The following is a 115,343-nucleotide window of genomic DNA, read 5'->3' as shown; positions in this document are numbered from 1 at the left end:
GCCAGGAAACCTGATCAGTGATGGGGATGATGGCAATAAAAAGAAGGTGGACGTCATGTCACCTTGGAGAACTTTTGCGCTCAACCAGCCTTATGGCAACGTTCAGGACTGGAACTACCATAGCGCTTTTGAGAACAAGCAGCTCAACATTTCCAAAGCTGCTGCCAAGCAGATTATTAAAACTTTGTCCCTGAAGTCTTTTGAGGGAGGCTACAAAATCATGCTTATCTGGGCACCGGAATACATGCACGTGACGGCTGCTAATGCCATCCTAAAGATTTTGGAGGAACCGGCTGAGAAAACCCTTTTCCTTATGGTGACCAACCATCCTGAAAAGCTCTTAACCACCATCCTGTCAAGGACCCAAAAGATTTTAGTCAGGGCATTTCAGGATGATGAAATCAAAAAGCACCTCACTAATTCAGGAATAACCTCTTCTGAGGCTGCAGCGCAGATTGCGCCTTTGGCCGATGGGAGCATGAGGGAGGCTTATCTGCTTTCAGATCAGGTGGCTGATGCAAACACTTCCAAATTCCAAAGCTGGATGAGAAACTGTTTTACCGTGGACATCAACGAGATACTTACCCAATCCGATGCCTATGCAGCCTCTGATAAGGAAGCTCAGAAAGCTTTGATTTTGACTGGGCTAAACGTATTGCGAGAAAGCTTGTTGAAAAGAAGTCAGTTGGATGATTTGATGAGGACAGCACCATCTGACCAGGATTTTATCGAAAATTTTTCATTGAAAGCCATGACAGAAAATAAAATCATGGCCATCTATCAACTTTTGAATGATGCACATTATCATTTGGAAAGAAATGCCAGTCCCAAAATATTGATGACTGACCTTTCCTTTTCAATTGCAAAGGTGCTACGAAACAAAAACCTATGAAACAAAAAAGAATCATTGGGAGACGAGAAAAGATAACCTTGCCCAAATGGGGGCTCAACCTGATTTCTGCAAAAGTAGACACCGGTGCCTACACCAGCAGCATCCACTGCGAATATGCAGAGGAGAAAACAATCAAAGGTGAAAAAGTACTGGAATTCAGATTATTACCCTCTACCCACATTAAATATACCGGAGAAACTTTCCAGACAACCAATTACACCCAAAAGAAAGTAAAAAACTCTTTTGGACAAGCCGAGATAAGGTATAAAATCATCACAAAAGTGCTTATGTTTGGCGAAGAATTTGAAGCTGAATTCACCCTATCCGACCGGTCCAAAATGCGAAACGCCATCCTAATCGGGAGAAAAACCCTTAAAGGCCGGTTTTTGGTAGATGTGGACCAGGTCAACCTTTCTCATCATTTCAAAAAAACAACCCGATGAAAGTCGCCATACTATCTAGAAATAGCCACCTTTACTCCACAAAGCGCTTACACCAAGCCATCATAGCAGCAGGGCATGAAGCAATTATTGTGGACCACTCCCTTTGCGACCTTGTCATCGAGCAGGAAGGGCCCTCCATTATTTACAAAGGGGAAAAACTGCAAGGCATTGATGCCATTATTCCCCGTATCGGTGCTTCCGTGACCTTTTATGGTACGGCGGTAGTCCGCCAATTCGAACTGATGGGAGTCTTTTCGGCGGTGGAATCTCAAGCCATTGTCCGTAGCCGCGACAAACTGAGAAGCTTACAGATACTTTCCAAAGCAGGTTTGGGCATGCCAAAAACTGCTTTCACCAACTTTTCCAAAGGGGGAGAAAAACAACTCATTGAACACGTGGGCGGTGCTCCTCTCATCATCAAGTTGCTAGAGGGGACACAAGGTCTTGGAGTAGTATTGGCAGAAACCAAAAAAGCGGGTCAATCCGTAATCGAGGCTTTCCACGGTCTTAAGGCCAGGATCATCGTGCAGGAATTCATCAAGGAAGCAAAAGGTGCCGATATCCGTGCTTTTGTGGTGAATGGCAAAGTAGTGGGTGCCATGAAGCGTCAAGGCGCCGAGGGTGAATTCCGCTCAAACCTCCACAGAGGCGGGAAGGCCGAAATAATTAAATTATCCAAAACAGAAAGACTGGCTGCTTTGGGAGCCGCGAAAGCTCTAGGACTAGATATTGCCGGTGTAGACATGCTCCAGTCCGATAGAGGTCCCCTTATCCTTGAGGTAAACAGCTCTCCAGGTTTGGAAGGCATAGAAAAGGCCACCGGTATCAACATCGCCGGGAAAATCGTGGAATATATCGAGGACTCGGTGGGTAAAAAGAACTTTAAACGGAAAATCAAAGAATAATGCGAGCCGTAAAAATCGGAACCAGAGGAAGCAAGCTGGCCTTATATCAAGCCTATCACATTGCCGACTTACTGAAAAACACAGGCCTTGAAAGCGAAATCGTGATCATCGATACCAAGGGCGATCAGATTTTGGATGTATCCATTGCCAAGATTGGGAGTAAGGGAGTATTTACCGAGGAGCTGGAAGACCAGCTTAACAGTGGAGCTATCGATATCGCTGTGCACAGCGCCAAGGATATGCAGTCCTCTTTACCGGAAGGATTTGAAATAATAGCTTTCACCGAAAGGGAAAAAGTAAATGATATAATCCTCAGCCACAGAGCTGACATTGACTACAAGGACAGCACCAAACCGCTTCTCTTGGGCACTAGCTCCACAAGAAGAGTAGCCACCTTGAAGCATTATTATCCACACATCAAAACTGTGGAAGTAAGGGGAAATTTACAAACCCGAATCGCCAAGATGGAATCAGGGGTTTGTGATGCTTTATTGCTGGCTTATGCCGGAGCACATAGAATGGAGTATGACCATTTGATCCGTCACGAGCTTTCCCTTGACGAATTCACTCCTGCAGTTGGACAGGGCAGCATTGCAGTGGAAGCTGCGGCTACTCTGGATAAGGAAATCCGGGAGAAAATCATTTTGGCCTGCCACCATGAAGAGACGGGCTATCGACTAAATGCCGAAAGAAGCTATCTCCGAGTACTGGAGGGTGGCTGTAGCATTCCGGTATATGCACTTGCAGAAATTGAGGGTGATGAGGTAGCCTTAAAAGGTGGAATCGTAAGCCTAGATGGTCAGCAAAGAATCATCCATCATGTGAAAGGCCCACAGAGTGAAGCGGAAAAGCTTGGTAGAGAATTGGCCGACTTAGTACTCAATTCGGGAGGAGACCGTATCCTTCGGGAAATAAAGGCTGAAATCAATAAATAATGAAAAAAAATCTACTCTATTTGGTCTTGATGGGCCTTTTTGCGGCTTCTTGCGCTACTGAAAAGGATTACCTAGTGACCATTGAAACCCGACATGGTAACATGTACGCGGTTTTGTTTGACGACACCCCCCAACACAAGGAAAACTTTATTTCCCTAGCTGAAAACAATAGATATGACTCTACCGAGTTTCATAGAATCATCAAGAATTTCATGATTCAAGGTGGAGATGTATTTGGCAAGGAGGAATTGCCGGAGGATGAATGGTACACCATTCCTGCCGAAATTCACAAGCATCGCATTCACTCCAAGGGAATGATTGCAGCAGCCAGACAAGGCGACAATATTAATCCAGAAAGAAGGTCGAGCGGCACACAGTTTTACATTGTGCAGGGGAGAGTTTACGACCAACTTGAACTCACCACCGACATGAAACGCCTTCAGGAAAGCTTCATGCGCTACACCCAACTTGAAAGCAACCGCAACCTTCGGGAGCAGTATACCCAATTGTATGAATTTGGGGACTTCAATGGCATCAATAAACTCATGCTTTCTCATAAAGAGGAAATGGAAAGGTTTTATAACACAAATCTGGACAAAAAACTATCCTCCCAACAGATCGAAAAGTATACAACTGTAGGAGGAACGCCACATTTGGATGATGCCTATACAGTATTTGGAAGAGTGGTGGAAGGTCTAGAAGTTTTAGACAAGATCGCAGAAGAACCCACTGGACCTGCTGACAAACCTCGGGAACCGGTTTTCATGACAGTAAAAGTCGAGAAGGTTTCCAAGGAGCGGATTACTAGAGACTATGGGTTTGAATACATCGACTAAGAAAGTCCTGGTAACAGGCGCAAATGGGCTATTGGGACAAAAACTGATAGCCCTTTTGCTTACCAAACAATATCAGGTACTAGCTACGGGCAGAGGTGAAAGCAGACTACCACAGGACTGGGAATGTTCTTATCACCAAATGGATGTCACAGATAAAGCACATGTGACAGAAGTATTTGAAATGTTCCAACCCGAGGTGGTGGTCCATGCTGCAGCAATGACTCAAGCTGACCAATGTGAGGAAAAGCAAGAGATTTGCCATTTGCAGAACGTGATAGGTACAAAAAACATCGTGGAGACCTGTAAAAAACTGGGTGCTCATCTTATCTTCATTTCGACAGACTTTGTATTTGATGGGGAGAGTGGCCCTTACACAGAGGAGGATAATCCTAATCCTGTCAATTATTATGGTCAGACCAAATTGGAGGGAGAATACCTCGTGAAGGAAGCCGGACTTGACCTTTGGGCTATAGTGAGGACCGTACTTGTATATGGTACCATGCACCGAGGCAGCAGATCCAATATTATCTTGTGGGTTAAGGAAAATCTCGAGGCCCAAAAGCATATCAAAGTGGTATCGGACCAGTGGCGATCTCCTACATTGGTTGAAGACTTAGCTCAAGGCATTGAATCCATAATGCATAAAAAAGCCACTGGAATTTTCAACATTTGTGGCCCAGACTTCCTGACACCTTATGATATGGCCTTGGCTACTGCAGATTATTTCGGATTGGATAAAGGCTATATGGAAAAAGTCAGCGGTGATACTTTTACACAAGCGGCAAAGCGGCCTTCAAAAACTGGATTAATCTTAGAAAAGGCCCAAAAAGTATTGGATTTTAGGCCGAAAAGTTTTGCAGAAGGAATTGGTATTTTAGCAAAACAACTTAAATTAGCCAATTCTTAAAAATCAACAATTTTAAAATAATACAAATTTTATAAACATTTATGGCAACGAGTACGGATACTCAAGGTAGGGGCCAATGGGGCTCCAGTTTTGGATTTATTATGGCGGCAGCCGGATCAGCAGTTGGGCTGGGCAATATCTGGAGGTTTCCCTACATTACAGGTGAGAATGGTGGGGGAGCCTTTGTTTTTATGTATATTATTTGCGTGGTGCTTATCGGTTTACCCTTATTGCTCAACGAAATTGCATTAGGTAGAAAATCAGGTAAAAATCCAGTCGGAGCAATCCGATCCACAGGAGGCAACAAATTCTGGCAAGCATCCGGAGCCCTTTGTATCTTGGTTTGTTTTTGCGTACTCAGCTACTATTCTGTAATAGCTGGTTGGACTATTGGTTACATCTTTACTGAGTTGGTCAATATCCCAGTCAACTTTGAGGAATTTCAGGACACCCCGATGTACGTAGTTCCTCTTTGTTTTTTATTCCTTTTGATGACAATTGGTATTGTGTTGGGTGGTATTTCTGGTGGTATCGAGAAAGCTGCAAAATTCCTTATGCCGGTTCTTTTCCTTATCATCCTTTTCATTGCGGGTCGTGCGGTTACATTGCCAGGCGCAAGCGAAGGTATCAGCTATTATTTATCTCCTGACTTCTCCAAAATCAATGGTGAAGTAGTTCTTGCCGCTCTTGGACAAGCCTTCTTCTCTATGTCTGTAGGATGGGGTCTTATGATTACTTACGGTTCTTATTTGCCAAAAAACAACAACGTAATCCAGTCCTCTGGATGGATTGCCGGTATGGACAGTGGTGTTGCTCTTTTGGGCGGATTGATGATTTTCCCAGCCTTGTTTGCTCTTCTTCCAGGTAAAGATCCTGCAGCAGGACCTGCACTGGTTTTCGAAGTACTTCCAGCAGTATTTGACGCCATGCCAGGAGGAAACTTCATTGGAGCCCTATTCTTCCTTTTGCTTTTGGTAGCAGCCCTTACATCCAGTATTTCCATGCTTGAGGTACCTGTTTCCTATTTCATTGACGAAAAGAAATGGTCAAGAAAGAAAGCTACTTGGACTATTGGTATCGCTGCTATGGCCTTGTCCATTCCTTCAGCCCTTTCCTCAATTGAAGGTAATTTCTTCAATGAAATGACGGTTAATTTCTTCGGCATTATCAAATCCGGATTCTTTGACATGATGGATTTCTTCTTTGGAACCTTAGCCGTGGTAGTTATCTGCTTGATGCTTGCACTTTACACCGGTTGGGCTCAGAAGATTGAAGTTTACGCTAACGAACTAGCATTGGGATCTCCAATATTTCAAGGCTTCGCCAGAAAGGCCTGGATATTCTTTATCAGAATCATCTGTCCTGTAGTTATTCTACTTGTTTTATTGAACATGGTAGGCCTATTAGGAGAACCGGGAGAAGGCGGTTGATCCATTTTAAAAAAACTAATAAAAAAGGGAACTGGACAACTGGTTCCCTTTTTTTGTATCTTCCGCTACCATTTATAATTAGAAATTCCTTTTTTAACATTTACGGTTTGATTCTTTTAAACTTTCAAGCACTCTTTTTGCTTTATTTCAAAATGGAAACTGATCCAGTAGACTCATCTATGGACTTGAACCAACTACACTTTATTATTAGACCATTAAAAACTTTACATCATGAAAAAGTTACTAATTGCAGCATTTTGCCTTTTCTTTGCGGCCAGCGCACAGGCACAGGATTTTTCCATAGGGCCAAAAGTCGGTGTAAGCCAAGGAAACATTAGCGTAAACGGAGACGGATATTCTTCAGGTTCCAATAGATTGGGGTACCACCTTGGTGGTTTTGTGAGGCTTGGGGGCCGGTCTTTCTTTGTTCAACCGGAAGTTTTATATACCAACACCGGTGGAGAAATTGAGCAAACTTCTGGTACAGGAGCTCCCGTAAGCTATGAGGCTACTTTCAACAGACTTGATATACCGGTGATGCTAGGTTTGAAATTCGGAAATGCTTTCCGTATCCAAGCAGGTCCGGTTGCTTCTTTCCTCTTGAGCTCAAGCTTCGATGGCAACGGGGTAGAGTATAATAACAATACGATCGGTTATCAGGCAGGTATAGGTTTGGATATCGCCAACATTATCCTTGACTTGAAGTATGAAGGCCCATTGGGCAATACAAGTGACAGTGTGGCAGGTTTCCCAACCGACCAGCGCATGAACCAGCTGATACTCTCTTTGGGTATCAGGTTGTTTTAAAATGAAAATATATTAAGCCTTCCCTAACCGGAAGGCTTTTTTTATGTATTGATTGATGAAAAACCCTATTTTTGGGTATGCTTTCCAAAAAGACCAAATATGCGCTCCACGCCCTTACCCATTTAGGGCAGAAGGAAGAGAGGACCCCTGTCCAAATACAGGAAATTTCTGAAGCCTATGGCATCTCGCACAAATTCCTGGAAAACATCCTTCTAGAACTGAAAAAAGCCGGAATATTGGGAAGCAAAAAAGGCAAGGGAGGAGGATATTACCTTATCAAAGAACCAAAAGAAATTTCCCTTTCCAAGATCATCCGATTACTTGATGGCCCTATCGCACTGGTCCCTTGCGCCAGCCTTAATTACTATGAATCATGCGTGGAATGTCAAGATGAGGCTACATGTGGGATTCACAGAGTAATGATTAAGGTAAGGGACGAAATGCTTAAAACCCTGGACAACAAAAATTTAGAAGACATTTTAAAAGAATAAGCAATTTTTTTCTCTACTTACCCTACTTTTTTTATAGGTTTTATATACTTTTGTCTCTCCACCTAGACATTGACCTATGATTTTGGACCAGCCAATTAAAAAATGGTTTGTTGATACCACCGGCCAAGACAGCAACATTAAAAGTTTTGTGAAGTCTGTCTCCTGGCGGACAGTCGGAACGATTGACACCATTGTCATTTCTTACTTTGTCACCGGCCAAATCAAAATGGCACTTTCGATAGGCTCAGTGGAAGTAGTAAGTAAAATCCTGCTTTATTATTTCCACGAAAGGGCATGGGAGAAGATAACCAAGGTGAAAGTAAAAGCATAACCACAACATTCAAAGCTAAAGGAATATGAAAAGCACTGTAGAAAAACTCAATACCGCCCTTAGCAATCTTTCCCCATGGGATGGACTACGGGAGGTAGCTACCCTTTTTCCTCAAGGAGTAGTCTTTTCAACTTCCCTTGGGCAAGAAGACCAGGTGCTTACACAAATAATTGCCACAGGCGGCCTTCATGTCCATATTTTCACCTTGGACACGGGGAGGTTGTTTCCTGAGACGCTGGACCTGCTGGCCCGAACAGAGGCTAAATATGGAAAAAGGATCCAGATTTTCTATCCAGAAAGTACAGACGTGGAAAGTTTAGTGGCAGCACAGGGTATAAACGGATTCTACGATTCCCCGGCAAACAGAAAATCCTGTTGTAATATCAGAAAAGTTGCCCCTTTAAAGCGGGCACTAAAAAGCCAGAAGGTTTGGGTCACAGGCCTGAGGGCTAACCAAAACCAGAACAGGAGCCAAATGAACAAGGTCGAGTGGGATGAAGGCAACCAGATCATCAAGTACAACCCTTTACTTGACTGGTCTTTTGAGGAGGTACTGACCTATATTGAAACACATAAAATTCCATATAACCCTTTGCACGACAAAGGCTTCATCAGCATAGGCTGCGCTCCCTGTACCAGAGCCATTGGCCCAGATGAAGATCCCAGGGCCGGAAGATGGTGGTGGGAGAGTTCCAGTAAAGAATGTGGATTACACACTAAATGATTTTGAACATGAGCAATATTTTGATACCAAACCCCAAAGAAGCAGAATCCATTCATATCATCAGAGAGGTAGCCGCACAGTTTGAAAGACCGGTGCTGCTGTTTTCGGGAGGAAAAGATTCCATCACCTTGGTGAGGTTAGCTCAAAAAGCTTTTTATCCGGCAAGGATCCCTTTCCCTCTTTTGCATGTGGACACAGACCATAATTTTCCTGAAACCATTGTATTTCGGGACCAGCTGGTAGAAGAACTGGGCCTTGAACTTATAGTAAGAAAAGTCCAGGACAGTATTGACCAGGGAAAAGTCCGGGAGGAGAAAGGCAAATATTCCAGTCGGAACACCCTGCAGACCACTACCCTGCTGGATGCTATTGAGGAATTCAAGTTTGACGCTTGTATTGGTGGCGCCAGAAGAGACGAGGAAAAGGCAAGGGCAAAGGAGAGGATTTTCTCCGTAAGGGATGATTTCGGCCAATGGGACGAAAAAAACCAGCGTCCCGAACTCTTTGACATGCTCAACGGCAGGATTCACCAAGGCCAGAATGTGCGGGTCTTCCCCATTTCCAACTGGACGGAACTTGACGTATGGGAATATATCAAAACGGAGAACATCAGGATTCCCTCCCTCTATTTCGCACATAAAAGGGAAGTGTTCTTCCGTGACGGCATGATCTGGACGGCCAATGAGCACGTGTATAGGGAACCGCATGAGGAAGTACTTGAGGAAACGGTCAGGTTCAGGACGGTAGGGGACATGACCTGCACGGCAGCAGTCCTCTCCACTGCTGACACCCTGGATTCGGTGGTAGAGGAAATCAAATCCTCCACCATTTCGGAACGCGGAGCAAGGATCGATGACAAACGATCGGAGGCAGCCATGGAAAACCGAAAGAAGGTCGGTTATTTCTAACCCCCCTCCTCTCAAATTAAAGCCTATCATTCAAATTGAACTCACTATGTCTGACAATAGAAAACTCATCAAAATAGCAACCGCGGGATCTGTGGACGATGGAAAAAGCACCTTGATCGGTAGGCTGCTCTACGACACCCGCTCCCTGACCAATGACAAGCTTGAGGCAATCGAAAGAAATTCAAAGCAAAAAGGATTTGATTACCTGGACTTCTCCTTGGCCACCGACGGCCTGGTGGCCGAAAGGGAACAGGGCATCACCATCGATGTGGCCCATATATATTTCTCCACAGAGAACACCAATTATATCATAGCAGACACACCCGGCCATGTGGAGTACACCCGTAACATGGTAACCGGAGCAAGCACCTCCCAGGTAGCCATTATTCTTGTGGATGCCAGAAAAGGGGTGATCGAGCAAACTTACAGACACTTCTTCATCAACAACCTTCTTCGGGTCAATCATGTCGTGGTAGCCATCAATAAAATGGACCTGGTGGATTTTGACGAGGACACTTACCTCAAGATCAAAGGTGATTTTGAAGCCTTGATCGAGAAAAGCAATTACAACTTCGAGCAGGTGACCTTTATTCCTGTAAGCGCACTGAAGGGGGACAACATTGCCGGCAAGTCAGAAAACATGCCTTGGTATTTAGGCAACACCTTATTGGATCACCTGGAGGTACTGGAGCCTCAGGATTTGGTGGAAAATACAGCCGCAAGATTTGCAGTCCAGTATGTAATAAGGCCCAAAACTGATAAGTACCATGATTTCAGGGGCTTTTCCGGAAAATTACAAGGAGGCCCTTTGGCGGTGGGCGATGAGGTGACGGTATTGCCCTCATTTACCAAAACCAGCATTAAATCCATACACTTCTTTGACCAGACCTATGAAGTTGCCCAGCCGGGGAGCTCCGTCACCATTACACTGGAAAATGAAGTCAATGTGAGCAGAGGGGACATGCTGGTAAAATCAACAGAATTGCCCCGCTCGGAAAAGGAACTGTCCGCAATCCTCTGCCAAGTGAACCAAACTCCCTTACAGGTAGGCAGCAAGCTTATCCTCCAACATGGCGTCAATAGCGTCCTTGCAAAAGTTCAGAGCATCGAACATCTCATCCAAACGGATTTCAGTGGTGAAATTCCTGCCGAAAGGCTTCAGCTGAACGACATTGGAAAAGTGAATTTTAAATTGAGCAAACCCATCCATTATGATCCTTACACGGAAAACAGGGACAACGGGAGCTTTATCCTCATCGATGAAGGCAGTCTGGACACCGTAAGTGTAGGATTCATTCAATAAAAGAGGGTAGGAATCCACCCTCTTTTTATTAATAACAACCTATTAAACCACCACCATCATGGAAAGCTTTAGAACCGAACTGGAGAACCCTCTAGTTCAAAAAGATATTATTGAATTAGAAAAAAAGATAGCCCTCTTCAGAAACGGGGCCATAGATGAGGAAAAGTTCCGAAGCCTTCGACTGGCCCGGGGAATCTACGGTCAGCGCCAGCCCGGCGTGCAGATGATCAGGATCAAGCTTCCATACGGCATGGCCACCTCCGAGCAGTTGAAGCGGATAGCTGATGTGGCTGACAAATATTCTACCGGCCGCCTCCACATCACCACCCGCCAGGACATACAGATCCATTATGTAAGCCTGGACAGAACACCTGAACTTTGGGCTGAACTAGAGCAGGATGATGTCTCCATCCGTGAGGCCTGCGGCAATACCGTCAGAAATGTCACCGCCTCTGAAAAAGCCGGCGTGGATCCAAATGAGCCTTTTGACGTGACCCCATATGCAGATGCCACTTTCAAATATTTCCTGAGAAACCCCATTTGTCAGGAAATGGGAAGAAAGTTCAAAATGGCTTTTTCATCAAGTGATGAGGATACGGCCTTGAGCTATCTGCATGACCTTGGTTTTATCCCAAAAATCAAATCGATCAACGGTGTCGAAACAAGAGGTTTCAAAGTGCTTTTGGGAGGAGGACTGGGTTCCCAACCTAGACATGCTGATGAAATCACTGATTTCCTGGAGGCAGATCAGCTGATCCCATTCATCGAAGGAGTACTGAGGGTTTTTGACCGGCATGGTGAAAGAGCCAAGAGAATGAAGGCCCGGATGAAATATCTGGTCAAGGATCTGGGGATAGAAGCCTTTCTGGGTTTGGTAAAGGAAGAACAGAAAGCCTTGCCTTTTCAGGTCTATCCAATTGATTTTGCCTCCTATGAAGCGTCCCGGACTTTGCCTTCCCCTGCCATTCCTGCAGTGAAAGAAAAGCTTGACCTTGCCTTTGAAAAATGGAAATTGACCAACGTCCTTCCTCAAAAGCAGGAAGGTTATGTCAGCATCGGAATCAAAGTAAAACTTGGAGATTTCTACACAGATAAGGCAAGACTGTTGGCGGATCTGGTAAAAACCTATGCCAACAATGAGCTTCGGTTCACTTTGAGGCAGAATATTCTCATCAGAGATGTCAAAGAGGAACTGATCCCATATTTCTACCAAGAGCTGAAAAAATTAGGTTTTGTGGCCCATGGCTACAATTCATTTGGAGATATCACCGCTTGCCCAGGTACCGACACCTGTAATCTCGGCATTGCCAGCAGTACGGGAATCTCTACCGTGCTGGAGGACCTGATCTTGGAAGAATACCCGCAATACCTTTCCAACCAGGATCTGACGATCAAAATTTCCGGATGCATGAATGCCTGTGGCCAACACAACATGGCCTCGATTGGCTTTCAGGGTATGTCCATTAAAGTGGGAAAATCCGTGGTTCCTGCCCTTCAGGTATTGCTGGGCGGACGTGTTTTAGGTGACGGGAAAGGTGTATTTGCCGATAAGGTGATCAAGATCCCGAGCAAAAGAGGCCCTCAGGCGCTTAGGGTATTGCTGAATGATTTTGAGGCAAACGGCAATGGCTTTGCCTTCCCTGACTATTACGACCACCAGGGTCAGAAGTATTTCTACGACATACTTAAGGATCTCTCCTCCACCGACGACATACAGGAGTCGGACTTCGTGGACTGGGGCAATGACCAGCCGTATGTCAAGGAAGTGGGTGTCGGTGAATGTGCCGGAGTGGTCATAGACTTGGTCGCCACCTTGTTGCTTGAGGCTAGGGAAAAACTGGCCAATGCCGAGGAAGCCTTGGAAGAGCAGAGATGGGCTGACAGCATTTACCACTCTTATACCGGGATGATCAATGCGGCCAAGGCCTTATTGTTGTCAGTTGGCGAAAGCACAAATTCTTATGCAAATATCATTTCCATATTTGAGGAAGCTTTCACCGAAACTTCCAAATTGGACTTGGGGAATTCTTTCAGCAGCATCGTATACCAGATGAAGGACAATGAGCCTTCCCCAGAATTTGCCAAGCAATATTTCAATGCTGCCTTAGAGGTGTTTGGATCTATAAATGAGTACAGAAGAGAGGAGGTAGTAAATGAGAAATAACATCAATCCAAAAGTAACATTGGTTGGCGCAGGACCGGGGGACCCAGAACTGATCACTTGGAAAGGAATCTTGGCCCTCAGCAAAGCTGATGTGGTATTATACGACGCATTGGTGGATAAAAGTCTCTTGAACCATGCTCCAAAGTCAGCCTTGAAAGTTTATGTAGGCAAAAGGAATAAGGTTAAGGGCAATCCCCAGGAGGAGACCAACCACCTCTGTGTTTACCACGCAAAAAAACACGGGCACGTGGTTCGCTTAAAAGGCGGGGATCCATTTGTCTTTGGAAGAGGGGCAGAGGAGGTGGATTATATCCAAAGCTTTGGAGTGGCCACTGAAGTCATACCGGGAATCACCTCCAGTGTGGCCGTGCCTGCAGCTGCGGGCATACCGGTCACCAAAAGGGGCGTTTCGGAAAGTTTCTGGGTCATCACCGGCACCACCTCTGCTGGCAAATTGTCCCGCGACGTTGAACTGGCTGCCCAGTCAACTGCTACAGTAGTCGTGCTAATGGGAATGGGCAAATTGCCTGAAATCGTCCAGCTCTTTAAAATGGCCGATCGCGCCTCCACTCCTATCGCCGTCATCCAAAGCGGTACCACCAAGGAGGAAAAGATTGTGGCTGGAAACATTGAGGACATTGAAGAAAAGGCGACCCTTGCCGGAGTAGGAACACCTGCAATTATCATCATCGGCGAGGTTGTAAGAGAAAGTCCAAGGCTGATGGATGTGTACAGGGAGGCTGTTTATATTAACCACTACTAATATCAAAACCATGAACGAGTTATATCCCATATTCCTCAAGGTCAACCAGCTGAACGTGCTGCTGGTAGGCGCCGGAAAAGTAGGGCTGGAAAAGCTCACTTTCCTGCTAAAATCCAGTCCAAACGCACATGTTACCGTGGTAGCAAAGGAAATCAGCGAGGAGGTAAGGCAGCTGGCCAAAGGGAAGTCCCATGTCACGCTTATTGTGGATGCCTACCAAACCAAGTATCTCGGAGGCAAGCATATTGTGATCGCTGCCACCGACGTGACCGAAACCAACCATGAGATTTATCATGATGCCAAGGAAAGGTATTTGTTGGTCAATGTGGCGGATACACCGGCCTATTGCGATTTTTACCTCGGCGGCATCGTGACCAAAGGAAACGTCAAAATCGCCATCAGTACCAATGGTAAATCACCCACTACGGCAAAGCGGCTACGGCAGCTGCTAGAGGAGGTGATCCCTGAGGACATCGATGACTTGGTCAATAACCTCAACGAGTACAGAAAAACTTTAAAGGGTGACTTTGAGGAAAAAGTTGAACTGATGAACAAGATCACCGAGACTTTGGTCAGGAGCAGAAATTAACCTTACTACAAATAAAAATTAACCGCAAAGAAATAAAGAAGCGTAAAGGTTTATGAAAACTCCATCACTTTGCGATTCTTGTTGTCTTTGCGGTTATCTCTCATCAGGCTATCCTACTTCAGCTCCTTCATAGTCACAACCGGTACATCCTTGCGGTTGAGGTCTTTCAGAGGATTTTGTTCCCCTTTATAGGCGTATCCCTCCTCAGTGAGCTCCCACAGCAATGGGGCAAGGTTGAGCACCGTGGCTTTGCAGCCCTGCATGATGGCTCCCATATTTCCAGTGCCTTTACTCAGTGCGGCTTCATTTTCAATTTCAAACGGCCCGCTGAAGTTTTTGGCTTTTAAAGTATTGATAAATTTTCTCCAGTCCATATTATCCCCAACCCCAAATCCAGGTAAGGTTGCCTCATAATGATGTCTGTCCCATTCATGTTGACTGGTCGGCACTCCGGCTTTCTTCGCCAACTCTCCCTCTACCAAATGCATTGGATACATATTTCCCCAAAAAGGACTGTTGCCGTTTCTTGTGGACTTTACATGGATCCGTTTAAGTCGGCCCATATCCGTATGCTCGATTACCTCTGTAGGATCCACATGTTGCCACACATCATGCGATGGATCATAAATCTCACCATGTGCTTTACTCGGGATCAATTCATACATCAGTTTCCTTGCGGCAAGTACTCCTGGTAGATTGTTATAGGTACTGGAAAATCCTGCTGACCGCCATCCTTCCATTGGGCAGTTTTCATACAAAATGGTTACTCCTAGATCCTCGGCATATTTGATGATGGGTTCAAAAACCTTCTTGTATTCTTCCAGATTTTTTTGAAAACCTCTTTCCTGAACCCCCAGCTCATGATTATATCCTACAAATGTCCCCACCTTTATATCGTTTTCATCCCCTCCCATGAGGTGGGCCATACGGATAAGCCTAAGGAGGTGGTTTTGATTGTTTATTTTTTGCTGCTCATCTCCGCCGATAAGGTTATCAAAAGCACCCAGCGACATCCTAAGCTGATTCCTATTAAATTTTTCAATCATTTCCTTAGCCGTATCGGGAGAAAAATTCTCATAATCCATATGAGTGGCCACGAAATCATCACGTGTGCCGTCTTTTCTAAAAACACACACGTCCAGTCCCTGTACGCCAGCTTCCTTGGCTTTCTCGATGGTCTGATCAAGGTCCAGTTGATCAAATGCTGAGGTCATAATCCAAATCGGATTGTTCATAGGTCAATTCTTTTAAGGTTTGAAAGTAATAGGTTAAAGATAAAAAATTAAGGCATGCTTTCCTTCTGCCGATTGATTTTTCAGATAGGGATTCGCCATTCCAAAATCTAGGGCTTTTTAAAAGGACAGGAAAAATGCGTATCTTGTAGTTACACAAATCCATTTTTAAAAATGAAAAGCACACTCTATACATTAATATTATCTGCTGCCCTTTCAACTTCCCTATTTTCCTGTTCGGAGAATAATGGCAATGAAACCGGCGAGCCGCTGTCCCCTACCAACGTGGTCAATTCCGAAACGCTCAACTTCAGTGTTGACACTTTATATTCAGATCTTGAAAACCCCTGGGGAATGGTTTGGCTTGAGGATGGCAGAATGTTGGTAACAGAGAGAAGCGGGGAAATACTCATCTTTGAAAATGATGGGTACACTGGCGAACAAGTCCAGGGAATGCCGGATGTGTATGCCAGAGGACAAGGAGGCTTGATGGACATTCAGAAAAAGGATGATTGGCTGTATATAGCCTATGCCAAGCCTACCCAAGGCGGTGGCGCCACCACTATCATGAGGGCGAGATTGGATGGAAATAATTTGGTAGACCAGGAAGAACTTATCCAAACAACTCCAGCAACAGACTCTGGAGTCCACTTCGGATGCAGAATCGTTTTTGACAATGAAGACTACCTATATTTCAGTTCTGGCGAGCGCGGCACTAAGCCTAATGCCCAGGACCTGACGAACTCGCACGGAAAAATCCACCGTATAAACCTTGACGGAAGTATCCCGGATGACAATCCTTTTGTAAACGAGCCAAATGCGGTGAAGTCAATCTGGACTTATGGAAACCGAAACCCTCAGGGAATGATCTATGATGCAGAAAACAACAGAATCTGGGCACATGAGCATGGACCAAAAGGTGGTGATGAATTGAACCTTATCGAAAAAGGGAAAAATTACGGCTGGCCTTTAGTGACCCATGGGATTGATTATGACGGGAGCGTAATCTCTGAGGAAACTGAGAAAGAAGGGGTAACTCCACCGGTTCATTACTGGGACCCATCCATCGCTCCATGTGGCATGGTGCAAGTCACCAGTGACCGCTATGGCGCTTGGAAAGGCAACTTGCTCATAGGCGCCTTAGCTCATCAGCACGTCGCTAGAGTTGAGCTAGATGGTACTGAGTATGCTGGGGAAGAAAAGCTTCTGCAAGACATCGGCCGTGTCAGACATGTAGCTCAAAGTCCTGATGGATACATTTACGTAGTCACCGAAGGAACGGGACTTATGGTCAAGTTAATTCCTGAAGAATAGAACAAAAAAAAGAGGTAGCCGATCGCTACCTCTTTTTTTATGACTTAATAATTTATTTAAAAAACATATCGGACAGAAAGCGCAAATCCATCTGCCCATAATCTCTGGTAACCTATCACGTCAAAGGCAGGTTTCCAGTCAAAAGATAAGTTAAGTGGAATTTCTACAAAAGTATATTCCAATCCCAAAATACCATCTATACCCACTACGGTATATGATCTGTCTGGATCTCCCCAGCCACGGTACCTTCTATCTGCGGCATTAAAAAACCCTACGTGGGCACCAGCGCCATAATACCATCTCAAACCACGAGCTTCAGGGATGTTGCGGTGAACCTCCAAAAGACCTGTCAGCATCATGCCTCTCCATCTGCTGTGGATCAAACCTTCAAAAGCGACATCATTGGAAAGAAAATGCTTAATGGTCACCCCAGCACTGTTTCCCGCTCTCAAACCTATGCCGGTATTGTAATCTTGAGCTTTTACCTCGGTGCCTAAACACATTCCTGCGAAAAGCAGGGCGACAATCATTATTTTTTTAAACATATAAGTAGTAAAATTTAACAATAAATAATTTTTTAAAAGGAATAAATCTGCTCCGGGCTGATACAAAAATCAAGCCTGACATCGTGTTCTTCAGCAGGTATGGATTTTTCCGGAGGGAAAAATGACAAGCCCACTTTTATAACCTCATGACCGAGGGATTCCAAAAAACGATCGTAAAATCCCTTTCCATAACCAAGTCTGTTACCTTCCAAATCATATGCCAAAAGGGGTATTAAAACCATTTGAACGGCATTGCCATCCACGACATGATAATGGTGTGGTACCGGAATTCCATAGGAGTCAAGTTCGTATGAAAATGGAACATCCAACTCAATGGTCTCCATGGCTCCGGTGACAAAATCACTTACAGATGTATAAAGATGGTATTTTTTGGAGGCAAGTCGGTCGACAAGCTCGAAGGTATTAATCTCACCGAGTTTTTCAATCGGAAGAAAAACGTGAATGTGTTTAATTTCTAGATGCAGTTCCAGAAAGGTAAGCAATTTATCGGTGATAATTCTGGATATTATCAATCTTTTCCCAGTCTCCAGATGCTTCCTTTTGGATTTATAAATTTTCCGTAGTTCTGATTTCTCCATCCTGATATTCTAAAACAATATAACTGAAGTTCATAGGATCAAAATTTTCAAAAAGCTTGTCTATAAAATTGCCATCCTCCAAGTAAAATTGCAAGAGATTATTAAACCTTTCCTGGGGCACGCCCTTGGGGAAAAGAGTTTTCTTAACGGTCTCCATCCTGTTTAAGTCTTCCGAGAAATTTTTCTCCTCAGCCTTTACCACTTTTTTACAAAAATGATCAATAATTTGTATCATCCTTGTTTTGGTACTTTCTGAGCTCGTCTTTAAAGTCGGATGGATTCCTTCTACCTGTCCCCCGATTTCATCCATTAAGGAAGTTAAAGCCTCTTTTTTATCATTTAACGTTAGATCATGAGTGGACCTTTGCTTTACGTAAGCTTTTTTCCAGATTGTGAAATCTTCAAAAATTTGCTTCAAAGGCACACCCAGTTTAGCAATCTTTCTCGAAGAGTTGGAATCAATAATCATGGCAAAGTTTCTAGGCATAATCATGGGAAAATCTACGCCGTAGTGGTCAAAACTTTCCTTCAACTGCAACCAATACACTACCTCAGCCGGACCACCCAAGTAAGCCAGATTTGGTAGAATTACCTCCTGATACACAGGCCTCATTACTACATTGGGGCTGAATTTTTCGGGACTTTCCTGAATCAACTTTCTAAGCTCTGACTCACTGTATTTAATATCTGTATTGAGCACCTCAAAACTGTCCTCCACTTTCACAATCCTTTCCCTAAGCCCTTTATCCAGGTAGAAAAAATTAATCTCACGGGAATGCACTTGGGTTTTGTAGCTCAACTCTTCTAATTCCTGTGTGCTTTGTTGCACTAACTCGCTGGCTTTGCCTTCTAAGATGTCTGCTTCTATAATGGGGGCGAAAAGTTGTTTTAACTTCACATCATGCCCATCTACTATTACTAGGCCTTTTTCTCCAAAAAGGTGATGTACATATTTACGAACTGCAACCGCTAAGTTTTCGGAGCTTTCATAGGCATCCTTTAAGAAATCGGGCAAAAACCTCCACTTCTTTAGAAGCCCCTTAAGCTCATCATCAAGGACAAAATCACCCACAGCACCTGTCTGTTGGCTGTTCCACTGATATTTTTCTCCATCAAAGTTGAAATGGTTGATTTCAGCAAAATCGTGGTCCTCAGTGGCCATCCAATACACCGGAATAAAATGGCATTCCGGGTACTCCTTATTCAGCTTTTCGGCCAAATTGATGGTAGAGACAATTTTATAAATGAAATAAAGCGGCCCAGTCATTAGATTGAGCTGGTGACCGGTCGTCACGGTAAAAGTCCTGGAATCCCTGAGCCTTTCCACAGCTTTACATTTCAGACCCGCCTTTTGATATTGCTCGTTCAGCGCAGTTGCCAGCACTTCTCTTTTCTCTTGAGAAAAATTCCTTTCCTCAACTGCCTTTCCAAAATTCTCCACTGAGGGGAATAACTTGTAAAATGGGGAAAGAGAAGGTTGCTGTCGGAGATAGTCTAAAAAGAAAGCTGAAAACTGCCCGGTACACTCAGGCTCAAGGGTCGCTTTGATCATGGGTTTATTTTTCTGATTCAAAATATCATTATGAGGCTAACGGCCCCTTAATTGGCAAAGTTCTAAAATTAAACGGAAATACAGGAACGGTCAAACCAGAGTTTAATATAATCAAAAATTATGTAAAGCAACTGGGGGTTAGATGTTTTAATTTTGAGTATAAAATTAAATGATTATCCGTAATCCTGCCTGTTGGCAATTCCCTTTGATTTTGGGGTAGGATGACCGAAGACCGATGACCGAAGAGGCCTAAATATTGTTTTCAGCCATTCTTTCATTAGTTGACGGTTCATACTGGCAATAAAGCGGATATACACAATAAATTAATAGGCCATGAAAAAAGAATTTCCTGTTAGCGGCATGAGCTGTGCAGCCTGTGCGGTCAGTGTAGAAAACGTACTCAAAACCTACCCAGGGGTAAAAAAGGTTTCTGTCAATTACGCTACCCATTCTGCCTTGGTAGAGTCTGAAAACACACTTGACCTGGATGCCCTGAAGAAAGCGGTACAAGATGACGGCTATGACCTAATTGTCGAAGAGGTCAAGGCGGAGGAAATTGAAAAACATCAGCAAAATGCTCTTGCACAATTGCGGTTCAACACCATCGCTTCCGGTATATTGGCTTTTCCAGTTTTCATCATCGGCATGTTCTGGATGCACATGCCCTACGGCAACGAGGTAATGTGGCTGCTCACCACCCCGATTTTGTTGATTTTTGGTCGTACGTTTTTTATCAACGCATGGAAGCAAGCAAGAAACTTCAAGGCCAATATGGACACCTTGGTGGCTCTCAGTACAGGTATAGCCTATATTTACAGTACATTCAACACCTTTTTCCCTCAATGGTTACTCAGTCGAGGACTGGAGCCTCATGTGTATTTTGAGGCTGCCGCCATAATTATTTTCTTCATCCTCCTAGGCCGCCTTCTCGAATCAAGGGCCAAAGCCGGTACGGGTGAGGCCCTTAAAAAACTTATGGGCTTGCAACCCAACGAGGTAACGGTCATCGAAAACGGGAAAGAAATTGTCAAAAAAACCTCCACTGTGCAAGTAGGAGAGGAAATACTCGTAAAGCCAGGCCAAAAAATCCCTTTGGACGGAAAAGTCATCTCGGGAAGTTCTTTTGTTTCTGAAAGCATGCTTACCGGAGAGCCTATCCCAGTACAAAAGTCAATTGGATCCAATGTATTTGCTGGCACCATCAACGAGAAAGGAAGCTTCAATTTTACCGCCACACAAGTAGGGAATAACACCTTGCTCGCCCAAATAATCCAACGTGTAAAAGAAGCACAGGGCAGCAAGGCCCCGGTGCAACATTTGGTGGACAAGATTGCGGGGATATTTGTGCCAATAGTAATCTTGTTGTCGATTGTAACTTTGCTGGTTTGGGGCTTTACAGGAATTGAGGACAGTTGGCTCAGGGGAATGCTATCCATGATTACAGTGCTAGTCATAGCCTGTCCTTGCGCACTTGGGCTGGCTACACCTACTGCCGTGATTGCGGCCATTGGCAAGGGCGCCAATATGGGCATTTTGATCAAAGACGCCGAAAGTCTGGAGAAGGGTAAAAAAGTGGACACGCTGCTGTTAGACAAAACCGGCACCATTACCGAAGGCAACCCAAAAGTTGTCAGTACTTTTTTCCCAAAAGGAAGTGATGATATGCTGTCCGGTGTTATTTCCGCCATTGAGCGGAAAAGTGAGCACCCCCTGGCAAAGGCAATTGTGAGTCATTTTGACAGCACCGAACTGCCTTCCATCCAAAACTTTCAATCCCATACAGGCAATGGGGTCAGTGCAGTTTTTGAAAGTATGCTATACCGAATAGGGAAGAAAAGCTGGTTAGCAGCTGAAGGGGTTAATCTGGCTGAGGATGTCTTAAAAGATGCCGATGAGAAGCTTTCCCAGGGAAAGATAGTGATTTTCATAGCAAGGGAAAATGAATTGATAGGGTCGATTACCATTGCAGACCCAGTAAAAGAAACCTCGAAAGCTGCAATCAAAAAACTACAAGCCAAAGGCATAGACATTCATATCCTGTCCGGTGACCAAGAGAAAACAGTGGCCCATTTGGCTGAGCAGTTGGGAATAAGCCATTACCAAGCAGCCATGATGCCTACTGACAAAGCCGAATATGTGAAGCGTCTACAACTAGAAGGAAAAGTGGTCGCGATGGCAGGCGATGGCATCAACGACAGTGAGGCGCTGAGTTTGGCAGACGTGAGCATCGCCATGGGCCATGGTTCTGACATCGCCATGGATGTGGCCAAGGTCACGCTTATCCATTCGGACTTGGAACAGATTTCAAAATTCTTTGACCTCTCAAAGAAATCCGTAAGCATAATCCACCAGAACCTATTCTGGGCCTTTATTTATAACATTATAGGCATCCCGATTGCAGCGGGTTTGCTGTACCCTGCCTTTGGGTTTCTGCTGAGCCCCATGATCGCAGGAGCAGCCATGGCACTGAGTTCAGTGTCGGTAGTCACCAACAGCTTGAGACTTAAATAACAATAAAAAAGACGGAAGACGGGAGAAAATACACCTTTCGGTCTTCCGTCCCCAAAATATTATCATCTAAAAACTTAAAAAGTAAATCCATGAACGAATTACAATTCAAAACAAACATCAAATGCGGCGCATGTGAATCGGCCGTTAAGCCTAAATTGGACAGCTTGGAAAACACTTCTTGGGAAGTGGACCTTAAGCATCCTGACCGAATTCTAACTGTAAAAGGAGATACCGACTCCCAGGCCGTAATTGCCGCCTTGCAGGAAGCAGGCTACAAAGGAGAGCCGGTTTAAAACAAATTGAAAGGTTAACAGCTTTATTTTACTAAATTTGTTTTTGCCTTGAACATACCCACTTGGGCCAGATTAATTCTGCGCCCATTTGTGGTTTAAACCTACTAATATGATTGCATACGAGAGATTTGTACTGGATAACGGCCTTGAAGTGCTGGTCCATGAGGACCACACAACCAAAATGGCTGTATTGAACATTTTGTACAAAGTGGGCTCTCGCAACGAGATTGTAGGTAAAACCGGGCTGGCCCACTATTTTGAACACCTCATGTTTGGGGGGTCCAAAAACGTTCCGGTGTTTGATACAGCTTTGGAAAAAGTCGGCGGAGAATGCAATGCCTTCACCAACACCGACATCACCAATTACTACACCACCGTGCCGGCTATCAATATTGAGACGGCTTTCTGGCTGGAATCCGACAGGATGATGCAGCTCAATCTATCGGACAAAACTATCGACACCCAAAAGAAGGTGGTCATCGAGGAGTTCAAACAAAGGTATCTTAACCAACCTTATGGCAATGCCTTTCACTTGGTGAGGGATATGGCTTTTGATAGGCATCCTTACCGTTGGCCGACTATTGGCCAGAGTTTGGAAGATGTAGAAAACTACTCACGGCAGGATGTTGAAGAGTTTTATTTTACGCACTACCGGCCAGACAATGCAGTGATGGTAGTAGCAGGAGATGTAACCGTGGAGCAGGCTAAGCAACTGTCCAAAAAATGGTTTGAGGGGATTCCAAGTGGAAATATTCCGAGGAAAACCATTGAAAAAGAGCCAGTTCAAACCCAGAAGAAAACTAAAATCTACACCACGGACGTACCTACAGATTCCCTTTATAAAGTTTATCATATTCCTGGACGTCTTCAGCCCAATTACAAAGAGTGTGACCTCATCACAGATATCCTAGGATTTGGCAGGTCTTCTTTGCTAGAGCAGCAACTGGTTAAAAACACGGATGTATTTGCCACTTGCAATGCCTACGTGATGGGCAATGTGGATCCAGGACTCATGGTGTTCAATGGAAAGATGGAAAAGGGAAAAACTGCCGAGGAAGCAGAAAAACTATTGGATGGATTAGTGCAAGATTTTATCCAAACTACAATTGAGGAATCCACACTTGAAAAGGTCAAAAACCAGGCTGAAGCCATGAAGACTTTTGAAGGAGTTCAGTTGCTAAATAGAGCTATGAACCTGGCCTATTACGCACATTTGGGTGACCCGGAATTATACCAGACCGAATACGAGAAAAAGACTGCTGTGCCGGCCTCTGATATTCAAAAGGTGGCAAAGGAAATATTGCGGGAGGAAAATGCTTCCGTGCTTTATTACAAGAAATCATAATAGACATTACAATTTATAAAAATGAGCAATTTTAGAGTTGGTTTTGGATATGATGTCCATCAGTTGAAAGAAGGTGAGGAGTTTTGGTTGGGCGGCATCAAGTTGCAACATGACAAGGGTGCGGTGGGTCACTCGGATGCGGATGTTCTGATTCACGTGATTTGCGATGCCTTGCTAGGCGCTGCAGATTTACGCGATATTGGGTTCCATTTTGCCGACACTGACCCAAAGTATAAGGGAATCGACAGCAAAATACTTTTGAAAGAAGTAATGAAGCTTCTTCGAAACAACGGCTACGAGCTTGGCAACCTTGACACCACCATCTGCTTGCAGCAACCCAAAGTCAATCCGCACATTCCAATCATGAAACAGTGCCTTGCTGAAGTGATGGAGGTGGAAGAAAATCAGGTTTCCATCAAAGCTACCACTACAGAACGCCTTGGCTTTGTCGGAAGGGAAGAAGGCGTGTCGGCGTATTGCGTGGCCTTGATCAACAAAAAATAATTCAGATGGAAAGGGAAATCAAAATCATCACTACCGAGGATGGGTCCCACTCCCTCTATCTCCCCCACCTCAACGAGACCTACCATTCCTTTCACGGAGCATACAAAGAATCAGTTCATGTGTTTCTTTTGTACGGCTTGGAAGCTTGGGCGGCCAAAAACAAAGGGGTGCAGCCTATCCGAATTTTTGAGGTTGGCTTCGGTACAGGTTTGAATGCTTGGCTGACTTTGGTATGGGCTGAGCAAAACCAAATCCCCGTGCTTTATCATACGATCGAGCCTTTCCCATTGAAAGAGGAGGTTTACGGACAGCTAAACTACACCGGAATTGAGGAAAACCTGGAAAGATTTAAGCCTTACTTTAATCTTCTGCACCAGGCAGAGTGGAATCAGGGAGGCGCGCTTTCGGAGTATTTCAACATGAAAAAAGACCAGACCACCCTCGAGGAGGTGCAGATGTATCCTACAGATGTAGTTTTCTTCGATGCATTTGCCCCAAGCAAGCAACCCGAACTTTGGGAAAAGCCCTTGCTGGAAAAAGTTGTGGAAGCCATGAACCCAGGAGGAGTTTTCGTCACCTATTGCGCCCAGGGACAGCTGAAGCGGAATCTGAAAGAATTGGGGCTCGAGGTAGAAACCCTACCCGGCCCTCCCGGTAAAAAGGAGATGACCAGAGGGGTTAAAAGTAAAATTTGAAGTAATAAGTAAATAGTAAAAAGTCTGACGGCCAGCGCCCCACTTCTTACTGATCACTTTTCACGTCTCACTAAAAATAAGAAAGGCCCGGAATAAATCACGGGCCTTTTGCTTTTTCACCAAGTCCTACCTCCACCTGGTCTCATCATTCTCATAGGTCCGCCCGGACCTTGTTGCCTCTCTTGAGGCTTGAAGCTACCTATGTGATAGGTAAAGCTCAACATGGCATATCTAGTCAAAACCCTAGTAAAGACATCATCAATTGACACATCCGACACCGTTCTAGCAATGCTTTGGTTTTGACCAAGCAAATCAAATATGTTCAACTTTAGCTCTCCCTTATTGTCTTTCAAGAATCTAAATCCTGCCTCAATGTTCCAAAGCCAAATCGATTGATTCATCCCCTCTGAAAGACCTCTGTACAATGCATTGTTGACCACATTGGAAATGAAAAGTTTCCCATCATTGGGGCTGTAATAGAATCTCACATTCGAATTTTGAACGTAGAAATTGTTGTTCAAAGTCGTCTGCAGGGAGCTGTTGACGATGCTGTATGTACCTGTAGTTTGGAAGGTGAAGTCAACGTCCTTGCTGATATTACTGGTTAGAGTTACCCCTTGGCTAAGCCCTATGTTATCATTTAGGTTTATATCATCATTGATCATACCTGGAGTACGGTTGAAGCTGATGCTGGAGTTCATATTGAACTGAGACCTCAATGGCGCTACCGGAGCTCCGTACGACATAAATAATCTACTGTTAAATTGACCGTCCAAATTCACTGGTCTCACCAATTGCCCACCTCTACGAAGAATCACATCGGGGCTGATAGCGGTATCCTGCTGGGCAATGAAGGTACTGTTACCCATAAAGTTGTCCGTCTTGGAAGCAAATAGGAACACAAAAAACGTCCTGGATTTCTCCATGTTGATTTTCGACATGTTTGCAAAAATGGAGTGGTTGAAGCTTTGGCCAAGATTTGGATTACCTACCGACATCGCCAGTGGGTTGGCGTTATTTACAACATTTTGCAGCTGAATTACATTCGGCTCATTGGTGCTGCTACGATACCTAACTCTAAATGAAGTGCCATTCTCCTTTCTGTACTGCATATTGACAGTGGGCAAAATATTGTTGAAGGAACGCTGGAATTCAGCTGGAACAGGGAAAAAAGCCTGATTATCCAATGAAGCATTCTGATAATCCAAGCTGGCATTTAGATTCAAGCCTTTTTGGTTATTGTACCTATACCCAAGTCCCGCTCTTTGGGTCAAAAACTGGTTCTCAAACTGGTTACTCAATGCTGTATCCAAGACTACCAATCCTTGTTCGGCAATCTGGAAAGTACGCTGATCTGCAGAAGTCTTATTATTCCCCACCTGATAACTTACCGTACCAATCGCTTTACTTGTCAAAGGCTCCGTAAATGTCAAGTTGGCTCTGTAGTTAAATCCATCGGAAAGCGCAAAAGTCTCCTGGTTGATGGTATCGAAATCGTTTTGAATATAATCCCGGTTGGCAGCCATCAACTGAGTTAAATCATCAGTCTTGTTAAAAGCCGTAAACAAGTTAGCGGATAGTGTTCTGCCCTGTTTGTCAAATTTGTATCTATAAGTCAAGTTGTTACTGATATTGTAGGAATCGGCCGTTCCGTCCGTTACTGACCTAGTACTACTCAAAGGGTCAAACCCACTCGTTAAGTTGATAGCATCCCTGTCCATAAAGCTGGAGTTTGCCCTAACGTTAGCCGATGGAGCAATGATCAAGGCATTTTTCTCATCAATGTCATATTCCATTCTAGCGTTCACCCTGTGATTATTGCTCCTTACATTTTCCAATAAAGATTCCCTGTACAGTTGGCTAGACCCTGCAAGTACGATTTCTCTATTGGTGTTTTGGAAAACATTGTTTTGAGTAGAGTTAAAAAAATAGCTACCGGTGAAATTGATTTTATCTCCCCATTTATCGCTATAATTCAACCCAAGAGAATTGGTGGTGATGATACCTTGGTCCTGACCTACCGAAAAGTTCTGGTTGCCGCCACGACCTCCGCCGCCCCAGCCTCCGCCACCTCGACCTCCACGGCCACCACCGCCTCCTTCAATACCCACCATGTCTTGGGAGGAGAAGTTTTGCTGGTTGATGTTATTGAAAAGTCCGATTACGGAAATACGCTTATCTCCTTTGAAGAAATTGATGTTGCCACCTGCCGAATAACGGTTGTCGGTTCCATATCCACCATAAACTCGCCCAAACTGACCATTTCTCTTATCCTGCCTGGTCACAATATTGATGGTACGGCTATAATTACCGTCATCAAAACCGGTAAGTCTTGATTGATCTGATCGTTGGTCTAGAATCTCTACTTTATCAATTACGTCCGCCGGAAGGTTTCTTAGCGCAAGGAAAGGGTCATTACCGAAAAATTCACGTCCATCTACCAATACTTTCTGCACTTGCTCACCCCTGGCCTGAATTTCTCCATTTTGGATAGTCACTCCCGGAAGCTTGCGGACCATATCCTCAGCGACCGCATTTTCCCTAGTTTTAAAAGCTGCCGCATTGAAGGAAGTCGTATCCCCTTTCATCTCGCCCACCATGGCTTGCCCCTGTAGCACAAATTCATCTAGAAGTTTGGAATCCTCTTTAAGCTGGATTACTCCTAAGTCTAGGCTTTCCCCCCTGCTAATAGTTTTCTGAAATCTTTCAAAACCCAGATAGACGATCTCCACCACTACGGTAGGGATTCTAGGACGGTCAATGGCAAATGTCCCATCCAGATCTGTGATAGCAGAAGTCACCAAAGAATCATTCACTGTTTTGACCAGCACATTGGCGCCAATAAGTGGTTCATTAGTGTTTCCCTCCATCACTTGGCCTCTAATTTGACCCATTGGACCCCGCTGCCCAGTCCCCCTCTGTTGGGCAACTCCTTCACTTACCGAGGCAAGTAATAATAAGATTGCCAACACCTTAAGTGTAGAAATTTTCATATAGATAGTTAAAATCGTTTCCTAAAAAATCAAAAATTTGTGATTTGTTGCCAATTAGACTGTGAATCTATATGAAGGTTTAATCGGAATTTGAGAGATGTTTTGAGTGGATAATGGGTGTTGCAAGCGGTAAAAAAATAGTTTAAAAAAAGCCCGGCTTTTGGGCCGAGCTACACACTAAATATTTTGAAATTATTAGCTTGAACTTTCAGAAAGAATGTCTTTATAACTAATGCCCATGTGGCTATTATCATAAATAGCCTTCCCGTCTTTTACCAAAATAACCTGTGGAGACTCATGTTGAACACCAAACTCTTGAGCTATTTGGTTGGAGATATCTCTAAAGTTAATAAGATCCAAATAATAAGGTTTGATATGGGCTGTTTCCGCATCCTTCCAGTTTCGGGTAAGCCGGTCAATTGCCATCCCGCTGATAGAGCAACGCGTAGAATGCTTGAAAATCATTACCGGTTGTTCGTGGCTTTCTTTTTTTATATCCTCAAGCTGTACTGCTTGTTCTAAATTGATCCAATTCATTAATACATGGTTTTGATAACTTACTGCTAACAAAGGTACTCGGTTTTATAATTCCCTAAAACTACAAAAAAATGAGAAGTGGTGGATTATAGTTTTTTAAGAAAAAAGAAAGGGTAGAATATTGACTATTCTGCGCCACTATCGTTATTCTTGTAAATTAGAATAAATGTCAATGCGCCAACTCCTATATATAGCTTTAATTGCTTTCACCTTCAGTGCCTGTAAAAAAATAAACCCGGAGAAACCGAAGTCCTCCCAGCAAGCGGCCCCTTTACCGGAAGCCAGGTCCTCTATTTACTTTCCGTTGGAGATTCCACTAAGTTCCATCGAGCAGAAACTCAACCAGGAATTCCAGGATCTTTTGTTTTCTGAAAAGCAAATCCCAGTAGGCAACGGCCTGACCACTGATTTGGAGGTTACCAAAACCGGCAACGCAAGTCTTTCTCCATACCTAGAGAAAAAACTAATGTTTCAGCTCCCTGTGCATTTGAAGGGCAAATTGAATGTGGAGAAAAAGATATTTGGCCAGACCATTTCCACTGCCATACCTTTTGATGAAATACTTGCTCCAGAAATCAGCTTCCGACCAGAAATCGGGAAGGATTACAATATCAAATTTGCTGATGTGCAAATTGAGGGATGGGGACGTCCTTTGCAATACGAGTTGCTTGGGTACAAATTAGACTTGGATCCCCTTTTGCGAAAGCACCTTCAAAAACTACTCGAAAACCAGCTTATGGCTAACAATTTTCAAGGGGTAAACTTTAAGGGGCTATTAGAAAGCGCTTGGCAAAACTTCAGTGAACCTTTACCCTTTTCCCAAAATGGACATCAGGGTTTTGTTACCACCCGCCCACAAACCTTACACCTGACTGAAGAAATCCGCGGTCAAAACTTATTGTTGCATATTGGGCTGGAAGGAGATGTGGCGACCACAGTTGGCCAAAAACCAGCTTTTAAAACCGCCCACCTACCACAATTGGTCAAAAACGACATGTCCAAAAATGGAGCGGACATCACCTTGCCAATTAGTATCGGATATAGCCAAATCGACCAATATCTCAACTCCGAACTGGTCGGGGAGCAATTCCAGATCGAAAAAGGCACAGTTTTAATACCTAAAAAATTCACCACTCAGGATTTTGGAGATAGGGCATTGGTAAAAATGAACTTCACCGCCAAAAGAACCGGCAAAAAGGACCTAAGCGGAGATCTTTATCTGGTGGGAAAACCAGCTTATGATGCAGACCGGGAGGCCATTTATTTTGAGGAAATTGAATTTGACCTAAACACCAAAAACTTGTTGGCCAACTCAGCCAACTGGCTTAAACAGAATAAAATCACAGCTGAAATCGAAAAAAGGGCGTTTTTCCCTATAGGTGAATATCTCGAGGAGGCTAAAACTGAAATCAGAAAGCATAGTGACATTCAGACCGACTTTGCATCAATTTCAATAAAAAACCCTAAATTGGATGTACTTGGGATTTATACCACACCTGAAGATGTCCGCTTATATCTGCATTCGACAGGTGACGTGGATGTCAGGTTAAAACAACTTTAAATGAAAAAGCTTTTTTTATTACTTTTTGCCATACTTTTTCCATTAATCAATATGGCGCAGTCTACTACGAGTCCGCAGGAAAAGCTGACCCTAATCTGTCGACAATGGAAAAAAAGCCCCGCTGGGCCCACTGACCGATATTGAAGGCAAAACTATTGACTTTTCTGATTTCGAAGGAAAGCTTTTGGTATTGGATTTTTGGGCAAGTTGGTGTGCCCCATGCATTCAGCAGACCCCTTATTTTGAAGCTCTAGCCGAAAAATTTGAAGACCAGGATGTAGAGTTCGTCAAAATTTCCATTGATGACAGAGAGGAATATTGGAACGACTATGTCACCAAGCGAAACTGGACCAAAAACAGCTACTGGATAGGTACCGATGAGACTAATCCTATTTACCCGTTTGTTTATTTCAATTACAAAGAAAAGGATTTTGAAGGGGTAGTGATTGCTGTACCGAGATATGTTATCATTTCCAAGGAAGGAAAAATTTTAAACAATCAGGCATATAATCCCAGCCACCCTAGATTGGAAAAGGAAATCCAGAAGCATTTAAAGAATTAAATCACGTATTCTGATAAAATGGCAAGACCTGCCGCCAGCATTATTATCAGTAGTTTTTGAAGCTGGAATTTATGCTGGGGACTGCTTTCAAAAATGATGGTAGTGGAAATGTGCAAAAATCCTCCGGCTACCAATCCAAAAAGCATGTTGATCGTGTCCGGACCAATTAATGCTTCACTGTAAAGCAAATCAGTAGACAACATACCAAAAGGGGATGCCAAGGCAAAAACCACCAAAAGGATCATTACCAATCTCTTTTTTAGCCTAGTAAGCAAGACCGCCACCAAAGCAAAAGCTTCAGGGATCTTGTGCAAAATCATCCCGATCAGGAGGGTCTCACTACCATGGTGATGCCCAGAAAGCTCAGGTTGCTTGGAAAGAAGCGTTCCTTCCAAAAAGGCATGTAGGAAAAGCCCGACCATTAAGGTAGTCACAGTATTTCCCTTATGACCATTTCCATGGGTATGTAAATGCCCATGTTCAATACCAGAGGACATAAATTCCAAAAGCTGCTGCAAGAGAAAACCCAAAAGGATATAAAGTCCCATGTAGTAGGCCGATTCCCGATCTGCAAAAAGCTCAGGGAAAATATGTAGAATAGTGATGGAAAAAAGATAGGACCCGGCAAATATCAGTACCTTTTTAAAGTCCTGTTCTCGCCAATGGGGCACAAGAATCGCCACTAGCCCAGCCAGCAAAGCCGAAAAGAAAAGTAAGCCAAAATTAATGAGCATCTATGGGTTTTTGCGCTATAAAAATCATTCTGTCACTTTCGTGAAAACTAAAGGGGGCCAAATTATAATCCCCAAACACTACCTTTAATTCCAACCCCACTTTTTCGAAGAAGTGTTCAAACTGCTCTTCTCTCAGTACCTGCACTCTTTCCTGAAAATGATATTGGCTTCCATCTTCAAAGAAAATGTCTTTGACAATAAAACCGTCCTGAACCTGTTTACGAATATCAAACTTGACCCCATCTACGGCTTTCACCTCCTGAGGCTTCATCACCTCGATTACCTTGTCGGGATTGAGGTAGTCCAACAGGAAGAAACCTCCAGGCTTAAGCGATTCATATACAGATTGGAATACACGGATGTTATCTTCCTCATCACTAAAATAGCCAAAGCTGGTGAATAAATTGACAACATGGGTAAATCTTGCTTTGGCATATACTTCCCGCATGTCATGTACATCAAAGTCCAAAAGCTCGTTCTCAAAACTTTTTGCGTATGCTATGTTTTGAGGCGAGAGGTCCAAACCGGTCACCCGATGACCTTTTTGGTTAAGATATATACTATGCCGGCCCTTTCCACAGGCAAGATCCATCACATGGGAAGTGCTGTCTAGTTGGAAGTGCCCCTCCAGATTGTCAATAAACCTTCTAGCTTCAGCAAAATCCCTATTTTTATACAAAATATGGTAATAAGGGCTATCAAACCACTTTCCAAACCAATCCTTCTTGTCTACAGCTTCTACACTCTCCATTAATCTCTATCAATAAATGAAATGAACGGTTTTAAACCCTCGCTTACAAAAGTGGCCAGATTTCCTTCCTCGTCATTGTAAATTAAAAGTACTTCAAAAGCCTTGGAAGACTTTTGCAAGGCAATGGCTTCCTCGGTCCCCATTACCATCAAAGCTGTGGCATAAGCATCGGCAAGCATACAGTTTTCAGCCACCACCGTAGCACTGAGCAAGCCGTGCCTAACCGGAAAGCCAGTTTTAGGACTGATGGTATGGGAATATTTTACCCCATCTCTTTCATAAAAATTACGGTAATTACCTGATGTGGCCAGTCCTTGGTCGTCAAGAGCTATGATGCTGAAAAGATCATCCCTAGCCCCATCCTCATCCGGCTGGTTGATACCCACTTTCCAAAGCTCACCGTTTTCGTTAACCCCTCTTCCAACGAGTTCCCCACCAATTTCCACCAACATATTATAGATACCCTGCCCTTCAAGGAAGTCAACCACTACATCTACACCGTACCCCTTGGCAATAGCGCTGAAGTCCAAATAAACTCCTGGCTTGGTTTTCCAAACCTTGCTGGAATCATATTGTATCAAATTAAAGTCTACCAACCGAAGTAAATCCTTGATTTCAGTACTGTCCTTACGCTGGGCACCCTCGGGTCCAAACCCCCATACATTCACCAATGGTCCAATAGTGGGGTCATAAGCACCAGATGTAAGTTCGAAAACATCCTTGCTAGCCTCCAAAACCTCCAAAAAATACTTACTTTCAAACTCCAAAGTATCCTGACGGTTGAATCTGCTGATCTCCGAATCAGGGATGTAGGTCGATTGGGAATTATTAAAGGCTACCAATACCGAATCAATCTGCTTTTTGAAATCTCTTGATTGCTCATCTAAGTAAACCACCCTATAAGTGGTGCCCATTGTTTCTCCAGTCAAGGTCACCTTCCCGTCCTGCTCCACAGAACCAGACTCGGGTGGATTTTGCTGATTTTGCCTGTAGAGGAATACTATAAAGACAATCAATAATAAAATGATGGAGTAAATGACGTTTTTTCGAGCGTTGTTTCGCATATTCAAGGAAATTTCCTGCAAAGGTAATGGTTTCTCAACAATTTTGCCTTTAAGCTTTAAAGCCATTGCCTGGGAAAAATAGTTCCTGCCTGATATTGTTGCTGTGAATGCCAGGGCAGATGTTTATCTTTGTGGAATCCAGAATTAGTAAAGCGCATGAGAGAAGATTATTTGAGCGGAGAAAATGACCACCTTAACCAAAGCGACAGGGAAATTGAAAAGGCATTGCGGCCGCTTTCCTTTGAAGATTTTACCGGACAGCATAAAATTGTTGAGAACCTGAAAATTTTCGTGTCGGCAGCTAAAAAGAGGGGGGAATCGCTTGATCATGTGTTGCTTCATGGACCTCCCGGGTTGGGCAAAACTACCTTAAGCAACATCATCGCCAATGAACTCGAATCCAATATCAAGATCACCTCGGGACCAGTATTGGACAAACCTTCAGACCTTGCAGGCCTTTTGACAAATTTGGATGATGGGGATGTGCTTTTCATTGATGAGATCCACCGCCTCAATCCTATCGTGGAAGAATACCTGTATTCTGCCATGGAGGATTTCAGAATTGATATCATGCTGGATTCAGGACCAAATGCCCGTACGGTGCAGATTTCTCTGAACCCTTTTACACTAATTGGTGCAACTACGCGGTCCGGTCTGCTTACTTCCCCACTTAGGGCTAGGTTTGGCATCAATGCCAGGCTGGAATATTACGACGCCAAGCTTTTGACCACGATTGTAGGCCGCTCAGCACAAATCCTCAATACACCCATCGACGATGTAGCGGCCTATGAAATCGCCCGCAGAAGCCGGGGTACACCTAGAATTGCTAACAATCTATTGAGAAGGACAAGGGACTTTGCCGAAATCAAAGGAAACGGAAAGATCAATCTGGAAATATCCAAAATTGCGCTAAATGCACTGGATGTGGATGAAAACGGACTTGATGAGATGGACAACAGAATTCTGCTGACCATTATAGAAAAATTTAAGGGTGGGCCGGTGGGCCTTAGCACTATTGCTACCGCCTGTAGCGAGGAAGCCGAAACTATCGAGGAGGTGTATGAGCCTTTCCTAATCCAGGAAGGTTATCTCAAAAGAACGAGCCGAGGCAGAATGGCTACCGAACTTGCTTACCAACATTTAAATATCAAATCCAACTTTGGGGGAGCCACAGGCACCCTATTTTCGGAACAATCATGAATTTAAACCCTGACAATAACGCAACTATTATCAAAAGCCTGGCAGTAGAGTTGGGCTTTGATTTTTGCGGTATTGCCAAAGCGGATTTTTTGGAGGAGGAAGCCCCAAAACTGGAAGAATGGCTTTCTCGCAATTATCATGGAAAAATGGCCTATATGGCTAATCATTTCGACAAAAGACTTGATCCCAGGCTTTTGGTGGATGGCGCCAAAACCGTGGTAAGCTTGATTTATAATTATTATCCTCCGGAAAAACTGCCCGAAGGAAAGCAGGATTACAAACTTGCCAAATATGCTTACGGAAAGGATTACCATTTTGTCGTCAAGGATAAATTGAAGGAGTTTCTTTTTTCTTTGAAAGAAAAGGTCGGCGAGGTGGATGGAAGGGCTTTTGTTGATTCGGCTCCAGTAATGGAGAGACAATGGGCAGCCAAATCAGGAATTGGCTGGCTGGGCAAAAACAGCCTTCTCTTGAACAGAAAAATGGGTAGCTTCTTCTTTTTAGCCGAATTGATCATTGATTTGGAAGCAAGCCCCGACATGCCAATGGCCAAGGATTTTTGCGGCAGTTGTACAAAATGTATTGACGCATGCCCTACCGATGCCATCACGCAAGCTGGAGTGGTGGACGGTTCCAAGTGTATTTCCTATTTCACTATTGAATTGAAAGATGAATTACCTTCGGAAATGAAGGGTAAGTTCGAAAATTGGATGTTTGGTTGTGACATTTGCCAGGATGTATGCCCTTGGAACAGATTTTCCAAACCGCACCAAGAGCCAGAGTTTCTCCCTCATCCCGACTTAAAAAACATGACTAACCAAGACTGGGAAGAAATTACCCAGGAAACTTTTAGTAAGGTTTTTCAGAAATCTGCTGTCAAGAGAACAAAATTGACAGGATTAAAAAGAAATATTGATTTTTTGAAATAGAGGGAGAGACGGTAGACCGGAGACTGAAGTAAGGAATGGCATAAAAAAACCTCCTTTTTAGGGGAGGTTTGTAAGTTATCTAGGCTGCTATTTGTGTAAAGTGTTTGTTAAGAACTGGACCGTACAGATTGGAGAAGGTGCCGTAACACCATGTTTTAAACTCCTGCACTTCGGACGGAACCAATAAACTTAAGCCTTTCTTCAATTCTTTTTCGAAAAGCTTTTTGTCAAAACTCACCTTAAGTAAAATGGTCTTAACGTATTCAATCATGGCTCTCTGAATTTAGGTTTATATTAAATAATATTAAAATCTAGTACGGCTTTCCGAACAGTTTGTTACGTTTAAAATATCCTTATTAATTTGCAGTTAATAAGTGTAAAGCCGTCTATGAATATAACGTATTTGAAACCCTTACTATTATTCCTGATATCCTTTTATTGTCTGCCACTCTTGGGTCAGGATGTTCGAATAGAACTTGGACCGGATGAGATCGGGGTCAATGAAACGTTCAGCGTAAAAATAGTAATTTCCGATGAAAAAATAAAATCATATGATCAATTTCCTGAAATAAGTGGATTTCAAAAGCAAGGAATCTCACAATCCTCCTCCATGAACATCGTAAACGGCCAAATGACCAGCACTAACAGTGTGATTCAATACTATAAGCCTATACGTCAAGGAACTTACAGAGTCGAGCCCTTCACGATGACAGTAAATGGTCACCAAGCTCGGTCCGAGGGAAAAAGTGTAACCGTGTCAGATGCACGTCAAGCTCAAAGGCGAGGCAGAGACCCATTTGATGACTTTTTCGGCAGGGATGAGGAAGTAGAATATGTTGAAGTGGACGACGAAGCATTTTTCTCTATGGCCGTAGATAAAGATGAGGTGTATGTGGGAGAGGGTTTCAATGTCTCTCTGGCTTTTTATATGGCAGAAACCAACCAGGCACCGTTCCAATTTTATGAACCAGGTAGGCAACTGGAGGAAATCATCCGGAAAATCAAACCTACCAATGCTTGGGAAGAAAATTTCAACGTAACCAATATTCAACCTGAGCGAGTGGAAATCAACGGAAAATTCTGGACCAGATTTAGAGTTTATGAGGCTACCTTCTATCCTTTTGCCGAAGGTCAGATAGAACTTCCTCAAATTGGCTGGCAGATGATTAAGTATAGAATAGCCAAAAATCCATCTTTTTTCGGCAGCAACCGCCAAGAAGATTTCAAAACCTTTAATTCCTCAGCTAAAAACGTAAAGGTAAAACAACTACCTCCCCATCCACTTCGGAATGAGGTAAGTGTGGGTAATTTCCGTCTTCGCGAAAACTTTAGCCGAAAAGAGGCCGATACTGGAGAAGGGGTGACCTATACATTTGGCATCACCGGGGAAGGGAATATTAATTCCATTCAACCTCCCCGCAAATACAACTTGCAAAAGTTCAACACATACGATCCTAACGTAAGACAACAAATCAACAGGGGGCGGGGACGAGTCACAGGTTTGAAGGAATACAGTTACTTCATGAGCATTAATGAACCCGATGAAATCCACTTGAAGGATCATTTTGAATGGATATTCTTCAATACAAGCTTGGACAGGTACGACACCTTGCGTCCTGGGGCCATTTTGGCAGTATCGGGGGAGAGCAAAACCAATCAGGCTATCTCTACAAACCGACTGGGCGGAATCTATGATTTAATAGAAGTAGAGGACAATAAACTTTTAAACCAACGATATAAGTATTATTTTTCCACCTTTATTAACATTCTATTAGTTGCGGCAGTCATTCTGTTAGCTGCATTGATAATAAGGAAAAAATAAACTTAATGGGCAATTCATTTGGGAGGGTATTTAGAATCAGCACCTTTGGTGAGTCTCACGGGAAGGCCATAGGTGTGATTGTTGACGGTTGCCCCGCTGGCTTGGAGATCGATGAAGCTTTCATTCAATTGGAACTGGAAAGGAGAAAGCCCGGACAGTCCAAAATCACCACTCAGCGGAAAGAAGGAGACCAGGTGGAAATCTTATCAGGAACTTTCGAGGGGAAGTCCACAGGTACTCCCATCGCCATGCTTATCCGCAATCAAGATCAAAAGAGTAAAGATTATTCACATATTGCAGAAAGCTATCGACCATCCCATGCCGACTTCACCTATCAGGCCAAGTACGGTCTAAGGGACTATAGAGGTGGCGGAAGAAGCAGCGCCAGGGAAACCGCCGCTCGAGTGGCAGGCGGGGCTATTGCGAAGCTACTACTCAAGCATTATGGAGTGAAAATCAGTGCCTTTGTCAGTCAGGTAGGCGAGATAAAGGTAGAGAAATCTTATCAGGAACTCGACCTATCCAAAACCGACTCCAACATCGTAAGGTGTCCCGATTCGAGCATGGCTGACCAAATGATTGACTATATCGACCAGGTGAGAAAAGCTCGCGACACAGTCGGGGGAATTGTCAGTTGTGTGGTTCAAAATACCCCAGTTGGCTTGGGCGAACCCGTTTTTGACCGCCTGCATGCTGATCTAGCAAAAGCCATGCTCAGCATCAACGCGGTAAAAGGTTTTGAATACGGAAGTGGCTTTACTGGCGTTACCATGAGAGGCTCTCAGCATAACGATGAGTTTTTCACAGAAGGTGAGAAAGTAAAAACCAAAACCAACCATTCCGGAGGCATTCAAGGCGGAATATCCAATGGTGAAGATATTTATTTCAGGGTGGCTTTCAAGCCTGTGGCCACCATCATGCAGGACCAATCCAGCATCAATGAGGCGGGGGATGCTGTGACTGTATCCGGCAAAGGCCGCCATGACCCCTGTGTTGTTCCCAGGGCAGTACCGATTGTGGAAGCTATGTGCGCTTTGGTACTAGCAGATCATTTATTGCTCAATAAATTGAGTAAATTGTAAACCCAATAGTAATTCTGTAAAAATGCTCAAGAGAATACCCTTACATACCCAGATCATTATCGGTTTGGTTCTCGGATTGATTTTCGGTTTGGTTGTCATCAAAACCAACATCCCCCCTCAATTTACAATGGACTATATCAAGCCCGTGGGAACCATCTTTATCAATGCCCTGAAGATGATTGCCGTACCTTTGGTGTTGGCATCCCTGATTGTAGGGGTATCTAATCTAGGGGATATATCTAAGTTGAGCAGAATCGGTGGCAAGACCATCCTTACCTATATGTGTACCACGGTACTTGCTGTGACTATCGGCCTTCTGATGGTAAATGTTTTCCAGCCAGGCAAAAGCCTTCCTGAAGACACCCGTGAAAGCCTTATGAGCCTGTATGATGACACCGTGGGTTCCAAAGCCACCGAAGCGGAACTTCTACAGCAACAAAGCCCACTTCAGCCTTTGGTGGATATAGTTCCAGAGAATGTCTTTCAAGCTGCCACTGACAACGCAAGTATGCTACAAGTGGTGTTCTTTGCGATAATTGTCGGCATTGCCTTGCTACAATTGCCTAAAGACAAAGCCTCACCGGTTATTGCTTTTTTTGATGGACTGAATGATGTCATCATCAAAATAGTGGGCTATATCATGATGATTGCCCCTTACGGTGTATTCGCACTTATGGCATCACTGATTGTGGAAATAGCCGGGGACAACCCCGATTCCGCTGTGGAGCTATTATTGGCTTTATTAAAATATAGTTTGGTGGTACTAGGGGGATTGTTCTTCCTGATTCTAGTAGTGTATCCAACCATTTTAAAGATGTTCACAAAAGTACAATATGTGGACTTTTTCAAGGCCATCCGACCGGCTCAATTGTTGGCTTTCACAACGAGTTCCAGTTCTGCCACCTTGCCGGTAACCATGAAGCAGGTAGAAGAAGAAATCGGGGTATCTGAAGAAGTGAGTTCTTTTGTATTGCCACTTGGCGCCACGATCAATATGGATGGAACCAGTCTTTACCAAGGTGTAGCAGCTGTGTTTATCGCCCAAGCTTTGGGTATGGACCTGACTCTCACGCAGCAATTAATGATCGTGTTGACGGCTACTTTAGCTTCAATAGGTTCGGCCGGGGTACCTGGTGCAGGGATTATCATGCTGATTATCGTGTTGGAATCTATCAATGTACCAGCGGCGGGCATCGCGCTAATTATAGCACCAGACAGAATTTTGGATATGTTCAGGACAATTGTCAATGTAACAGGAGATGCCACAGTTTGTACGGTAGTAGCCAGTACGGAAAACGAACTTCCAGACGGGCTGATCAGGAGATCTAATCCCCTAACTGCAAACGAACCTGAAGAACAAACCACCCCTGTAGAAGTAGAAAACTCCAAATAAGCTAAGCTATTGCAGGAACTAAAAAAGCACTTCTAACATTAGAATAACTGAATAGATTTTAACTAACGAAAATATGCTTCAAGCACAGAAAAGACCGGTACAGATTTACATGGAGGAAAATCCAAATCCAAACTCACTGAAGTTTGTGGTAAACTTCATGCTTGCCGACGATGGGATCAGCTTTGACTACCCTACTGCAGAAAGTACTGAAAACTCCCCTTTGGCAAAGGAACTCTTTAATTTTGCAGCAGTTGATCGGGTTTTTATCGCCTCCAATTTTGTGACGGTGACCAAGAAAGACGATGTAGCTTGGGAAGATATTAGAGATCATGTAAGAGCTCAAATTAAAGTTTATTTGGAATTAGGCAAACCACCCGTTAACCAAGCTTTCGACAAGGATCCACTTTTTGACGAAAACGACAGCGAAACCGTTAAGAAAATCAAAGGTATATTGGATGAATATATCCGACCTGCAGTAGAGCAAGACGGTGGCGCCATTGTATTTCACAGTTTCCACGATGGAGTAGTGAAGGTATTGTTGCAAGGATCCTGCTCTGGCTGCCCTTCCAGTACAGTGACGCTGAAGGCGGGAATTGAAAACCTGCTGACCCGAATGCTTCCCAACGAAGTCACATCAGTAGAAGCCGAAGGCGTCTGATAGTAAAAAATCTCAGCCGGTGTGGTTTTAACTGCATCGGCTTTTCACCTTTAAGCCCCGATTACTCCTAATCTATGTTTAGAAAAGACTGGGCATGGGCCCTCCTTGGATTAATTGCCCTTGTCATCCGGTATTTTGCGGCGCAAAATCCTGAGAAGACGGAGGAGATATACTCGAGGACTTTTTTCCCTGTAGTCAGAAATGTGATTGATCTCACTGTTTCCAGACTCCCATTCCCTACCGTTTATCTTTTCGTTTTTTCTATTTTCATAGCCATTGGCGTCTACTTTTATTTTCTGTTGACCCGCAAACCTGGATTCAAAATGAAAGTGGCTTACACTTTCCGCTCTATATTTAATTTTGCTGGAGCCCTGATATTCTTTTTCCTCGTTTTATGGGGCTACAATTACCAAAGGGTGCCAATCTTCCAGCAATTAGATCTATCGCCTCGCCCATTAAGTGAAGAGGAAATCATGCGAGAGATCAACTTGACCAGCAATATCTTGGTTCAACTTCGCCAAAACCTCACCTTGGACGACGAGCCTATAGAGGAAACCATCCCCTATGAAGAAGTGGAAGAAATCGTAAGGGCAAATATCCGTGAAAACCTTTACTTACTAGGACTCAACTTCACCGGACATCCACGCACAAAACTCTTTTACCCGGCAGGATTTATGACCCGGATGGGGATTTTGGGAATTTATTTTCCTTTTACAGGAGAAAGCTATATTGATGCGGCACTTCACCCTCTTGAGCGACCTTTTACAGTAGCCCATGAGATGGCTCATAGCTACGGGGTGACCGATGAGGGCGAGGCTAATTTCATTGGCTGGGTGATCTGTTCAAATAGCAATGACCCCTTATTGCAATACAGTGGACAATTAAGACTTTTGCGCTACCAGCTCAGTGATCTTTACCGGATAAGCCCAAATCTTTATCGACAAACTTTCTCACGGCTAAACAAGGGGATAAAAAATGACCTTTCATCAATTCTGAAAAACAAGGAAGAAGTAAAGCCAATTTCCAATGAGCTGAGCAAAAGATCAAATGACATCTTTCTCAAAACACAAGGTGTAAAAGCTGGTGTGATGAGCTATCAACAGCTACCCATGCTGGCAAATGCCTGGAGGAATAGATTAAAGGGCGAGTAAAAATTGGCCAACGTTTTATCCAGATCTTTTTTACTTACCTTTGTATTTAAACTTAGCCATGGTAGTAACTCCCGAAAATATCCTTTTTATCTCTTCGGTTTTACTCATTTTGAGTATAGTTGCCAGCAAAACCGCCGGTAAAGCAGGAATTCCTATTTTACTACTTTTCCTTGCTATTGGAATACTTGCAGGTTCAGAAGGGATCGGTGGGATATATTTCAACGATCCCAACTTGACCCAGTTCTTGGGAATCACCGCACTTACCTATATCCTATTTTCGGGTGGACTTGATACCAAATGGCAATCCATCAAGCCGGTTTTAGGCCCCGGGCTTGTCCTATCCACCGTGGGAGTATTGCTTACCGCAGTTTCCGTAGGGCTGTTTGTACATGCTGTGAGTTCATTTTCTCTTTTGGAAGGCTTGCTTATGGGCGCCATTGTATCATCTACTGATGCAGCCGCCGTATTTGGAATTTTAAGGGCAAAAAGCATTGGGTTAAAAGGGAATTTACGGCCAATGTTGGAATTAGAGTCTGGTAGTAACGACCCGATGGCATATTTCCTTACCATTGGTCTTACTTCCATGTTGTCCATAGAGCAATTTACATTTATTGACCTCATCCCAGTATTTTTCATGCAGATGGCCATTGGTGGAGCTGGGGGCTACCTACTCGGAAGAGGAATCGTACTCATCATCAATCGCATTAATTTAGAGTATGAAGGGCTTTATCCTGTTTTAATGTTGGGTATGGTAGCGATGCTTTACGCTCTAATTGATTTTGCGGGAGGAAATGGATTCTTGGGCGTCTATGTGGCAGCTTTAGCTATCGGCAATGGTAAAATGGTGCATAAAAAAAGCTTAATCAAGTTTTTCGATGGTGTGGCCTGGTTGATGCAAATCGTGATGTTCATTACTTTGGGTTTATTAGTATTCCCTTCTCAGGTCATGCCTATCATAGGATTAGGCGCTTTGGTATCTCTATTCCTAATCTTTGTAGCAAGACCATTGGGGGTATTTGTTTCACTTGCATTCTTTAAGTATAAAATCAGGGATAAACTCTTCATAAGTTGGGTAGGCTTAAGAGGCGCAGTTCCAATTGTATTTGCCACTTTCCCCTTGATTGCAGGGGTTGAAAAATCAAATATTATATTCAATATTGTATTTTTCATCGTTCTTACCTCAGTGGCACTACAGGCCACTACACTTTCAATAATGGCTAAATGGCTGTCTTTGGCCGTTCCTGAAGGACTCAAAAGGAGATCTCTTCTTGACCTGGAGTTATCTGAAGATTTTAAAAATGCCTTGGTGGAAGTTGATTTACCAGAAGATTCTGAAATTGGCGGTAAAAAGATCTGGGAGTTAGATTTTCCAAAAACATCCCTGATTGTATTAATCAACAGAAACGAAAAGTTTATCACCCCAAATGGCCTTACAGAGCTCAAAGGGGGAGACAAACTCCTTATTATGATGAATTCTGAAAATGAAGAACACAAGGTGAAGGCCACCCTCGGCGTTTAATTTACCGTCTGTTTCCTACCCAAACTCCCAAAATAACGGCTGCAATACCAAAATAATGGCCAAGCAATAAAACTTCCCCATCCCAAACACCCCATATGATTGCCACGATTGGAATAAGGTAAGTTACTGTGCTGGCAAAAACCGGGGATGCAATTTTCACCAACATATTAAATAAAATCAACGCTATCGCTGTCCCCAATACTCCCAAAATGGTGATGTATCCGGCAGCCAACATAGCACCTTCCTCATGCACTAATTTGAAAGAAAAGTCAGTTCCTAAAAACAAATATATCGCAGCGATGGGCAACACCATCATCAATGAAATGGCTGTAATCTCGACCGGCTTTAACAAGACAAACCAATGCTTGATCAAGTTGAGATTGACTCCGTAACACAAAGTGGCCAAAAGCACAAAAAACGCATAGAAATTAATATCAAGCAGTCCGCCAACGCTTCCGCCTTCTCTAGAAAGAATCAGCAAGTTGACTCCCACGAATGCGATGAGTAAGCCAACAGCATTTCTCTGTGAAATCCTAGACTTGAAGAAAAGCGCGCCCACGAGAACGACAAAAAGCGGTGTGAGGGCATTGAGTACTCCGGTAAGGGAACTAGAAAGCTGTGTCTGGGCCTTGGCAAACAGGAAAGCGGGAACGAAGCTTCCCACAAAACCCACCACAATAAGATTAAACACCTGCTTTTTATTGAGCCGCCTCAATCGAGGAATGGACAAGGGCAGTAAAAACACTCCGGCCGAAACAATCCTATAGGCTCCTACCTCCCCTGGGGAAAAAACAAGCAGTCCCCTTTTGATCAAAATAAATGAGCTCCCCCATATCAGGGCCAATAAAATTAGAAAGAGCCAACTTTTGAGGGCTCTTTCTGGGTTAGTTTGCAGTGTCAAAATCTTTTGAAACTATTTTTAAAATTGGTAATCGGCATAAACTTCTCCTACCTGATCCAAAATGGAACACACATGGTCATAAGACTCAGCTGTGACCATTTCTGTTCTGAAAGGCTTGAAATTAGGCATGCCTCTAAAATAATTCGTATAGTGTCTCCGCATTTCCAAAATGCCAAGCTTTTCACCTTTCCACTTGACTGAAAAATCAAGGTGTTTCTTGGTTACGGCAATCCTTTCGTCCAAATCTGGGGCCGGCAAGTGTTCTCCCGTTTTAAAATAATGTTTGATCTCGTCAAAGATCCATGGATACCCAATAGACGCCCTTCCGATCATCATGCCGTCCACATCGTACTTCTTACGGTATTCGGCTGCTTTTTCAGGACTATCAATGTCACCATTTCCAAAAACAGGGATATGCAATCTTGGATTGGCCTTTACTAGATTCAAGTATGACCAATCGGCAGTTCCCTTATACATTTGCTTTCTAGTACGGGCATGGATACTGATGGCTTGGATACCCACATCCTGCAACCTCTCAGCAACCTCTACTATCCGGATGGTGTTTTCGTCCCAGCCTAGGCGGGTTTTGACAGTCACGGGAATTTTGACGCTTTTCACGATTTCTTCAGTCATGGAGACCATCTTATCGATATCAAGCAAAATACCCGCTCCGGCACCTTTACAGGCCACCTTATTCACTGGGCAACCATAGTTGATGTCCAAAATATCAGGCCCAGCAGCTTCGGCAATGGCCGCCGCCTCCCTCATGGATTCAATATCATTACCGAAAATCTGAATGCCAATAGGCCTTTCGTATTCGAAAATATCAAGCTTCTGCACACTTTTGGCCGCATCACGAATGAGGCCTTCAGAGCTGATAAATTCGGTGTACATCAGGTCCGCACCATTCTCCTTACACACCGCCCTAAACGGCGGATCACTCACATCTTCCATTGGTGCAAGCAAAAGGGGAAATTCCCCCAACTCCAAGTTTCCTATCTTTACCACTACTGATTTATAATTTTGATGTAAATTTACCGCAATTATGGAGATTTACGAAACCCGAAGCGAAATTGGCAAAAAACACAACTGGCTCTTATCTCTGGTTCTGCTGTTATTGATCATATTTGGAGTCCTTGCCGTTTTGCAGGGATTATCCCTTTTCTTAGTACCACCCTTGTTTGGAATACCCATAGAGGACATTATCTACATTTTCGGCGGTAACTACGACCACCCAAATGCCAGATTTGCATTTCTGTTCATTCAGGGCATAGGCTCCGGACTAGCTTTTTTGGTCGGCAGTCTGGTGTTCATAAAGTTCATCGACCGCGGATCATTGCGGTGGAAACAACAATTGAAGAATACAAAGTTCAATCAATCTATATTAATTATCCCTATCCTACTGAGCTTCATCACCATCAATTCCCTTATCATCTACTGGAACAGCAATATCAACTTTCCTGAATTCATGAGGGCATTTGAGATTTACGCACAAACCAAGGAAGCTGAGATGCTGCGTCTGACACAATATTTTACAGACTTTGCCCATATCGGAGAGTTCTTCGTAGGCATAATCGTCATCGGAATATTAGCTGGATTGGGGGAGGAATACCTGTTTCGCGGAGTGCTCCAGCCCAAGCTGCACCAGTACACCGGCAACCCACATGTTGGCATTTGGTTGGCAGCAGCCATTTTCTCGGCTATACACTTCCAGTTTTATGGATTTTTCCCAAGAATGCTTTTAGGAGCATTATTTGGTTATCTTTACCTTTATTCCGGCAGTTTGATCTATCCGATAGTAGCCCACATTCTGAACAATACCTTCACGGTGACGATGGTATATTTCAGTAAAATAGGCTGGGTTGAATTCAACATCGAAGAAAACGACCAGCTGGAATGGCATTACCTAATCATTGGCTTGGTCATCTTTGTGTTTAGTTTTAAGGCATTCATAGACCAAAGCCACAATTCGCCTTTCAATGGGAAAATGGCAAACCGTAACAACAATTGAATCTCCTGTGAGGGCAGAGATTATCAAAGGCGTGCTAGAGCAGCATGGCATTATGGCTATGGTCATAAATAAAAAGGAGTCCGTGTACCATATTCACGGTCATTACGAGATTCTGGTCCTACGTGACCAGGCTCTTCAGGCAGCTAACATCATCAAGAATGAGATCACGTTTTAATATCAGCAATTACAGCAACCTTGCCCAACGCGTTATCACAGCCATCATTGGAGCATCTGCAATCATCGCCGGCTCCATTTATAGCGAATGGACCTACTTTCTGATCTTCGGAGTGATTTTGGCCTTCTGCCAAATGGAATTCTATAAACTTTCGGGTCTTGACGGCATGCTACCGCTCAAGAGTTTCGGGACCTTTATCGGGCTATCAATTTTCGTCCTTGTTTTTCTGGTCGAAATGCAAAATATGCCAGACAAGTATTATTTCATCCTTTTCCCCCTTGTCTCTCTGGTATTCTTTGTAAAGCTATACCGAAAATCTGACAAAAAACCCTTCACTGGGATAGCTTACACTTTTCTGGGAATATTTTATGTGGCCATCCCCTTCTGTCTGCTTACTGTTTCGGCCTTTGCCATCGACGATACTTTCCATGCCGAGATCATTGTCGGTGCTTTGTTGATCCTTTGGGCTAGTGACACCGGAGCATATTTTGCTGGAACCAAATTTGGCAAGACCAAGCTCTTCGAAAGAGTATCACCAAAAAAAAGTTGGGAAGGAAGTTTGGGTGGTGCAGTGGCAGCTTTTATCACTGCTATGGTTTTGGCAAGGTTCTTTCTTGTTTTGGAGCAATGGCAGTGGTTTTGCGTCACCGCTATTATTGTAATAGCTGGCACGTATGGGGATTTGATAGAATCTTTGTTTAAAAGGAGTATTGCCATAAAAGATTCGGGAAATAAGCTGCCTGGACATGGGGGATTTATGGACCGTTTTGACGGCCTGTTATTGTCCGCTCCATTCATTGCAGCTTTTTTGAAAATCTTTTAAAATTGGCCTCTTAGATAATAAAAAAGGCTTAATATTGTATAGTAATTTCAGTTAACAACAAACCAGAACCCAATATGGCTTACATTGAACCCGCTCCGATTAAGGATAAAGAAAATCCTCTGGAGTCAATGATGGAAAGGTTTAACATTGCAGCAGAAAAGTTAGGACTATCAGACGAAGTCTATAACGTGCTGAAAAATCCCGCCAAACAAGTAATCGTCTCCCTCCCTATTACCATGGACAGTGGTAAAATCCAAGTTTTCGAAGGCATCCGAGTGATTCACTCTAACATCCTTGGCCCTGCCAAAGGTGGCATCAGATTCGCCCCAGATGTACACTTGGATGAGGTAAGGGCTTTGGCTGCTTGGATGACGTGGAAATGTGCAGTAGTAGATATCCCTTATGGTGGGGGTAAAGGAGGCGTGAGATGTAACCCAAGGGAAATGTCTGCCGGTGAAATCGAACGACTGATGAGGGCTTACACCCTGTCGATGATCGACGTATTTGGGCCAGACAAAGATATTCCAGCCCCAGACATGGGTACAGGACCAAGAGAAATGGCCTGGTTAATGGATGAATACTCCAAAGCGCATGGCACTACAGTGAACGCTGTTGTGACAGGAAAGCCTTTGGTTCTGGGAGGCTCTTTGGGGCGTACCGAAGCTACAGGTCGTGGTGTGATGGTTTCTGCCCTCGCCGCAATGGAAAAACTTAAGATCAACCCTTTCCAAGCTACTTGCGCCGTACAGGGTTTTGGCAATGTAGGCTCTTGGGCTTCCACCCTATTGGAAGAAAGAGGATTGAAGATAGTGGCTGTTTCCGATATTTCTGGTGCTTATCACAATAGCAATGGAATCAATATTCAGGATGCAATCGCATACAGAGACAGTAATAATGGAACTCTGGAAGGTTTTACCGGTGCGGAAAAACTTTCTGATCCAATGGAATTGCTAGAGCTAGATGTAGACGTATTGGTTCCAGCTGCTGTTGAAGATGTGATTACCATCAAAAACGTTGAAAAGGTGAAAGCCAAACTGATCGTGGAAGGTGCTAACGGCCCCACTTCGGCCAGAGCTGACAATATCATCAATGATAAAGGCATCATGGCTGTACCGGATATTCTTGCCAACGCAGGTGGTGTGACTGTTTCTTACTTCGAATGGGTTCAAAACCGTTTGGGTTACAAATGGACAGCTGAGCGTGTCAACAGAAGATCCGATAGAATCATGAAAGAAGCGTTCAATAACGTTTACAAAGCTTCCATCAAATACGATGTTCCAATGAGAATCGCTGCCTATATTGTTGCGATTGACAAAGTTGCCAAAACATATACCTATCGAGGTGGTTATTAAGGCAGTAGTTTAATAGAAATATAATTTGGGATGCAGTTTTTGGATTGCATCCCACTTTTCTTTTATAGAGTTCTGAAAATTTGACCCTATCTATCATCCTCATTTTCAGCAAAATATTGATATTGGTCAATTTTTTATTTTAACATACCGCAAAATATTCACAAATTGCAGGGTTATTATAATTATCCAAGGATTCTGAAATCGAGGAATCCAGCCAGAAACTGACAAACGATACGGTTTTTGATAACATCAGAATAAAATGACTATACATAAAGAAGGCAAAAAATTACTATTTTGGATGTTGATGATCTTAGCGGGCCTCAACTTTGCCCTTCATCAAATCTTCCCAGGACAGGACACCATGCTCAATGTAGTGTTGCTTGCCAGCATTGTCTTGTTTTTACTGGTTCTCCAGTTTTTCAGAAATCCCAAGATTTTCACTAATGAAGACCCAACTCTAGTCTACGCCCCTGCAGATGGGAAAGTGGTGGTGATAGAGGTAGCAGATGAACAAGAGTACCTTCATGACCGCAGAAAGCAAGTTTCTATCTTTATGTCTCCGATTAATGTGCACATAAACCGAGCACCTATATCGGGTACAGTGGAATATTTCAAATACCATCCTGGAAAATACCTCGTTGCTTGGCATCCTAAGTCCAGTTCTGAAAATGAGCGTACGACAATGGTAGTGGCACGCGAAAGCGGGGAAAAGCTTCTGATCCGACAGATTGCCGGCGCTCTTGCCAGGAGGATCAAATGGTATGTTAAAGAAGGCGACCCAGTCCAACAAGGGGGTGAGTTCGGCTTTATCAAATTTGGTTCTAGAGTGGATGTGTTTTTACCACTTGACGCTGAGATTCTGGTGGAGCTCAATCAGGTCACTAAAGGCGGAAGAACTCCGATAGCTAAATTAAGAAACTAAAAAATATCCCCTGAAAATAAATTCAGGGGATATTTTATTTAATAGCCATCTTCCGTCTCCGGTCTCTTTTCTTCAGTTTATCTAAACGTATATTTAATACCTAAACCAGCCCTAAAATGACCGCTTCCTGAGTCAGTCCTGAGAATCGGACTTGCCTCAAGTAAAAACCCGAAATTTCTTGCCTCAGAAAAAGGTTTAAGCAGCAATCCAAAAGGGACACCTAAGTAAAAATCGTTACTACTATTATTTTTTACACCTAGATGAAATCCACTGTAGAAATTGGCCTCCGCTCTTTGTACAAAATTATAACCTAAAGTACCCTCCAAGCCTACTCTTCCACCGGTAGAAATTCTCGCCTCCCCAAACACCTTTTTGTCGGGGTCACTTCCTATTGCCGCAAAGGTATTGGATGACAACCTATAGACCCCTGCACTCACTTGGGCATGGGAATCTACTATAGCAATTAGACAAATGGCAAATGTTAAAATTGAAATTTTCATGTCAAATAAAATTGGTTTAGATTGATCAAAAACAAACCTAACAAAAAAAAGAAAAGGAGACCTACAAAGATCTCCTTTTACTAGTTATAAATTCTCTGCCGTTTGTTTGGTTTTTGCAAAATCACCGGCTTTGATCACATGCATCGCATCTGGTTTGAGATGACGCTTCATAGCGCCATTAATATCATCTACGGTCAGGCCTTCAATTTTTTCTTCTAACTGTGCGTCCCATTCCATATTTCTATTCAAATACAAGTAGTTGTTCAAAGCTGAAGATAAATATGCATCCTGGGCACGACTCACTGTTCTGGATTGCAGCCAGCCGGATTTGGCAGCCTTTATCTCCTCTTCAGAGAAACCTTCAGTAATCACCTTCTGAATTTCTTCGAAATAAGCTGCCTCTAACTTATCGGCATTTTCAGGGGCATAGATAGCATAGGCCATAAAGTTGGCAATAGGATCAAGAGTTCCCGCACTAAAATTAGAACCAACTCCGTAGCTTAAACCTTCTTTTTGACGGATACGAGTAGCAAGCCTGGAATTAAGGAAGCCACCTCCTAGCATATAGTTACCCAATACCAAGGCCGCATAATCCTCATGGCTATCGTCCATTTCAAACTGGTAGGTTGATACAAAGAATGCATTTGCCTTGTCAGGTGTCTCTAGGTTTTCTCTCAAAGGTTTTACATCTGCCATCCTAGATTCCATTCTTGTATATTTTCCTGGACTTTTCCATTCCCCAAACAATTCCTGAGTAATGCTTTCGATTTCGTCTTTATCAAAATCCCCTACCACAGCCATGGTTGCATCACTTCCTCCGTAGAAATTCTTGTAAAATTCTTTAACCTGATCCAAGGTCAATGAATTGATATCCTCTACCGATTCATCAAAAGTGCCAACGTATCTTGGATCGCTTTTTTCATAAGGCGAGGTATGACGTTGCATTCTGTTGAAGGCAACTGCTTGAGGTTCGCTTCTTTGGGATTCTATTCCAGAAATCCTTTCAGCCTTAGCCTTTTCAAATTCATCCTCAGGGAAGATCGGATCCTGAAGCATCTCAGCCACCAACTTCATCACTTCCGGCAGATTTGGCTTAGTGGTGGAAATATTCACCACCGCACTTGTTGAGCTTCCCCCGATGTAAACATTAGCCTTAAGCTTGTCCAATTTCGACTTAATCTCTTCCCTACTCATTGTGGAAGTACCTTTATTCAATAAACTACCTGCAAAAGATGCCGCCGTAGACTTGTCCTTCAGCGACTCTAATTCACCAAACCTGAAGACCATTCTTGCCTCCACTGACTCCCCTCTAGTTTTCTTAGGAAGCAAGGCCAGCTCCATACCGTTGGCCAAGGTAGTACGCACGGTTCGGGATTCAATATTGGAAGGAGAAGGGTCAAAGTTTTCACCTGCAGCTACCAATTCTCTGCCTTTATAGTCTTTTACCAATTCTGCAACATTAGGAGCTGATGGGATCTCTGCTCTTAATGGAGTCTGGGTTGGGATAAACATGCCAATGGTTCTGTTGTCAGGCACGAGATATTTCTCCGCTACCCTTTTCACATCTTCAGCAGTCACTTCTTCAACTCTATCACGGTTAAGGAATAAAAGCCTCCAATCACCAGTTCCAATAGCTTCACTAAGCGACAAACCTACTCTTTCCGATGAGTTGAACATCAATTCCGTCTGCTTCAAAATTTCGTTTTTGGCTTTTTCTACCTCATCCTCTGTAGGAGGATTTGTCATCAAATCTTCAAAAGTCCCCAACATTGCCTCTTTTGCTTCATCCAAATCCTTTTCCTTTAACACTTGGGCAAAAGCCATAAGCAATCCCGGATCCTTCCATTCGTAACTGGAGGAACTGGCTGAAGTCGCTTTTTTGGTATCTACCAAGGCCTTATATAGTCTACCTGATGGATTGGTTCCAAGCACTCTGCTCAGTACCTGTACAGGTGCATAGTCCTCATGTGATCCTGGAGGGATGTGATAAGCCGCCATTACTAACTGCACATCGCCTACTCTTCTCACCGTAACAGTTCTTTCCCCGTCTTTAACAGGGTCAAAGGTGTACATTTTTGGAAGCTCCCGCTCCGGGCGTGGAATTGGACCAAAAAATTCATTAACCATGGCCAATGTTTTCTCCTCGTCAAACTTCCCCGCCACCACCAACACAGCATTATCCGGCTGGTAATACTTCTTATAGAAAGCCTGCAGTCTGTCAATATCCACATTTTCTATGTCCGCACGGGCACCAATGGTGGATTTCCCGTAGTTGTGCCAATCATAAGCTGCTGACATGGTTCTTTGCATCAAAACCCGGAAAGGACTGTTCTCCCCAGATTCAAATTCATTTCTAACCACGGTCATCTCACTTTCAAGATCCTCTTTGGCTATAAAAGAATTAACCATCCTATCAGATTCCAAATCAAGCGCCCATCTCAGGTTATCCTCAGTGGCGTTGAAGGTTTCAAAGTAATTGGTACGATCGGTCCAGGTTGTTCCGTTTGGTCGGGCTCCCCGCTCGGTAAGTTCTTGCGGGATGTTGGGGTGCTTAGGTGTACCCTTGAAAACCAAGTGTTCCAACAGGTGAGCCATCCCAGTTTCACCGTAATTTTCATGTTTGGAGCCTACAAGGTAGGTTACATTAACCGTAATAGTCTGTTTTGAGTCATCAGGGAACAAAAGTACCCGCAGGCCATTGTCAAGTTGATACTCGGTAATGCCTTCCACACTGGTAATCTTTTTGGGAGAGGGCAATTCCTTTTGCTGGGTCGTAGTGGCCGGGGTAGTGGTGACACTGGCTGTCTGCTGGGCATAAACAGCTCCCGAAAGGCCTACCCAAAGAAATAGGGCATAACGTTTTTTCATTTTTAAAACAGTTTAGGGATACAATAAAACAATCGCTCAACCCTAGGTTCCAATAAAAAATATGGTAAAACCAAGGTAAAGCCACTAAAACTAACCCTTTAAAATTAAATTAAAAAGTATAGAGCTGAAATTTTCTATTTATTTGAAAAGATTTTCTCTGCCAAAACCCTTCTGCCAGACTTATGGCTTTCTAAACATGCCTCTATGACCTTCAAACCGTCAATTACCTGGTCAGAAGCAACGTGTAAATTTGCCTGCCCTCTGATCGCTTCAAAAATGTTTTGATAAAACTGCCTGTAGTCTCCGGCTAAGGTTGGAATTTGGTCTTGGGAACCTTCACCATAAAATACGCCATAATACGCCTCAGACTCTTTTCCCCATTCAGTTCCTACTGGTAGGTTTCCAGCTTTCAATGCCGCCTCCTGCACATCCAAACCATATTTGCTGAAGCTTCCCTTTTCTCCCAAAATCAAAAATCGGGGTATCGGGGCGTTTACGTAAATACTTGCCGTAAGTCTAACCTTTACATCTCCGCATTTCATACTAATCTCAAAAAAATCATCCATAGTAGCATTTGGGCGTTGCTTCAAGACTTCTGCATATAGCCAATCTGGCCGACCGAAGAGCACCAAAGCTTGATCGATCAGATGTGGACCTAAATCATAGAGCATTCCGCTCCCCGGATGTTCTTTTTCCTTCCAGTGGTTTTTGGGATTCGGTCTGAATCTGTCGAAATGAGACTCAAAGTGAACGACCCTGCCTAAATGGTTTTTTTTCAAAAGATCCTTTACCGTCAAAAAATCGCCGTCCCATCTCCGGTTTTGGAAAACAGAAAGAATTATTCCTTTGCTTTTAGCAAGTTCATGCAATTCGAGCGCCTCGTCCGAAGTTACACAAAGGGGTTTGTCGACCACCACGTGCTTGCCAGCCAGAAGTGACTTCTTGGCCTGCTCAAAGTGTAAATAATTGGGGGTGACAATCACCACAAGTTCGACCTCCGAAGCCAGTAGGTCGTCCAGACTTTTAAAAACTGTTACCTCAGGATATTTCTGTCTCGACTTCTCGTGATGTCTTTCAACCACTCCCCACAATTCCAGACCATCGCAATGGTGGATCAGAGGTGCATGCATCCCCTCCCCAACCGAACCATAACCAACAAGGCCAGTTTTGATTTCGTCCATTAAAGGAAACTTTCAACAATTCTCATTAACTTTTCCAACTGCAACGCATCTTCCTCATCAAAATCGTTCAACTGGTCACTATCAATATCCAACACCAAAGCTACTTTCCCGTCTTTAAATGCTGGAAGTACGATTTCAGACTTGGAGGCAGAGCTGCATGCGATGTGACCTGGGAATGTTTCTACATCGGGAACGAGTTGAGTTTTGCCCTCTTTCCAAGCAGCGCCACATACGCCCTTACCAAAATTTATCCGTGTACAGGCTATAGGACCTTGGAATGGCCCAAGCACCATCTGTTCACCTTTCACCAAATAGAAGCCCACCCAAAAGAATCCAAACGACTCCCTTAACACGGCACTAACATTGGCCAAATTAGCCGTGATATCTTCTTCTCCAGTCACCAAGGCCTCGACTTGTGGAAGGATAGCTTCGTATTTTTCAGCTTTTGTTGCTGACTCAGGTATATATAATGATTCTGCCATAATCTTTTTTAGTTGTTAAAATAAAACTCCAACCGGTCTCCAAAAACGTCTTCAACTCTTCTGGCCGGCACATCTAAATGTGGAGCCGGAATCCCCGATTCAAATCGCGTACTTCCGGTGAAAACACGTGCTTCGTCCCATAAGTTTTCAGAAATTAACTTTTGAAGCAAAAAGCCACCTCCCTCCACCATGACACTTTGGATTTTTCTCTCATACAAGTCATCTAACAATGCCTTTAAAGTAAAATCCTCTTTTAACTTAACAAACGCAAGGTTTTCCTTCTCCTCAGTTTTCAAATTGTTATAGCAAATTGTCTGGATACTTTGGTCAAATAGGTGGTTGTTTGGATCCAGAGTCAACTGCTTGTCAATTACGATCCTTATTGGGTTTTTCCCAGCCAGTCCTCTGACATTTAATCGTGGATTGTCAAAGTGTGCAGTTTTTGTTCCTACCATTATCCCCTGCTCCTCGGCTCTCCACTTATGCACAAGCTGCCTGCTGTAAGAATTGCTGATCCACTTACTGTCATAATTAGCCCTTGCCACAAAGGCATCACTTGTCTGTGCCCACTTAAGTAATATATATGGTCGTTTTTTTTCCATGAAGGTAAAAAAACGAGTATTCTGCTGCTGGGCTTCCTTTTCAAATAGCCCGCTTTCCACTTTTATCCCTGCATTCTGAAGCTTCTCTATCCCTTTACCACCCACCAATGGATTGGAATCCACTGCTGCAATGACAACTTTCTTAACCTTCTTCTCCACCAGTAGGTCGGCACATGGCGGGGTTTTTCCAAAATGGGCACATGGCTCCAAAGTCACATATACCGTGGATTCTGGCAAAAGGCTTTGGTCCTCTACAGCATTAATCGCATTGACCTCGGCATGGGGGCCTCCATATTGTCGATGGTAGCCTTCGCCAATAATGCGCTCTTGATATACAATTACGCAGCCCACTAGTGGATTGGGGCTAACATACCCTCTACCCAACTCTGCAAGCTCCAAGGCTCTACGCATATAATTTTCATCTACCCTCATGGACCAAGCACTCTTAGGTCAATATTACCTATTTGGTTGACGGTGTCGGTCCGGATGGGGATGTTGATCAGGGTATCTGCAAATCCTGACCTAGGTTGGATCAACAGCTGATAGTCCCCAGCATTCAATCCACGGAAGTAAAACTGTCCGTTGGCAAAATTAGTCATCGTGCCAACTGTATCGCCATCCTGGATAGCATAAATATAGGGAGCTGCCTGTGCAGGAAGAATGGTTCCACTAAGGATACCCATCCCACGGCTTGAAAATGCTCTGCCTATCGGGTCAAACACAAATTCATTGGCTGCCCTTCTAACCGATCGACTCATATCCAAATCCACGTAATAATCGTAACTGTTTCCTCCATCAATTGTAAAATCTACTGGGAATGTAAACCTTCTGGAATCAGCGGTAAGATATTGCATATTTGTTCTTTGCCCAGCACGAATAACGTAAAGTTCCTCTCCCAAAATCAAAATTACTTCAGTCATTTGCCCTGCTGGCACCTTTTTCCTACCCACTAAAAGGGAATTGTCGGCGACTAAAGCGCTTACGTTGACTTTTTTATCAGCAGTCACATATTCTAGAAAATGAGTAGTTCCATTCACAACAATTTCAGCTCCGAGCACCTCTACCCATGCCTGGTCAAAATCCCCTGGGGCATCGATCAAAAAGATATTCATCAAGCCATCAACCCGTTCCTCATCCTGGCCACAACCAGTCAGAAGAATGGAAACAAATAAGGCTGCTATTAATATTTTTAGTTTCATCTCTTCAATTCCACGCTAATAGTGTTATCAAACTTAGGAAGGTTTCCTTATTTAGACAAATATGGAGACCCTACAACACAAAAAACCCGGCTAAAGTTAACCGGGTTTCATAATTTATGTATTTCCTTGCTTATTCCTCTGGTGCTGCTTCCAACTCCAATTCGAGCTCTCCAAGATCGGCAACCTCACCTCTGCTTGCGGCCACTTCCGTAAGAACTTTCGAAGCATAGGGCGCTTGGGGATGAATATCAACTTGATAAGCACCATTAGCCAATCCTCTTAACATGAATACACCATTGTGATCAGTAAAAGTGCTCACGGTGTCCTGATCCAGAATTCCATGCACCAATACCGGCTCTTCACTGGCATCTATTGGCAACACTTTCCCTCTGATAGTTGCCGATTCTTCGGTGATCACTCTAATGACTGGCTTCAAAATATGCTGCCCAGAGTTACCAGCTCGTACAATAGAACGGTCCGCATCAAAATCCAACATCATGTCATACTGGATCCCCGCCTGCAAATCTTTATTCACTTGTAGCTTCAAACCACTCTGCTGAGCACTTGGGGTAGTTAAATCAAATCTTTCACCATCGATAACAATATAATTATTGTCGCCCAACAGTAACCTGATCTGGGAAAGTCTACCTGCCGGCACTTCCTCCGAACCAATATAAAGAATCTGATCACCCACCAAAGTCAATAAATCCACTTGTCTGTCATCTCTATCCGGCGTGTATGGAATGGAAATCCATGCAGAACCTTCATCTTCACTTCTTCCGTTTGGCAGTACCTCCACACCCACCACTTCAATCCACACCTCGTCATAATCAGCCGGGGCGTCCACTAAGGAAATGTTCAACATGGCGTTTCCATTGAAACGGTCCTCATCTTGGGCACAAGAAGCTGCCATAATCAATACTGCCAAGCCCAAAAACACACTCTTAAAACTAATTTTACTCATAATTGTAATTTTTTAGAACAAATTGTGCTTTCGCAAGTTTCGTGCCCCATAATACCATTAGAAGCATGAGATATTAAAAGAGTTGTTTATTTTTGAATATGATGAAATGGGAGAATTTACTGAAGCCGGGCCGTTTCGACCTGAAGGACAAACAAGTAGCAACGCTGGATAACTCCAGAAGTGAGTTTGAGCGGGACTATGATAGGATCATTTTCTCTGCACCTTTCCGAAATCTTCAGGATAAAACACAAGTTTTCCCTCTGCCCGAGCATGATTTTGTCCATACCCGTCTAACCCATAGTCTGGAAGTTTCCAGCGTGGGAAGATCCCTTGGGAAAATCGCTGGGGAATATCTGATTTCTACATACCCAGAACTTACCGATCAAGGTATCACATCTGCTGATATAGGAGCAATCGTGGCTGCGGCCGCACTTACCCATGACATTGGCAACCCACCTTTCGGCCACTCCGGCGAAGATGCCATTTCGGATTTCTTCAAGTTTCATAAAGAAGGTCAACGCTGGAAAGTTCACTTAAACTCTGATCAATGGGAGGACATGGTGAAGTTTGAAGGAAATGCACAAGGATTCCGAATGCTGACTGCCAAAAACAGCGGGCTGAAAATTAGCTTTGCAACCCTAGCGGCCTTTACAAAATATCCGCGGCCGGCAATGCTGCAAAGCCCTGACAAAGAAAGACGCAGCCATAAAAAATTCGGCTTCTTCACCGACCAAAAGGAACACTATGGCGTATTAGCGGAAAGTCTCGGCTTGGAAAAGTCAGCGGAAGGTGTCTGGATGAGACATCCCCTAGCTTTTCTAGTAGAAGCAGCCGATGACATCTGTTACAGCATTATAGACCTGGAGGACGGGTGCACACTGGGACTTGTTAGCCTTGAGGAAAGCATCAGCCTGTTTGCAGCAATCCTTGGCGAAAGGTTTTCCCAAGAAAAACTCAACGAATACAAAACCACCGGGCAAAAACTCGCCATCCTGCGAGCCATGACTATCAACAAACTGGTATCCGAAGCTTCCAACGCATTTATAGAGAAAGAAAAGGAAATACTAGATGGAAGCTTTGATCAAGCCCTCACCGATTATATCCCGTCCGCAAAAGCTTTGGCGGTGATTTCGCGTATTTCTATTAAGAAAATATATAGAAGCAAACCTGTATTGGAGAAGGAAGCCGCAGGTTTTCAAGTTTTGGAAGGCCTGCTGACCGTCTTTTCCAAAGCTCTATTTCACAAATATTATAAGCCTGAGCTTTATTCCGGGCAAGACAAGAGCATCCTCAGGCTTTTGCCTGAAGATATGGACCTTGATGCTTTCGATGGTCAGGATGCCTATGCAATTTTGCGAGCCTTGATCGATTTCATTTCAGGAATGACCGACAAATACGCCCTTTCCTTGTATAGAAAAGTAAAAGGAATAGCGCTTCCAGGAGCCTAAGGAGGCAAATTCTGTTTATCAATCTTAAATCTATTGAAGCAATATGATATCCCCAAACCTGTAAAATGGCTTTGAGGGATTGTTGAAAATATCCCTCATCATGTGCTTTTGGCTTCCATACAGACAGTATTTGAAGGGTGATTGGTCCATAATTATATTTTATACCAATAGGTATAATACCATTTGGTATAATTCCTATTGGTATGATCAAAGGCACTATTTTCCTATTGGATTCATAATCTTCATTTTTCCCTTTTTAAACTCCCATATAACCCCCAAAAACCCTAACTTTGTGCCTGCTTTTGAAAGGATTAGGGAATTGTACCTATCCTTAAGGTGTTGAAATGTGGAAGTTACCTTCCCGAACCTATTGACATAGAAAAGAAACCAACGTGAAAAAATATCAGGAGTACAAGCAAGTAGATTATCCCGGCATAGGGGAAAGTGTATTGAAGTTTTGGAAAGAAAACGACATTTTCAAAAAATCTGTGGCCAACCGCGAAGGCGCCGAGACCTTTACTTTCTTTGAAGGCCCCCCTTCAGCCAATGGTACCCCGGGTATCCATCACGTGATGGCCAGAACCCTCAAAGATATTTTCTGCAGATACAAAACCCTCCAAGGCTTTCAGGTAAAGCGTAAAGGCGGTTGGGATACTCATGGTCTTCCAGTAGAGCTTCAAGTTGAGAAAGAGCTTGGGATCACCAAAGAGGATATCGGCAAGAAAATCTCCGTCGAGGAATACAACAAAAAGTGTAAGGAAACGGTGATGAGATTTAAGGACGAGTGGGACCAGATGACCGAGCAGATCGGTTATTGGGTAGACTTGGACGACCCTTATATCACCTTTGATCCAAAATATATAGAAACCTTATGGAGTCTTTTGAAAAGACTTTATGATAAAGATTTGCTTTACAAAGGCTACACCATCCAGCCTTTCTCCCCAGCAGCGGGTACAGGATTGAGTTCACACGAACTTAACCAGCCGGGTTGCTACCGTGACGTGAAGGATACTTCCATCACGGCCCAGTTTAAGGTGAAAGGAGAAGATAGCGCCTACATCCTGGCTTGGACCACCACACCTTGGACTCTACCGTCAAACTCCGCGTTGGCCATTGGTGAAAAGCTAGATTACGTAAAAGTAAAAACGTTCAACCCATACACCTTTGAAGCAGAAACGGTAATCCTGGCCAAAGCCAGAATGAGCTCCTACTTCAATTCCAAAGCTAAGGATATCCAGATTGAAGATTATAAGCCTGGAGACAAACTTATCCCTTACCATGTAGAAGAGGAGGTGAAAGGCTCTGACTTACTTGGGTTAGAATACGAACCGCTTTTCCCAATTGAAGGAATAAAGTTGCCACACCCTGCCTACACCGTTATTTCTGGAGACTATGTAACTACAGAGGACGGTACAGGTATCGTTCACTTGGCCAAAGCTTTTGGTGCAGATGACTTCAGAACTCTAGAGCAAAACAATATCCCGGGCGTTTTTGTAAAGGACGAAAACGGAACGGACCTTCCGGTGGTGGATAAGCAGGGTAAGTTTCTTCCAGTTATTGGAGAGTACCTGGCTTCTAAAATGAAGGAACACAACATCGCAGCCCATAAAGAATTTGGAGCTGATGATTTCTATGTGAAAAATTACACAAAGGATGATGAGAATGTCGCCGATTACAAGAACACCGACATTGTCATTTCCATCATTCTTAAAAATGAAAACAAGGCCTTCAGGGTAGAGAAATACGAGCACAGTTACCCGCACTGCTGGAGAACTGACATGCCAATCCTTTATTATCCTATGGAAAGCTGGTTTGTGAAGACCACCGCTTACAAGGACAAATTGGTAGAACTCAACAAAACCATCAACTGGATGCCGGAATCCACCGGGATCGGTAGATTTGGCAACTGGCTGGAGAACTTAGTGGATTGGAACCTGAGCCGCTCCAGGTTCTGGGGAACCCCATTACCTATCTGGAGAACAGAGGATGGAACAGAGGAAAAATGCATCGGCTCCATTGATGAGCTGAATGCGGAAATCCAAAAATCCATCGAGAAAGGGTTCATGACTGGTTCACCTTTCCCCGATGGGCAGGCAGACCTTCACCGTCCTTATGTGGATGACGTGATCATGGTTTCCTCTACGGGAGAAAAAATGTTCCGTGAGCCGGACTTGATCGACGTTTGGTTCGACTCTGGGGCCATGCCTTATGCGCAGTGGCATTATCCATTTGAGAATGAAGATATTTTCAAAGCCAATTACCCTGCTGATTATATCGCAGAGGGTGTTGACCAGACAAGAGGATGGTTCTTTACCCTTCATGCTCTTGCCGTGATGCTTTTTGACAGCGTGGCTTTCAAAAACGTTATCGCCAATGGTTTGGTACTGGACAAAAACGGCAATAAAATGTCCAAACGCCTTGGCAATGCCGTTGATCCATTCAAAACTTTGAAGGAATTTGGTCCTGACGCCTTGCGCTGGTACATGCTTTCCAATGCAAATCCTTGGGACAACCTGAAATTCAACCTTGACGGTGTGGGTGAGGTACAGAGACGTTTCTTTGGAACCCTTCAAAACACCTATAATTTCTTTGCACTTTACGCCAACTTGGACTCCTTCACTTATGTGGAAGCCAATAAAATCCCTGTAGCGGAAAGACCTGAACTGGATCAGTGGATCATTTCCAGACTGCAATCTTTAATCGAAGAGGTTGAAAACAGCATGAATGCCTACGATGCCACCAGAGCGATTCGGGCTATCATGAACTTTACCGTGGATCAATTGTCCAACTGGTATGTGAGGTTGGCAAGAAAGCGGTTCTGGAGAGGGGAACTTAATACCGACAAGCAGGGAGCGTATGAGACTTTATATGAATGTTTGAGCACTCTTTCACAGTTGATGTCCTCTTTCGCACCATTCTATTCAGACTGGTTGTTCAGAAACCTAACTGAAGGAGCTCGTGAAGCAGGGCAGGAAATCCCCGAATCTATCCATTTGACTGAGTGGAAAGGTGCTGACAGCTCTTTGATCAATGAAGATCTGCTACAAAGCATGCAATTGGCCCAAGATATCTGTTCTTTGGTGCATAGTCTGCGTAAGAAGGAAAAGATGAAGGTAAGACAGCCTTTGCAGAAAATACTGGTTCCTATCCTGGCTGAGAAGACCAGAACGCAGATCCAGCATGTGGAAGAACTCATCAAGGCTGAGGTGAACATCAAGCATATCGAATACATCGATGACACTTCTGGGATTTTGGTAAAAAATGTTAAACCTAATTTTGCCAAACTCGGCAAGCAGTTCGGTCCAAAAATGAAGCTAGTGGCAGCAGCCATTGGCAAATGGGGTAAAGACCAAATCGCTGAAGTGGAGAAAAATGGCGCCATCTTTATTGACTTGGATGGAGAGCAGGTTACCTTGACTCTGGAAGATGTTCTAATCACTTCTGAAGATATCCCAGGCTGGTCAGTAGCAACAGAAAACGGCGTTACAGTTGCTTTAGATGTAACTTTGACCGACGAGTTGAAGCAAGAAGGTATCGCCAGGGACCTAGTCAACAGGATCCAGAACCTCAGAAAAGACATGGGACTGGAAGTACAGGATAAGATCAATATCAAAGTCGCCAAGCATGATGAGAATGTCAACTTGGCTTTGGAAAACTTTTCCAAATACATCCAAGAGGAAACTCAGGCGCTCTCTCTGAGCGTGAATGGCAACCTTGAGGAGGGAACCATTTTGGATATGGATGACTTTGAGTTAACAGTTAAGGTGGAAAAGGCTTAGGACTTTTCCACTTTTATAAAATAAAAAAGTATATTGGCCCTGCATCCCTGAGAAGCAAGCAAAGAGATCATATGAAGTATTTAAAATATTTTGGCATTGCCTTATTGGTGATCATCATCGACCAGGCGTCCAAACTTCTGGTGCACACCCAAATGGATTTTGGAACCCCGGGCCAGATCAAAGTAATCGGCGATTGGTTTAAGCTTCATTACACCACCAATCCCGGGATGGCCTTTGGCATGCAGCTGGGCTCCGAATACGGCAAACTCATTCTGACCAGTTTCAGATTGATAGCCATGTTTGGTATTGGGTACTACCTTTATTATCTGATCAGCAAAAAAGCACATGTAGGCTATATTGTCTGCATAGCTATGATCTTAGGCGGAGCTATCGGCAACCTAATTGACAGTATATTTTACGGAGTTTTGCTTCAAAACGCCCCCTACAATGCTCCTTCACCTTGGTTTCACGGCCAAGTAGTAGACATGTTTTACATCGATATCTGGGAAGGTTTCCTTCCCGAATGGGTCCCGATTTGGGGAGGCAGCTATACCGCGCTATGGCCAATCTTCAATGTGGCGGATGCAGCTATCTTTGTTGGAGTAGCCATAATTCTAATCTTCCAAACCAGATTCTTCGAGCATGAAAAAGCGCAGGCAGAAAGAGAAGTCGAAGAAGATGAAGTGCAAAAACAGTTTTTGAAAGAGTCTTAAGAAACATTCAAACCTCAGCAAACGCTGAGGTTTTTTTATTGGAAAAATTAATAACCGCGGAGCCTCAGAGTACACAGAGATTAATATGCTAGATTGGGGCCACCACATGATTCTCTCTCAGCGACCATAGCTCTTCTCCTTTTGCTATTCACTATGACCAAATCTGTGCTGCTCTATGACCTTTATTTTGGCATAAAAAAAAACACCCCAGTCTCCCTAGGTGCTTTTCTAAACTAACTCATATATTGAGGATGCTCTTTAATGCTTGAAATGTCTCACTCCAGTCAACACCATGCTCATACAGGGTTGGTCGCAGAAGTCAATGCTGTCTTGGTCCTTAATGGATCCCCGGGCTGCACACTGAGGAAATCCCCTATTTAGCTATATCCACAGAGTCAGAGAAAGGAAGAAGGCATCCCAAGTCAGACCCTCCCTTCAGCTCAAATCCAAACTCCTTGACCTTGGCTACTGCCTGTTTCAAAGTATCCACTCGGACCAACACCTTGCACACAATTGATCGCTGATGCCTATGAAGCTATTTTTAATTAACTAAATTCATGAATAACCTATTCACATTCTTTAAAACCAAACGCACTTTTTGAATTAATCCGTAAATCTTTAAATACAACTACACAAGTGTATTCACTATTAAAATCATATGTAGAAGACGCATTACCCACTTCCTTTACTTCGGCTTTAATCTGCAAAACAGAAACTTTTCCGCTCTCCAAATAAGTGGCATAAGGCAAGTCAATTAGCAATCCAAGTTTTTCTGCGTTTTTAATTTTCTCCTCAAGTTCCTCTTTTGTGGTGTTTGAATCAATCCTAACCTCATGAAAAGGTTCATTAGTAGATTTATAACTGAATATTAAACTAAACAATACAACAATTAGTTTCATAATTAAAATTAATTATTTATTTTATATTTGACAAAAACCGGGTTTGCATTAGCCTGTATATGTTCATAGATTTGTTTAACTGAAGAAGTTTTAGGATAATTGATTATCCTGTCAATATCCATACCCCCAAAATCCCCTTCAGTGAAATAACCGTAAAAATAACCGTCTCTATGAATTTTAGGCCAAGGTATAATATCTTGATCCTCCAAAAGATTCATCGGATTATGAACAGCAGTTGTATTATTTGTTTTATTATAAAGAATTCCTTTTGGTGTTTTCTTATCCCAATAATGAGCAAATAAATATTTCTCAGTTTCTATTGGGCTGTTTAATCCCCACTTAAATTTTTCTACAAGTATAGGTGAAAAAGGAGAAATATGTACATTCTCAAATCCCTCTTTATCGACTCTATCTTTACCAAAGTTATATACATATTTCGGCATCATACTTTGCTCGTCAACCTCATATATGGTATCATTAAGAAATTCAGTAAAAAGGAAACCATTCAAATTTGGCTGAATATTTCCATGAATTCTATTATGGTAGCGAGTTTCTCCGACGTTTATTTCAAAGGGCATGTATTTATTTTCCAATTCAAAATGCTCATTTACCACCATAAGATTAAAAAAAAGACTATCAGGCTGTAAATCAAAAGCATGAAGATTTGCGTAACTTAAAAAATGTTCTCCATTTTTATAGAATGTATCAAATTTAAATGGAAGTGAGGTATGCATGTGGTAATCATAGTTCTCATCTAAAAAGAGTAAATTATTTTTATCATCCAAAATTATTAATTGCCCATCATTATCAAGAGCAAAATACTTTACTTTACTTGAAATCAATTCATCGGAACTAATTTCCTCTATTTTCCTTCTAAAATCTCCTTCAATATCGAAAATTAACAGGTATTTTGAACCATTAGATCTTGAACACAAAAGATATATATTCTGAGAGGTGATCTCTGTTTTAATAATCATACTAACCAGGCTTTCGGCGCCTGCATACTGAAGAGGAATTAACTCATATTCAGAAACCATTTCAATCAGCTTATTCCCATCATCCTTCAGGTTATGGACATTTATAAGTGTATACCCCAATTGCTCCCCATTTTTATCACTGCAGCTAAGGGTAAAAATAAATAATATTAACAAAAACCTTAATTTAATCATCATAGAATTATATAATAAAGACAATAGAATATTTTTTTTTATTGGCCGAAACAATTTGTTTCGGCCAATAATATAAATCTACTCTTGTTCACAACTAGCTGTAGCTCCAGTAGGACCTGAATTACAACAGGAATAATAACCTTCTTTACATGAAATACTTGCCGTTGAGGAGGTTCCGCCACCAGAACCTGCTACTGAACCCTCCACGGAGTAGGATGAAGAACAACTATCAGAGCCAGGCCCTCCTGAATCACATGACTTCATCAACACAGAATCGCTGGCAAATGAAAGGTTTAAAAGCATTATAAAAAAAAATGCTGCGAAAGAAAATTTAATTTTAGACATATCTAAAATATTAAATAGAAAATCTCTACTCTGTTATAAGCTTTTCGAGTTCCGCTTTACTAAACTTTAGCCGCTAACTTTAGTTACGGAAAACTAAAAAAAAAAAAATTATACGCAAAATAAATCTCACAAAATTTTCTAAGCTCATCATGAGTGGTAAATACCTGACTCCTAAATATTGTTTAATGAAGAATAATAAATTAATTGAAATAATCAAGAATGAGAAGTTAGGCAAAATATTGCACTTTTCATATATCATTATGATAATCAATCAGTTAAATCTAAATTTTGAACTTAAATATTGATTGTACCCTTATGAGGATCATATCAAGATAAGGAATTGGTTAGTAATAATACTGAACCTAAATTCTCAGTACAAAGATGGCGAACAAAGCCTTGATTGATAAAAAAACACCCCAGTCTCCCGAGGTGCTTTTCTAACTAACTCATATATTGAGGATGCTCTTTAATGCTTGAAATGTCTCACTCCAGTCAGCACCATGCTCATACCGGCTTGGTCGCAGAAGTCGATGCTGTCTTGGTCCTTAATGGATCCGCCTGGCTGCACCACTGAGGAAATCCCCTCTTTGGAAGCTATCTCCACGCAGTCTGGGAATGGGAAGAAGGCATCAGATGCCATTACCGCTCCATTCAGATCAAAGCCGAAATGCTTGGCTTTTTCAATTGCTTGCTTTAAAGCATCAACCCTGGAAGTCTGCCCTACTCCACTGGCAAACATCTGATTGTGGTTGCTAAGGATGATGGTGTTGGATTTAGTGTGTTTACAAACTTTGGCCGCGAATACTAAAGCATCTTTCTCTTCCTCAGAAGGGGCTTTTTTGGTCACTACCTTGAAATCTTCTTTAGTCTCGGTCTGAAGGTCCTTATCCTGCTCAATAATTCCATTCAGCAAGGTTTTAATCTGCTTGGTTCCCTGAAGGTTCATCTTCTGTTGAAGCAAGATTCGATTCTTTTTACCCATCAGTACTTCCAAAGCATCTTGGTCAAATTCTGGGGCAATCAAAACTTCAAAGAAAAGGCTATGCATTTCTTCAGCAGCGGCTTTATCCACTTTTTGGTTGGTAATCAATACCCCCCCAAAAGCTGACAATGTATCTGCAGCAAAGGCTTTTTTGTAAGCATCCTGCACAGAAGAACCAGTGGCAATTCCACAGGCATTTGTATGCTTAAGGATTGCAAAGGCGGTTTCTCCTTCAAACTCAGCAATTAAGTTTACCGCTGCATCCACATCAACTAGGTTGTTGTAGGAAAGCTCCTTACCGTTAAGTTGGTCAAACAAGTCTTCCAACTTGCCGTAGAAGTGTGCCTTTTGGTGCGGGTTTTCCCCATATCTCAAAGCTTTTGCATTGGATTCGGAAACTTTCAGAGAAGGGATTTCCTCTGTTTGGTTGAAATAGTTGAATATGTGGGTATCGTAATTGGAAGATACTTTAAACGCTTGGGCAGCAAAGTATTTTCTATCCTCCAGAGTGGTTCCGCCACCATTGGCTTTTAGCCTTTCCTCCAATTCACCATATTGGTCTTTGGAGGCGATTATGGTCACGTCTTGGAAGTTTTTAGCGGCCGCTCTGATAAGAGAGATACCTCCAATGTCTATTTTTTCAATAATATCTGCATCAGTGGCACCGGATGCGACTGTTTCCTCAAAAGGATAAAGATCCACGATAACAAGATCGATTGGAGGAATTCCATATTCGGCTGCCTGATCCTTATCACCCTCATTGTCTCTTCTGTGAAGTATGCCTCCAAAAACCATGGGATGCAATGTCTTTACCCTACCGCCAAAAATGGAGGGATAACCTGTCAGGTCCTCCACGGCCGTAACCTTGGCTCCCTGCTCTTCGATAAACTTTTGGGTACCTCCCGTGGAATAGATCTTCACCCCCTGCTCTTTGAGCAAAGCCACGATAGGCTCAAGGTTGTCCTTGTAAAAAACGGAAATGAGTGCGGATTGGATTTTCTTTACAGCCATGTTTCTTTATTTTACCGCAAAGTGACGAAGAAAACTTAGTCGAGCGGTCTTTTTTTATTATGAATAGAAAATAACTTAACGCAAAGGAATAAAATTGGACCAAGCCCACTTTTTCTCTGAGCCTCTGCAGTTAAATTTTAATTTGCAAAGGTAAAAAAACCAACTCATTAAAGCAGGCTTTCTATGACTTTCGGGAAATATTTGTGTTCTAATGCGTGTACCTTATTAGCTATATCCTCGGGGCTGTCTTCTTCAGTCACTTCCACGTTTTCCTGGAAGATCACCCTACCCTCATCGTAGCGCTCATTGACATAATGAATGGTGATGCCAGTTTCCTTCTCCCCCTTTTCTTTCACCGCTTCATGCACCTTCATCCCATACATGCCTTTGCCACCATATTTGGGCAACAAGGCCGGATGGATGTTGATAATCTGATCAGGGAAATCCTGGATCAGTTGGTCGGGGATTTTCAATAAAAAGCCTGCAAGCACAATTAAGTCTATATGCATTTTGGCCAGCTGATCGCCTACCAACCCTTCCTCCAAGTCAGGTTTGCCAAAATCAAAAGTCGGAATGCCGTATTTTTTGGCCCTTTCCAATACGAAAGCATCTTTTTTATTGGAGGCCACCACAGCCACCTTGGCCTTTTCGCTATTCTGGAAATACTGTATAATCTTTTCGGCATTGGTGCCGCTGCCGGAAGCAAGAATGGCTATTTTTTTCAAAACTTTAGGGTAAAAAGGTTAGGTAGGCAAAAGTAAGAAAATAGACTCAGGAATTTAGGAATGGTTATTACAAATCATAGTGAAACTTACAAGCATAAATTAGAACCTCATCAGTTTGCACTTGGTACATTAACCGATGCTCCCTTTCTATGCGTCTGGACCAAAAACCAGCCAATTCATATTTTAAAGGTTCTGGCTTCCCTATCCCCTCATATGGATCTCTAATGATTGCCTTGATTAACTCATTAATCTTTTTGAGACTTTTTCTATCGTCTTTTTGCCATGAAACATAGTCTTCCCAAGCATTCTCAGTAAAAACTATTCTCATTTATCATCAATAAGTTTTTTCTCAAAAGACTTCCCTGTCTTCATCTGCTCGATTGATTCAAACAACCTTTTAGCATTTGCCTGAGAGCTGAGAAGATGAAGGGTTTCCATTATCGAGTTATATTCTTCCAATGAAATAATAACTGCACCTTTACCAGTCCCTCTTTTTAAGATCAAAGTCTCTTTATCTTCTTCAACCCGATCCAAATAGTCTTTCATATTTGAACGAAATTCCGAATAATTTGCAGCTATCATAAAATAAAAGTTAAGTACTTAATAACGTACTCTCTAAAACGTACAAGACCTTCTCAAGGTTGAGAACATTTAAAAACCCTTCCTAATTAAATTAAAGAAGCGCATAGAATTTGTAAAATTCACTTCTTTTTTTACCCATTGCGAAACTCCGCGTCCTTTGCGGTTAATTCTTATGTGCTCACTTTGTTATTTTTCACAAAAATGCCATACTCAATATCCCCGTCAACATCAGAATCTTCGCCAACAGGCTGAGCTGGGTGAAATGCCTCTTCCTATCCGCATAGTAAATTCGGTACATGAAGTAAAAAAACAGGATGCTAAGCCCTCCAAAGTAGATATAGAGCAAATCACTCCCAACCTTGAATGTCACTACCAAAATTGACAACACAAATAGCCCCGCAATAGCAAAGATTACCTTCTTGGTAGCCCTAAATCCGATCACGATTGGCAGAGTCCGGCACCCATGCTTTCTGTCCCCCTGTCTGTCTTCAATATCCTTGATAATCTCCCGGATCAGGTTAATGAAAAAAGCAAAGATGGCGTAGGTGAGTACATAAAGCTTGGTAGTTTGGTAATAGTATCCAATTATCCAGATGGCCATCCCTCCCAGCAAAGCCACGGTTAGGTTACCGATAAAAGGCATTCTTTTCAAGGTGTTGCTGTATAGCCAAAGTACAAAGGCCGCAAAGAAATTAATCAAGGCAATCCTTGGACCCACCAAGAAGCCAATGCCGATACCCGTGAAGTTGAAAATGGTGTGTAAGATCATTACCATCCTTCGCCGCATTCCCCGTCCAACCACCACAGCATCGGGACGGTTGACATAATCAATCTTCACATCATAGTAATCGTTGATCATGTAACCGGACGCGGTAAGCAGAACGGTGGATAAAATAATAAGATAGAGGTTGTAATCCTGAAGAATGGGCAATCCTAAGCGGGTCTCTTCAATCAGGAAAAATGCCGTCATCAGCTGGGCTAGAGCCACAATCAACAAGTTGGCAGGCCTGATGATCTTCCAAAATGCCTCCATGGTAAACTTCTTCGCCCTTCGCTGTACTTTCATACCCGTAAATTACAAAAAACCATATTTGAATCAGGTGTTTACAAAAAATAAATAACAACACGAAAACCAAATTTTCCAACGGAAAACAGCCCCCCTTAAATCTCCATTTTATCCCCGAATAGGCACCGTGAAACTCCGTGTCAAACTCAATGGAACTCTGAGTCCTTTTGTAATGCATTCAATTACTATCAATAATATCCTGGCTCACCAATCTATAGATCTCTGCAATGGTCTCATTGTAGTTCAAAAACTGGTGGTGACTTTCCAAAGTATCCATATCCCCCCTAAGGGCAGGACCGGTCTGTGCTCTTCTGGCACCCATTTCCAGGGTTTTGGTCATGGACTCGATGATCAAGGGTTTGAGCATTTCGAAATCCAATCCCTGCCTGTGCATAATTTCCTCTGCGATCCTCACCATGTGGTTGGTAAAGTTGCTTGCAAACACCGCCGCAATATGCAGCGCCTTCCTGTCCTTAGATTTAACTACATATTGAAGGGGCGATATCGACCTGGCAAGCTTTTTTAAGATCAGCAAGGTCTGCTGATCATCCGACTCCAATAAAATAGGCACTTGCTGAAAGTCCACTTCTTTACCCTTAGTGAAGGTCTGCAATGGATAAAAAATCCCGGTATAAGCCGCTGAGCTATATCCCAAGATCTCCAAGGGTACACTTCCCGAGGTATGAACAAGAATGCTTTCCTCCGGCAAAATGATCTCATCGGCCACCTCAGAGATGGCGCTGTCACTTACCGCAAGTACAAATATTTCAGCTTTGCTGTCCGTAAAATCCAGACTATCGGTCGCCTCTCCTTGATAAACCCGCTCGGTCCATTTTTCGGCCTTTTCAATACTCCTTCCATATATTTCGGTAATCTCATGCCCGGCATCCTCAAAGGCAGATGCCAAATGCCAGGCGACATTACCCGTACCAATGATCGCTATCTTAAAATGCATAGGTGAATTTATGGATTTTCTGTTGAGATTTTGTTAAAACGTATCTCAACTCAGCAAAAAACTACTGCCAGGTATATTTTTTGTGAATAAACAATCATAAATATTAAGCCGATGGACTCCAAACTATCACTACCATTAAATCTGACTGCTTGAATCTATCCAAGCGTTATCTTTCAGACAACCTTCCTTTATATTATCACAATCAATAAATAAAGCAATCCACTACATAGTGCTAATATTCAGACATATCCAACCCCACATCACTCAGTGTCCACTCTCAATCCACTCCGTCAAAATACATAGTGGGTACGGAGTGGGTTCGGTGTGGATACGGAGTGGCTGGCAATGTATGTTCAATTTGTCTCCTGGAAAAGATGGAGAAGAAGTGCTTTTGATTCAACTTACACAATCCTAAAGCCTACTGCGCCTATAAACGACAAAGCCCTCAGGTATTCCTAAGGGCTTTGTTGCTAATTGTTAGAAAGGACCTTTTATTCAAGTCCTTTGTCACGCATTTTTATAAACTCATCATAGCGACGGTAGATAGCCACGCCGAAACCTATAAGCATCAGCAAGGTCCCTGCCCATAAGATATTGATATGGGGTTTGACCATGGCCTTCATCACCACGTAATCTTTTTGGTAGCGGTTTACCTTGAAGCTAAACTTATTCTCCTCTGGGATAATGTTGTTCAGCTCAACCTTTACTCCAAGTTCCTGGTCGATAACTGGAACACGGCCCACCTGGTTGCCACTGATGATGAAAATTGGTTTCAACCTCTTTTCAATGTCATTGTCATATATTATAAGATTGGCTTGAACGGCCACATCGCCTTCTTTAAGATTCAAGCCTTCCACTTCATCCAAGACTTCACCGCTTTCGAAAGTGGTTACATAGTCACTGATGTGGAACTGCTCTCCTGGAGATGCTTCGTAAAACTCATCATCTTTCCACTCCGGCTCATCGTAATCATTGATGGCTGAAATGTGAGTATAAAGGTCCTTGCCTACAAACCATTTGGAATCCGGAGAGGATATCAACCCCATGGTCGGGTTAGGCTGGGACATTGGGTAAAGGGTGAATTTATAATCATCCCCTTTGTAATATTCGATCTCAAAGTAGCTGTTTTCTTCCAGCACGATCTCCACTTTCTCACCCTTTTTATGATAGGTTTTTCCCTTGACTTCAATGTCCGCTAATGCAATTGCCTCATTCACCTTTTCGGTGCTCTGAAGTTTGTTGACGCTTACATAGCCAGGTACACCGGATACTTTCTTATGACGACCACGGTAGATCACATCGTATTCCAGCATCTGCAGAGGTTTGTTGATCCAGAGCAGGACGTTTTCCTTATTAAGCTCATCCTCCCAGTCCTTCTTGTAGGTCAATCCTGACATGTTGGTAGAGATGACTTGGGAATAACCGGATGAGAACATCACCCCAATCAAAATCATACCCAATCCTATATGGGCCAAAGAACCTCCAGCCAATTTAAAACTGGATTTCCTAAGAATTTTAATCAGTATAGTACCATTGGCTATTATGGTAAATGCACCAGCCACCACGATAACGATATAGGAAATGTTATAAACTTTTCCCAACGTGATGATGATAGCCGAAACAATCATGGCTATTACATAAGGCACAGTCAAAGCATCCTTCAACGCTTTCTTATCCATTTTCTTCCACCAGAAGAACTGGCCAACTCCTGTCAATATCGCCAAGGCCACGGCAAACCATAACTGGAACTTGCTGTAAAACTCCTCCTGATTTGCAGGTGGGGCCATGTTGGAAATACCACCAAAGCTTTCGATCACGGCATTGAAAACCGGGATCGAAGTGGGTAAAATCACCTGGAAGGCCATCAAACTCAATGTAGTGGCTCCAATGAAAATCCAGAACTCACGGCTATAAACAGAAGCCTCTTTTTCTGAAGAAGGTATATGCTTCCATACTTTGGCAGAAATGAAAATAGCCACAAACAGGAAGAATAAAAGGTAAATCAGTAGTTGACCGGAAAGTCCCAAGTCAGTAAATGAGTGTACAGAGGTATCACCAAGCACACCACTTCTCACTAGGAAAGTTGCATAAAGCACGAGGATAAAAGAAGTGATCACCAATACGATGGAAGTCTTCAAAGCTGTACTGCTTTTCTTGTACGTGATCATGGTGTGGATAGAAGCCACGAGGATCAACCAAGGTACGTATGAGGCATTTTCAACCGGATCCCAGTTCCAATAACCCCCAAAGTTCAAGGTCACATATGCCCAGTAGGCACCCATCATAATTCCCATTCCTAAGATAAATGCGGAGAAAATAGTCCATGGCAAGGCAGGACGGATCCATTCCTTATACCTGCCAGTAGCAAGTCCACCCATCAGATAGGCAAACGGCACCAAAGTAGAAGCGTAACCCAAAAACAGCGTTGGCGGGTGAATCACCATCCAAATATTCTGCAATAGCGGGTTCAAACCCGTACCGTCTTCAGGGACAAAATTAGGATCAATGCTGAAAATCGGAGCATTGGAAACATCCCTTAAAAGGATGAATGGGGAGCTACCGATTTTAAGGTCACCTATCACCACACCCAAAATCATGGATACTAGAAATGCCTGTACCAATGCAAACACCACCATCACAGGACCTTCCCATGATTTGTTAGTATGCACTAGCACGATTCCCAAAACCACATTCCAGAAAATCCACAAGAGAAAACTCCCTTCTTGTCCTTCCCAGAAACTGGAAATCATATAATGTACCGGCAGGGCCCGAGAGGCATGCGAGTAGGCGTAAAAGTACTCGAATCTGAAATTATAAATGATGTTGAAAAGTATGGCTACAACGGCGATACTGGCCACTGCATGCACATAAAAGGATATCCTGCTGAATTTCCGCCAACCTGCCCGCTCGAGTTCGTTAGCTAGGGTGTATTTATAATAAGAAAAGGCCGTCACGATGGAACTTACAAAAACTAAGATCACCATGAAATGGCCCAGGTTACCAACAAAGGTATTAATCATAATTATAGGGGATATGTATCAGGGGGCTAATCCCCCCAGAAGTACTTTTAACCACTCATTTATTAAACTTCCTCCTGATATTTGGAAGGGCACTTCATCAAAATCTTGTCGGCCACGAAAAGGTCATCTCTTTTGTAAGAGCCGATCACCACAACTTGTTCAGAGCGGTGAAAGTCTGCCGGAACAGGCTCGTTATAGAATACCTTTTGCTCCACTCCGTCATTGTCTACCATCATAAAATGGAAGGAAGTTTTATCCTCGCCCACTTCGATGCCTACCACATTGCCGGTGGTGTTTTTCTTCAACTCACCTACCACGTGGATTGCTTTATCATTGCCATTAATGGCCATGGTGCGAGCGGTGTTGAAACTTTCATAAGTACTGGCGCTGCCCATCATGGTGATGATGATGACTATCGCGATTGCAATCACGCCAATGCCTAAAATATGTCCTTTTTTCATAATAATACTGGGTATGCAGGCCTTCTTAAACCTTAATTATTAAAATGCTCTTCGAGTTTGGTAATCTTTCTTTCCGTATTGATCAGATAAAGGAGAATTCCTCCCATTATGATCCCGATAATACCGACTACCACATAAATTTTCCCCTCAGACCTCATTACATCCGCCATTTCGATACGGTCATTTTGATAATCTTCTTCTGAAATGCCGATTTTTTCCTGGGCCACTGCATTGAGGCTAAAGCAAAGGAAAAGAATAATGAACCACTTTTGCATTTATACTTGGTTAATAAGTTTGTCTTCAAGTTTTCTTTCAAGCCTTCTGTATCTCACCCTCACTGTAGCGATCCATGCTCCGAGCAAGGTCCAACCTATGATGGCGGGATAAAACACCATTCTCAGTTTGCTGTCCAGATCATAGGCATTAAATCCTGGGTTACCACCGTTGCCTGGGTGAAGGCTGTCGGTAAGTCTGGGTAGCACGAAAATCAAGGGGATATACGCCGCAAAGGCAAAGATGTTGTACACCGCACCGATTCGGGCACGCTGGTGAACATCTGTAAGGGAATTTCTAAGTATCAGATAGGCAAAATACATCAGCAAGGCAATGGCAGAACCGTTTTGCTTTGGATCTCCGCTCCAATAGTCGCCCCAAGTAAATTTGGCCCAAAGCATGCCGGTAGCAATACCCAGAACACCGAAAAGTATGCCGGCTGAGGTAAACTCAATAGCCATGTCGTCATCTTTAAGGTCTCCTTTACGAAGATACTTGATGCTGTAATAAACAGCGATCACCAACATGATGATCATGCCAAACCACATGGTCACATGGAAGTGCAATGCCCGTATGGTTTCGTTAAGAATGGCCAAGCGGGGCACGTCTAAGAGTAGGCCAGCAATCAGAGTATATGCTAATAACAAGATCGCCAACACTTTCCACCAGTATGCTTTCATTTCAATTGTTTTGCTTACTAATTGCAAAAGTACGGCATAAGTTCCTGATTTCAGCCCTTTTTGGCTAATATATTACCTATCAACAACTTACCGGAAATATCTCCAATTTCCTTTTTGCATATGAATTGTATTTGCCTCGATTCTATTTGTGACATCCTGATCTCTTCCCAAACCAAAAGCAGTAAAATCTTCTGATTTGAGGTTTTCAGTAAGATTTTCTTAATGTTATTCAAGAAAGCAAACCGAAATTGGAAAAGAAAAACTTAATCTACGAATAGTTCCAATCAGCTTCGCCAGATGTAAGGGAAGAGGATATAAGCCACTGCTGTGACTATGGCATTGATGGCCATTAAGGTTATCAGTTTGTCATAACTCACTCCCCGATCAAGTCCGTCAATGGCATTTTTAGAAATGTTGATGGCCATTAGAAGTATAGGGATGATGATTGGAAAACTTAAGATTGCCATCAGGGTTGCGTTATTTCCAGCCTTGGAGGCTATTCCCGACACCATGGTGAGGCAAGCAGAAAATCCCACAGCACCTAAAGCAAGGTTGGTTATAAAAAGTAACTGGTCCTCCACCGGGTTCCCCAAAATCACCGAAAAGACCAAATAACCCAGCAGAGCCAATAATAAAGTCAGCAGGGTGTTGTATATGATCTTCGAAACGATGATGGCTTCCGGAGAGGCAATCATGTAATAATAAAGCTGACGGCCCTGGTGCTCCTGAACGAAACTTTTGGCTACAGCATTGACTGCCGAAAATAATATGATGATCCAATAAAGTGCATTCCAAGTGGGAATTGACAGGGCTCCCTGCACACTCAGATATGTAATGAACACGGCGCTGACCACATAGAGCAGAATACCGTTGAGGGCATACTTCTGCCTCCACTCAAGCGTCATCTCCTTTTTGATCAATACTGCGACTTGGTTCCACATGGGTGCAAAGATAACAAAGAATGTGGGACACCTAGACCCAAATTACCGTCCAAATAAAAAAGAATTGTTAAAGATTAAAAGTTAAAATTATTCATTAGTTTGTTCAAATATTTCTAAAGATGTAGTTTAGGAACTTCATTGAGAATAACTTTATGCTTGCTTAGATGAAAAGATACATTTTTCCCCTTTTGTTTACCCTTATCTCCAGTTCACTGTTTGCCCAACACATTACTGATGAGAAAGAAATTGAGTTTATTAATGCGGTAAACCTTTTTGAGTCAAGCACTGGCATTAAGGTGCTTTTCCGTAAAGATTATCTACGTAGGTTGGACTTGGATCAGGAAAGCTTTTCGGTAACTCTGGACCTACTCGAACAGGTGACGGAGGGAACTTCCATGTCTTATTTTTTGATAGAAAACACCTATGCGGTTATCTATCCTCGATCTATGAGGGATCGTTACCTCTCTAGCCGGGCTCGGCGAAAAGCGGACCCCACAGCCATTCACCGCTTCCAAGGGAGGATTATGGATGAAGAAACAGGTCTTCCGATCCCCGGAGCCTTAATGTATATTCCCTCGATGGAGTTGGGTATCACCACCGATGAGCGTGGGCGCTACAGCACCGATCTTCCTGAAGGGACGCACGTAGCAGTATTCAGTGCTATGGGCAAGGAAACGGAGAGAAGGATTATTAGGGCTTACAACCCGGTAGAAATGACCATCTCCCTTTTTGAGTCCATGACTCAAATGGATGAATTTATTGTAACGGACCGTTCTATAGACCATAATGTAAGAAGTATAGAGTTAGGGGTAAATCGACTAAACATCAAGGAGCTGAAACTGATGCCACCCCTGTTAGGAGAGGTAGATATCATCCGCAGCATTCAACTACTCCCGGGTGTTTCTACCGTAGGTGAGGGTGCTTCTGGCTTTAACGTTAGAGGTGGAGGAGTTGACCAGAACCTTATCCTAATGGATGGAGCACCTATTTTCAACCCATCCCATATGTTTGGATTTTTCTCCATCTTCAATGCTGATATGGTGGAAAATGTAGCCTTACACAAAGGTGACATACCGGCCAATTATGGGGGCAGACTTTCTTCGGTACTCGATGTGACCATGCAAGAAGGGAATAAGGAAAAACTTAAAAGTGAGGGCGGGATAGGATTTCTTAGCAGCAGGCTAAAGCTGGAAGGCCCTGTAAGCAACAACACTACAGTAGCTGTGGCAGGCCGAGTGGCTTACCCAAACTGGATCATGCACCGCATTCGTAGCTCCACACTTCAATCCAGCAGTTCTTATTTCTATGATGGTAACATCAAGATTAACCATCAGATCAACGATAAAAACAACATAAAGCTTTCCGGGTATGCCAGTAACGATTATTTCAGGGTTGGTTCTGACACGGCATATTCTTGGCAAACTCACCTTGCTTCGCTAAAATGGTCGAGCATTATCAGCGAAAAACTGGCCTCGGATTTTACTGTGGCCTATTCCAATTATACCTATAATGTAGAAGGAACGGGAGCACCACTTCAGTTTCGGATGCAGTCCGACATCAATTATTTTGGCATTGACCACAATTTTGAGTGGAATCAGAGCGACTATGCCAATATCACCTTTGGCTATAATGCCAACCAATATGCCATGGGAATGGGAACCATGGAACCCACCACAGAGAACTCAACGGTAATTCCAGAAGTGATTCCTACTGAAAGAGGAATTGAGGCAGGACTGTTTGTCAATTCCGAGATATTTTTCAGCGACAAATGGGCCGCACAGGTAGGCATGAGGTATTCCACCTTTTTGCCAATGGGGCCGAATGATACAGGCATCTATCAGGAAGGACTTCCGAAAAACCAAAATACGTTCATAGGCAATCGAACCTATGAAAACAATGAGGTGATCACCAGATACGGAGGTCTTGAGCCTCGGGTAGGACTAAGGTATGCGACAGGTGAAAACAGCTCATTGAAACTTTCCTTCAACAGAAACCTACAGTATATACACCTCCTTTCCAACACCATGGCCGCTGCGCCTGTTGATTTGTGGAAACTCAGCGATTATCATGTGGGACCACAGGAAAGCTTGCAGTACGCCTTGGGTTATTACCAGAATTTTGACAATAACATCATTGAAAGCTCCGTGGAGGTCTATTACAAAGACTTTCAAAATATAGTGGAATTCAAGGATGGCGCCTCTCTTTTAATGAATCAAAATCTGGAGCAGGAGCTACTTGGGGGAATTGGACATGCATATGGAGCCGAATTTTTCCTGAAAAAACGTCACGTAAAACTCACCGGCTGGGTTTCCTACGGGTATAGCCGAACCATGAGACAGGTAGTAAGCGAATTTGAGGAAGAAACCATCAATCAAGGAGAATTCTTTCCTTCAAATTGGGACCAGCCGCACGACCTAAGTGTAGTTGCTACCTATCAATTGACCAGAAGACTTTCCTTTTCCGGTAATTTTAATTACAGAACCGGGCGGCCTATCACTCTTCCAACAAGCATTTACACCATCAATGACAATATCGTCATCGACTACAGCCATAGAAACCAAGGCAGAATTCCTGATTACCACCGCTTGGACCTTTCCCTCACCTATGATGGCAACCAGCGAAAAAGCAGCACCTATAAAAGCAATGTGACATTGGCATTCTATAATGTTTACGCCAGAAGAAACCCATTCTCTTGGTTCTTCAGCCCGACGGGTGCTGGCACTGTGCCAAGATCTTACCGACTTGCTGTCATAGGAACCATGATCCCATCTCTTACTTACAACTTCCAATTCAAGTAACATGAAAAGGTTAGTTTGGATATCAATTGTAACAGGCATGGGTCTAACCTCATGTATCGATGAGGTCAACCTTAGGACTGAAGGGGAGGAAACACGAATTGTAGTCGATGCCTGGATTTCCAACGATCCGGAAATGTCCTATGTGAAGGTTTATGAATCATCTCCGTTTGTATCTGCGGATTTTCACATTCCTTTTGAAGATGTACCTCTGAGCGGGGTTTGGGTGGAAAAACAGGATGGGTTTGCTACCAGTTTTCGAGCTCCTTACCCTGAGCAGCCTGGAGTTACGGTTTATAAACCATTTGAGGAATATGATATTGAACCTGGAGACCGATTTAGATTAAATGTGATATTGGCCAATGGTAATCATATTCAATCCGATTGGCAGCAAGTTTATCAACCTGCAAGGAGCATCGAGTTTGATTATGAAATGTCCTTTCAGACTGTTTTTATACCCACCTGGAACGGTGAACCTTTCGCACAGCAGCGTGAATTTTATGACTTCAAGGCACGCGTGGAGAAAGCCAATTCCCAAGCAGATCATAATTACTATGTTAAAGCAATGGGTATTGAACAGATCTACACCTCTAGTATGAGTGAATTTTGCACCTGTACCTGCTACATGACCTATCCTAACCTCAATTATTCCTTGACTGCTGTAAATTCGACCTCCCCGGCCAGTACCTACACGGTACCTATGGGAAGCATGACAGCTGGAAGAAACACAAGGTTCTACCTTAAAGCAGATATTTATTCTGTATCGGATCAAGCGGCAGGCTATCTGTCAAGTATCGGAGTGCAACAAACCAACACCGGAAGCATCTTTGACCCCATGCCGTTCAAAATCTCAGGTAACCTGAAGAATTTGGACAATCCAGATGAAGAAATTTTGGGCCAGTTCTTTACCGCTTACCATACTTATCACGATGAAATGATAAACCGGGCGAGTCTCTTTCTCGAAAACAGGGACAAAAACATCAAAATAGTTTATCCAGAAGCCGTCACTGGCTCTTGCCAGGAAGCCTACCCGGACGCCGATATTGTAGCGCCAATTCCATTTAGGATGCATTAATGTAAAATTTTGATTTTTATGAAATTAATTAAGACATATATTATTTATACCCTGATTTCCCTATTTGCTCTTAATAGTGCAAAAGCGCAACAGACAAAGGAGAAACCTTTTGAAGATTTGGCAGAGACCCTTAAGATCATGACCAATCAGGAGCTGTATTTTGCCGGGGACAAGGTCTGGTTTGGGTTGAAGCTGCTCAAAAACCACAGGAGCCATAAGTTCAGCAAGCTCTCCTATGTAGAAATCTACAATCCGGACAATGATCTCATCCATCGGGAAATGTTGCTCTTGGACAACAAGGAAATGGCTTATGGGGACTTTATCCTGCCCGACAACCTGGAAGATGGGGAATACAAGATTTTTGCATACACCCAGTGGATGACCAATTTTCCATCCTACAAAATTCCAGCGAAATCTATTTTGGTAACCCAAATGGGGCAGGAAAACACAACAGGTGAAGGACAGCTCTATTACTCCACCAAGGATGGAGAAACACCTGAACTGACACTTTTCCATACATTTGATGAGCCCTTGATCATCGAGGTGGAAGAACTTGACGGCACTGGCAAATTAGTGCTGGAAGAAATTCCACCTTTTGAAAAAGTGGACAGCAAGGTGATATTTGAAAACCAGAAACGGATCAGGTATGGTCAAAACAGGGAGGTCATTACTCCGAACTTGATCAATTTCCATTCTTCCAATTATACTCTTAAACTTCCAGCTAACAGCTCAGAGATATCCCATATTGTAATCCATACCGATGTGTTGATAATTGACACTTTGTACAAAAGTGATGCAGTAAACAGGGTAATTACGCTAAACAGAGAAAATCACAACAGATATCCTGAAATCCAAATCAGTGTTTTCGGGAAAGAAAACCAACTTCTTACCCACCAATACCACCACCAGAACACTTCCTCCAACCTCCAAGTGAGCGTCAATCGGAATGTGAAAGTAGGAAATGAAAGTTCGGCCATCCTTCGCGATGAGCAGGCAATGTTTGGACATGCATTTGCTTGGGTTAAAAATCCAGAAGTACCTGAAATCGAAATGCTTGCTACTGTCCTCAACAGTCCTTCTTGGAAAGCAGTGGGAGAAAGTAGTAAGCATAACCAAAACTACCTATTGGCCAGAAAGGAAATCGAGAAAAACACTAATCCTGATAAACAAAAGGACTTTTTGCCTTTATTGACTTACAATCCTCTTAAAAGCAACCTTAAATCTTTACGTCCAGATTTATTTAAATCCAACAAATCCATAAATCTCCCTAATATCGAAGACATAGAAACCTTTGAAGTGAAAAGAAGGGTATTTCATGAGCATTTCGAATATGACACCAGGGTATCGATTCCCGTCTCGCCTTACAGTGTGGACAATAGCTATTGGGTTCCGGATTATGAGGGTTATCGGGATCTCACCACATTTTTGAAGGAGGTGGTGCCGCAGATAAGGATCCGGAAAGATTCGGAAGATAAGACAGAGATCAGAATTTTTAATCCCAACATGGATAGGGTGCATTTCAAAAACACACCATTGTTGTTAATTGATTTTCATAAAATTGATGACCCCGACTTCTTGCTCAATTACGATTATGCTCAGATTGATAGGATTGAAGTTATCTATTTGAGAAATTCCATTGATGAAACCAACCTTGGGGGAAAGGCCGAAAACGGTGTTTTGGCATTGTTCACCAAACAAAATGATTATAAAATCAAGCATAATCCTGATCCCTCCAAATATATCTTGCGGGAACTGGATGTGCCGAGAATACCGGCTGGAAATGTCTTCCACCAAGAGGCCAACTCTGCAGTAACCTTAAGCAAGCCTCAATCCTGGAATCCAAGCATCAGACTGACCAGAGGCAGATCGAGGATTAATTTCCAGACTTTGGAGGAACCAGGCAGGTTGCAAGTGGAAGCTTTCTTCTTCAATAACGCAAATTGGGGATCGACAAAAAACGAATTAAGGGTAAATTGATTGCCACACCGATGAAAAGGATACTATCCCTTTTGCTTTGCCTGATTCTGTCTGCTTGTATAGATGAGGTACACATACCCAATGACAACATAGAGCCTAAACTTGTGGTAGACGCATGGGTGTCTGATGATTGGAACATGTCTTACGTGAAAATATACCATTCGGCTATTTTTCAATCAGGTAGCCACCATCTTCCTTTTGGCCACCCAAAAGTATATAAGGTTTACATCGAAAATCAGAATGGCGAGGAAACAGATTTTGTATATATGGGCCAGCACTCTTATGATAGGGAACTGAAATTCCAACCTAGACCTGATTGGCAATTTGAAGAGAACGACAGCTACAGAGTCAATATCATCATGGAAAATGGCGACCATATCCAGTCCAACTGGCAAGTGGTTATGCCAAAAGTAAACATTGCCAGTTTTTCGGAGGAAATAGTGGAAAAAACTGTTTTTGTTACTCCACTCAACGGCAATCCTTTTCCTCAAAAGCATCATTTTTTGAAACTGATGGTTGACATTGAAATCCCTAACCCGAATTCAGGACATAACTACTTTGTAAAAACTAGTGGGATTGAAGAACTGGTTACTATAGGTGAAGGTGATTTTTGCACATGCGAATGCTATGTAAATAAACCCAATGTCATGGGGTACCTCAATGTTAAGCATGAGCCTACTTTAGGCAGTTCCGTTGCCAAAATAGATGTTGCTGAAATGTCCTTATTTAGATTGTCAAAATTCTATCTTGACCTAACTGTATATGCAGTGACAGAACCCGCTGCGGCTTATCTAAAAAGTATTTCCAAGCAACAGACCAGCACAGGCAGCATTTTCGACCCTATGCCTTTCAAAATCTCGGGCAACCTGAAGAACCTTTCTAATCCGGAAATGGAAATATTGGGTAATTTCTTTACTGCTAATAGTAGTCGAGAGGAAAAAATGGTGAGAAGAATAGAGTATCACTCAATTTTTCGACACCTTAACATGAGAAGAGAAAGTCCACCATTGGTAGAGGCCACTTGCCTGGAGTATTATACTGATAGCTTTACAGAAACGCCAGCACCATTCATCTTAAGGTAAACCTTGTCTCCTCTCACAATGAAAAAGCCTTGGCTTGCCATCAGCCGTGGTCGTGCCAATCAGATAATCATCGCCCCCATCCTGAAGCTTAAACTTCTTTTTGATGTCTTCTGCTTTTTGGGGATGATTGCGAGTAATTACATTTACTTTCCCTTTGGGAAATAATTGCTTGAATACTTTCTTGTCGGGCTTCAATTCCTTAATAACCTGGAAAACCCTGGCAGGAAGTTTAATTTCAGATGGTGATGATGATGTGTATAGGTGACTATTGGGATGGATTTTAGCAAGTTTATACTTATCAGCAAAAGACTTAAATCCACCGGCTTTTAAAATGGAAGCGCTTGGTTCATAGAGGTATTTGCCCACCTCCCCAAAATTGATTTCCAAAAATGCTTCTTCCGAATAGTTAAAGGTGAAATCAGGCTCTTCAGTTTGAAGGTTGACACATTTAACTTTCGTCTCTACACCATCATGATTTTCTTCCCTAGAAAAAAGTAACACCTCCTTCACCTCGTTCTTGACACTCACTACGTGAACTTCCTGCACATCCGGCAATTCACTCAAGACCGCTTTGATGTCCAACATAGGGCTAGCTTTTATCAGGATGTTTTTCCCTGATTTCTTCAGCAAATCCCAATGAGCCACAATGTCAGGTTCGCAGTCGCTGAGCTTATAAAGTTTCTGATTGTGCTCCCCTCTTCGGGCTGGGTCCACGTAAATCCAATCAAAAATGGATTCATTTTCCCGAAGGAAATCCAGAGAGTCCCGATGATGGACTTTTATTTTACCGCCAGAGAGTTTTTGAAAGTTGTTTTCCGCCAATTGGCAAAGCTTCTCATCCCGTTCAATATAGGTAGCGGAATCCAGTTTTTCACTTAAAAAAAAAGTGTCCACCCCGAATCCACCTGTGAGGTCCGCAAGGGATTTACCTGAAACATATTGTCCTTTATATGCAGCGGTAATCTCTGAGGAACTTTGCTCCATCGATAAGGTGACAGGAAAAAAAAGATTGGGATTTTCAGCCCAGGAAGGTAGTTTTTTCTTAGCCTTTTGCCTTGCGGAAATCTGCTGAACGGCAAATTTGAGATCAAAATCAACCTTGTTCTGATACTTCAAAAGCAATTGTGCAGGACTATCACTGAGATGGTCCTGCACAAACTTCTGAATTTGTTCTATTTTATTTTCTGAAAAATGCATCAGCTTTTACACCAAGCTATGGTCCACCAAATATTGGGCAATCTGAACGGCGTTCGTGGCCGCACCTTTACGTAGGTTGTCAGCAACTACCCACATATTCAACGTATTTGGCTGCGATTCATCCCTTCTTAAGCGCCCTACAAACACCTCATCCCTTTTATGGGCATTCAAGGGCATAGGGTACACATTGTTTTGAGGATCATCCTGTAATACTACACCTGGTGCCTGGCTTAGCAATTCACGGACTTCATCCAATTCAAAATCCTGGTGAAATTCCACATTTACGGATTCTGAATGGCCTCCCATCACTGGAATTCTTACCGTAGTGGCTGTCACCTGGATATTATCGTTGCCGAAAATCTTCTTGGTCTCCTTGATCATTTTCATTTCCTCTTTGGTGTACCCGTTGTCTTGGAAAACATCGATATGAGGCAACACGTTGAGGTCAATTTTATGCGGATAGACCATTTCAGCTTCACGGCCTTCTCTTTCGGCCATCATTTGGTCTACGGCAGCTTTACCTGTACCGGTGACGGACTGATAGGTGGATACCACGATCCTTTTGATACCATACTCAGCATGCAGAGGCGCAAGGGCCAATACCATTTGGATGGTGGAGCAATTTGGGTTAGCAATGATTCGGTCGTCGATACGCAGTGACTTTGCATTAATTTCCGGAACCACCAGCTTTTTGTGAGGATCCATCCTCCAAGCCGAGCTATTATCGATGACAATACTGCCCGCTTCGGCAAACTTTGGTGCCCACTCCAAGGAAGTGTCTCCACCAGCTGAAAATATCGCAATGTCAGGTTTTTCGGAAACAGCCTGGTCCAACCCTATTATCGTGTGCTCTTTCCCCTTATAAGTGATCTTTTTGCCCACAGATCGCTCGCTGGCCACAAGCAACAATTCATCATATTTAAAATCATGATTGGCGATAACCTCAAGAATCTCAGAACCTACCAATCCGGTGGCACCCACTACAGCTAATTTCATTTACCTATTGCTTTTGTTATTTAGTTTTATTTATCTTTATGTAATGCGAACCTTTTTAGGTGTATGGGTTTGGTTTGCTTTGTCCATACTAGGTTTTACATTTTTTTCCAAAACCGATTTTTTCACAGGAACTCAGGATTTTGAAAGCAACTTTGAGATTACCAATCACCCTGAGGAATTTTTGCCATATTGGTCAGCCAACGAAATCCGTTCTACAGCTGCCAGGGTTTTCCAGGCGAAAGGCGAAGGTGTAAACCTCTCCAACGCACTGGGAATTCAGGTGATCAGCACCTTTAACGCTGAAATATTTATCCATACCTCCACGCTGGGCATGGAGGATCCCGTGATTACTTTTCAAGCCAAAACCAACCAGAATGGTTCCGGTAACCGGCCTGTTTATCTATTCTATTCCATAGCCTCCGATTTGGAAAAAACCTTTTCCCCACCAGTGCAGGTTGGGGAGGACAATTCTTTTCCAAACCAAAACACTGAGTATAAGGAATTCCAGATCAAACTTACGCAGGAATTTTTAAATGTAGAAAGCCTATGGGTAAAGTTAGAGGCAAAATATGGAAATGGGTCCGGTACGGCGGCCAGATTATTCATCGATGACTTCACAATCATGGAGTCAGGCGAAAACCCAGAGCCGCCAAAGGAGAAGGAGGATGAAAATGAGGTTTTGAAGCTTTTGGAGCATAAAATAATTTCTCCACATAGCCTGGAGCTCACCTTTTCTTCGGCTGATATATCATCCCACGCGAATAGATATTTTCTTAGCAACAATTATGGGAATCCAAAAAATATTGAAATAAATGGTGAAAATGTCAGGTTAGATTTCGATGCTTACCTGTATTCAAATTCTTACCTTCTTGAAGTAAATCAGGATGGTAACAGCCTGTCTTTTGAAATAGAATTGGTGACTTCCACCCCGCAAGGGTCAATTTTGATCAATGAGTTTATGGCCGACCCCAACCCAAAAAGCCTGACTCCACCTCAGCCAACTCTTCCGACTGGAGCTACGGATGAATATATAGAACTTTTCAACAACACCGATTATGATATCAGTTTAGAAGGCTTTACTTATAACAATCGTACCTTAGAAAACTCAGTCATCAAAGCGCAGTCATATGTAATGTTGGTTTCGATGGGCAAAAAGGAAACCTTTGAACCATTTGGTCAGGTCATTGGAGTGAATAGCTTTCAGGCGCTTCCCAACTCCAGCGGCAACATCGTTTTAAAAGACCGACTCGGCAATTTGGTCGACAGTCTTTCATACGATCTTTCCTGGTATGGCAGCAGCCAAAAATCAAATGGGGGTTGGTCACTGGAAAGGAAAAACCCATTCCTCAATTGCTCAGATCAGGACAATTGGACAGCGTCTATTGCCCCGGGAGGCGGTACCCCTGGGGCAATTAACTCTGTATTCGATGACTCAATTGATGAAAAGGCCTTCACTTTAATCGACCATTCATTTCAGGGTGACAGCTTAATTCTCTTGTATTTTAGCCAACCCCTCCAGCCTTCTAAAGTTCCACACACCGTCATTCGGATTGATGGGCAACAAGGTAAGGTTATCGAAATGAAAGGCAAAGGTATTTCGCTGTTGACGCCCTTCCGAATGGAGGATGGAAAAACGTATGAGTTAGCCATCGAAGGACTTGAGGACTGCAATGGGAGGAAATTTGTTGAAAACAAATTCCAACTGCTTTTTGACACCAGAGTACCAAACCTTCAGCGAATCAGCCCCATCAGCACAACTGTCTTAAATCTTGTGTTCGACAAAATCTTGGGGACGGTTACCAGAAATAACTTTTCCCTCCAGGATTCACAACCCCTTCAAGTCGCCAAGCTCGATTCGAGCCGAGTACAATTAATATTTGGAACCCACTTGCCCTTTGGGGAAAAACAAGTGTTGACTTTGAGCGATATCCCCGACACAAGAGGCAATGTTCAGAAAATACAGGAATTCGATTTCATCCTTGAGGACCAAGTGGATACTTTAAGAATAAATAGTCCTTTCGGCCTTTCAATCAGGTTTCATAAATCCATTGAGGCTTCCTCCATTCTTCCGGCAAACTTTTGGGTAGACCGAAATACAGGTAATCCCGTTGCGGCCTTTGCAGATCATGAAGATCCGAGAACTGTGCATCTAGTCTTTGACAAAAGCCTCCCTCAAAACAACCTCACTTGGCTGCAGATAGAGAACCTTAAGGATGAGGCGGGTGAATATATTTATACTCTTTCGAGGTCCTTTGTTCGTGATATGAGAACTATAGGAGTTACTCAGATACTTGCTCCAAATGATTCAGTTTTGTTGCTTACATTCAATAAACCCCTTCTTCAAAACAAGGCTGAAATCCCTGGAAATTATACTGTGGACAGCGAAGTCCTCCATCCATTTAGAGCAAGTCAGAAAAGCCAAAATGAGGTAGAGCTGATTTTCAAAAATAAGTTTACTGAGGGAAAAGAATATCGGCTCTCCACCATCGGTTTGGAGGATGTCTACGGAGTGGTTATGTCCAGGACGGTCAACACCAACTTTATCTACGACCTTTCTCCACCTAAAATTGCAAGCCACCGTTTCCTTTCGCCTTTTGAGCTTGCCATTCAATTCAACAAACCTGTTCAGCCTATTACTACTCAGCAAGTGAAGCTTGGAGGAAAAACACCTTTGGAAATTTATCAACAGAATCAGGCCCATTATATTCTACAATTTGAAACCCCTGCTATTGATTATTCTCAATTGGAACTTTGGGAGATTGCCGACTTATTGGAAAATATTGCCGATTATATAACCCTAGATTTGGGCGGGAAAAACCTAGAGATAGGTAGGATGGAAATCATTTCCCCAAATCATGTTTTACTCACTTTCTCAGATTTTCTAGATCCCAAAACGTCCATTTTCTCAGACCGATATTTTATCCAAGGAAGCCACCCCTCTTCTGTAGAAATAGAAGAAAATGGATATCAGGTATCGCTACATCTGGAGCAAAACCTCATACTGATGGATTCTGTCTTTGCAGAAATATCTGTTTTAAAAAACATGGCTGAAGCCCGCTTCACTGATCTCCGAGACCAGTTAATCTATGAGGATGGCGTGGAGCATATCGATATCCAAACCGCAAACAGCTTGATGATACATCATGCTGTACCGGTTGTTCTGTTGGAAGAAATGGCTTTCCAGTTTGAAGAATCCGACATTTCGATACAGGCGTTTACCAACCAGACTGCACCGGAACTTACACATTTAATCCTTTCCAAACCTTTGGAGGAAAGCCAGACTTATACCCTACTGCTTCCCAGAAGGAAAGTGGATTCACGGAATTTCCTCCCAGGTTCTCGTAGAATCATAGTTTTTGACCGCACTGCGCCCAAGATAGGGTCTGTTGAGGCCCATCTTGAAAATGAGATAATGGTCACTTTTGACGAGGACCTTGACCCGATAATGGCGATGGTGGCCAACCATTATCAACTCGATGGAGTCCACCCACAAATGGTCATATCCGCTGAAAATTCTAATCAGGTTATCCTCCACTTTGGGGCTCCCCTAGAAGATAAAAGTACCTACAACTTATTTGTCCACAGAATTGAAGACCTGAATGGAAACAGTGTGGAAGGAGATTATTTTTCTTTTACGTTCGAAAAACCCTATGCGCCGTCATTTAAGGAAATTGTGATTAATGAAGTCATGGCCGCCCCAAGGGAAGGACAAACCTTGCCTAACGCTGAATATGTGGAGTTATACAATACCGGTTCACAAGCCATACAAATAGGCGGTTATCGATTGGCGAATTCTAGGAGTTCGACGGTGCTGCCTAGATTTGTCTTGCAGCCGGAAAGCTACCTTATACTTTCTGCCCAAAGCCAAGCTAGCAACTTCCAGCCATTTGGCCCATCACTCGGTCTCTCTAACTGGCCGGCATTGCTCAATGGCGGGGATGAAGTGAAGCTACTGGACCGATCAGGACAGGTTTTGGACAGTCTGGAATATATCACAGCAAGTTATGGGGGAACCGAATTTGCCCAGGGCGGATACAGCCTGGAGGTGGTCAACCCTTTCCAGACTTGCAATACTTTCGGCAACTTGCGGCCATCAAGCACTTCCGAACGGGGCACTCCCGGAAAACCAAACGCAGTTTTTGACCCCACTCCTGACCGGACACAGCCGGGCATCCAGAAATTGACCATTCTGGATTCTGTTTCCGTGTTGATTACTTTCTCTAAACCTATGCAGGAAAGACTTTCTGAGCAATATTTCAATTTGGAAAAAAATGATATTCATGCCCTCACCTATCATGATCTGAGTAGGACAGAGGTACTTTTGGTTTTTTCTAAACCACTGGAGAAAAATACCCAGTTTCAGCTCCACATCAATGATTTCAGGGATTGTTTGGGAAACCTTTTGAGTGAGGAGGATGAAAACCAACTTCTGTTGCTCCCGGGAGAGGCAAGCTCTGGAGACATTATTATCAATGAGGTACTGTTCAATCCGCTTACTGGAAGTCCAAAATTTGTTGAGATTCTCAATACCTCAACCCAATACTTAAGTCTGAAAAACTGGAAGCTTGCTAATTTTGCTAACGAGGAGATTTCAAACCGTAGGATCATCAGCTCCCAAGACCTGATATTGCCTCCCAATGGGTACTTGGCTATCACTACTGATGCAAACCAATTACTTCAAATTTATCCCAAGTCAGAAAACCTACATGAGTTGGCAAGTCTCCCCAGTTACCCTATTCGGGAGGGCACGGTGATCTTACTTGATCCAGAAGAAAACTTTGTGGAAAGATTTGATTACCACGAAAAGCTTCATAACCCTTTGTTGAAAGAGGTGAAAGGCGTGTCCCTGGAAAGGTTGCAAGCGGTGGGCAATGGAAACAATCCGAAAAATTGGCATTCCGCATCAGGAAACATCGGCTGGGCAACTCCTGGATTCAAAAACTCCCAAAATATGGAAAGTCCGAACTCAGCCTCCATGTTTACGGTAAGTCCTGAGATATTTGCCCCAGACGCAGTGGGCGTGCAGCCTTATACCAGCATACATTATCAAATGGACGAACCGGGATATTTGGCAACCATCCAGATATTAGGGATTAATGGACGCTTATTGAAGGAAATTACACAAAACCAAATATTGGGTCAAAACGGATTTTACATTTGGAATGGTACGGATGAAAAGGGAGCCAAGCAAAGACCAGGATATTACATTATTTGGATCCAACTCACCCACCCAAAAGGAAGAGTGGAACAAATACGTAAAACAGTGGCAATAGGTAGTAAACTTCGATAGAACCAAACTTGTAAAAAATGGGTTTTATTTGTACCTTTATTTGTTCACTGCAAGCCCCTATACTGTTATGAGTCAAGATATTATCACCAAAACCCTGAAAACTTATTTCATCCAGAAAGGAAAGAGTTTAAAAGTCATTCAAAGATATCTTAGTGTGAAGTACCGTATGCACATTGAGGAAAATATCCTCCGCAAGAGGTTACAAGACCTTCGGGTCCATTAGTGAATATTCTGGTTAAAATTGATAATAAAAAAGCCTACAAGATGTGTCTTGTAGGCTTTTTTTATTTTCAGATTGGGCATTACAAGCCCTCATCCTCGTCATTGTAGATAAAAGTTTTGCCTTCACCTTTAGCTTTGATAAAGCCTCGGTACATACCGGCCGAGTTGAACGGCATGGTGATATTACCCTCACGGTCGATAGCAATGATTCCGCCTTCGCCTTTCATGTCCACCAATTGTCTATTGACCACATCGTCGGCAGCATCTTTTAGGGATTTACCCGCATAGCGCATTTGGGCAGCTATTTCATGAGCCACTACGGTTCTTATGAAAAATTCACCGTGACCTGTTGCTGAAACGGCGCATGTCTCATTGTCAGCATAGGTTCCAGCACCGATAATCGGCACATCACCCACACGACCGTATCGTTTGTTAGTCATCCCTCCAGTAGTGGTGGCTGCAGCAATGTTCCCATCCTGATCTACGGCTACTGCTCCTACAGTTCCAAACTTTCTATCTTTAAAATAGGGGTCTTCCAATTCAAGTTGAAGGATAGCAGAGTGATCGAGTTGTTGCTTTTCAGTATCCTTGATTCGCTGAAGTTGCTTGTAGCGGGTTTCGTCTCTGAAGTATTCTGGGTCAACTATTTCCAAACCCTGCTCCTGGGCAAATTTCTCAGCACCTTGACCTACCATAAATACATGGGGAGAATCTTTCATCACAGAAAGTGCTGCTGTGATGGGATTTTTTACCGTGGTGATTCCTGCCACTGCTCCGGCATTTCTATCCTTACCGTCCATGATGGCTGCATCAAGCTCATTTTTACCCTCATTGGTAAACACTGCCCCTTTGCCTGCATTGAATAGAGGACTATCCTCCATGACTTTAACTGCTGCAATGACTGCTTCGATAGCCGTACCACCATTTTCCAAAACAGCATATCCAGCCTCCAGAGACTCATCGAGCTTGGCGCGGTATTCTTTTTCCCGCTCTGGGGACATATTCTCCCGCTTGATTGTTCCGGCCCCGCCGTGAATAGCCAAAGCCACTTTGCTTTTCTGTTCATTCCCTGTCATTTGAGCCTGTACCGGTCCCATGACAAAAAATAAAAGCAAAAATAAATTGAAGAACAAACTACATTTTTTGATCATAATTCTAGAATTTTATTAAACCTTTGGGTATCAATTTTGCGTTAATTATCATTAATACGACGTATCGCTATTTTTAGCTTTGAAGGCTTCAAGATAATCAAATATCCAATATTTTTGATTTTAAAAAGTGAAACGTATTTTAGGGAACTTTTTAAACGGTCTTTAGCTGATTTAAAAGAATTAAATTCATTTTAACATTACGATTATGAATCAAGAAAAAACATCCTACTCAAAGGAAGAGCTGAAGGAATTCGAGGAACTGATCAACCAAAAGCTTAAGGTCGCCAAAGAAGAGCTAAACATGCTCAAAGAAAGCCTTAGCAAAAGGAATGACACGGGCACGGACAATACTGCCTCTACCTCCAAACTGCTTGAAGACGGAGCTGACACCTTGGAAAGGGAAAGCCTTAGCCAGCTTGCTGCCCGTCAGCAGAAATTTATCATTAACCTGGAAAATGCCCTGGTAAGGATCAAAAACGGGACTTATGGCGTTTGTGTAGACACAGGCAAACTCATCTCCAAGGAGAGATTGAAAGCTGTGCCCCATACCATGCATTCCATAGAAGCCAAATTAGCCAAAAAGTAACATTGGAGTTTTTACACAAGCATATCGAAGCACTGATATTCTGCTCTCCCAATCCGTTAGGCATTGCCGAAATCGGGAAATGCCTAACGGAAATGTTCGAATCTGATGTACCTAAAGAACATATTGAAGAGGCCGTCAAAGTACTTCAACAAAAATACGAGCATGACGATTACTCCTTCGGGCTGGTCAACCTAGGCGGAGGTTTTCAATTTTTGACCAAACCGGCCTACGAGTCCAGTATTTCCATTCTTCTCAAGCAGCAATCCACCAAAAGATTGTCTACTGCTCAGATGGAAACCCTCTCTATTATTGCCTATAAGCAGCCCGTCACCAAGGGCGAAATGGAACAGATACGTGGCGTCAACTGCGATTATTCCGTGCAGAAACTCCTGGAAAAAGAGCTGATCACCATTAGGGGAAAAGCCGAAACTGTCGGCAAACCTTTGCTCTATGGCACCAGCGAAAAGTTTATGGAGTATTTTGGTATCAACAACATCAAGGACCTTCCTCAGCCGAAAGATTTCAGCCAGGATGACAATCAGATCGGCGATCAAAAAGATTAAGGCCTTACCCTGCAAAATCCCCCTTTTCCTCAGTATCTTTGCAGATTGAACTCATACAGATGAACTTTCAGTCATGAGAGCTGTTATGGCTTCAATAATTTAAATCAATTTACAGCAGTGATGTTGCAACAATTCCCGGAACCTCCACGGGCCGGGTTTAAGGTTGGTGACAGCAATATCCTTTTGTAGGATAATCTAACCGTAATAATAATGAAAAGGAACAACAGAGGGGGACAGGGTGACAAGAAGTACGGCCGCTCAGAATCATCAAAAGACCAATACAAAGGCAACCAAAGAAGTGATCAGGAAGGTACTTCCAGATCAGAAAGACCGTCTTACGGCGGTAAATACAAACCAGCTCCAAGACCAAAATTCGGGAAACCCAAGTTCGGAAGCAATAAGCCGCAAGAGTTTGGGGAAAATCCATTTAAGAAGGATAATCCTTTGAGAAAAAACCGTTCTGAAGGCGGATTTACCAAATCAGACAAGCCTTATAGCAGAGGGGAAAGGGATTCCGAAAGACCCAAAAGAGACTACGATAAGCCAAAGCGTGATTTTGAAAAATCAGACAAGCCATACGGCAGAGGAGAGAGAGACTCTGACAGGCCTAAAAGGGACTATGACAAACCGAAGCGTGATTTTGACAAATCAGACAAACCTTATGGTAGAGGGGAAAGGGATTCTGACAGACCCAAAAGAGACTACGATAAGCCAAGGCGTGATTTTGACAAATCAGACAAACCTTATGGCAGAGAGGAACGAGATTCTGACCGACCTAAAAGGGACTATGACAAGCCAAAACGTGATTTTGGAAAGTCAGACAAACCTTACGGCAGAGAGGAGCGAGACTCTGACAGACCCAAAAGAGATTACGACAAACCAAAGCGTGATTTCGGAAACTCGGACAAGTCTTACGGCATAAGCGAAAGAAGTTCCGAGAAAAGAAATTACGACAAGCCAGGTCGGGACGATTTCAGAAAGTCTGATGACCCCAGCGAATATAAAACAGTCTATAAAGGCAGAGGCAAAAATGAGAAGCCTCAATTTGAGACTGTACGAAAAGATGAGTACGAGGAGAGTAAGCGCAAAAGCATCAAAAAACCATTTTTCAAGGAAAAAGGTAAAAGAGGCGAGCCTACTGAGCAGAAGCCTACTTACAACTTTTCCAAGTTTGAGAAAAACCACAGGAAGCATGATGCAACGGACGAAATCCGTCTAAATAAATATATCGCCAATTCCGGCATTTGTTCAAGGCGTGAAGCTGACTCTATCATCGAAAAGGGTCAGATAAGAGTCAATGGAGAGGTAATTACAGAAATGGGCTACAAAGTGCAGCGTCAAGACCGTATCACCTTGAATGGCAAGCCTATCAATCCGGAAAAGCCTGTCTATGTACTCTTGAACAAACCGAAGGATTTTATCACCACTACTGATGACCCGTTGGAAAGAAGAACCGTGATGAACCTGGTACATAATGCTTGCGAGGAAAGAATTTTCCCTGTGGGGAGACTTGACCGTAACACGACTGGTTTGTTGCTTTTCACCAATGATGGTGATTTGGCTGCAAAGCTTTCCCACCCATCAGGTGAGATCAAGAAAATCTATCAAGTGACTTTGGATAAGCCCTTGACAAGCAAAGATGCCGACGATATAATGGAAGGGCTTACGCTAGAAGATGGACTTGTAAAAGTGGATGATCTTCAGGTACTTTCCAAAGACAGAACCATCCTGGGACTTGAAATCCATGTCGGAAAAAACCGGATTGTGAGAAGAATCTTTGCACACTTAGGCTATGAAGTCACAGCACTTGACCGTGTAATGTATGCAGGGTTAACCAAAAAAGACATTCCAAGAGGTAACTACAGATTCCTGACAGAAAAAGAAGTTATCAATTTGAAGTATTTCAAATAACAGCTATTGGAATTGAGCTAATAGCCGATTATCTTGGTCTTTTTATTTCCCACCGAATATTTAATTTATAACCTTTAAATTCGAAGTTTAAAAATAGATATATGCCTTATTTATTCACCTCGGAGTCTGTTTCAGAAGGACATCCGGATAAAATATCGGATCAAATTTCCGACGCTTTAATTGACAACTTCTTAGCATTTGACCCCAGGTCCAAGGTGGCATGTGAGACTTTGGTAACCACCGGACAGGTAGTACTGGCCGGAGAGGTAAAGTCAGAAACCTATCTTGACGTGCAGAAAATCGCCCGGGATGTCATTAACCGCATCGGTTATACCAAAGGCGAATATATGTTTGACGGCAATAGTTGCGGTGTTTTTTCCGCCATTCACGAGCAGTCATCAGACATCAACCAAGGTGTGGACCGTGCCACTCCAGAAGAGCAGGGCGCAGGTGACCAAGGCATGATGTTCGGATATGCCACCAAGGAAACCGAAAACTACATGCCTTTGGCATTGGATATTTCTCACAGGCTGCTCAAGGAATTGGCGACCTTAAGAAGAGAAAATAAGGAAATTGCTTACCTAAGACCGGATTCAAAGGCTCAGGTAACCATTGAATATAGTGATGACAATGTACCTCAAAGAATTGATGCGATAGTGGTATCCACTCAGCATGATGATTTTGCGGAAGAAAAAGAAATGCTTGAAAAAATCAAGCAGGACATCATCAACATCCTTGTCCCAAGAGTGAAGAAGCAATTGACTCCAGAGCTTCAGAAGTTGTTCACCGATGACATCAAATATCACATCAACCCGACAGGCAAGTTTGTCATAGGCGGACCGCATGGCGATACCGGGTTGACCGGAAGAAAGATCATCGTTGACACTTATGGAGGCAAAGGTGCCCATGGCGGAGGAGCGTTCTCTGGAAAAGATCCTTCAAAAGTGGACCGCTCTGCAGCTTACGCTACCAGGCACATTGCCAAAAACATGGTAGCTGCAGGATTGGCTGACGAAGTATTGGTGCAGGTTTCTTACGCTATCGGCGTGGCACAACCTATGGCCATCTATGTCAACACCTACGGAACTGCCAAAGTCGGTATGAACGATGGACAGATTGCCAAAAAGATTGAGGCCATATTTGACATGAGACCATACTCTATAGAGCAAAGATTGAAGCTGCGCAACCCAATTTATGAGGAAACCGCTGCCTACGGTCACATGGGAAGAGAAAGCGAAGTCGTTTCCAAAACCTTCTATTCTCCTGATGGATCCTCGATCAGTCTTGATGTAGAGTTGTTCACATGGGAAAAACTTGACTATGTAGACAGAATCAAAAAGGAATTCAACCTATAATTAAAAAGAGCGGCCCTTAAGCCGCTCTTTTTTCGTTATGTCCATTCATCGGTCTTCGGTCTTCGGTCTTCCGTCTCCCTAAAACATCTCTTCAATCAACTCGGTATAAAAATCCTTGACCTCCTTACCTATAGCCCTAACCTGTTGGGAGATCAGACTGGTCTCAGTCTGGCCCGGTACCGTGTTGATTTCTATGAAATAAAACTTGCCCGTCTCATGTTCCAAAAAGTAATCAATTCTAACTGCACCTTTGCAATTTAGCTTCTCATACGCTTTGGCAACAATCCTTCTCACGCGCTCTGCTTCTTCCTCATTCATACGACCGGGAGTGATTTCCTCAGTAACCCCAGCCGTATATTTTGCCTCAAAATCAAAATACTCCTTGCTGCTCACTATTTCGGTGGCTGGCAATACGGTAGTCACGCCTTTTGCGGTATATATTCCAATAGAAAACTCCCTTCCGGACACAAACTCCTCTACCAAGACCTGCTTGTCCTCAGCAAAAGCCTTATCCAAAGCTTCCTGAAGTTCTTCCTCGGATTTCACCTTACTCATGCCTATGCTGCTTCCGCCATTGTTAGGTTTGATGAAAAGAGGGAATCCCAGTTCCTTCTTTACCCTTTCGGTATTAGCGGGGGTGTTTGCGAAAAGCTGAAGTGACTTGGCCACATGTAACTCTGGTATATCATCCACAATGGCCTTGGTGTAGCCTTTGTTCATGGTGATTGCAGAAGTCATTGCATCACAGGTTGTGTATGGAAGGCCTATCATATCAAAATACCCGGCCAGCTTCCCGTCTTCACCAGGAGAGCCGTGTAAGATATTGAAAACCCCGTCAAAGGTGATTTTTTGGCCATCCACTTTGATTGAAAAATCATTCAGATCAACCGGTGACTTCTCTCCGGATTCACTTTCATGATACCAGTTGCCCGGATAGATCAAAATCTTAAACACGTCATATTTTTCCCTGTCGATGTGTTTTTCCACCACAGCGGCACTTTTAACGGAAATGACCGATTCACCGGTATAGCCTCCCGTGACCAAGGCAATCTTCTTCTTCATAGACCTTTTATTTAAAAGTTAAAATTAAAGGGGATTTCGGAAAGCACAAGGTCATCTGTGTAAAAAACACCTTCCACTTCCCCCATATTTATTATATTGTAGCCAAATTTCATTTAACAAACCCTATGTACTATAAAAGAACCGCATATCCTCTCCTGATGGGAATATTGCTCCTGTGTGCAGGCTTCCAAGCCAAGGCCCAGGACAAACAGCAGATCACTTTGGAGGATGTTTTTAAAGATTCGAAATTCAGCCAACAGTCCGTGACTGGTATCAACTGGATGAAAGACGGCCAATACTACACATCTCTTACCCGCAAGGGAGGATTTCCTAGAGTGGTGAAAATGAACATCACCACCGGCGAAGAAGAGGCCACACTTTTGGATGGCGGAAAGCTTGAGGTGAATTTTTCCAATTTCAATCTTAACAATGAGGAAACCAAGGCCTTGATCGAGTCTGATATCGAAAGGATTTACCGAAGATCCTCAAAGGCTGTGTTCCATGTAGTGGACTTGGCTTCCGGTGAAAAGCAAGTGCTCATGGACGGGGAAAAAATCGGTTACGCAACCCTTTCCCCTGACAATACCAAAGTCGCATTCGTAAAGGACAACAATCTGTATTGGACTGACCTTTCGACCAATAAAACCTCCCAAATCACCCATGATGGCAAGGACAACGAAATTATCAATGGGGCCGCTGATTGGGTATATGAGGAGGAATTTTCCATGGCCAAGGCTTTTGACTGGTCTCCTGACGGTAAAAAATTAGCCTTCATTAGATTTGATGAAAGGGAAGTACCTGAATTCAACATGCAGGTGTGGGGCGAACTTTACCCACAGGACCATGTTTTCAAATACCCAAAAGCTGGCGAGAAAAACTCTGAGGTAAGCATACATGTGTATGACCTGGACGAGGAGAAAACCGCCAAAATGGATGCCGGTGAAGAAACCGACATCTACTTGCCCAGAATCTATTGGACCGGACAGAACAACACCCTGGCATTTTTGAGACTCAACCGTCTTCAAAACCAATTGGACCTATTCTACGCTGACGCCAAAACCGGTGATAGCGAGGTAATTCTTTCCGAAACCGCAGACACTTACGTGGACATGGATTACAATGACAACTTGCTTTTCCTGAAAGATAACAAAGGCTTTATCAGAACAAGTGAAAAAGATGGCTTCAAGCATATCTACCACCATGACAGCAAAGGCAAGGAACTGCGCCAGATCACCTCAGGTGACTGGGAAGTCACCCAAATGGTAGGCGTGGATGAAAAAGACGGTAAAATTTATTATATCTCCACCGAAAAGTCCCCAATGGAGCGACACCTTTATATAATCAACCTTAACGGTAAAGGCAAAAAAGTTCTTACCCCAGAAGAAGGCACGCATAGAGTCAACATGAGTAGGGATTTTAAATACTTTGTAAAGTATCATTCTACAATTGACTCTCCTTTGACAGTAACTTTGAACCAATCAAATGGAAGGGAGCTGAAAGTTTTGGAGGACAATCAGGATTTGAGAGACAAATTGGAAAACACAGCCATGCCTAAGAAGGAGTTTTTTGACTTCGAAACTGTAGACGGTACTACACTGAATGGCTACATCATCAAGCCAGTAGACTTTGACGAAAGCAAGGAATACCCCGTATTGATGTATGTGTATGGTGGTCCGGGATCACAAAACGTCACCAACAGCTGGGGAGGTGTGAGAGACTTCTGGCATGCGTACCTCACTACCGAAGGTTACATTGTTGCCTGTGTGGATAATCGCGGCACAGGGGCCAGAGGCCGTGATTTCAAGCATATTACTTATGCTCAGCTTGGCAAACATGAGACTGAAGATCAAATCGCAGGTGCAAAATACTTGGCTACCCTTCCATATGTGGATTCTGCTAGAGTTGGCATTTGGGGATGGTCCTATGGAGGTTATATGTCCAGTTTGGCACTCATGCAAGGTAATGAGGTGTTCAAAGCTGCCATCGCTGTGGCGCCAGTGACCACTTGGAGATATTATGACACCATTTACACCGAGCGTTACCTTCAAACTCCACAGGAAAACCCAGAAGGCTACGACGAATATAGCCCGATCAACCATGTGGAAAAGTTGGAAGGAAACTACCTTTTGATCCATGGTACGGGTGATGACAATGTGCATTTCCAAAATGCCGTAGATTTGGTCGACGCTCTGATAGCTGCCGACAAGCAGTTTGAGACTTTCTATTATCCCAATCGTAACCATGGTATCTATGGAGGAAACACCACTTGGCATCTTTACAACATGATGACTGACTTCATCAAAAGAAAGCTATAATTCGAAAAAATAGTAGCATTAAAAAGAACCTCTTGTTGGGGTTCTTTTTTTGTTTAAGACCAAATTTTTATCTAACTCGTCTCAACGCTTCGCAATATTTCATTTGCAAAATATTGAATATCAAATGATAATTTATTAATTTAAACCTCTAACCTTATAACCACTTATACTATGAACACAAAATTCCACACTTACATCCACACCCTAAGTTTTGTGCTTGTCATTTCAATTGCCATCTGGGCTACGGTGATGGGCACTTTGCAAACTAAAGATTTATTGACCTATCTTATTTTGGTGGTAGCCTTTCTAGAGGCTTTTAGCCTATGGGCTGGCAGGAAAATTCATTCTGAGACCCACACCTCCTACAAGCTCGGGGTATTGGCTAGTTTGATGATTCTCTTGGGCATCAAGAGTATGCTACCGGCTTTTTTCCCTACCATAACCATCACGGTACTTGCTATAAATTTTGTTTATAACTTCTATATTTCCAACAAGCGCATAAGACGTTCTCAGCCCCGTGCCAAAAAGCGCCTCAAATTCAAATAGAATTTTTAAGGGCATAATTTTTGAGCAAGGGCATGGGAAAGGATGCCCTTTATTTATTTATGAAAAAAATAATTACCCTACTTTTGATTACCCTCCCTTTTTGGAGCATGGCTCAGGAAAAACTCAACCGCCTGGTCCAGGAAAGAGAATCCCTACACCAGCAATGGAGACAGTCTGAAGGTCAGAAATCCGGCATTTTTGGCAACCGCACCAAAAAAGACATGATTCAGACCAACGAATGGATGGAAAGAATCATTCAAAAGGATAATCAGATCATGAGTGAGCTCAAAATGCTCGGAGAAATCCAGCGCGTAGAAGTGATCCACGAAAAGGACGATTACAAATATATCGCCCAAAAACAGGAACAGGACATCGGAAGGCTAAAAAGAGCTTTGGCCGAAATGGAAAACAATGTGCAGGAAAAAAGAGAAGTCAAACGAACCTATGAGTGGACTACCCTTATCTTCTTCTTATCTACAATAACTTTGGGTATCCTGTATTTTAGAAAACTGAGAACCTAATTGGCTCTCATCCAGCATAGATCTATTTCTTCAATGCCCGAACAATAAGTACTATAATACCGACAACGATCAAGGTTCCGATGATTCCTACACCTAAACCAACATCAAAAATGGCCCCAATGGCATCACAACTGGTCAAGGTGACCAATGCCAACATAATCAACAGGATATTCTGAATAAAGCTTTTCATGGTTTTAGTGGTTAGGTTTGAAATACTTTTACCTATAAAATCCCTTTATCTCCCTGATTGTTTATTATCCCAGTGATTTATCAACCTAAACCTGATCTCTTCTTTGTAATAGAATTGATAACTATACGTTTTTACCTATTTTTGTACCTATGGCAAAACAAGAACAAACACAAGAAATCGCTCAATTGAAAGATATCATTGCCCATGCTAAAGAGTATGGGTTTGTATACCCCTCTTCCGAGATTTATGACGGCCTTCAGGCAGTTTATGATTACGGTGCCTATGGGGTTGAGCTGAAAAATAACCTGAAGAGACTTTGGTGGGAGACCATGACCCGCCTCAACGATAACGTGGTAGGCATTGACTCGTCTATCTTCATGCACCCAACCACCTGGAAGGCTTCCGGTCACGTGGACAGCTTCAACGATCCCATGATCGACAACAAGGACAGCAAAAAGCGTTACCGTGCCGATGTTCTTATCGAGGAAAAAGCCGCCAAACTTGAAAACGATGGCAAGTTGGAAGAATCCAAGCAGCTTTTGGCCGCTATGGGCCGATTGCTTGAGGCTGAAGATTTGGCAGGTGTGAGAGACCTGATCATCAATGAGGGCATCAGCTGTCCTATCTCAGGCACGACTAACTGGACTGAAGTAAGACAGTTTAACCTGATGTTTTCCACCCAAGTGGGTTCGGTGGCCGAGGACAGCTCTACCATATACCTGAGACCGGAGACTGCACAGGGGATCTTTGTAAACTTCCTGAATGTACAGAAAACGGCCAGAATGAAGGTGCCTTTTGGAATTGCCCAGATAGGCAAGGCCTTCAGAAATGAGATTGTTGCCCGTCAGTTTATCTTCCGTATGCGTGAATTTGAGCAGATGGAGATGCAGTACTTCGTACGCCCAGGCAGTGAAATGGAATGGTACCAGCAATGGTCAGAAGCAAGGGTGAAATGGCACAAGGCTCTGGGTATCCCTGAGGCCAAAATCAGGACGCACGACCATGAAAAGCTGGCACACTACGCCAATGCCGCTATGGATATTGAATATGAATTTCCATTTGGTTTCAAAGAGGTGGAAGGTATTCACTCCCGTACCGACTTTGACCTGAAGCAACACCAGGAGTTCAGCAAGAAAAAGCAACAGTACTTTGATCCAGAGGTCAACCAGAATTATATCCCTTATGTGATTGAAACTTCCATTGGGGCGGACAGATTATTCTTGATGACTTTCTGCAATGCATTTACGGAAGAAGAAAAAGACGGGAAGTCTAGGACTTACCTTAAATTCCACCCTGCCATCGCCCCAGTGAAGGCGGCCATCTTACCTTTGACCAAGAAGGACGGTTTGCCGGACAAGGCCAAAGAGATTGTGAATGCTTTGAAATATGACTTCAACATCATCTATGAAGAGGCAGCATCCATAGGAAAGCGCTATACCCGTCAGGACCTGATCGGCACCCCATTCTGTATCGCCGTCGATCACCAGACCTTGGAGGACAATACGGTCACCATCCGTCACCGTGACACTACCGAGCAGGAAAGAGTCCCCATCAGCGAGCTGCATGGAAGACTTGGGGAGGCTTGTAGCTTTAGGAGGGTATTTGAGAATATGTAATAAGTCTAAAATAAGAAAGCCCAGGAAATGATTCCCGGGCTTTTTTCTTTTTGGATGACATTTTCTTTCTTTATCTGATCTTCTGTTCTAAAACCAAAAGATTTCGAACAGAAGAAAATTTTTCGGGTTATCTCATCATGAGTAAAAAAACCATCGTCATAGGTTCGGGTATAGCCGGCCTCGCTGCTGCAATAAGATTACAAACTAAGGGATACCAAGTAACTGTATTTGAAGCCAACTCACATCCGGGTGGCAAACTTTCCGAATTCCACCTCGGGGGATACCGCTTTGATTTTGGACCCTCACTCTTCACTTTGCCCGAAGAAGTAGACGAACTTTTCAGAATCACGGGAAGGGATCCCAAGGACCATTTTGAATATGTTAGACTTCCCGTCAACTGCCATTACTTTTGGGAAGATGGCCAAAAACTTCATGCCCATTCCAATACAAGCCAATTTGCCGAAGAAGTGGAAACCAAATTGGGAGAACCGGCCAGCTTGGTAAAAGAAAAACTTAAGCACTCGGCCTACCTATATGATAGATTGGCTCCGCTTTTTATGCATAGATCTCTACACAAAGCAAGCACCTGGGCAAATACCGATGCACTGAAATCCTATCTTCAGTTAAATAAACTGGGACTCTTTGATACGATGCACGGCGCCAACGCCAAGCAGTTCAAAAATCCCAAACTCATACAGCTCTTTAACCGCTACGCTACTTACAATGGCTCCAATCCTTATCAGACACCGGCAACTTTAAACATTATTCCTCATTTGGAATTTAACCGCGGTGCCTATTTCCCTAAAAAAGGGATGTACGACATTACAGCAAGTCTCTTTAAATTAGCCAGTGAGATAGGAGTAGAGTTCAAGTTCAACAGTAAGGTGGAAGAGGTTTTGGTAAAAGAGGGAAAAGCGGTGGGCGTCAAAGTGGGCGGTGATGCATATTTTGCCGATATCGTGGTGAACAATATGGATATGGTCAATGCCTATAAAACCATCCTAAAGGATCAAAAGCAGCCTAAGAAATTGCTTAACCAGCCAAAGTCCAGTTCAGCGCTTATCTTCTACTGGGGCATCAAGCAACATTTTCCAGAATTGAACCTACACAACATACTTTTCAGCCAAGACTACAAAGAGGAGTTTAACCATATATTCAACCGAAAGACTATTTCTGAGGATCCGACGGTATACATCAACATCACATCTGTGTATAAACAGGACGATGCTCCAAAAGATAGCATGAATTGGTTTACCATGATCAATGTGCCCAACAATCAGGGACAAGACTGGGACAGCCTTATTTTGGAAGCAAGGAAAAATATCATCAAGAAGATTAATCGCACTTTAAATACGGATATTGAGTCGTTGATCGAAGTTGAGGAAATTTTGGACCCAAGAACCATAGAGAGTAAAACCTCATCTGCCCAGGGAGCTTTGTATGGTAACAGTTCCAACAATAAATATGCGGCATTTCTTCGTCACGCCAACTTCTCCAGTGACATCAAGAACCTGTATTTCTGTGGCGGATCTGTGCACCCAGGCGGAGGAATTCCCCTCTGTCTGCTTTCAGCCAAAATAATGAGTAAAATGATAGGGTTTTAAGGCTCTACCAAAACCTTATATGACTCGAAAAGGCCGTAAACATCCTCTACATAATTGACGGCTACATGGCCCTTGGCATAGCCACTTTTTACTACAGGATCCCGGTAAATTTCTGGATTGGATTTTTGCTTCAAGAAAATGGCAACATTGGCCCATTCACTTGGATTATGACCGTCCTTTAGAGCCAGTCTCCAAGCATCGTCCACATGGCCGTGTCCCACATTGTAGGAGGCAAGGATAAACCTTATCCGCTCATTTACCTCAGGCACTCGCCTTTGCCAATACTTATCAAGGTATTTGAGATAGTTTACTCCACCCATAAGGCTTTCAAAAGGATCATTAGGATCAGATACCCCAAAACGCTCCAAGGTCACTGGCATCAACTGCAAAAGGCCTGAAGCGCCGGCATAGGAAATAGCCTCGGTATCAAAGCGCGATTCTTTAAAAATAAGAGCGGCCAATAGCCTCCAATCCCAACCCAAGTTTTCAGCGGCCTTTTTTATCATTTCATCATAGGCCGAAATTCTATTTCCGCTTATGGAAGAGAATGGGCTGTTGCTTCGGAAGTAACTATTGGTTTTGTTGACAAAATACTTGTCGTAAAGAATGGCTTGTAGGGTGGAATTGTTAAAAGTCCCCAACCATTTATTCACCCCAGCCAAAAGCTTCGGGGAATTGGACCTTACCGCCCAGCCAACTTTACTGGATGGATTGACTTCCAAGGAAACATCTAAGCTCGGATAATAATTGGAGTTTACACTGGCCACATCTTCATCCACTACGGTGAAATCAATTTCTTTTTGAACAACCAAATTAACAAGCCCTTCGGAATCATAAGGCATCTCCTGGATATGAAAGTTGATCTGCAGACTGTCCTTCCAATGCTGAAGTTGTTGCTTAAAAACCGCTCCTTCTCTAACATGAACGGTTTTACCCTCAAGTTCTTTAAGATCCCCAATTACACCTTCTTTAGATCTCCGCTGTACCAACACAGTCTTGATCTCATTGGTATATTTGGTAAAAGCCGCTTGATTGGTACGGTCATCGGTTTTCTCCAGATTGATCGCAATAATATCAACCTTACCCTCATTGAGTTTTCTGAAAGCCTCCTCTATATCGGAAGCTACTACTATTTTCAGGTTTACACCCAGATCCTTGGAGAGGTTACGCAGCATTTCATACTCGTACCCCATCCTTCTGCCCCGGTAAATGTAATAGCTAGTAGAAGTGTTGTCGACTACGGCTCGGATGAAACCACGTTTCTTTATCTCATCCAAATCCAGTTCCACCGTATTTTCCCAAAAATCAACCTGCTTTTCTACGTGCTGTTTTTTACAGCTAAGCAGTGTGACGGTGGACATCAAAAATATAAAAACCCTTAAGAGTAATCTCATACGCATCCTGAATTTCAGGCTTTGGTCCGGTGCAAGTATAGCACAAACAAAGCAATCTGCCAAAAATCAAATATTGTTCTAATTTTATTTTGCGTATTCTGACATGACCCAATAATATTAAAAAACCCGCTGATTTTATTATCCAGCGGGTTTTTCATACTAGTAAATTGTTTCTTGGGGGTTCTGAAAATATATTTTCCCCGAGAGCCTCATCAGCTCAATTTCCGACTCTTTTATATTATATATCGCCTCAATCAATCTGCTCTCAGCTTGCAACCTGTTCACCTGCGCATCCCGGAATTCGAGATAACTGGCGATCCCCAGCCTGAACCTTTCCAAGGCAATGTCCGAGTTTTCAACAGCCACTTCGTAATTTTCCCTTTCGATCTCCAAAAGGCGCTTGGTGTTAGTGTACACATTATAAGAACGGTGAAGGTCTGACTTCATCTGGATCTCAAATTGCTGAATAGCAAACTGCTGATTCCTCTGCTGCACCTTTGCCTGTTGGATCCGCCTGTTTAAAGCAAAACCACTAAACAAGTTGATTCCTACCGTGGCTCCTGCAGTGAATCCATCCACCCTGTTTTCTAACAAGAAACCTGCGTCTGAATTTAGAATGGAATTGTTATAGGCACCATTGATAGTCAGATATGGCAACCTAGCAGCCCTAGCTTCTCTTAGTTGTAGATAGGCCACATTCTCCATACGCTGGGTTGCCAAAAGCTGTTTATTGTCCGTATAGGCATTTTCAACCAAATCCCCCAATCGAATATCATCCCGAACCGTGATAGTATCATTGACCTCAAATTGTACATCCGGGTCTATCGCCAAGATCTCATTAAGATTGATCCGGGTTGTTTCAATAATTTGTTCTTGGTTAACCAAAGCTGCCAAATCAGCATTGTAATCTACCTGAGCAGCTAGAAAGTCCCTTTTGGATGCTTGTCCAAACTCATATTGAGCACGAGCAATATCCAGACGCTCTTCAGATAATTCCAAGGCCTTACTCAATACCTCATAGCGCTGCAATTCAAGAACCAAGCGATAATAGGAAGTGGAAATGGTAGCAACCGTGTTTTCAATCACAACCTTGGCCTCCATATCCGTAACTTCAGCCAACTGCCCTAACCGCTTCAGCGCAACCACAGCCTCTGGCCTAAAGCCATAAATTGTCGCCATGGTAAAGTTCCTGTTGTAGGTTTGGGCGCCAGGAATAATACGAGGCTCAGGATCACTTACAAACCGTTGTTCCACATCCTCTCTCCTGTATGTCCCTGTATAGGTGGCATCCAAGGTTGGAAGTAGAAGACTCTGACCAAGCAAGCGGTCGTATTCTGCTATTTCAGTTTCGTTGACGGCTATCTTCACCTGGAAGTTATTGTCCAAGCCCAATTCAACCGCCCTTTCAAAATCCAGTTTTTGCCTTTCCTGGGCCAATAAAGGCAAAGTGGAAACCAATAACGCAAGTGTTAATAAAAAAGATTTATTCATTAAACTCTAGCTAATCTGCCTTCTTTAGATGTCAAATATGTATATACTGCAGGAATCACAAACAGGGTCAATATGGTGGAAAAGGCCATTCCGCCAATTACCACTACTCCCATCGGCACCCTGCTTTCGGCTCCAGCTCCTAATGCCAAGGCAATAGGAAGAATACCTAATATGGTGGAAAGGCTGGTCATCAAGATAGGTCTAAACCTAGCCCCAGCCGCACCAACTATGGAATCATAAACAGATAATCCCTGGGCCTTCCGCTGATTGGCAAATTCCACGATCAAGATACCATTTTTCGTCACCAGTCCTATGAGCATAATTATCCCGATCTGGCTGAAGATATTCAGGGTAAAATCGAATGCCCATAAAGATATCAAGGCGCCACAAAGTGCCAAAGGAACTGTAAACATGATGGTCAAGGGATCCAAGAAGCTTTCAAACTGTGCAGAAAGCACCAAGTAGATCAACACCAAGGCAAACACGAAGGCAAAGATCAAGCTGTTAGAACTTTCTCGGAACTCTTTCGATAGTCCTTCCACGTCAGTACTGTAACTTTCATCCAAAACCTCACCCGCTATCCTGTCCATCTCATCAAGACCACCTCCAATGGTATAACCAGGGGCCAAACCAGCGGAAACGGTAGCACTGACAAACCTGTTGAAACGGTAAAGCTGAGGAGGGGTACTTCGCTCAGTAATGGTCACTAGATTATCTAGCTGTATAAGTTCTCCATTTCCTGAACGCACGTAGAGACTTCTTAGGTTGATAGGTTCGTTCCTGTCCTCAAGCTGCATTTCACCTACCACCTGATATTGCTTGCCGTTCATGATAAAATAATCGAAACGCTGTCCAGAGTAGGAAAGCTGCAAGGTTCTGGCGATTTCTTGAACGGAAACCCCAATGTTTCGGGCTTTTTCCCGGTCAATCTCCACCTCTAGTTCAGGCTTGGTAAACTTAAGATTGATATCAGAAAAACTAAAAACCTCACTTTGGTTTACTTTAGTCATAAATTCAGGGATCACATCTTTAAGTTTCTCCAGCGTCTGGGCCTGAATTACAAACTGCACCGGCAACCCACCTCTTCTGTCCCCTATGGATTGAGGTTGAGTGGCAAATGCACGAACAGCAGTTTTTCTCTGAAGTATCCCCGATACCTGATCGAAAATTTCCTGCTGGCTTCTCTCCCTTTCAGTAGCATCGGTCAACATAATCCGGAGAAAACCGGAATTGGTACTTGAAGTACCAAAACCTGGAGAGGTAACAGAAATAAACCCGCTTCTCTCAGGAATTTTTTCATCAAACTCAATGGTCAACTCATCTATCACACGGTCCATAAATCCAAAAGTAGCTCCTTCAGGACCACTCATATTGATCCGCATTTCACCCCTATCTTCTGTTGGGGCCAATTCAGTTGGGATGGTATTGAAAAGGTAATAGATGATTCCACTCATTCCTACAATAATCACAAAAGCCATCCACCTTACTTTCATAAATCCGGCAAGGGCGTTTTCATATTTTTTATTCAACCAGAGGAATATGGGTTCCGTCTTAATATAAATCCAATTGGGTTTCTCTCTCTTCTTTAACAGCCTACTGCTCAACATCGGTGTCATGGTCAAGGCTACAAAAGAAGAAATGATAACAGCCCCTGCTACTACAATACCAAACTCCCTAAACAGACGGCCTGTGGTACCAGTCAGGAATATTACAGGTAAAAATACTGCTGCCAAAGCAACAGTGGTGGCAATAACGGCAAAGAAAATCTCCTCGGCACCCTTTATAGCGGCAGACATAGGTTTTTCACCCTTCTCTATCCTAGTATAGATATTCTCCAACACCACAATGGCATCATCCACCACCAGACCGATGGAGAGAACTATCCCAAGTAAGGTCAACACGTTGATGGAAAAGTCCATCAAGTACATAATAAAGAACACCCCTATCAAGGAAATTGGAATCGTAATTACCGGGATAAAGGTGGTCCTCCAATCCCTTAAAAACAGGAAGATGATCAATACCACCAGGATAAATGCGGTGAAAATCGTCTGTTGCACCTCGCTGATGGAGGAACGTATATATTGGGTAGAGTCAAAGCCTATTCCCAGTTTTACATCCGAAGGAAGGTCTTTCTCTATAAACTCCAATCGTTTATAGAACTCATCGGTAATCTCAATATTGTTGGAACCCGGCAAAGGAATCAGTACCACCCCGACCATTGGAATACCGTCTCTTTTCAGCACAGTCCTTTCATTCAGCGGTGCCAGTTCAGCCCGGCCCACATCCTGAAACTGTACGATGTTGTTGCCATCATCCCGCACGATCATTCGGTTAAATTCATCCGGAGTGTTCAAGCGTCCCTTGGTTCGTACGGAAAGTTCAATTGAAGACCCCTCTATTCTTCCTGAGGGCAGTTCCACATTTTCACTTTGCACCGTGTTGAGGATATCCAATGGTGTGACTCCATAGGAAGCCATCCGCAATGGATCCATCCTAAGCCTCATAGCATACTGCTTTTCACCCCAAATCTGGACAGTACTTACCCCTGGGATGGTTTGAAGTCTTTCTTTGAAAATGTTATTGGCCAGGTCAGAAAGCTCCAAGAGGTTCCTTCGATCACTTTGGACGTTTAGAAAAACAATGGGCTGGCTATCCGCATCGGCCTTGGACACTACAGGTGGGTCCGCATCAGGAGGTAAATTTCGTTGGGCACCAGAAACTTTATCCCGCACATCATTAGCAGCGGCCTCCAAGTCACCTCCCACATCAAATTCAACTGTGATGTTACTGGTACCGTCATTACTGGTGGAAGTCAGGGATTTAATCCCTGAAATACCGTTGATGGCTTCTTCTAAAGGCTCTGTAATTTGGGCTTCAATCACATCAGCATTGGCCCCCACGTAAGTCGTGCGGACGTTGATGATAGGCGGATCCACGCTAGGGTATTCCCTAACGCCCAAATATGAAATCCCTATAATCCCAAACAATGCTATTGTCAGGGACAGAACGATTGCCAGAACCGGTCTCTGTATGCTAATCGTTGATAAACTCGCCATGCTTAGTTAATTTTTGTGGTCTCTACGGACATTCCCGTTCTTACTTGCAGCACCCCCGTGGTCAATACCAGGTCACCCTTTTGAAGGCCATCCAACACCTGAACCTGTCTTTCGGTTCTCGTTCCGATAGAGATCTTCGCCTCTTCCACTATTCCATCTCTTGCCACAAACACCTTATAGCCATCCAGCTCAGGAATAATAGCTTCAGATGGCACCATCAAAGCACTATCCTGCACATCAAGATTTAACCTCACCCGCACAAACATGCCCGGCAAAAACTTTCTATCCTTATTTGGACTTTCTGCCCTCAATTTCAATGTCCTGGTCGCAGCATCCACATTAGGCTCTATGGCATATACAGTCCCCACTGTCTCACCATCTGTCGCGGTAGTGGAAAAATGCACTTTAGAGCCTGTTTTCACCCTGTTGGCATAACGCTCAGGAACGGAAAATTCTAATTTAATAGGGTCAAGGTTTACTACACTTACAATCTCATCCGTGGAACTAATAAAGCTTCCTTCCGAAACCTGTCTTAAACCCAAAACTCCATCAAACGGGGCCCTAACAACTGTCTTTCGAAGCTGTGCGTCGATAAGCTGGATATCAGCCAAATTAGTGTTAAACTGGTTGAGTGCAATGTCATATTCCTCTTGGGAAATGGCTTCTCTTTCCAGCAATTGTCTTTGCCTTTCTTCTTGTCCCTCAAAAAGTTTTTTCTGATAATCTAACCTAGAAGCTTGAGCCTTAAGTTCATCATCATTAAGATATAGAAGAGGAGTACCTCTTTTCACAAATTCTCCTTCCCTGAAACTGATTCTTTCCACCAATCCAGAGATTTCAGGTCGCAGGGTCACCATTTCGTTTGGAATGACAGTTCCTGTCAGACTGAGGTTATTTTCCAACCTTTCAGGTCTCACCTCAATGACATTTACAGGAAGAAGATTGGCACTACCACCGGCTGAGGCTTGAGCCCCCGAGTCGGTGTTTTCCTGAAACATTTCTATTCTCGGGTAAAAAAACAAACCCGCTATCACTAAAACAATGACTACAATTAAAGTGATTTTCGTTCTCTTGTTCATTATTGGACTTTATATGATTAGCTGCCTTGATGGCCGCCATTTAGAAATTCTAGCGTAAGCCGATTAAATGCCTGAGGTTGCTCCACATTCACCACATGCCCACATTGCCGGACAACCTGCAAGAAGGCATTGGTATGTTCTTTTACTATCTTTTTGACAGGCTTCAAGAACATGAAGTCCTCTTCACCCATAATATATAGTGTGGGGATGCCCAAATCTTGTTCCTTGAAATACCTAAGCAGCGGATTGACCTCCCCGGTAAGCTTAAACCAGCGGATAAACTCTTTTTGGCAAAGCCTCTTGGCCTCCCTCACAAAGAGGTTTCTGGATTCGGAATGCCTTTTTCTTGGCATGATCACCCAAGCAAATAAACGATAAAGCCACATATAGGGGATAATACTTTTAAAAGTATTTCCTAGACTCACCAGTATTCTGCTTTTCACGTTCAGCCTGGTCACCGCACCTGCAAGCACCATGCTCTTAACCCTCTCAGGTGCCATTTCCGCAAGCTGCCTTACCAATATAGTCCCTAAAGAAACTGCCATAAAATGAGCTTGCTTTATATGCAGGTGGTCCAAGACTTGAATAATGTCCCTTGTCACGGCTGGAAAGGTATATTCCTCTTTCCAAAGGCTACTCAGCTTGTTGGCTGACCGGCCATGGCCTCTCAAATCAATCAACAGCAAATTATAAGAAGCCTTAAACTCCTTGATCTGCTTATACCAAATGGCAGAGGAGCCACCGGCACCATGGATCAGCACCATCCATTCCTGGCTGGTCGGATGTTTATAGGATTTGTAATACAATAGCTGTTTATTATCAGGCATTTTCAGTCACTTTGGGGAAACTTTAACTGATAAGTAAAGGGCAATTTACCTGATATAGTTCGGAGAAAAAATAAAATAAACACAGATGGCAAAAGTCAGCGATCAATGGAAAAAATGACGGATATAGGAAGTCCGATGCGGGATGCATGGATGTCCGATGTCCAATGGAGGATGCAAAGATGACGGATCCAGAATCTGTACTTGGTACCTGCTACTTGATACTCTTAGTACATTAAAGCGCTCTATATTGCGGAGGGGCAATGCCATTTGCTCGGAGATAGGCAATGGCGGCACCTCTATGGTGCGTGACGTGATCACTGATAAGGCCTACCATCTGTCTTCTGGTAATGTTTCCAGCAAAAGTATCAATACGCTCATCCATCTGCTCTTCACTAAGATTTTCAAAGGTGGTTTTCCCGTAGTCAAAGCAGTTGGCCACAAACTCCTTCAGTTCATCCTTATTAGTCCTGTCAATATCTGTTTCAAAACCAGGGTCTTCTCCCTCAAGGAAACCCTGACCTAGCCCTGCTATAGCACCAGCTAGGTGGACAATTTGTTCTTTGAAAGTCCTGGACTCCGGGTCAAACCGAAAATCAAGCTTGTCTTCAGGCATTTTGTCCACGATTTCCAAAGTGTATTCCTTACTGTTTTCCCACTTAGTCAAAAACTCTTCCATGTTCAATTGTGCATGCACGGGGCTGCACATAATGAGGGAACCGAAAAATAGGCCTAAAAAAATAAGACTCTTGAAGGTTTTCATATCCTAAATGGTTGATTTACAGTAAATTTAATCAAAAAATTAAAACCAAAAAAACTCCTGCAAAAATTTCTACAGGAGTTTTTTCTTAATGAAGTCAGGACAATTGCCCACAAATTATTTTAAGCTTCCAGTCATCTCCTCAGGCTTTACCCACTCGTCAAACTGCTCGTTTGTCAACAGCTCTAGGTCCAAAGCGGCTTCTCTTAAGCTTGTACCTTCTTTATGGGCCTTTTTAGCGATGGAGGCGGCATTTTCATAACCGATATGCGGATTAAGTGCAGTTACCAACATCAAGGAGTTTTCCAAATGACGTTGGATAAATGGTGTGTTTGGCTCAATACCTACAGCACAGTTGTCATTGAAAGACACACAGGCATCACCAATCAAGCGGGCAGACTGAAGCAGGTTGTTGACCATCATAGGCTTGAACACGTTGAGTTCAAAGTGACCGTTGGAACCCCCAATCGATACTGCCACGTCATTACCCATCACCTGGGCACACACCATAGTCATGGCCTCTACCTGAGTTGGATTCACTTTTCCAGGCATAATTGAAGACCCAGGCTCGTTTTCAGGGATCAAAATCTCACCGATTCCGGATCTTGGACCAGAAGAAAGCATTCTGATATCATTGGCAATCTTCATCAAGCTAACCGCCACTTGCTTAAGCGCTCCATGTGTTTCAACAATAGCATCATGAGCCGCAAGAGACTCAAACTTGTTAGGAGCTGTGACAAATGGATGGCCGGAGAATTCAGCAATCTTCTTAGCCACCAGCTCAGAATATCCTTTTGGTGTATTCAAACCGGTTCCTACAGCTGTACCACCAAGTGCAAGTTCAGAAAGGTGCTCCAAAGTGTTTTTCAAAGCCTTCAAACCATAGTTTAACTGGGCTACATAGCCAGAAAACTCTTGCCCCAAAGTAAGCGGGGTGGCATCCATGAAGTGGGTTCTTCCGATTTTCACCACATCCATAAACTTGTCAGACTTTTCCTTCAAGGTATCTCTCAACTTCTCTATCCCCGGAATGGTGGTTTCCACTACCATTTTGTAAGCAGCAATGTGCATGGCGGTAGGGAAAGTATCGTTGGATGACTGTGATTTGTTCACATCATCGTTAGGGTGGATTTTCTTCTTTTCATCCTCCAGGCTACCGCCCAAGTTAACATGAGCCTTATAGGCAATCACCTCGTTGGAGTTCATGTTGGACTGAGTACCTGAGCCCGTCTGCCATACCACAAGCGGAAACTGGTCATCCAGCTGTCCGTCCAGGATCTCATCACATACTTTTCCGATGGCATCAGCCTTATCCTGAGCCAACACCCCCAATTCAGCATTGGTAAATGCAGCAGATTTTTTCAAAATGGCGAAAGCACGGATAATCTCGATAGGCATCCTGTTCTTTTCCCCGCCGATTTTGAAGTTATTGATGGAACGCTGTGTCTGCGCACCCCAAAATTTATCGGCAGGCACCTCTACAGGCCCCATGGTATCCTTCTCTATTCTGTATTTCATAAAAATTCTATATTTAGGTTATCGATTCTATTCGGCCTGCTAAATTACAAAAAAAATTGGGTACCAGGTACCAGGTACTATGTACAAAGTGGTTCTTGGGATTGGGTACTAAGTACTAGGCACTATGTACTAAGTATTTCTAGGGATTGGGTACCAAGTACCAGGTACTATGTACTAAGTAGTTCTAGGACTGTTGTTCATTCTAGCCTTTTTGGCCTTTAAAAGTAATTTATCGGTTCTGTGCAGTGTTGTGCCAAGGCTTCGTCTTGGTACTTCGAAAATGAAGGCTATGCCTTCCCTTCATCCCCATTTCAAACATTGTGCGACTTATTTTTTACTTAGTGCTCCTTTGTGACCTTTTTCTTTGTGCCCTTAGTGACCATTCCTTTGTGGCCATTCATTGCGAACGTTGTGACCATTTCTTTATGCTTTTACAAAAAAATCAACAACAACATCAATACCGCCAAAGCCACCGCCACCCAAGTGTAAGCCTTACTCCTTTGGGGGAATTCGAATTTGCAGATGGGGCAGATTGTGTCTTTTTGCTCAACTGGCATAGCACAGCCAGGACATTCTTTAGTATTCATCCGTAGGGGTATAAAATATTCTGATTCAAACGACTTTGCAATATGCTTAAAACAGTTACATTTCGGCACTTTCTCGCTTTTTTATTCTTTAACATGCAGAATTATCCTGACAAAATACAACGCTAACCTTTTTATATAATATTCTTTCATCCATTAATAAAATATAGGTAAATTTGCAGGAAATATTTTTGTATGATTTTATTCTTAGCTACATTAACAGCCTTTTTCTTCGGGTTCTTAGTTACTCCGATCATTATATTTTTCTTCAGGAAAAACAATGTATTGGACGCTCCCGGGGGAAGGAAAATACATAAAGGGATGACCCCATCCATGGGGGGAATCTCCATCATGCTGGCCACCTTCATCGGACTTGCTACCTGGCTTTCCTTTGACCAGATGGCCACTACCCGCTATTTCCTCATAGCCATGGGCATCATGTTTACACTGGGACTGAGAGATGATTTGGTGGAACTTACTGCTTTGCAAAAACTTATCGGACAGTGTATCGCCGCCTTTTTGGTCATTGGCATGGCCGATATCCGGGTTACCAGCTTTTATGGCTTCCTAGGAGTTTATG

Annotated in this window: 99 protein-coding genes and 2 pseudogenes (2 of these 101 cut by a window edge); 55 read left to right on the top strand and 46 right to left on the bottom strand. The window is 43.2% G+C overall.

What is annotated here, in order from left to right:
* The 16 genes from FPL27_RS02605 to FPL27_RS02530 form a co-directional block, all read left to right on the top strand.
* Positions 1-892, top strand: partial view of a DNA polymerase III subunit gene (locus FPL27_RS02605; RefSeq protein WP_143959617.1) — the 3' portion only. 251 nt of this gene lie to the left of the window's left edge; 892 of the gene's 1,143 nt are visible here — the last part of the coding sequence; the start codon falls outside the window, past its left edge; the stop codon is at positions 890-892.
* A complete protein-coding gene (locus FPL27_RS02600; protein WP_143959616.1) occupies positions 889-1,335 on the top strand; it encodes an ATP-dependent zinc protease family protein in 447 nt (148 codons plus the stop codon). The genes FPL27_RS02605 and FPL27_RS02600 overlap by 4 nt, the downstream gene beginning before the upstream one ends.
* On the top strand, positions 1,332-2,240 hold the full coding sequence (gene rimK / locus FPL27_RS02595; protein WP_143959615.1) for a 30S ribosomal protein S6--L-glutamate ligase: 909 nt from the start codon (positions 1,332-1,334) through the stop codon (positions 2,238-2,240). Before FPL27_RS02600 ends, rimK begins: the two co-directional genes overlap by 4 nt.
* Positions 2,240-3,175 (top strand): hydroxymethylbilane synthase, encoded by a 936-nt coding sequence (gene hemC, locus FPL27_RS02590; RefSeq protein ID WP_185974279.1) that lies wholly within the window; start codon positions 2,240-2,242, stop codon positions 3,173-3,175. The genes rimK and hemC overlap by 1 nt, the downstream gene beginning before the upstream one ends.
* Positions 3,175-4,011 carry a peptidylprolyl isomerase gene (locus FPL27_RS02585; RefSeq protein ID WP_143959613.1) on the top strand — a complete coding sequence of 279 codons (837 nt, stop codon included), beginning with the start codon at positions 3,175-3,177 and terminating at the stop codon, positions 4,009-4,011. The genes hemC and FPL27_RS02585 overlap by 1 nt, the downstream gene beginning before the upstream one ends.
* Positions 3,989-4,918 (top strand): SDR family oxidoreductase, encoded by a 930-nt coding sequence (locus FPL27_RS02580; RefSeq protein ID WP_143959612.1) that lies wholly within the window; start codon positions 3,989-3,991, stop codon positions 4,916-4,918. The genes FPL27_RS02585 and FPL27_RS02580 overlap by 23 nt, the downstream gene beginning before the upstream one ends.
* A gap of 41 nt (positions 4,919-4,959) precedes the next feature.
* Entirely contained in the window at positions 4,960-6,348 is a 1,389-nt protein-coding gene (locus tag FPL27_RS02575) for a sodium-dependent transporter (protein WP_143959611.1), read from the top strand.
* 231 nt (positions 6,349-6,579) lie between these two features.
* Positions 6,580-7,155: a porin family protein gene (locus tag FPL27_RS02570; protein ID WP_143959610.1), complete on the top strand. Its 576-nt coding sequence runs from the start codon at positions 6,580-6,582 to the stop codon at positions 7,153-7,155.
* Between the two features lie 77 nt (positions 7,156-7,232).
* Positions 7,233-7,646: an RrF2 family transcriptional regulator gene (locus tag FPL27_RS02565; RefSeq protein ID WP_143959609.1), complete on the top strand. Its 414-nt coding sequence runs from the start codon at positions 7,233-7,235 to the stop codon at positions 7,644-7,646.
* 76 nt (positions 7,647-7,722) lie between these two features.
* Complete coding sequence (locus FPL27_RS02560; protein ID WP_143959608.1) at positions 7,723-7,977, top strand: DUF2061 domain-containing protein; 255 nt, start codon at positions 7,723-7,725, stop codon at positions 7,975-7,977.
* 25 nt (positions 7,978-8,002) lie between these two features.
* A complete protein-coding gene (locus tag FPL27_RS02555; RefSeq protein ID WP_143959607.1) occupies positions 8,003-8,701 on the top strand; it encodes a phosphoadenylyl-sulfate reductase in 699 nt (232 codons plus the stop codon).
* An 8-nt stretch (positions 8,702-8,709) separates the two neighbouring features.
* Positions 8,710-9,609 carry a sulfate adenylyltransferase subunit CysD gene (gene cysD, locus FPL27_RS02550; RefSeq protein ID WP_143959606.1) on the top strand — a complete coding sequence of 300 codons (900 nt, stop codon included), beginning with the start codon at positions 8,710-8,712 and terminating at the stop codon, positions 9,607-9,609.
* Positions 9,610-9,655: 46 nt separating this feature from the next.
* Positions 9,656-10,912, top strand: a complete 1,257-nt coding sequence (locus FPL27_RS02545; RefSeq protein WP_143959605.1) for a sulfate adenylyltransferase subunit 1 — start codon at positions 9,656-9,658, stop codon at positions 10,910-10,912.
* A gap of 58 nt (positions 10,913-10,970) precedes the next feature.
* Complete coding sequence (locus FPL27_RS02540) at positions 10,971-13,076, top strand: HEPN domain-containing protein (protein WP_143959604.1); 2,106 nt, start codon at positions 10,971-10,973, stop codon at positions 13,074-13,076.
* Positions 13,066-13,839 carry a uroporphyrinogen-III C-methyltransferase gene (gene cobA / locus FPL27_RS02535; protein ID WP_143959603.1) on the top strand — a complete coding sequence of 258 codons (774 nt, stop codon included), beginning with the start codon at positions 13,066-13,068 and terminating at the stop codon, positions 13,837-13,839. The genes FPL27_RS02540 and cobA overlap by 11 nt, the downstream gene beginning before the upstream one ends.
* 10 nt (positions 13,840-13,849) lie before the next feature.
* Entirely contained in the window at positions 13,850-14,428 is a 579-nt protein-coding gene (locus FPL27_RS02530; protein ID WP_143959602.1) for a precorrin-2 dehydrogenase/sirohydrochlorin ferrochelatase family protein, read from the top strand.
* A gap of 113 nt (positions 14,429-14,541) precedes the next feature.
* On the opposite strand, the gene FPL27_RS02525 is transcribed toward FPL27_RS02530, so the two are convergent.
* On the bottom strand, positions 14,542-15,663 hold the full coding sequence (locus FPL27_RS02525; protein ID WP_143959601.1) for a sugar phosphate isomerase/epimerase family protein: 1,122 nt from the start codon (positions 15,661-15,663) through the stop codon (positions 14,542-14,544).
* Between the two features lie 171 nt (positions 15,664-15,834).
* On the opposite strand from FPL27_RS02525, the gene FPL27_RS02520 reads away from it, so the two are divergent.
* The gene (locus FPL27_RS02520; protein WP_143959600.1) at positions 15,835-16,974 is read left to right on the top strand and encodes a PQQ-dependent sugar dehydrogenase; all 1,140 of its coding nucleotides are present in this window, start codon (positions 15,835-15,837) and stop codon (positions 16,972-16,974) included.
* 56 nt (positions 16,975-17,030) lie between these two features.
* Here FPL27_RS02520 and FPL27_RS02515 read toward each other — a convergent pair whose 3' ends face one another.
* The 3 genes from FPL27_RS02515 to bshC are packed head-to-tail and all read right to left on the bottom strand — an operon-like array spanning position 17,031 to position 19,670.
* Positions 17,031-17,519 carry a hypothetical protein gene (locus FPL27_RS02515; RefSeq protein ID WP_143959599.1) on the bottom strand — a complete coding sequence of 163 codons (489 nt, stop codon included), beginning with the start codon at positions 17,517-17,519 and terminating at the stop codon, positions 17,031-17,033.
* A gap of 32 nt (positions 17,520-17,551) precedes the next feature.
* Positions 17,552-18,118: a 5-formyltetrahydrofolate cyclo-ligase gene (locus tag FPL27_RS02510; RefSeq protein WP_143959598.1), complete on the bottom strand. Its 567-nt coding sequence runs from the start codon at positions 18,116-18,118 to the stop codon at positions 17,552-17,554.
* Complete coding sequence (bshC, locus tag FPL27_RS02505) at positions 18,087-19,670, bottom strand: bacillithiol biosynthesis cysteine-adding enzyme BshC (RefSeq protein WP_143959597.1); 1,584 nt, start codon at positions 19,668-19,670, stop codon at positions 18,087-18,089. The genes FPL27_RS02510 and bshC overlap by 32 nt, the downstream gene beginning before the upstream one ends.
* 333 nt (positions 19,671-20,003) lie before the next feature.
* Between bshC and FPL27_RS02500 the strand changes: the two genes are divergently transcribed.
* The 5 genes from FPL27_RS02500 to mnmD all read left to right on the top strand — a co-directional run bounded on the left by FPL27_RS02500 (position 20,004) and on the right by mnmD (position 25,018).
* Entirely contained in the window at positions 20,004-22,181 is a 2,178-nt protein-coding gene (locus tag FPL27_RS02500) for a heavy metal translocating P-type ATPase (RefSeq protein ID WP_143959596.1), read from the top strand.
* An 89-nt stretch (positions 22,182-22,270) separates the two neighbouring features.
* Positions 22,271-22,474 carry a heavy-metal-associated domain-containing protein gene (locus FPL27_RS02495; protein WP_143959595.1) on the top strand — a complete coding sequence of 68 codons (204 nt, stop codon included), beginning with the start codon at positions 22,271-22,273 and terminating at the stop codon, positions 22,472-22,474.
* A 109-nt stretch (positions 22,475-22,583) separates the two neighbouring features.
* On the top strand, positions 22,584-23,819 hold the full coding sequence (locus FPL27_RS02490; RefSeq protein ID WP_143959594.1) for a M16 family metallopeptidase: 1,236 nt from the start codon (positions 22,584-22,586) through the stop codon (positions 23,817-23,819).
* A gap of 21 nt (positions 23,820-23,840) precedes the next feature.
* The gene (gene ispF, locus FPL27_RS02485; protein ID WP_143959593.1) at positions 23,841-24,323 is read left to right on the top strand and encodes a 2-C-methyl-D-erythritol 2,4-cyclodiphosphate synthase; all 483 of its coding nucleotides are present in this window, start codon (positions 23,841-23,843) and stop codon (positions 24,321-24,323) included.
* 5 nt (positions 24,324-24,328) lie between these two features.
* Positions 24,329-25,018, top strand: a complete 690-nt coding sequence (gene mnmD / locus FPL27_RS02480; RefSeq protein WP_143959592.1) for a tRNA (5-methylaminomethyl-2-thiouridine)(34)-methyltransferase MnmD — start codon at positions 24,329-24,331, stop codon at positions 25,016-25,018.
* 116 nt (positions 25,019-25,134) lie between these two features.
* On the opposite strand, the gene FPL27_RS02475 is transcribed toward mnmD, so the two are convergent.
* Both FPL27_RS02475 and ytxJ read right to left on the bottom strand, forming a co-directional pair.
* Positions 25,135-28,011 (bottom strand): TonB-dependent receptor, encoded by a 2,877-nt coding sequence (locus FPL27_RS02475; protein WP_143959591.1) that lies wholly within the window; start codon positions 28,009-28,011, stop codon positions 25,135-25,137.
* 195 nt (positions 28,012-28,206) lie between these two features.
* Positions 28,207-28,548, bottom strand: coding sequence for a bacillithiol system redox-active protein YtxJ (ytxJ, locus tag FPL27_RS02470; RefSeq protein ID WP_143959590.1), 342 nt, complete (start codon positions 28,546-28,548; stop codon positions 28,207-28,209).
* A 172-nt stretch (positions 28,549-28,720) separates the two neighbouring features.
* Here ytxJ and FPL27_RS02465 point away from each other — a divergent pair, with 172 nt between their 5' ends.
* Together FPL27_RS02465 and FPL27_RS02460 are read left to right on the top strand one after the other, a co-directional pair.
* The gene (locus tag FPL27_RS02465; protein ID WP_185974278.1) at positions 28,721-30,109 is read left to right on the top strand and encodes a DUF4403 family protein; all 1,389 of its coding nucleotides are present in this window, start codon (positions 28,721-28,723) and stop codon (positions 30,107-30,109) included.
* 118 nt (positions 30,110-30,227) lie between these two features.
* A pseudogene (locus FPL27_RS02460) lies at positions 30,228-30,671 on the top strand (TlpA family protein disulfide reductase); the annotation flags it as partial.
* Here FPL27_RS02460 and FPL27_RS02455 read toward each other — a convergent pair.
* The 3 genes from FPL27_RS02455 to FPL27_RS02445 are packed head-to-tail and all read right to left on the bottom strand — an operon-like array spanning position 30,668 to position 33,220.
* Positions 30,668-31,405, bottom strand: coding sequence for a ZIP family metal transporter (locus FPL27_RS02455; protein WP_143959587.1), 738 nt, complete (start codon positions 31,403-31,405; stop codon positions 30,668-30,670). The pseudogene FPL27_RS02460 and the gene FPL27_RS02455 sit on opposite strands and share 4 nt — an antisense overlap.
* Positions 31,395-32,156, bottom strand: coding sequence for an SAM-dependent methyltransferase (locus tag FPL27_RS02450; RefSeq protein ID WP_143959586.1), 762 nt, complete (start codon positions 32,154-32,156; stop codon positions 31,395-31,397). The genes FPL27_RS02455 and FPL27_RS02450 overlap by 11 nt, the downstream gene beginning before the upstream one ends.
* A complete protein-coding gene (locus FPL27_RS02445) occupies positions 32,156-33,220 on the bottom strand; it encodes an FAD:protein FMN transferase (protein ID WP_143959585.1) in 1,065 nt (354 codons plus the stop codon). Before FPL27_RS02445 ends, FPL27_RS02450 begins: the two co-directional genes overlap by 1 nt.
* Positions 33,221-33,376: 156 nt before the next feature.
* Between FPL27_RS02445 and ruvB the strand changes: the two genes are divergently transcribed.
* Both ruvB and queG read left to right on the top strand, forming a co-directional pair.
* The gene (gene ruvB / locus FPL27_RS02440) at positions 33,377-34,420 is read left to right on the top strand and encodes a Holliday junction branch migration DNA helicase RuvB (RefSeq protein WP_143959584.1); all 1,044 of its coding nucleotides are present in this window, start codon (positions 33,377-33,379) and stop codon (positions 34,418-34,420) included.
* Positions 34,417-35,349, top strand: a complete 933-nt coding sequence (gene queG, locus FPL27_RS02435; protein ID WP_143959583.1) for a tRNA epoxyqueuosine(34) reductase QueG — start codon at positions 34,417-34,419, stop codon at positions 35,347-35,349. The genes ruvB and queG overlap by 4 nt, the downstream gene beginning before the upstream one ends.
* A 79-nt stretch (positions 35,350-35,428) precedes the next feature.
* On the opposite strand, the gene FPL27_RS02430 is transcribed toward queG, so the two are convergent.
* The gene (locus tag FPL27_RS02430; RefSeq protein ID WP_143959582.1) at positions 35,429-35,620 is read right to left on the bottom strand and encodes a hypothetical protein; all 192 of its coding nucleotides are present in this window, start codon (positions 35,618-35,620) and stop codon (positions 35,429-35,431) included.
* A gap of 117 nt (positions 35,621-35,737) precedes the next feature.
* Between FPL27_RS02430 and FPL27_RS02425 the strand changes: the two genes are divergently transcribed.
* The 6 genes from FPL27_RS02425 to FPL27_RS02400 all read left to right on the top strand — a co-directional run bounded on the left by FPL27_RS02425 (position 35,738) and on the right by FPL27_RS02400 (position 42,974).
* Entirely contained in the window at positions 35,738-37,171 is a 1,434-nt protein-coding gene (locus FPL27_RS02425) for a BatD family protein (RefSeq protein ID WP_143959581.1), read from the top strand.
* Positions 37,172-37,176: 5 nt separating this feature from the next.
* On the top strand, positions 37,177-38,253 hold the full coding sequence (aroC, locus tag FPL27_RS02420) for a chorismate synthase (protein ID WP_143959580.1): 1,077 nt from the start codon (positions 37,177-37,179) through the stop codon (positions 38,251-38,253).
* A gap of 22 nt (positions 38,254-38,275) precedes the next feature.
* Complete coding sequence (locus FPL27_RS02415) at positions 38,276-39,646, top strand: dicarboxylate/amino acid:cation symporter (protein ID WP_143959579.1); 1,371 nt, start codon at positions 38,276-38,278, stop codon at positions 39,644-39,646.
* A 73-nt stretch (positions 39,647-39,719) separates the two neighbouring features.
* Entirely contained in the window at positions 39,720-40,304 is a 585-nt protein-coding gene (locus FPL27_RS02410; protein WP_143959578.1) for a NifU family protein, read from the top strand.
* Between the two features lie 74 nt (positions 40,305-40,378).
* Positions 40,379-41,455: a DUF3810 domain-containing protein gene (locus tag FPL27_RS02405; protein ID WP_143959577.1), complete on the top strand. Its 1,077-nt coding sequence runs from the start codon at positions 40,379-40,381 to the stop codon at positions 41,453-41,455.
* 58 nt (positions 41,456-41,513) lie between these two features.
* Positions 41,514-42,974, top strand: a complete 1,461-nt coding sequence (locus FPL27_RS02400; RefSeq protein ID WP_143959576.1) for a potassium/proton antiporter — start codon at positions 41,514-41,516, stop codon at positions 42,972-42,974.
* A 1-nt stretch (position 42,975) separates the two neighbouring features.
* Here the strand turns inward: FPL27_RS02400 and FPL27_RS02395 are convergent, their stop codons facing one another.
* Both FPL27_RS02395 and dusB read right to left on the bottom strand, forming a co-directional pair.
* Complete coding sequence (locus tag FPL27_RS02395; protein ID WP_143959575.1) at positions 42,976-43,875, bottom strand: DMT family transporter; 900 nt, start codon at positions 43,873-43,875, stop codon at positions 42,976-42,978.
* A gap of 18 nt (positions 43,876-43,893) precedes the next feature.
* Complete coding sequence (dusB, locus tag FPL27_RS02390) at positions 43,894-44,883, bottom strand: tRNA dihydrouridine synthase DusB (protein ID WP_143959574.1); 990 nt, start codon at positions 44,881-44,883, stop codon at positions 43,894-43,896.
* Between the two features lie 37 nt (positions 44,884-44,920).
* Here dusB and FPL27_RS02385 point away from each other — a divergent pair, with 37 nt between their 5' ends.
* From FPL27_RS02385 to FPL27_RS02365, 5 genes are all read left to right on the top strand, one after another.
* The gene (locus tag FPL27_RS02385) at positions 44,921-45,886 is read left to right on the top strand and encodes a CPBP family intramembrane glutamic endopeptidase (protein WP_143959573.1); all 966 of its coding nucleotides are present in this window, start codon (positions 44,921-44,923) and stop codon (positions 45,884-45,886) included.
* Complete coding sequence (locus tag FPL27_RS02380; protein ID WP_143959572.1) at positions 45,855-46,061, top strand: putative signal transducing protein; 207 nt, start codon at positions 45,855-45,857, stop codon at positions 46,059-46,061. Before FPL27_RS02385 ends, FPL27_RS02380 begins: the two co-directional genes overlap by 32 nt.
* Positions 46,045-46,884 (top strand): phosphatidate cytidylyltransferase, encoded by an 840-nt coding sequence (locus tag FPL27_RS02375; RefSeq protein WP_143959571.1) that lies wholly within the window; start codon positions 46,045-46,047, stop codon positions 46,882-46,884. The genes FPL27_RS02380 and FPL27_RS02375 overlap by 17 nt, the downstream gene beginning before the upstream one ends.
* A 74-nt stretch (positions 46,885-46,958) precedes the next feature.
* Positions 46,959-48,236, top strand: coding sequence for a Glu/Leu/Phe/Val family dehydrogenase (locus FPL27_RS02370; protein ID WP_143959570.1), 1,278 nt, complete (start codon positions 46,959-46,961; stop codon positions 48,234-48,236).
* Between the two features lie 259 nt (positions 48,237-48,495).
* Complete coding sequence (locus FPL27_RS02365) at positions 48,496-49,158, top strand: phosphatidylserine decarboxylase family protein (protein ID WP_143959569.1); 663 nt, start codon at positions 48,496-48,498, stop codon at positions 49,156-49,158.
* A gap of 77 nt (positions 49,159-49,235) precedes the next feature.
* Here the strand turns inward: FPL27_RS02365 and FPL27_RS02360 are convergent, their stop codons facing one another.
* From FPL27_RS02360 to FPL27_RS02330, 7 genes are all read right to left on the bottom strand, one after another.
* On the bottom strand, positions 49,236-49,658 hold the full coding sequence (locus tag FPL27_RS02360) for an outer membrane insertion C- signal (protein WP_143959568.1): 423 nt from the start codon (positions 49,656-49,658) through the stop codon (positions 49,236-49,238).
* A gap of 84 nt (positions 49,659-49,742) precedes the next feature.
* A complete protein-coding gene (locus FPL27_RS02355; protein ID WP_143959567.1) occupies positions 49,743-52,526 on the bottom strand; it encodes a M16 family metallopeptidase in 2,784 nt (927 codons plus the stop codon).
* A gap of 134 nt (positions 52,527-52,660) precedes the next feature.
* Positions 52,661-53,707, bottom strand: a complete 1,047-nt coding sequence (locus FPL27_RS02350; RefSeq protein WP_143959566.1) for a Gfo/Idh/MocA family oxidoreductase — start codon at positions 53,705-53,707, stop codon at positions 52,661-52,663.
* Positions 53,707-54,189, bottom strand: coding sequence for a GAF domain-containing protein (locus FPL27_RS02345; RefSeq protein WP_143959565.1), 483 nt, complete (start codon positions 54,187-54,189; stop codon positions 53,707-53,709). Before FPL27_RS02345 ends, FPL27_RS02350 begins: the two co-directional genes overlap by 1 nt.
* An 8-nt stretch (positions 54,190-54,197) precedes the next feature.
* On the bottom strand, positions 54,198-55,202 hold the full coding sequence (gene ribD / locus FPL27_RS02340; protein WP_235893354.1) for a bifunctional diaminohydroxyphosphoribosylaminopyrimidine deaminase/5-amino-6-(5-phosphoribosylamino)uracil reductase RibD: 1,005 nt from the start codon (positions 55,200-55,202) through the stop codon (positions 54,198-54,200).
* Between the two features lie 17 nt (positions 55,203-55,219).
* Positions 55,220-55,990 carry a DUF4382 domain-containing protein gene (locus tag FPL27_RS02335; RefSeq protein ID WP_143959563.1) on the bottom strand — a complete coding sequence of 257 codons (771 nt, stop codon included), beginning with the start codon at positions 55,988-55,990 and terminating at the stop codon, positions 55,220-55,222.
* A gap of 130 nt (positions 55,991-56,120) precedes the next feature.
* Entirely contained in the window at positions 56,121-56,954 is an 834-nt protein-coding gene (locus tag FPL27_RS02330; RefSeq protein ID WP_143959562.1) for a DUF4382 domain-containing protein, read from the bottom strand.
* A 98-nt stretch (positions 56,955-57,052) separates the two neighbouring features.
* On the opposite strand from FPL27_RS02330, the gene dgt reads away from it, so the two are divergent.
* From dgt to FPL27_RS02315, 3 genes are all read left to right on the top strand, one after another.
* Complete coding sequence (dgt, locus tag FPL27_RS02325) at positions 57,053-58,402, top strand: dGTP triphosphohydrolase (RefSeq protein WP_143959561.1); 1,350 nt, start codon at positions 57,053-57,055, stop codon at positions 58,400-58,402.
* Between the two features lie 392 nt (positions 58,403-58,794).
* On the top strand, positions 58,795-62,181 hold the full coding sequence (ileS, locus tag FPL27_RS02320; protein ID WP_143959560.1) for an isoleucine--tRNA ligase: 3,387 nt from the start codon (positions 58,795-58,797) through the stop codon (positions 62,179-62,181).
* Positions 62,182-62,252: 71 nt separating this feature from the next.
* On the top strand, positions 62,253-62,894 hold the full coding sequence (locus FPL27_RS02315; RefSeq protein ID WP_143959559.1) for a lipoprotein signal peptidase: 642 nt from the start codon (positions 62,253-62,255) through the stop codon (positions 62,892-62,894).
* 258 nt (positions 62,895-63,152) lie between these two features.
* On the opposite strand, the pseudogene FPL27_RS20255 reads toward FPL27_RS02315, so the two are convergent.
* The 14 genes and pseudogenes from FPL27_RS20255 to FPL27_RS02250 form a co-directional block, all read right to left on the bottom strand.
* Positions 63,153-63,387, bottom strand: a pseudogene (locus FPL27_RS20255) (bifunctional phosphoribosylaminoimidazolecarboxamide formyltransferase/IMP cyclohydrolase); the annotation flags it as partial.
* Between the two features lie 73 nt (positions 63,388-63,460).
* Complete coding sequence (locus tag FPL27_RS02310) at positions 63,461-63,793, bottom strand: hypothetical protein (RefSeq protein ID WP_143959558.1); 333 nt, start codon at positions 63,791-63,793, stop codon at positions 63,461-63,463.
* Between the two features lie 8 nt (positions 63,794-63,801).
* The gene (locus FPL27_RS02305) at positions 63,802-64,965 is read right to left on the bottom strand and encodes a 6-bladed beta-propeller (protein ID WP_143959557.1); all 1,164 of its coding nucleotides are present in this window, start codon (positions 64,963-64,965) and stop codon (positions 63,802-63,804) included.
* An 808-nt stretch (positions 64,966-65,773) separates the two neighbouring features.
* Positions 65,774-67,300, bottom strand: a complete 1,527-nt coding sequence (purH, locus tag FPL27_RS02300; protein WP_143959556.1) for a bifunctional phosphoribosylaminoimidazolecarboxamide formyltransferase/IMP cyclohydrolase — start codon at positions 67,298-67,300, stop codon at positions 65,774-65,776.
* 167 nt (positions 67,301-67,467) lie between these two features.
* The gene (purN, locus tag FPL27_RS02295; protein WP_143959555.1) at positions 67,468-68,025 is read right to left on the bottom strand and encodes a phosphoribosylglycinamide formyltransferase; all 558 of its coding nucleotides are present in this window, start codon (positions 68,023-68,025) and stop codon (positions 67,468-67,470) included.
* 67 nt (positions 68,026-68,092) lie between these two features.
* On the bottom strand, positions 68,093-68,353 hold the full coding sequence (locus tag FPL27_RS02290) for a Txe/YoeB family addiction module toxin (RefSeq protein ID WP_143959554.1): 261 nt from the start codon (positions 68,351-68,353) through the stop codon (positions 68,093-68,095).
* The gene (locus FPL27_RS02285) at positions 68,350-68,607 is read right to left on the bottom strand and encodes a type II toxin-antitoxin system Phd/YefM family antitoxin (RefSeq protein ID WP_143959553.1); all 258 of its coding nucleotides are present in this window, start codon (positions 68,605-68,607) and stop codon (positions 68,350-68,352) included. Before FPL27_RS02285 ends, FPL27_RS02290 begins: the two co-directional genes overlap by 4 nt.
* 193 nt (positions 68,608-68,800) lie before the next feature.
* Positions 68,801-69,673, bottom strand: a complete 873-nt coding sequence (locus tag FPL27_RS02280) for a geranylgeranylglycerol-phosphate geranylgeranyltransferase (RefSeq protein WP_143959552.1) — start codon at positions 69,671-69,673, stop codon at positions 68,801-68,803.
* 178 nt (positions 69,674-69,851) lie between these two features.
* Positions 69,852-70,628: a Rossmann-like and DUF2520 domain-containing protein gene (locus FPL27_RS02275; protein ID WP_143959551.1), complete on the bottom strand. Its 777-nt coding sequence runs from the start codon at positions 70,626-70,628 to the stop codon at positions 69,852-69,854.
* Between the two features lie 491 nt (positions 70,629-71,119).
* Entirely contained in the window at positions 71,120-73,648 is a 2,529-nt protein-coding gene (ccsA, locus tag FPL27_RS02270; RefSeq protein ID WP_143959550.1) for a cytochrome c biogenesis protein CcsA, read from the bottom strand.
* A 62-nt stretch (positions 73,649-73,710) separates the two neighbouring features.
* Positions 73,711-74,109: a cytochrome c maturation protein CcmE domain-containing protein gene (locus tag FPL27_RS02265; RefSeq protein WP_143959549.1), complete on the bottom strand. Its 399-nt coding sequence runs from the start codon at positions 74,107-74,109 to the stop codon at positions 73,711-73,713.
* Between the two features lie 32 nt (positions 74,110-74,141).
* Complete coding sequence (locus FPL27_RS02260) at positions 74,142-74,384, bottom strand: CcmD family protein (protein ID WP_143959548.1); 243 nt, start codon at positions 74,382-74,384, stop codon at positions 74,142-74,144.
* The gene (ccsA, locus tag FPL27_RS02255) at positions 74,385-75,062 is read right to left on the bottom strand and encodes a cytochrome c biogenesis protein CcsA (protein ID WP_143959547.1); all 678 of its coding nucleotides are present in this window, start codon (positions 75,060-75,062) and stop codon (positions 74,385-74,387) included.
* Between the two features lie 284 nt (positions 75,063-75,346).
* Positions 75,347-76,003, bottom strand: a complete 657-nt coding sequence (locus FPL27_RS02250) for a heme exporter protein CcmB (protein WP_143959546.1) — start codon at positions 76,001-76,003, stop codon at positions 75,347-75,349.
* 164 nt (positions 76,004-76,167) lie between these two features.
* Between FPL27_RS02250 and FPL27_RS02245 the strand changes: the two genes are divergently transcribed.
* The 4 genes from FPL27_RS02245 to FPL27_RS02230 are packed head-to-tail and all read left to right on the top strand — an operon-like array spanning position 76,168 to position 82,932.
* Positions 76,168-78,801 carry a TonB-dependent receptor gene (locus tag FPL27_RS02245; RefSeq protein ID WP_143959545.1) on the top strand — a complete coding sequence of 878 codons (2,634 nt, stop codon included), beginning with the start codon at positions 76,168-76,170 and terminating at the stop codon, positions 78,799-78,801.
* A gap of 1 nt (position 78,802) precedes the next feature.
* Positions 78,803-79,873 carry a DUF4249 family protein gene (locus FPL27_RS02240; protein WP_143959544.1) on the top strand — a complete coding sequence of 357 codons (1,071 nt, stop codon included), beginning with the start codon at positions 78,803-78,805 and terminating at the stop codon, positions 79,871-79,873.
* 18 nt (positions 79,874-79,891) lie between these two features.
* Positions 79,892-81,850 (top strand): hypothetical protein, encoded by a 1,959-nt coding sequence (locus FPL27_RS02235; RefSeq protein WP_143959543.1) that lies wholly within the window; start codon positions 79,892-79,894, stop codon positions 81,848-81,850.
* A gap of 11 nt (positions 81,851-81,861) precedes the next feature.
* Positions 81,862-82,932: a DUF4249 family protein gene (locus FPL27_RS02230; protein ID WP_143959542.1), complete on the top strand. Its 1,071-nt coding sequence runs from the start codon at positions 81,862-81,864 to the stop codon at positions 82,930-82,932.
* Here FPL27_RS02230 and FPL27_RS02225 read toward each other — a convergent pair.
* Both FPL27_RS02225 and FPL27_RS02220 read right to left on the bottom strand, forming a co-directional pair.
* Positions 82,924-84,129, bottom strand: a complete 1,206-nt coding sequence (locus FPL27_RS02225; RefSeq protein ID WP_143959541.1) for a class I SAM-dependent methyltransferase — start codon at positions 84,127-84,129, stop codon at positions 82,924-82,926. The two genes, FPL27_RS02230 and FPL27_RS02225, sit on opposite strands and share 9 nt — an antisense overlap.
* A gap of 6 nt (positions 84,130-84,135) precedes the next feature.
* Positions 84,136-85,125 (bottom strand): aspartate-semialdehyde dehydrogenase, encoded by a 990-nt coding sequence (locus FPL27_RS02220; RefSeq protein WP_143959540.1) that lies wholly within the window; start codon positions 85,123-85,125, stop codon positions 84,136-84,138.
* Positions 85,126-85,168: 43 nt separating this feature from the next.
* Here FPL27_RS02220 and FPL27_RS02215 point away from each other — a divergent pair, with 43 nt between their 5' ends.
* A complete protein-coding gene (locus FPL27_RS02215; protein WP_143959539.1) occupies positions 85,169-90,415 on the top strand; it encodes a lamin tail domain-containing protein in 5,247 nt (1,748 codons plus the stop codon).
* A gap of 302 nt (positions 90,416-90,717) precedes the next feature.
* Here FPL27_RS02215 and FPL27_RS02210 read toward each other — a convergent pair whose 3' ends face one another.
* Positions 90,718-91,734, bottom strand: a complete 1,017-nt coding sequence (locus tag FPL27_RS02210) for an isoaspartyl peptidase/L-asparaginase family protein (protein WP_235893462.1) — start codon at positions 91,732-91,734, stop codon at positions 90,718-90,720.
* A 259-nt stretch (positions 91,735-91,993) separates the two neighbouring features.
* Here FPL27_RS02210 and FPL27_RS02205 point away from each other — a divergent pair, with 259 nt between their 5' ends.
* From FPL27_RS02205 to metK, 4 genes are all read left to right on the top strand, one after another.
* On the top strand, positions 91,994-92,374 hold the full coding sequence (locus FPL27_RS02205) for a TraR/DksA family transcriptional regulator (protein WP_143959537.1): 381 nt from the start codon (positions 91,994-91,996) through the stop codon (positions 92,372-92,374).
* 2 nt (positions 92,375-92,376) lie between these two features.
* Complete coding sequence (scpB, locus tag FPL27_RS02200; RefSeq protein ID WP_143959536.1) at positions 92,377-92,937, top strand: SMC-Scp complex subunit ScpB; 561 nt, start codon at positions 92,377-92,379, stop codon at positions 92,935-92,937.
* Between the two features lie 210 nt (positions 92,938-93,147).
* Complete coding sequence (locus tag FPL27_RS02195) at positions 93,148-94,848, top strand: pseudouridine synthase (protein ID WP_143959535.1); 1,701 nt, start codon at positions 93,148-93,150, stop codon at positions 94,846-94,848.
* Positions 94,849-94,949: 101 nt separating this feature from the next.
* Entirely contained in the window at positions 94,950-96,203 is a 1,254-nt protein-coding gene (gene metK / locus FPL27_RS02190) for a methionine adenosyltransferase (protein WP_143959534.1), read from the top strand.
* Between the two features lie 78 nt (positions 96,204-96,281).
* Here the strand turns inward: metK and FPL27_RS02185 are convergent, their stop codons facing one another.
* Complete coding sequence (locus tag FPL27_RS02185) at positions 96,282-97,265, bottom strand: D-alanine--D-alanine ligase (RefSeq protein WP_143959533.1); 984 nt, start codon at positions 97,263-97,265, stop codon at positions 96,282-96,284.
* Between the two features lie 125 nt (positions 97,266-97,390).
* Here FPL27_RS02185 and FPL27_RS02180 point away from each other — a divergent pair, with 125 nt between their 5' ends.
* From FPL27_RS02180 to FPL27_RS02170, 3 genes are all read left to right on the top strand, one after another.
* Positions 97,391-99,580: a S9 family peptidase gene (locus FPL27_RS02180; protein WP_143959532.1), complete on the top strand. Its 2,190-nt coding sequence runs from the start codon at positions 97,391-97,393 to the stop codon at positions 99,578-99,580.
* 171 nt (positions 99,581-99,751) lie between these two features.
* Positions 99,752-100,126, top strand: a complete 375-nt coding sequence (locus FPL27_RS02175) for a hypothetical protein (protein ID WP_143959531.1) — start codon at positions 99,752-99,754, stop codon at positions 100,124-100,126.
* A gap of 59 nt (positions 100,127-100,185) precedes the next feature.
* Entirely contained in the window at positions 100,186-100,647 is a 462-nt protein-coding gene (locus tag FPL27_RS02170; RefSeq protein ID WP_143959530.1) for a Clp protease ClpB, read from the top strand.
* Positions 100,648-100,669: 22 nt separating this feature from the next.
* Here the strand turns inward: FPL27_RS02170 and FPL27_RS02165 are convergent, their stop codons facing one another.
* On the bottom strand, positions 100,670-100,837 hold the full coding sequence (locus FPL27_RS02165) for a phosphatidate cytidylyltransferase (RefSeq protein WP_143959529.1): 168 nt from the start codon (positions 100,835-100,837) through the stop codon (positions 100,670-100,672).
* 149 nt (positions 100,838-100,986) lie between these two features.
* On the opposite strand from FPL27_RS02165, the gene FPL27_RS02160 reads away from it, so the two are divergent.
* Together FPL27_RS02160 and crtD are read left to right on the top strand one after the other, a co-directional pair.
* Positions 100,987-102,453 (top strand): glycine--tRNA ligase, encoded by a 1,467-nt coding sequence (locus tag FPL27_RS02160; protein WP_143959528.1) that lies wholly within the window; start codon positions 100,987-100,989, stop codon positions 102,451-102,453.
* A 137-nt stretch (positions 102,454-102,590) separates the two neighbouring features.
* Entirely contained in the window at positions 102,591-104,057 is a 1,467-nt protein-coding gene (gene crtD / locus FPL27_RS02155; RefSeq protein ID WP_143959527.1) for a 1-hydroxycarotenoid 3,4-desaturase CrtD, read from the top strand.
* Here crtD and FPL27_RS02150 read toward each other — a convergent pair.
* The 8 genes from FPL27_RS02150 to FPL27_RS19745 all read right to left on the bottom strand — a co-directional run bounded on the left by FPL27_RS02150 (position 104,054) and on the right by FPL27_RS19745 (position 114,766).
* Positions 104,054-105,451: an MltF family protein gene (locus FPL27_RS02150; protein ID WP_143959526.1), complete on the bottom strand. Its 1,398-nt coding sequence runs from the start codon at positions 105,449-105,451 to the stop codon at positions 104,054-104,056. The two genes, crtD and FPL27_RS02150, sit on opposite strands and share 4 nt — an antisense overlap.
* 159 nt (positions 105,452-105,610) lie before the next feature.
* On the bottom strand, positions 105,611-106,942 hold the full coding sequence (locus FPL27_RS02145) for a TolC family protein (RefSeq protein WP_143959525.1): 1,332 nt from the start codon (positions 106,940-106,942) through the stop codon (positions 105,611-105,613).
* Positions 106,942-109,998: an efflux RND transporter permease subunit gene (locus tag FPL27_RS02140; RefSeq protein WP_143959524.1), complete on the bottom strand. Its 3,057-nt coding sequence runs from the start codon at positions 109,996-109,998 to the stop codon at positions 106,942-106,944. The genes FPL27_RS02145 and FPL27_RS02140 overlap by 1 nt, the downstream gene beginning before the upstream one ends.
* A 2-nt stretch (positions 109,999-110,000) precedes the next feature.
* A complete protein-coding gene (locus FPL27_RS02135; RefSeq protein ID WP_143959523.1) occupies positions 110,001-111,077 on the bottom strand; it encodes an efflux RND transporter periplasmic adaptor subunit in 1,077 nt (358 codons plus the stop codon).
* A gap of 17 nt (positions 111,078-111,094) precedes the next feature.
* Entirely contained in the window at positions 111,095-111,904 is an 810-nt protein-coding gene (locus FPL27_RS02130) for an alpha/beta fold hydrolase (protein WP_143959522.1), read from the bottom strand.
* 232 nt (positions 111,905-112,136) lie between these two features.
* Positions 112,137-112,664, bottom strand: coding sequence for a DinB family protein (locus FPL27_RS02125; protein ID WP_143959521.1), 528 nt, complete (start codon positions 112,662-112,664; stop codon positions 112,137-112,139).
* 114 nt (positions 112,665-112,778) lie between these two features.
* Complete coding sequence (gene fumC, locus FPL27_RS02120; RefSeq protein ID WP_143959520.1) at positions 112,779-114,179, bottom strand: class II fumarate hydratase; 1,401 nt, start codon at positions 114,177-114,179, stop codon at positions 112,779-112,781.
* Positions 114,180-114,610: 431 nt separating this feature from the next.
* Positions 114,611-114,766, bottom strand: a complete 156-nt coding sequence (locus FPL27_RS19745; protein ID WP_185974277.1) for a hypothetical protein — start codon at positions 114,764-114,766, stop codon at positions 114,611-114,613.
* Positions 114,767-114,958: 192 nt separating this feature from the next.
* Between FPL27_RS19745 and FPL27_RS02115 the strand changes: the two genes are divergently transcribed.
* Positions 114,959-115,343 carry the 5' end (the start) of a glycosyltransferase family 4 protein gene (locus FPL27_RS02115; protein ID WP_143959519.1) on the top strand. It continues 770 nt past the right edge of the window, so the window shows 385 of its 1,155 coding nt (coding positions 1-385); the start codon lies at positions 114,959-114,961; its stop codon lies off the right edge, out of view.

Origin of the sequence: Litoribacter populi (assembly GCF_007483685.1) — a bacterium.
GTDB lineage: Bacteria > Bacteroidota > Bacteroidia > Cytophagales > Cyclobacteriaceae > Litoribacter > Litoribacter populi.
This window is presented reverse-complemented; position numbering and strand designations above follow the sequence as displayed.

Bases quoted from the DNA above. Each gene is read 5' to 3' on its own strand.
- FPL27_RS02565 (WP_143959609.1), top strand. From the start codon at position 7,233: ATGCTTTCCAAAAAGACCAAATATGCGCTCCACGCCCTTACCCATTTA.
- FPL27_RS02150 (WP_143959526.1), bottom strand. From the start codon at position 105,451: ATGAGATTACTCTTAAGGGTTTTTATATTTTTGATGTCCACCGTCACA.
- FPL27_RS02265 (WP_143959549.1), bottom strand. From the start codon at position 74,109: ATGAAAAAAGGACATATTTTAGGCATTGGCGTGATTGCAATCGCGATA.
- FPL27_RS02515 (WP_143959599.1), bottom strand. From the start codon at position 17,519: ATGTTTAAAAAAATAATGATTGTCGCCCTGCTTTTCGCAGGAATGTGT.
- dgt (WP_143959561.1), top strand. From the start codon at position 57,053: ATGATGAAATGGGAGAATTTACTGAAGCCGGGCCGTTTCGACCTGAAG.
- FPL27_RS02315 (WP_143959559.1), top strand. From the start codon at position 62,253: ATGAAGTATTTAAAATATTTTGGCATTGCCTTATTGGTGATCATCATC.
- FPL27_RS02520 (WP_143959600.1), top strand. From the start codon at position 15,835: ATGAAAAGCACACTCTATACATTAATATTATCTGCTGCCCTTTCAACT.
- fumC (WP_143959520.1), bottom strand. From the start codon at position 114,179: ATGAAATACAGAATAGAGAAGGATACCATGGGGCCTGTAGAGGTGCCT.
- ccsA (WP_143959550.1), bottom strand. From the start codon at position 73,648: ATGATTAATACCTTTGTTGGTAACCTGGGCCATTTCATGGTGATCTTA.
- FPL27_RS02185 (WP_143959533.1), bottom strand. From the start codon at position 97,265: ATGAAGAAGAAGATTGCCTTGGTCACGGGAGGCTATACCGGTGAATCG.
- FPL27_RS02275 (WP_143959551.1), bottom strand. From the start codon at position 70,628: ATGCATTTTAAGATAGCGATCATTGGTACGGGTAATGTCGCCTGGCAT.
- aroC (WP_143959580.1), top strand. From the start codon at position 37,177: ATGGGCAATTCATTTGGGAGGGTATTTAGAATCAGCACCTTTGGTGAG.
- FPL27_RS02575 (WP_143959611.1), top strand. From the start codon at position 4,960: ATGGCAACGAGTACGGATACTCAAGGTAGGGGCCAATGGGGCTCCAGT.
- ribD (WP_235893354.1), bottom strand. From the start codon at position 55,202: ATGCGTAGAGCCTTGGAGCTTGCAGAGTTGGGTAGAGGGTATGTTAGC.
- FPL27_RS02445 (WP_143959585.1), bottom strand. From the start codon at position 33,220: ATGCGAAACAACGCTCGAAAAAACGTCATTTACTCCATCATTTTATTA.
- FPL27_RS02245 (WP_143959545.1), top strand. From the start codon at position 76,168: ATGAAAAGATACATTTTTCCCCTTTTGTTTACCCTTATCTCCAGTTCA.
- FPL27_RS02240 (WP_143959544.1), top strand. From the start codon at position 78,803: ATGAAAAGGTTAGTTTGGATATCAATTGTAACAGGCATGGGTCTAACC.
- FPL27_RS02280 (WP_143959552.1), bottom strand. From the start codon at position 69,673: ATGAAAGTACAGCGAAGGGCGAAGAAGTTTACCATGGAGGCATTTTGG.
- FPL27_RS02360 (WP_143959568.1), bottom strand. From the start codon at position 49,658: ATGAAAATTTCAATTTTAACATTTGCCATTTGTCTAATTGCTATAGTA.
- metK (WP_143959534.1), top strand. From the start codon at position 94,950: ATGCCTTATTTATTCACCTCGGAGTCTGTTTCAGAAGGACATCCGGAT.
- FPL27_RS02385 (WP_143959573.1), top strand. From the start codon at position 44,921: ATGGAGATTTACGAAACCCGAAGCGAAATTGGCAAAAAACACAACTGG.
- hemC (WP_185974279.1), top strand. From the start codon at position 2,240: ATGCGAGCCGTAAAAATCGGAACCAGAGGAAGCAAGCTGGCCTTATAT.
- ccsA (WP_143959547.1), bottom strand. From the start codon at position 75,062: ATGAAAGCATACTGGTGGAAAGTGTTGGCGATCTTGTTATTAGCATAT.
- FPL27_RS02225 (WP_143959541.1), bottom strand. From the start codon at position 84,129: ATGCATTTTTCAGAAAATAAAATAGAACAAATTCAGAAGTTTGTGCAG.
- mnmD (WP_143959592.1), top strand. From the start codon at position 24,329: ATGGAAAGGGAAATCAAAATCATCACTACCGAGGATGGGTCCCACTCC.
- FPL27_RS02330 (WP_143959562.1), bottom strand. From the start codon at position 56,954: ATGAGTAAAATTAGTTTTAAGAGTGTGTTTTTGGGCTTGGCAGTATTG.
- FPL27_RS02285 (WP_143959553.1), bottom strand. From the start codon at position 68,607: ATGATAGCTGCAAATTATTCGGAATTTCGTTCAAATATGAAAGACTAT.
- FPL27_RS02350 (WP_143959566.1), bottom strand. From the start codon at position 53,707: ATGGACGAAATCAAAACTGGCCTTGTTGGTTATGGTTCGGTTGGGGAG.
- FPL27_RS02475 (WP_143959591.1), bottom strand. From the start codon at position 28,011: ATGAAAATTTCTACACTTAAGGTGTTGGCAATCTTATTATTACTTGCC.
- FPL27_RS02455 (WP_143959587.1), bottom strand. From the start codon at position 31,405: ATGCTCATTAATTTTGGCTTACTTTTCTTTTCGGCTTTGCTGGCTGGG.
- FPL27_RS02220 (WP_143959540.1), bottom strand. From the start codon at position 85,125: ATGAAATTAGCTGTAGTGGGTGCCACCGGATTGGTAGGTTCTGAGATT.
- FPL27_RS02510 (WP_143959598.1), bottom strand. From the start codon at position 18,118: ATGGAGAAATCAGAACTACGGAAAATTTATAAATCCAAAAGGAAGCAT.
- FPL27_RS02195 (WP_143959535.1), top strand. From the start codon at position 93,148: ATGAAAAGGAACAACAGAGGGGGACAGGGTGACAAGAAGTACGGCCGC.
- crtD (WP_143959527.1), top strand. From the start codon at position 102,591: ATGAGTAAAAAAACCATCGTCATAGGTTCGGGTATAGCCGGCCTCGCT.
- FPL27_RS02490 (WP_143959594.1), top strand. From the start codon at position 22,584: ATGATTGCATACGAGAGATTTGTACTGGATAACGGCCTTGAAGTGCTG.
- ruvB (WP_143959584.1), top strand. From the start codon at position 33,377: ATGAGAGAAGATTATTTGAGCGGAGAAAATGACCACCTTAACCAAAGC.
- FPL27_RS02235 (WP_143959543.1), top strand. From the start codon at position 79,892: ATGAAATTAATTAAGACATATATTATTTATACCCTGATTTCCCTATTT.
- FPL27_RS19745 (WP_185974277.1), bottom strand. From the start codon at position 114,766: ATGAATACTAAAGAATGTCCTGGCTGTGCTATGCCAGTTGAGCAAAAA.
- FPL27_RS02530 (WP_143959602.1), top strand. From the start codon at position 13,850: ATGAACGAGTTATATCCCATATTCCTCAAGGTCAACCAGCTGAACGTG.
- FPL27_RS02540 (WP_143959604.1), top strand. From the start codon at position 10,971: ATGGAAAGCTTTAGAACCGAACTGGAGAACCCTCTAGTTCAAAAAGAT.
- FPL27_RS02160 (WP_143959528.1), top strand. From the start codon at position 100,987: ATGGCAAAACAAGAACAAACACAAGAAATCGCTCAATTGAAAGATATC.
- FPL27_RS02180 (WP_143959532.1), top strand. From the start codon at position 97,391: ATGTACTATAAAAGAACCGCATATCCTCTCCTGATGGGAATATTGCTC.
- FPL27_RS02500 (WP_143959596.1), top strand. From the start codon at position 20,004: ATGAAAAAAGAATTTCCTGTTAGCGGCATGAGCTGTGCAGCCTGTGCG.
- FPL27_RS02580 (WP_143959612.1), top strand. From the start codon at position 3,989: ATGGGTTTGAATACATCGACTAAGAAAGTCCTGGTAACAGGCGCAAAT.
- FPL27_RS02370 (WP_143959570.1), top strand. From the start codon at position 46,959: ATGGCTTACATTGAACCCGCTCCGATTAAGGATAAAGAAAATCCTCTG.
- bshC (WP_143959597.1), bottom strand. From the start codon at position 19,670: ATGATCAAAGCGACCCTTGAGCCTGAGTGTACCGGGCAGTTTTCAGCT.
- FPL27_RS02335 (WP_143959563.1), bottom strand. From the start codon at position 55,990: ATGAAACTAAAAATATTAATAGCAGCCTTATTTGTTTCCATTCTTCTG.
- ytxJ (WP_143959590.1), bottom strand. From the start codon at position 28,548: ATGAATTGGATCAATTTAGAACAAGCAGTACAGCTTGAGGATATAAAA.
- FPL27_RS02405 (WP_143959577.1), top strand. From the start codon at position 40,379: ATGTTTAGAAAAGACTGGGCATGGGCCCTCCTTGGATTAATTGCCCTT.
- FPL27_RS02290 (WP_143959554.1), bottom strand. From the start codon at position 68,353: ATGAGAATAGTTTTTACTGAGAATGCTTGGGAAGACTATGTTTCATGG.
- FPL27_RS02380 (WP_143959572.1), top strand. From the start codon at position 45,855: ATGGGAAAATGGCAAACCGTAACAACAATTGAATCTCCTGTGAGGGCA.
- FPL27_RS02570 (WP_143959610.1), top strand. From the start codon at position 6,580: ATGAAAAAGTTACTAATTGCAGCATTTTGCCTTTTCTTTGCGGCCAGC.
- purH (WP_143959556.1), bottom strand. From the start codon at position 67,300: ATGGCTGTAAAGAAAATCCAATCCGCACTCATTTCCGTTTTTTACAAG.
- FPL27_RS02410 (WP_143959578.1), top strand. From the start codon at position 39,720: ATGCTTCAAGCACAGAAAAGACCGGTACAGATTTACATGGAGGAAAAT.
- FPL27_RS02250 (WP_143959546.1), bottom strand. From the start codon at position 76,003: ATGTGGAACCAAGTCGCAGTATTGATCAAAAAGGAGATGACGCTTGAG.
- FPL27_RS02345 (WP_143959565.1), bottom strand. From the start codon at position 54,189: ATGGCAGAATCATTATATATACCTGAGTCAGCAACAAAAGCTGAAAAA.
- FPL27_RS02175 (WP_143959531.1), top strand. From the start codon at position 99,752: ATGAACACAAAATTCCACACTTACATCCACACCCTAAGTTTTGTGCTT.
- FPL27_RS02170 (WP_143959530.1), top strand. From the start codon at position 100,186: ATGAAAAAAATAATTACCCTACTTTTGATTACCCTCCCTTTTTGGAGC.
- FPL27_RS02555 (WP_143959607.1), top strand. From the start codon at position 8,003: ATGAAAAGCACTGTAGAAAAACTCAATACCGCCCTTAGCAATCTTTCC.
- FPL27_RS02260 (WP_143959548.1), bottom strand. From the start codon at position 74,384: ATGCAAAAGTGGTTCATTATTCTTTTCCTTTGCTTTAGCCTCAATGCA.
- FPL27_RS02215 (WP_143959539.1), top strand. From the start codon at position 85,169: ATGCGAACCTTTTTAGGTGTATGGGTTTGGTTTGCTTTGTCCATACTA.
- FPL27_RS02355 (WP_143959567.1), bottom strand. From the start codon at position 52,526: ATGAAAAAACGTTATGCCCTATTTCTTTGGGTAGGCCTTTCGGGAGCT.
- FPL27_RS02425 (WP_143959581.1), top strand. From the start codon at position 35,738: ATGAATATAACGTATTTGAAACCCTTACTATTATTCCTGATATCCTTT.
- FPL27_RS02375 (WP_143959571.1), top strand. From the start codon at position 46,045: ATGAGATCACGTTTTAATATCAGCAATTACAGCAACCTTGCCCAACGC.
- FPL27_RS02135 (WP_143959523.1), bottom strand. From the start codon at position 111,077: ATGAACAAGAGAACGAAAATCACTTTAATTGTAGTCATTGTTTTAGTG.
- FPL27_RS02415 (WP_143959579.1), top strand. From the start codon at position 38,276: ATGCTCAAGAGAATACCCTTACATACCCAGATCATTATCGGTTTGGTT.
- rimK (WP_143959615.1), top strand. From the start codon at position 1,332: ATGAAAGTCGCCATACTATCTAGAAATAGCCACCTTTACTCCACAAAG.
- FPL27_RS02145 (WP_143959525.1), bottom strand. From the start codon at position 106,942: ATGAATAAATCTTTTTTATTAACACTTGCGTTATTGGTTTCCACTTTG.
- FPL27_RS02210 (WP_235893462.1), bottom strand. From the start codon at position 91,734: ATGGGACCGGTACAGGCTCAAATGACAGGGAATGAACAGAAAAGCAAA.
- FPL27_RS02525 (WP_143959601.1), bottom strand. From the start codon at position 15,663: ATGAACAATCCGATTTGGATTATGACCTCAGCATTTGATCAACTGGAC.
- FPL27_RS02400 (WP_143959576.1), top strand. From the start codon at position 41,514: ATGGTAGTAACTCCCGAAAATATCCTTTTTATCTCTTCGGTTTTACTC.
- cobA (WP_143959603.1), top strand. From the start codon at position 13,066: ATGAGAAATAACATCAATCCAAAAGTAACATTGGTTGGCGCAGGACCG.
- FPL27_RS02430 (WP_143959582.1), bottom strand. From the start codon at position 35,620: ATGATTGAATACGTTAAGACCATTTTACTTAAGGTGAGTTTTGACAAA.
- FPL27_RS02365 (WP_143959569.1), top strand. From the start codon at position 48,496: ATGACTATACATAAAGAAGGCAAAAAATTACTATTTTGGATGTTGATG.
- FPL27_RS02585 (WP_143959613.1), top strand. From the start codon at position 3,175: ATGAAAAAAAATCTACTCTATTTGGTCTTGATGGGCCTTTTTGCGGCT.
- ispF (WP_143959593.1), top strand. From the start codon at position 23,841: ATGAGCAATTTTAGAGTTGGTTTTGGATATGATGTCCATCAGTTGAAA.
- FPL27_RS02205 (WP_143959537.1), top strand. From the start codon at position 91,994: ATGAATCAAGAAAAAACATCCTACTCAAAGGAAGAGCTGAAGGAATTC.
- FPL27_RS02130 (WP_143959522.1), bottom strand. From the start codon at position 111,904: ATGCCTGATAATAAACAGCTATTGTATTACAAATCCTATAAACATCCG.
- FPL27_RS02310 (WP_143959558.1), bottom strand. From the start codon at position 63,793: ATGAAACTAATTGTTGTATTGTTTAGTTTAATATTCAGTTATAAATCT.
- FPL27_RS02600 (WP_143959616.1), top strand. From the start codon at position 889: ATGAAACAAAAAAGAATCATTGGGAGACGAGAAAAGATAACCTTGCCC.
- cysD (WP_143959606.1), top strand. From the start codon at position 8,710: ATGAGCAATATTTTGATACCAAACCCCAAAGAAGCAGAATCCATTCAT.
- FPL27_RS02125 (WP_143959521.1), bottom strand. From the start codon at position 112,664: ATGAAAACCTTCAAGAGTCTTATTTTTTTAGGCCTATTTTTCGGTTCC.
- FPL27_RS02545 (WP_143959605.1), top strand. From the start codon at position 9,656: ATGTCTGACAATAGAAAACTCATCAAAATAGCAACCGCGGGATCTGTG.
- FPL27_RS02305 (WP_143959557.1), bottom strand. From the start codon at position 64,965: ATGATGATTAAATTAAGGTTTTTGTTAATATTATTTATTTTTACCCTT.
- FPL27_RS02495 (WP_143959595.1), top strand. From the start codon at position 22,271: ATGAACGAATTACAATTCAAAACAAACATCAAATGCGGCGCATGTGAA.
- FPL27_RS02450 (WP_143959586.1), bottom strand. From the start codon at position 32,156: ATGGAGAGTGTAGAAGCTGTAGACAAGAAGGATTGGTTTGGAAAGTGG.
- FPL27_RS02140 (WP_143959524.1), bottom strand. From the start codon at position 109,998: ATGGCGAGTTTATCAACGATTAGCATACAGAGACCGGTTCTGGCAATC.
- FPL27_RS02465 (WP_185974278.1), top strand. From the start codon at position 28,721: ATGCGCCAACTCCTATATATAGCTTTAATTGCTTTCACCTTCAGTGCC.
- queG (WP_143959583.1), top strand. From the start codon at position 34,417: ATGAATTTAAACCCTGACAATAACGCAACTATTATCAAAAGCCTGGCA.
- FPL27_RS02165 (WP_143959529.1), bottom strand. From the start codon at position 100,837: ATGAAAAGCTTTATTCAGAATATCCTGTTGATTATGTTGGCATTGGTC.
- FPL27_RS02560 (WP_143959608.1), top strand. From the start codon at position 7,723: ATGATTTTGGACCAGCCAATTAAAAAATGGTTTGTTGATACCACCGGC.
- FPL27_RS02230 (WP_143959542.1), top strand. From the start codon at position 81,862: ATGAAAAGGATACTATCCCTTTTGCTTTGCCTGATTCTGTCTGCTTGT.